This window comes from Brevundimonas nasdae (genome assembly GCF_019395145.1).
In the GTDB taxonomy this organism is placed as follows: domain Bacteria; phylum Pseudomonadota; class Alphaproteobacteria; order Caulobacterales; family Caulobacteraceae; genus Brevundimonas; species Brevundimonas nasdae.
In genome coordinates, this window is the sequence record NZ_CP080034.1 from 2079333 (window position 1) to 2191358 (window position 112026).

Here is a 112026-nt window from a genome sequence, read left to right on the forward strand (position 1 = left end):
GACCCGTCGCCAGCATCAGCGGCACGACGCCAAGGATGAAGGCGAACGAGGTCATCAGGATCGGGCGCAGACGGCTGCGGGCGGCGTGCACGGCCGCGTCGAACCGGTTCATGCCGTCTTCCTCTTCCGCCTGCTTGGCGAACTCGACGATCAGGATGGCGTTCTTGGCCGCAAGCGCGATCAGAACCACCAGACCGATCTGGACCAGGATGTTGTTGTCCAGGCCTCTCAGGTTCACCCCGATGATGGCTGCGAGCAGACACATCGGCACGATCAGAATGACCGCCAGCGGCATGGTGAAGGCTTCATACTGAGCCGCCAGCACCAGGAAGACGAACACCACAGCCATCAGGAAGATGACAGTCGCGCCCGAACCCGCGGCCTTCTGTTGGTAGGCCAGACCGGTCCATTCGTAGGTGAAGCCCTGCGGCAGCGTTTGAGCCGCCATCTGCTCCATGATCGCCAGCGCCTGGCCGGACGACACGCCTGCCGCGCCGTTACCCTGAAGCTCGGAGGCCGGGTACAGGTTGTAGCGCACGATCCGCGACGGACCGGAATCATTGACCAGATTGGCCACCGATCCGATCGGCACCATCGCTCCCGACGAAGACCGGGTCTTCAGGTTGGCGATGTCAGCGATGTCGTCGCGGTACTGAGGCTCAGCCTGCGCGGTCACCCGGAAGGTGCGGCCCAGCATGTTGAAGTCGTTGACGTAGGACGAACCCAGATAGACGCCCAGGGTGTTGAAGACGTCGCCAGGCTGCACGCCCATCATCAACGCCTTGTCACGATCGACGTCGGCGGTGATCCGGGGCGAACCGGTGTTGTAGGTCGAGAAGACCTGGTTCACTTCGGTCGGCTTCTGCGCGGCTGCGCCCATCATGGCGAAGGTGGCGCCCTCAAGCGCGCGATATCCTGCGCCCGAGGTGTCCTGGATCATCATGGTGAAGCCGTTGCCGTTGCCCAGGCCCTGAACGGCCGGGGGCGCGATGACGAAGATCTGCGCGTCCTCGATCGAACCGGTGGCCTGGGTGATGGCGCCGGCCAGGGCGGTCGCGGCCTGCTCCTTCGTACGATCCGCGAACGGATCAAGACGAACGAAGATGGTCGCGGCGTTGGAGCCGAACGAGAAGCTGGAGCCGTCAAGGCCTGCGAAGGCGATGGCGCCATTGACGCCCTTGGTGCCGCGGATGATGTCGCTGGCGCGGGTCATCACGGCTTCAGTACGGTCCAGCGAAGCGCCGGCGGGCAGTTGGATGACGCCGATCAGGAAGCCCTGATCCTGCTCGGGAATGAAGCCCGAGGGCGTGTCGACCAGACGCCAGGCGGTCAGGCCCAGCAGACCGACATAGACGATCAGAACCAGACCGACCGTGCGCACCAGACGCGCAGTCAGACGACCATAGCGGTCCGACAGCCAGTCGAAGCCCTCGTTGAACTTACGACCGGCCCAGCCGCCGTAATACATGACCGAGCCCCACAGACCCGGCTTGCGGGCGTGTTCGTCATGCTCGACGTGCGGCTTCAGCAGCAGGGCGGCCAGGGCCGGCGACAGCGTCAGAGACACGAACAGCGAGATGACCGAGGCCGAAGCGATGACCACCGCGAACTGGCGATAGAAGATGCCCGGAATGCCCGGAACGAACATGGTCGGGATGAACACCGAGATCAGCACCAGACCGATGGCGATCAGGGCGCCCGACACTTCCTTCATGGAGCGATAGGCGGCTTCCTTGGGCGTCAGCCCCTCTCGGATCGCCCGCTCCACGTTTTCAACGACGACGATGGCGTCATCGACCACGATCCCCACGGCCAGAACCAGGGCGAACAGCGACAGGGAGTTGATCGAATAACCCAGCGCCAGCTGCACCGCGAAGGTGCCGACCAGAGCGACGGGAATGGCGATGATGGGAATGATCGCCGCGCGCCAGGTCTGAAGGAAGACCATGATGACGATGACGACCAGGATGACGGCTTCGAACAGGGTGTGTTCAACCGACTCCACCGACGCAGCCACGAACTCAGTCGGGTTGTAGGGGATCGAGACGTCCATGCCCGCAGGCAGGTCTTTCTTGATCGCTTCGACTTCCTTCAGCACCCGGTCGGCGGTGCCCAGCGCGTTGGCGCCGGGTTGCTGGACGATGGCCAGACCCACGCCGCGCTTGCCGTCGAAGAAGCCGCGAATGCCGTAGTCCTGGGCGCCCAGCTCGATGCGGGCGACGTCACGCAGATAGGTCACGCGACCTTCGGCGTCCGTCTTCAGGACGACATTGGCGAACTGGTCGGGATCGGTCAGACGGCCCTGAACCTGCACCGGCAGCTGGAAGGCTGCGGCGTTGGTCGGGAACGGCGGCTGGCCGATGGAGCCGGCGGCCGCCTGGACGTTCTGGGCGCGAAGGGCGGCGACGATGTCGGGGCCGGTCAGACCGCGCTCGGCCGCCTTGGCCGGATCGATCCAGATGCGCATCGAATAGTTGCCGCCGCCGAACACCTGGACAGCGCCCACGCCTTCAAGGCGCAGCAGGCGGTCCCGCAGAGTCGAGTTGGCGTAGTTGCCGACGTAGTCGTTATCCAGCGTGCCGTCGGGCGAAGTCAGCCCCAGGATCATCAGGAAGCCGCTCTCGGCCTTGTTGACCACGATGCCGGTCTGGCGAACCGCGTCAGGCAGGCGCGGCTCAGCCAGGGCGACCCGGTTCTGAACTAGCACCTGCGCGGCGTCGAGGTCCGTGCCGGGCTGGAAGGTGACGGTGATGGCCACCGACCCGTCCGACGTGGACGAGGAGGTGATGTAGAGCATTTTCTCGACGCCGTTCACCTCCTGCTCGATGGGAGCAGCGACGGTCTCGGCCAGGGTCTCGGCCGAGGCGCCAGGATAGGCGGCGTTGATGGTGATCGTCGGCGGCGCGATCTCCGGATACTGCGACAGCGGCAGAAGCGGATAGGCGAATATGCCGATGATGGAGATCACCACCGCGATCACGGCCGCGAATATCGGCCGGTCGATGAAGAAGCGGGATATGTTCATGGCTTAGTCGCCGGTGGACAGGCTGTTGGCGAACGAGGCGCTGGAGGCCGGGGCCGCTTGGGTGACGGGAACGACGGCGGGCTTTTCAGCCACAGGCGCGATGCGGCCATCCTTGGCCGTGACCTTGGAGCCCGGCTGGGCGGCGCGTTGCAGACCGGCGATGATCACGCGGTCCGTCGGGGCCAGGCCCGACTTGACGACACGCAGTCCCTGAACGATCGGGCCCAGCTGGACCTCCTTGTTCGTGACCGAGCCGTCGGCGGCGACCACGGCGACCGTGCGGCGCGCCTGATCCGTGCCGATGGCCGAATCCGGCACCAGCAGGGCGTCATAGGACGAAGCGCCCGCAACCTGGGCCCGGCCGAACATGCCCGGACGCAGGAAACCGTCGCCGTTCGGCACGATGGCGCGCAGCCGGATGACGCCCGAGGCCGTGTTCACGGCGTTGTCCGAGAAATCGAGGCGGCCGGTGTGGCCGAAGCTGCTCTCGTCCTGCAGGCGGATGCGGACCGTCGCGCCCTGATTGGACGCGCCTTCACGCAGATACTTCAGCAGGACCGCTTCCGAGCCGTCAAAGACGAAGTGGATCGGACCGCCCGAGATGATGGTGGTCAGAACATCGCCCGCCGAGGAGCCGCCTGCGACCAGGTTGCCCGGATCGACACGACGGTCGGACACACGGCCCGAGGTCGGGGCGGTGATGCGGGTGTATTCCAGGTTCAACTGCGCCGTGCGGGTCGCCGCGTTCGCCGCCGCCAGATTGGCCTGAGCGGCGTCGACCGCCGCCTTGTTGGCGTCGTACTCGGCCTTGGACACAGCCTGCGAGGCCAGCAACGTCTCGCTGCGCGCCAGGTTGGCGCGGGCCAGGGTCAGTTGCGACTGCATCTGGGCGACCTGGGCCTGAGCCTGGGCCAGGGCGGCCTGGGCCGGACGCGGGTCCAAGGTGAACAGCAGTTGACCCTTCTGGACCATCTGACCATCGCGGAAGTGCACCGCCTGCACATAGCCGCCGACGCGCGCGCGAACCTCGACGGCCTCAACCGCCTCGAAACGACCGGTGAATTCATCCCAGTCCACCACCTTCTGCTGAAGGGGCGTCGCCACTGTGACTGGAGGGGCGCCTGGCCCTTGCTGCTCCGCCTTGGGGGAACATCCATAAAGCGCGCCCGTCGCCAAGACGGACACGGCGGCAATCTTAAGCCCGCGCATCTGCGCATTCTCCCTGATCGGAGGTAAATCCCAGTCGTGCGGACATAGGCCGATGGGGAGTCGGCCTTGTCAACGCGTGGTGACTTAATGAGAGAGCGGGCAACGCTTGTCAACAGGCGTTGACAAAGCCATATGGGAGTTACGGTTATTACATCCGCCCTTTCTTAGTGGAGTTTTGAGAGCCTTGTTGTGCACCGGCCCCCGCCCGAGAAACGCCGCAGCGACGCGTACGGCCATTCTCGACGCCGCGCGTGAACGGTTCGCCGCCGACAGCTATGATGATGTCGGAATGCGCGACATCGCGCGTGACGTCGGCGTCGACGCTGCGTTGATCAGCCGATATTTCGGCTCCAAGGACGAACTCTTCCTCGCCGCGCTGGACAGCTGCGGCGACGGCAGCCAGCTGATGCAGGGCGACAAGGCCGACTTCGGACGACGCGTGTCGCACGAGATCGTCTATGAGCCCAAGAAGGCCGAAAAGCTGAAGGCCATGTCGATCATGCTGCGCTCAGTCGGGTCGGCGCGGGCGGCGGAAATGGTTCAGAACACCTGCGCGGCCCGCTTCTTCGGCCCGCTGGAGGAATGGATCGGCGGCGAAAACGCCGTCGTACGCGCCCGTCTGCTGGCCGGTTTCCTGATGGGCATGTCCGTCAGCCGCGAACTGGGCGGCGGCCAGTTCAGCCTGACCCCGGACGAAGCCGAAGAGATGCGCCAACGCCTTGAGGTCATTCTGCAGAACCTCATCGAAGGCTGACCGCCAGGCCTGGTGATCAAAGGGCGCGGAGCGAAGGCTCCGCGCCCTTTTTCATGCCCGCGCGCCACCCCGTCGGCTCCAGACCAGGCGCAAAAAAGGCCGCTTCGTTTCCGAAGCGGCCCAAGTTGCTCAGAGGGAAAAAATCAGAAGCGGTAGTTCAGACCCACCGCATAGGTGCGGCCATAGCTCTGGTAGTCGATGGTCCGGCGCTCATCGCCGTTCTCAAAGGTCTTGAACGGCTCGTCCGTCAGGTTGTTGACCTGCGCCAGGATCGACAGACCCTGCAGCGGGCCCGACTGGAACTCGTAGCCGATCTGGGCGTCGACGATGGTTTCTTCGCCGACCGAACGCAGGGTGCGGCCGTTGCCGAAGCCGGCGACTTCACCCAGGTAGTCCGAGCGGTAGCGGGCGGAAACGCGCGTCTGGAAGCCGTAGCGCTCATAATAGAGCGTGCCGTTCAGAACAGTTTCCGACAGGCCCGGCATGGTGGTCGGCGGATTGGCCGGATCAGGCTGGACCTTGCTGTCCGTGACCGAGGCGCTGAACAGACCCCCGAAGCCTTCAAGCGCCGGATGGAAAATGCTGAACGGCGCCGAGACCGAGAACTCCAGCCCCTTGATCCAGCCGCCATTGCCGTTCTCGGGAGTGGTGAGAATACCCTCGTTGATCTTAGGTACCTCAATCCCCGTCGGATAACCGGTGAAGTCGAAGATGCGATTGTAGGTGTAAACGTAGCTTTCGAGGTTCTTGTAGAAGCCGGCCAGCGAGACATAGCCCTTGCGATTGGCGAAATACTTCTCGACCGACAAGTCTACTACGTCGGCAATGAAAGGCTTCAGCAGGGGGTTTCCGCCGCCGCCGCTCCACGGTGAGTTCTGCTCAGGCGTCGCATTTTCATTGTTGTTGCCCGGATTGAACGAGAAGTTCCGCGAGGCGCGCATGTCGTCCATCCGCGGGCGCGCCAGGGTGCGGGCGACCGAGAAGCGGGCGAACAGGTCGTCGCTGACTTCCAGGATGAAGTTCGAGCTGGGCAGGATCTCCAGATAGTCGACGCCGCCGCGAACGTTCGCCACTGCGGCGACGCCTTCGCTGAGCTGCTGAGCCTCAAAGCCGCTGCTCGACTGTTCCGTATAGACGAACTGCATGCCGACGTTGCCGGTCAGGGCGCGGCCGAACAGGTTGTGGTCGATGTTGGCGCGGACGTAGGCGGTCGAGACCTTTTCCGTCACGCCCCAGTTGCCGGCGGCGACGTCGGCGTTCGGGTTGCGCAGCTTGTTCAGCGCGCCGCTGTTGACCAGGGCCAGAGCGTCGTAGCTGATCACCTCCGAAATACCCAGATAGCCCAGGTCGGTCGGGGCCAGCAGGAACTGCGAACCGATGGTCAGGTCGCCGCCGCCCGGCACGGCCAGATAATACTGGTCGTTGACGAAGCTCTTGGTGCGTTCCGAATAGTTGAAGCCGAAGTCGATCGACTTGAACGGGCTCTGGTGCAGTTCACGACGCGCCGTCAGGCGGACAGCCTTGATCTCGTCCTCGATGCTCGGCGTGTTCATGTAACCGGCCTGACCACCGGGGATCACGTCCCCGCCCCAGCCCTGCGGGCTGGTGATCTTGATCAGGTTCGGGTCAGCATAGTTGAGCTGGCTGGTGAAGCGGGTCACGCCGTCGCCGGTCAATTGGAAGCCCAGGGTGTCCAGTGCGCCGTTGATGTTGCGGCCCGTACCGGCGTTGGTCTCCAGAATGATGTCGTTGCGCTCGACCTTGGAGTAGTTGACGTCCAGACCCAGGGTCCAGTCGTCATTGGCCACGAACTCGGTGTTCCAGCCGACGGCGGTGATGGTGCTGTCGCGCTTGTTCAGGTCGTTGCGGACAACGCCCTTGATGTTGTCCCAGGTGCCCGCGACGATCATGCCGTTGTCGACGGTGTAGCCCGGACGCAGCGACGGACCGGGGCGGCAGACGTCGGGCGTGGCGACGTTGCCGACAGCGTCGCAAGCTCCATCAGCAGATTGGGCGCTTCCACCCCACGCCAGCGGGAACTCGATGCCGCGCAGGACCTGGGTGTTCTTGAACTTGGAATAGAAGGCGTCGATCGTGGAGTGGATGCGGTCGTTGGGGCGCCATTCCAGCACGCCCATATAGCCGTCACGCTCCAGTTCGCTGGACATGACATAGGGCTTCACGCCGCCCGTCAGCAGATTGCCGTCGCTGTATTCCGGATAGCCCCAGGCGTTGAAGCGCTCGGACTGATAGGGCGACGACATGTGGGCGTAACCCAGGGCCACGCCGATGGTGCCGTCAGCGAACTGGTCGATGTAGGACAGGGTGTAGCGGTCGCCCTTGTCGGTCGTGCCCGAATTCAGGGCGCCGATGTCGTTCCACTCATGGCGGTAGTTGGCGACCATGGCGCGACGGCCGTAGGCCAGCGGGCGAACCGTGCGCAGATCGACCGTGCCGGCCAGACCCTGGCCGACCAGGGCCGCATCCGGCGTCTTATAGACGACGACGCTGTTCAGCAGTTCGGAAGGAAACTGGTCGAACTCGACACCCCGGTTGTCGCCGGTGGTGACCAGTTCACGGCCGTTCAGCAGGGCCGTGGTGAAATCGGGGCCAAGGCCGCGGATCGAGATCTGCTGGCTGCGGCCGTCAAGGCGCTGCATCGTCACGCCAGGCAGGCGCGCCAGGGATTCAGCGATCGACACGTCCGGCAGCTTGCCGATGTCTTCAGCCGAAATGACTTCGACGATCGAGGTGTTCGCGGCCTTGGCGGCGATCGAGGCCTCGATGGAGCGACGGATGCCGGTGACGACGACATCGCCGACGTCGGTCGTCTGGTCGCTTTGTGCAGGCGCTGTCTGCGCCTGTGCGGAGCCGACCGCCATCAGAGCCGCCGCGCCGAACGCGACCCCCGACAGCAAACGCGTGCGGCGATTGATACCTTGAAGCATGATCATCCTCCCTATGGGCTGATCGCGGTTCTAAATGCCGCGACCTAACGCCACGCAAAAATATGCAAATCTCAGACAATGTTGCAAGCCGTTAATGTAGGAGCCCCATTTGCGTCTTCATTCATGACCGTGTTTTGCCGAAATATCGCAGCCGAACAGCGACACATTGCCGCCTTGCCGCTGCAGCGCACCATTTCGCACCACATTGACACCGGCGGCTCAGGCTGCAAAATCTTGCAAATCGACTTGGAAGGCTTTGCACTTTCCAGGCGTACGGGAGGACGAGAATGACCATAAGACGTTCCAGAAAAGCCGCACTGGCCGCCGCAGCAGCGCTTGCGACCCTGCTCAGCGCCGCTCCAAGCCAGGCCCAGACGCGCGCTGACGCCGCCTCGGCCGTGCGCCAGCGCCTGCCGCAGGATGAGGTGATCTACTTCCTGCTGGTCGACCGGTTCGCCAATGGCGACGCCTCAAACGACCACGGGGGCTATGCCGCCGAGCGGCTGAAAAGCGGCTTTGACCCGTCTGACACGGATTTTTACCACGGCGGCGATCTGGCCGGCCTGATCCAGCGGCTGGACTATATCCAGGGCCTTGGCGCGACGGCGGTCTGGCTGGCCCCCATCTTCAAGAACAAGCCCGTACAGTCGCGCGCCGGCTACACGGGCGCCGCCCACCACGGCTACTGGATCACGGACTTCACCGCCGTTGATCCGCACTTCGGCGACGACGCCACGATGCACGCCCTGGTCGAGGCGGCCCATGCGCGCGGCATGAAGGTCTATCTGGACATCGTCACCAACCACACGGCCGACGTGATCCAGTATCGCGAATGCCCCGAAAACGACTGCGTCTATCGCAGCCGGGCCGACTACCCCTACACGCGCCGCGGCGGCGTGAACGGCGCCCCGATCAACGAAGGTTTCGACGGCCGCGACTTCTCGCGCCTGACCCGCCCGGACTACGCCTACACCCCCTACGTCCCCGCCGGTGAGGAGAACGTCAAGGTTCCCGCCTGGCTGAACGATCCGATTCACTACCACAATCGCGGCGAGAGCACGTTTGCAGGCGAAAGCTCGCTGGACGGTGATTTCGCCGGGCTGGACGATCTGTTCACCGAAGATCCGGTGGTCGTGCAGGGCATGATCGACATCTTCGGCGGCTGGATCGACAAATACGGCATCGACGGCTACCGCATCGACACCGCCCGGCACGTGAACCCCGAGTTCTGGCAGGCCTTCATCCCCGCGATGCTGGAGCGGGCCAAGGCCAAGGGCATTCCCAACTTCCACATCTTCGGCGAAGTCTTCGACGCCGATCCCGCCACCCTGGCGCGGTTCACCAAGGACGACAGCTTCCCCGCCGTCCTGGACTTCGGCTTCCAGAAGCAGGCTGTGGATGTGGCGTCCGGCAAGAGCGGAACGGACGCCCTGGCGCGCCTGTTCGAGGCCGACGCCGTCTATGCCGACGGGCGCGACACCGCCGCCATCCTGCCGACCTTCCTGGGCAACCACGACATGGGCCGTGCGGCCTATTTCATCAAGGAAGCCAACCCGGACGCGAGCGACGCGGAACTGCTGGCGCGGGTCAAGCTGGCGCACGCCCTGATGATGTTCAGCCGCGGCGTGCCGACCCTGTATTACGGCGACGAACAGGGCTTTGCGGGCGCGGGCGGCTACGGCAACTCGCGACAGGACATGTTCGACAGCCAGACGCCGATCTACGCGGCCGAAACCCCTATCGGCGGACGCCAGCCGGCCTATTCCACCGACGCGCCCCTGTATCGCGCCATCGCCGAAATGGGCCGCATCCGCGCCGCCGAGCCCACCCTGCGTCGCGGGCGTCAGGTCACGCGCGCCTATGGCGACAAGCCGGGCCTGTTCGCCATTTCGCGCATGGGCGACGACGGCGCAGAGGTGCTGGTCGTGTTCAACACCTCCACCGCCCCGATCTCGGCCCAGGTCGAGGTCGAGCCCGGCTCGCTGAACTGGCGCAGCCTGCGCGGCCAGTGCGCGCCCAAGGCGTCCGCACCCGCCAGCTATGGCGTCACCGTCCCTCCCCTCGACTATCTCATCTGCAAGAGCGCCTAGTGAACCACCATTCCACAGACCTCGTCGAAATCTCCCGGACGACGGCCAAGACGCGCGAATGGTGGCGCGGCGCGATCCTGTATCAGGTCTATCCGCGCAGCTTTGCGGACTCCAACAACGACGGGGTCGGCGACCTGAAGGGCATCACGGACCACCTGGACCACATCGCCTCTCTGGGCGTGGACGGCGTGTGGCTTTCGCCCTTCTTCAAGTCGCCGATGAAGGATTTCGGCTATGACGTCTCGGACTATTGCGACGTCGATCCGATCTTCGGGAACCTGGCTGATTTCGACGCCCTGTCCACGCGCGCCAAGGCGCTGGGCCTGAAGGTCGTCATCGATCAGGTCTTCTCGCACACCTCGGACGAACACGACTGGTTCCTGGACAGCCGCTCCAGCCGCAACAGCAGACACGCCGACTGGTACGTCTGGGCCGACGCCAAGCCGGACGGCTCGCCGCCGTCGAACTGGCAGTCGGTGTTCGGCGGTCCCGCATGGACCTGGGACGCACGCCGCGGCCAGTACTACATGCACAACTTCCTCAGCTCGCAGCCACAGCTGAATGTGCGCAATCCCGAGGTTCAGGACGCCCTGATCGCCGCCGCCCGTTTCTGGCTGGATCGCGGCGTGGACGGCTTCCGTCTGGACGCCATCAATTTCGCCATCCACGACCCCAGCCTGCGCGACAATCCGCCGATCAACGATGGCCGCAAGCGCACCCGTCCGTTCGACTTTCAGGACAAGATCTACAACCAGTCCCACCCCGAGATCATCGGCTTCCTGAACCGCATCCGCGACCTGACGGACAGCTATGATGGGCGGTTCACGGTGGCGGAGGTCGGCGGCGACCACGCCGACCGCGAGATGAAGGAATTCACTGCGGGCGATGATCGTCTGCATTCGGCCTACGGCTTCCTCTACCTCTATGCGGATGCGCTGAAGGCCGAGCTGATCGGCATTGGCGACAGCATGTGGCCCGATCAGCAGGGCGAGGGCTGGCCCTCGTGGACCTTCTCGAACCACGATGCGCCGCGCGCCGTGTCACGCTGGGCAGAGGGCCGCGACGAGAAGGCCTTCGCCGAGATGGCGCTGCTGCTGCTGATGTGCCTGCGCGGCAATGTCTTCGTCTATCAGGGCGAGGAGCTGGGCCTGCCGCAGGCCCATGTGCCGTTCGAGCGGCTGGTCGATCCAGAGGCCATCGCCAACTGGCCCCAGACCCTGGGCCGCGACGGCGCGCGCACGCCGATTCCCTGGGTCGCCTCGGCGCCCAACGCAGGCTTCTCGACGGTCGAACCGTGGCTGCCGGTCGACCCGCGTCACCTCGCGATGGCCGTCGACGCCCAGGAAGCCGATCCAAAATCGACCCTACATGTCGCGCGCCGCATCATCGGCCTGCGCAAGCGTCATCCCGCCCTGCGTCTGGGCGGGTTGGAGCTGGTGGACGGCCCGCAGGGCCTTCTGATGTTCGAACGCTTCGAGCGCGGCGGCGCCGACGGCGAACGCCTGTTGTGCGTGTTCAATCTGGGCCACGAGGCTGTCGAGTGGACGCCGCCCGCAGGCGCGCGCCGCATCGAGGCCATCAACTGGACCGAAGCCGACGGCGCCCGACTGGCCCCGTTGACTGGCCTGCTGTTCGCCCTGCCGACCGAGGCGACGTGACGATGTCAGCCGCCGCAGGTCTCGCGCACGATCAATTCGGTCGGCACCCGTTCCGAGCGGCCGACACCGGCGCCGAGATCGCCTCCGCCGTGGTCCAGCAGCTTGGACACCATCAGCCGTCCGGCCTTCATGGTGTCCTGGGCGATGGTGGACAGGGCCGGGCGCGAGTAGCGGCTGAAGGGCACATTGTCGAAGCCGATGACCGAGACCTTGCCCGGCACGTCTACACCGGCGTGCAGCAGGGCCCGCACGGCGCCCAGGGCGATCTGGTCGGATGCGGCGACGATGCCGTCGAAGTCCACGCCGCGCCGGATCAGGGCGTCCACCGCAGCCTCCGCGGATTCGACCTCGAAATGGGCCGGAACGATCAGGTCTGGCGCAACCGCCAGGCCCGCCTGCCCCAGAGCATCCAGATAGCCGCGATGCCGCTGCATGGCCTCGGGCGGATCAAGATCGCCCAGGAAGACGATGCGCTGACGCCCCAGACGCGCCAGGTGCAGGGTCGCGCGGCGGCCGCCGAAGGTGTTGTCGGAGCCGATGGAGCAGTAGTCCTGCTCGGGCAGTTCGGCGCCCCAGACGACGAACCGATGGTCGGCGTCGACCAGGCGGTTGAAGGCCGAATGCAGGCTGGACTGACCCAGGAAGATCACTCCGTCAGCCCGACTGGTGTTCAGGGCCGCCGACAGTTCTTCGTAGTTGGCGGGCGAGATGTGGCTCATCAGCAGGTCGCAGCCGCGTTCGCGCGCCGCCTCGCCCACACCGGCCAGAAGCTCCAGAAAGAAGGGGTCGCTGAGGCGCCCTTCGCGTCCCTGCGGACGCGGCACGACCAGGGCGATGGTGCCCTGCGCGCCGATGGGTCCGGCAGGCATATGGCGGCGGAACGGATAGTCATGCTCCTTGGCCAGCTTCCAGATCAACTGCTTGGTGCGGTCGTTGACGGCGGGGCTGTCATTCAGGGCGCGGGAGGCTGTGGCGATGGACACGCCCGCCAGGCGCGCGATGTCTTCCAGTCGGGTGGTCTTGCGGCTCAAGGTCGCGGGTCCTCACAGCAGCCTGTTGCGGCTGCAAACTTTTCTGCAAATATTTCAGCCACCGTTCGCGGCGGTTGGCAAGAGGCGGCGTAACGGAGTTCCCATGATGCAACGCAGATCCTTCCTGGCCCTTGGCGGGGCCTCCCTTCTGGCGTTCGGCGCCACCGGCGTTCGCGCCCAGACCTCGCCCACCCACGCCCGCGCCTCGTCGCCCGGCGGCGTGCTGACGGTTGAGGCCTTCACCGACAATGACGGGCGTCCGATGTACGCCGTCCTGCGTCAGGGCCGGGTCGTGGTCGCGCCGTCCAAGCTGGGCTTCCTGCTGACCGACGCCCCCGCGATCGAGCGCGGCCTGGCCGTCACGGCGGGTCAGCCCGTCACTGTCGACGACACCTGGGAGCAGCCGTGGGGCGAGCGCCGCTTCATCCGCAACCACTATAACGAATGGCGCGTCAGCTATGTCGAGACCGGCGCCCTGGGCCGCCGCGTGGACGTGGTCTTCCGCCTGTATGACGACGGTCTGGGCTTCCGCTACGAGTTCCCCGACCAGCCCGCGCTGAAGACCGTCCGCATCGGCTCGGAAATCACCGAGTTCAACCTGGCCGAAAACGGCGAGGCCCTGTGGTGCCCCGCCTGGGAATGGAACCGCGAAGAATATCTCTACAGCCGCACCCCGATCGACGCCGTCGGCAGCGCCCAGACGCCGATGACGGTCAAGGGCCAGTCGGGCCTGCACGTCTCGATCCATGAGGCGGCCTGCATCGACTATGCGGGCATGAACCTGCGCCGCTCCGAGGGCACCGGCTTCCGCGCCCAGCTGACGCCCGGCCTGACCAACGCCGCCGTGGTGCGGACTGCGCCGTTCAACACCCCGTGGCGCACGCTGCAGATTTCAGACAGCCCGGCAGGCCTGATCGATTCCAGCCTGATCCTGAACCTGAACGAGCCCAACAAGCTGGGCGACGTCAGCTGGTTCAAGCCGATGAAATACGTCGGCGTCTGGTGGGAGATGCACCTGGAGCTGAAGAGCTGGGCGTCCGGCCCCAACCACGGCGCCACCACCGAGAACACGATCAAGCACATCGACTTCGCGGCCAAGCACGGCTTCGGCGGGGTTCTGGTCGAGGGCTGGAACAAGGGCTGGGACGGCCAGTGGTTCGCCAACGGCTCGGACTTCAGCTTCACCGAAGCCTATCCCGATTTCGACATCGACGCGGTCTGCGCCTACGCCCGCTCCAAGGGCGTGCAGCTGATCGGCCACCACGAGACGGGCGGCAACGCCTTCCACTACGAACAACAGCTTGAGCCCGCGATGGCGCTGTATGAACGCCTGGGCGTCCATTCGGTGAAGACCGGCTATGTCGCGGACGCCCAGGGTGCGCGCGTCGCTGGACCGGACGGCCAGTCGGTCATGGCGTGGCACGAAAGCCAGGCGATGGCCCAGCACCACATGCGGGTGATCGAGGTCGGCGCCCGCCACAAGGTCGCCGTCAACGCGCACGAGCCGTTCAAGGACACCGGCCTGCGCCGCACCTATCCCAACATGATCAGCCGCGAAGGCCAGCGCGGGATGGAATATTCGGCCTGGGGCAACCCCGGCAATCCGCCCGAGCACGAAGCCAACCTGGTCTTCACCCGCCTGCTGGCCGGACCGATGGACTACACGCCGGGCATCTTCGGCATGGAGACGCGCAGCCCCGGCGGCGTGCAGACGACCTGGGCCAAGCAGTTGGCGCTGTATGTCGTCATCTACAGCCCGATCCAGATGGCGGCGGACCTGCTGGTCAACTACGAGGCCAACCCCGGCCCGTTCCAGTTCATCAAGGACGTGCCGTGCGACTGGTCTGAAAGCCGCACCCTGGCCGCCGAGCTTGGCGACTATGTCGTCACCGTGCGCAAGGACCGCGCATCCGACGTCTGGGCCCTGGGCGCCGTGACCGACGAACACCCGCGCGTTCTGAGCGCCAGCCTGGACTTCCTGGACGCCGGCCGCCGCTACCGCGCCGAAATCTATCGTGATGGCCCGGACGCCGACTACAAGGGCAAGCGCGAGGACATCATCATCGAGCAGCGCAACGTCACCTCGGCGGACACGCTGACGCTGGCCCTGGCGCCCGGCGGCGGCCAGGCCATCCGCTTCGTGCCGATCGGACGCGCCCGCAGATGAGCAAGGTGACGCCCGGACCACTCCACGCCATCCGCCCGCGCCTGTCCGGCCTGGCGATCTGGAACATGTGCGTCGGCTTCTTCGGCATCCAGATCGGATTTGGACTGCAGAACGCCAACACCAGCCGGATCTTCCAGACCCTGGGCGCCGAGGTGGATTCGCTGGCGATCCTTTGGATCGCGGCGCCGCTGACCGGCCTGTTGATCCAACCGATCATCGGCCATTTCAGCGACAAGACGTGGACGCGGTTCGGGCGTCGTCGCCCCTATTTCCTGGTCGGGGCGATCCTGACCACCCTGGCGCTGATCGCCATGCCCAACAGCCCCAGCCTGTGGTTCGCCGCGGCCATGCTGTGGATCATGGACGCCTCGATCAACATCACGATGGAGCCGTTCCGCGCCTTCGTCGGCGACAACCTGCCGGAGGAGCAGCGCACCACCGGCTATGCGATGCAGAGCTTCTTCATCGGCGCGGGCGCCGTGTTCGCCTCGGTCCTGCCGTGGCTGCTGTCGAACGTGTTCGGCGTTGTCTCCACGGCGGCGGAAGGCGTGGTGCCCCTGTCGGTCAAGATCGCCTTCTACGTCGGCGCCGTCGGCCTGTTCTCGGCGGTGCTTTGGACCGTGTTGTCGACCAAGGAATACACCCCCGAACAGATCGCGGCCTTCGAGCGCGCCAGACAGGCGTCGCTGGGCCTCCAGGCCGAGGACGGCCCTGAGGCGCCGGCCCGCACCATTCAGGGCTGGATGACGTCCGGCCTGATCTGCGGCGTGCTGGGCCTCTTGGGCTTCGTCCTGATCACGGCGCTGAATCTGGAGAAGGAGCTGCTGATCCTGGCGGGCTTCTTCGCGGGCTTTGGCCTGTTGCAGATCGCGGTGGGCATGATGCAGCGCCGCAGCATCACCAATGCGGTGACCGAAATCGTCAACGACATCTTCCGCATGCCCGACACCATGCGCGGCCTGGCGGTGGTGCAGTTCTTCACCTGGTTTGCCCTGTTCGCCATGTGGATCTACACCACGGCGGCGGTGACCAGCGTCCACTACGGCGCGACCAGCACAACCTCGCGCGCCTATGCTGAAGGGGCCGACTGGGTCGGTGTCCTGTTCGGCGTCTATAATGGCGTGGCGGCCCTGGCGGCCTTCACCCTGCCGGTCCTGGCCAAGCGCATCGGCCGCAAGGCGACCCACGCCCTGATGCTGCTGCTCGGCGCGCTGGGCCTGTTCGGCATCTTCGCCATTCGTGATCCAGGCCTGCTGTGGCTGCCGATGATCGGCGTCGGCTTCGCCTGGGCTTCGGTCGTGTCCATGCCGTACGCCATCCTGTCAGCGGCGGTGCCGGACCGGAAAATGGGCGTCTATATGGGCGTCTTCAACATCTTCATCGTCGTGCCGCAACTGCTGGCGGCGACGGTTCTGGGCCTGATCCTGAAGACCCTGTTCGGGGGCCAGGCCATCTGGGCCCTGGTGTTGGGCGCGATCTCGTTCGTTCTGGCGGCAGGCAGCGCCCTGCTGGTGAAGGAGCACCGCGCATGAACCGCCGCACCCTGCTGGCTCTGGGCGCCGCTCTGCCCTTCGCCGGTCCCGCATTCGCCGAAGCGCCCAAGGCCGGGCGTCTGGTCCTGCATGAGGCTGTCGCTTCGGACCATGTGAAGCCGCGCAACGTCGGGGTCTGGCTGCCGCCCGGATATGAGGCGTCCGACGCCCGTTATCCGGTCCTCTACATGCATGATGGCCAGAACCTGTTCGACGCCGCGACCGCCAACTTCGGCGAATGGGGCGTGGACGAGCATCTGGACCGCCTGATCGCCAGCGGACAGGTGCGCGCGCCCATTGTCGTCGGCGTCTGGAACACCGACCTGCGCCTGCGCGAATACCTGCCTGCCGACCTGATCGACGCCCTGCCCGCCGACATGCGCGACGAGGTGCAGGCCATCTACGGCGGGCCGCCCCTGTCCGAAGCCTACATCCGCTTCCTGGTCGAGGAACTGAAGCCGCTTATCGACCGGACCTATCGCACCCTGATCGGACCGGCGGACACGACGATCAGCGGGTCCAGCATGGGCGGGCTGATCTCGCTGCAGGCGGTGATGAAGCGTCCCGACGTCTTCTCCGCCGCCGCCTGTCTGTCGACCCACTGGCCGTTGAAGGTCGATGGGCTGGAAGATGGTCCCGCCCTTCAGGCCTGGCGCGAGCGTCTGGTCGCCGCCTGGACCGGGGTCATCGCGGCAGGCCTGCCGGCCGCCGGATCTCATCGCTTCTATTTCGACCGGGGCGATGAAACCCTCGATCAGTTCTACGGCGAGTTCCAGACCCGCATTGATCAGGTCTTCCGCGCTCGCGGCTATGACGCCGACCATTTCCGCAGCCTGGTCTTCCCCGGCGCGCAACACACCGAAGCCTCATGGAACAGCCGCCTGGATGTTCCCCTGACCTTCCTTCTTTCCCCTCGCCCCACGCAAACCTCGTGAGGATCCTATGCGTACAATGAAACTTCTCTGCCTGACCGGCGCGGCCAGTCTGGCCCTGTCCACTGTCGCCGCCGCCCAGTCTGTGGCGCCCGGCGCGCCCGGCATTGCGCCGAACTGGTCCACTGCGGCCAAGACCGGCGCCGGCGCCTCCTATGAGGCCTATGTCGACGGCCAATACCGTGACGGCGGCCCGACCGGCGCCGTGTCCAAGGTCTGGTTCTCGATCGCCGACGGCGTCCTGACCGAGACCATGTACGGCCTGATCCACGAGGCGCAGATCAAGGCGCTGCGCTTCGCCGTGGTCACCCCGCAAGGTCTGGCGCTGGAAGGCCCGGACACCACCGAACGCACCGAATACCTGCACACCGATGCAGAAGGCCGCCCGCTGTCGCCCGCCTACCGCGTCACCACGCGCGACAAGAACGGCCGCTTCGAAATCCAGAAGCAGATCTTCACCGACCCGGACCGCAACGCCCTGGTTCTGCGCGTCACCATCAAGTCGCTGACCGGCCAGGCCACGCCCTATCTGCTGCTTGAGCCGCACATCGCCAACACCGGCATCAACGACCGCGGCGTGGTCACGCGCCAGGCCTTCCACGCCTGGGAAGGCGACACCCATCTGGTGTTGAAGCCCAGCCAACCGTTCACCGCCGCCAGCGTCGGCTTCGTCGGCGTGTCCGACGGCCTGACCGACCTCAAGGACGGCAAGATGGACTGGACCTACGCCTCGACGGGCGAGGAGTCCGGCAACACCATGATGACCGGCGCCCTGCCGTCGCTGCGTCGCGGCCAGACCCTGACACGCGACTTCGTCATCGGCTTCGGCGACAGCGAAGCGGCGGCCCAGGCGGCGGCTGACGGCTCGTTCGCCACCGGCCTTGACGAAGTCCTGGCCCGCTTCAACGGCGAAGGCGACCGCGTGGGCTGGGAGGACTATATCGCCTCCCTGACCGAACTGCCGCGCCTGGCCGCCCAGTCCACCGACGGCGGCAAGCTGGCCTACGCCTCGGCCCTGATGCTGAAGGTTCAGGAAGACCGCACCCACGCGGGCGCCCTGATCGCCTCGCTGTCCAACCCGTGGGGCGACACGGTGGACGCGTCCAAGTCCTCGACCGGCTACAAGGCCGTCTGGCCGCGCGACTTCTATCAGGTGGCGATGGCCCTGGCCGCGATGGGCGACAAGGAAACGCCGCTGGCCGCATTCAACTATCTGCCGCAGGTGCAGGTCGGACCGAACACGCCCGGCAACACCGGCGTCGGCGGCTGGTTCCTGCAGAAGACCCACGTCGACGGCGAACTGGAATGGGTTGCGGTGCAGCTGGACCAGACGGCCATGCCGATCATGCTGGGCTATCGCCTGTGGAAGATGGGCTGGCTGTCCGACGCCCAGATGACCCAGCACTACAACGCCATGCTGAAGCCTGCCGCCGACTTCCTGGTCGATGGCGGCAAGGTCGGCCTGTTGTGGAACGACGCCGAGATCAAGCCGCCCTTCACCCAGCAGGAACGCTGGGAAGAGCAGCAGGGCTATTCGCCGTCCAGCACCGCCGCCATCATCGCCGGTCTGACCGTCGCGGCGGAAATGGCGCGGGCTTCGGGCGACGCGACGGGTGCGGCCCGCTATCAGGCCGCCGCCGACGACTACGCCTCCAAGATCGAGGCCACGATGTTCACGACCAACGGGGACTTCGGCGACGGCCGCTACTTCATCCGCATCACCCAGAACGCGAACCCGAACGACAAGGGGCCGATGGGCGTCGCCAATGGTCAGGTCGCCGCCCCTGAAGACCGCATCATCGACGGCGGCTTCCTCGAGCTGGTCCGCTATGGCGTGCGCCGCGCCGACGATCCGCACATCCTGTCCACCCTGCCCGTCTATGACGACCAGTCGCTGGAGCCGCTGTACCGCGTCCGCTACGACTTCGGTCCTGAAGGCGACAAGACGCCGGGCTGGCGCCGTTACGGCGTCGATGGCTACGGCGAAGACTGGCAGACGGGCGCCAACTACGGCGTCGGCGGCGAGATGAGCCCCGGTCAGCGCGGCCGCGTCTGGCCCTTCTTCACCGGCGAACGCGGACACTATGAATTGGCCCGCGCCAGCGTGAACGGCACGCCGTCCGCCGCCGACATCGCCGCCATCCGCCAGACCTATGTCCGGGGCATGGAGCGTTTCGCCAACGACGGCCTGATGCTGGCGGAACAGGTGTGGGACGGCGTCGGCAACCCGACGAGCCGCGACTACAAGCTGGGTCAGAACACGGACTCGGCTACGCCGCTGGCCTGGACCCATGCCGAGTACCTGAAGCTGCTTCGCTCGCTGGCGGACGGCAAGGTCTGGGACAACTACGAGCCGGTCCAGAGCCGCTACGCTCGATAATAAAAAAAGCCCCCCGATCCGCCAGGATCGGGGGGCTTTCCTTATGTGCTGGAAGGTTCAGCCGATCAGAAGGCCGCCTTCAAGGACACGACGAATGCGTCGTCATAGCCCTTCAGATTGTTGTCGTAGTAGCGCAGGTCCAGACCCAGCTTGTCGGTCAGGGCGTAGGTCCCGCCCAGGTTCCACGTCGTATAGTCGGAGCCCGGATCGAAGGTCTGACGGCCGACGGCGCCCGACACCGCGATCTTGTCCGAAACCGTGTAGGCGGCGGTCAGCTCGGCATAGAGGCTTTCGTTCTCAACGCCCCAACTGTCGGGCGAATAGTACAGGGTCGCCCCCACCGTCGCCGGACCAAAGGCCCGCGAGGCGCCGACCTTGACCTCATAGTTGTTGTAGCTGACGCCGCTGGGCGCCCCGACATAGCTGTAGGCGATGACGCCGACATCCCAGGCGAAACCCGCCGCCTCGGTCCTGTATCCCCCGTACAGGTCGATTTCCGCGTCGGTGCCATCCTTGAAATCGACATTCGACGCCCAGGCCCCGGCGTAGAAGCCCCCTTCGGTGGCGAAGTCCAATCCGCCCTGAACTGCGAACTTTTCGTCCGTCTGGGTCAGGCCGCGAAACACATAGTTGTTGGTCGCGCCGATGTTGAACGCGACATCACCGGCCAAGGCAGGCGCTGCGCCCATCAGGGCGAAGGCGGCCGAAACGGCCGAGGCCGCAAGCAAGACATGAGCTCTCATAATCGTATCCCCTCGATTTGATTGAAGCTGTGATTTCCGCATGGCGCGGAAGATGATCGGGCGCGGGATTGGGAGCCGCGCCCGATTTGCAGTCTCAGTGGTCCAGGACTTCGCCGTGCAGCGAGGTGTCCAGACCGGCCGCCTCTTCGGCCTCGCTGACGCGAAGGCCGGTCGTGTACTTGCAGATCAGCAGGATGATGAAGGTGCCGACCGCGCTGTAGAGAATGGTCCAGAACAGACCCAGCGCCTGGGCGCCGATGTTGGCCCCTTCGGATGCGCTGTTGATCGCCGTGGTGGCGAACACGCCCGTCAGCAAGGCGCCGACCAGGCCCCCTGCGCCGTGGATGCCGAAGGCGTCCAGCGAGTCGTCATAACGCAGCAGCTTCTTGATCCAGACCGACGAGGCGTAGCAGACGACGCCGCAGATCAGGCCGATCAGAACCGCGCCCTTCGGATCGACGAAGCCTGCGGCCGGTGTGATGCCGACCAGGCCTGCGACCACGCCCGACAACATGCCGATCAACGAGATCTTCTTCTTCTCGATGACTTCGATCACCTTCCAGGCCAGGGCCGCAGCCGCAGCCGCCAGAAGCGTGTTGATCAGGGCGACGCCCATCAGGGCGTCCGCCGCCCCTGCCGAACCGGCGTTGAAGCCGATCCAACCGACCAGCAGCAGGCTGGCGCCGATCAGGGTCAGAACCGGATTGTGCGCGGTGATCGGCTCAACCCCATAGCCCTTGCGGCGGCCCAGGAAGATCGCGCAGACCAGACCCGCCACGCCCGAGTTGACGTGGACGACGGCGCCGCCTGCAAAGTCCAGAACGCCCGCGCCGCCCAGGAAGCCCCCGCCCCAGACCCAGTGACAGATGGGGGCGTAGATCAGCAGCGACCACAAGGCGGTGAACAGCAGCAGGGCCGAGTATTTGAACCGCTCGGCGAAGGCGCCGGTGATCAGGGCGGGCGTGATGATGGCGAAGGTCAGCTGGAACGAAATCCAGAGAAACTCTGGAATACCCGGCAGCAGCTTGTTGGCCGTTTCGAGCGTCACGCCGTTCAGGAACAGCATGTCCAGATTGCCGACGAACTTCTGCAGCGTCGGGTCTGAGTTGGCGCCGAAGGCGATGCTGTATCCGGCGATGAACCAGACCAGGGTCACGACCGAGAAGACGCCGACCGACTGGGTGATGGTGGCGATGACGTTTTTGCGCCGCACCATGCCGCCGTAGAACAGCGCCAGACCGGGGAGGGTCATCAGCAGAACCAGGGCGGTGGAGACGCCAAGCCAGGCTGTGCCGGCGCCGTCTAATTCAAGCGCCGTCTGATGACCCAGCAGCGCAGGGACGGCGGCCTGCGCATTGGCCGCGCCCGCGGCCAATAATGTAAGCGATGACAGGAGGAGCGCGGCTCCTCCCCGGAGACGGTTTCCTACTAGCGACATCAACTGGTACCCCCTTTGCAATCTCGCAATTGCGAAGGTGCTACCGCATTTGCGAAATGCGCAAGAGGGCATGACGTGATCGGTGCAATTTTCTTGCACCCGTCATCAGTAAAATTAAAGAGATCGCACAATCATTCGATTATGTGATCTCATTTCGATATTTTTTAGCGACAACAGCTGCGCTTGAGGGTCAGAAATTCAACCCTCGTTCGCTACCTTTACGCCCAGTGCATCTGCACCCGATGCGCCGCCGCCCAGTGGATGGCGCGCAGAGCGTCCATGACAGCGTCCGCAGCCGCCCGCGTCCCCAGTTCGCCGCCCAGATCAGCGGTGACGGCGCCTGACGCCAGCACGGCCGCGACGGCGCCCTCGATGGCGTCCGCCTCGTCTTCCAGCTTCAGGCTGTGGCGCAGCAGCAGGGCCGCCGACAGGATGCCGCCGATCGGATTGGCCAGGTCCTGCCCGGCGATGTCCGGCGCCGACCCGTGGATCGGCTCGAACAGGCCCGGTCCTTCCGTACCCAGCGACGCCGACGGCAGCAGGCCGATGGAGCCGCCCAGAACCGAAATCTCGTCCGACAGGATGTCGCCGAACATGTTCTCGGTCAGGATGACGTCATATTCGCGCGGCTTGCGGATCAGGTGCATGGCCATGGAGTCGACCAGGGCGTGCTCCAGGGTGATCTCGGGGTATTCCTCTGCGTGGATGCGGGTCACGACCTCGCGCCACAGGCGGCTGGTCTCCATCACATTGGCCTTGTCGACCGAGGTGACCTTGCCGCGACGCTGCTGGGCGGTCTGGAAGGCGGCGCGGGCGACGCGCTCGATCTCCACCACCGTATATTCGCACAGGTCCGTGGCGCCCTTCTCGTCGCGCGTCTTCTTGCCGAAATAGACGCCGCCGGTCAGTTCGCGGAAGACGATCAGATCGACGCCTTCGACGATCTCCTTCTTCAGCGGCGAACGGTGCGCCAGGACGGGCGAAACCTGCAGCGGACGCAGATTGGCGAACAGGCCCATGGCCTTGCGGATGGCCAGCAGACCTTCCTCGGGACGGCGCTTGCCGCCATCCCACTTGGGTCCGCCGACAGCGCCCAGGAATACGGCGTCAGCGGCCAGGCAGGCCTCACGCGTCGCATCCGGCAGAGGGTCGCCCGTCGCGTCGATGGCCGCGCCGCCGATCAGGTGTTCGGAGAAGTTGAAGACGTGGCCGTAGAAGTCGCCGATGACCGACAGCACGCTGCGCGCGGCGCTGGTCACTTCGGGGCCGACGCCGTCGCCGGGCAGCAGGACGACATTATAGGTCTTGGGGGCGGCGTTGGTCATCAGATGGTCTCTCTCGAACGCTCGAACGCTTCGATCTCAGGCAGGTTTGATTGCAGCCAGCCCAGGGTGTCCACCCCGTCCAGCAGGCACTGACGGGCGAAGGATTCGACCCCGAACGGCACGGGCAGCGCATTGCCGCGCCGGATCTCGTTCGCCTGAAGGTCGATCGTCACCGGCTGATCCGGCTGCGACGCCAGATCGTCCCAAACCGCCTGACTGACCACGATGGGCAGCAGGCCGTTTTTCAGCGCATTCGATGTAAAAATGTCAGCAATCTCGGTCGAGATCACCGCCCGGAACCCATAGTCGTACAGGGCCCAGGGCGCATGTTCGCGCGACGAGCCGCAGGCGAAATTCTTTCCGGCCAGCAGAATGCGATGCTCAGCCGGGTCGATGCGGTTCAGGATGGCCTCGGGCTTTTCCGATCCATCGTCCTCATAGCGCCAGTCATAGAAGGCCGCCTTGCCCAGCCCCTCGCGGGTCGTGGTGGTCAGGAAGCGGGCCGGGATGATCTGGTCAGTGTCGATATTGGCCTGGCTGAGCGTGACCGTCCTCGACGTCAAAACCTGGAACGGCTCAGACATTTTGCGCTCCTATCGTCTCACGCAGGAAGACGCGCGGGTCGGTCAGCACGCCCGCCACCGCCGTCGCCGCCGCCGTGGCGGGGCTGGCCAGAATGGTGCGCGCGTCCTTGCCCTGACGACCTTCGAAATTGCGGTTGGAGGTCGAGACGGCCAGTTGCCCCGGCGCCACCACATCGCCGTTCATGGCGATGCACATCGAACAGCCGGGAATGCGCCATTCGGCCCCGGCGGCGATGAAGACCTCGTGCAGACCTTCAGCCTCGGCGTCGCGACGCACGGCCTCTGAACCGGGCACCACCAGCATCCGCAGGCCCGGCTTCACCTTGCGGCCGCGCAGCACGTCGGCGGCGGCGCGCAGGTCAGGCAGACGGCCATTGGTGCAGGAGCCGATAAAGACCACGTCCACCGGCTGGTTGGTCGTCGCCTCGCCTGCGGTGAAGCCCATATAGGCGATGGCCTTGCGGTCGGAATCCGACTGGGGCTGCGGCACCGGCGAACCGATGGGCGCGCCTGCGTCGGGGGTCGTGCCCCAGGTCGCCATCGGACGGATGGCCGCGCCGTCCAGCACGACTTCCTTGTCGAAGACCGCGCCGGGATCGGTCGCCAGCGTCAGCCATTCAGCCGCCGCCGCCTCATAATCCGCCGGGACATTCTTGCGTCCGCGCAGCCAGTCGATGGTCGTCTGGTCGGGGGCGATCATGCCTGCGCGCGCACCGGCCTCGATAGACATGTTGCACAGGGTCATGCGCCCTTCCATGTCCAGCGACCGCACCGCCTCGCCCGCATATTCTATGACATAGCCGGTGCCGCCGCCGAACCCGATGGCGGCGATGACGGCCAGGGCGACATCCTTGCCCGACACGGCGGGCTGCAGTTGGCCGGTCACGGTCACGCGCATGGACCTGGCCTTGCGCTGCAACAGGCACTGGGTCGCCAGCACATGGCCGACTTCCGAGGTGCCGATGCCGAAGGCCAGTGCGCCGAAGGCGCCGTGCGTCGCCGTGTGGCTGTCGCCGCAGACGACCGTCATGCCCGGTTGGGTCAGGCCCAGTTCCGGCCCCATGACGTGGACCACGCCGCGATCATCGGAATCCCAACCGGCCAGACGCACCCCGTGGGCGGCGCAGTTGCGCTCCAGCGTGTGCACCTGGGCCTCGGCCTGGGCGGTGACGTAGGGCTTCAGGCCGTTCAGCCCCGCAGGCAGGGTTGGGGTCGAATGGTCCAGGGTCGCATAGGTGCGGTCGGGGCGGCGCACCTTCAGGCCGCGCGCCTCGATCTCGCTGAAGGCCTGCGGGCTGGTGACTTCGTGGACCAGGTGCAGGTCGATATACAGAACCCCCGGCGTCTCGGCCGTTTCCGACCGCACGACGTGGGCGTCCCAGACCTTGTCGAACAGGGTCTTAGGCATATTCAGGCGTCCGTTTCTCTGCGGGCGCGTCAATCGGCTCCAGCCAGCCGAAGGTGTCCGGCGTCTCGCCCGTGAACAGGCCGCGGAAGGCGTTGTTGATGGCCTTGGTCACCGGCCCCGGCCCTGCGGCCCGGGTGGTGATGCCGTCGACCGAACGCACCGGCGTGATCTCTGCGGCGGTGCCGGTCATGAAGATTTCGTCGGCCAGATACAGGGCTTCGCGCGGCATGGCCTGTTCGATGACCTCATACCCTTGGGCCTTGGCCAGCTTGATGACGCTGTCGCGCGTGATGCCCATCAGGATGGAGTTGGCGGCGGGCGGGGTCATGACCTTTCCGTCCTTGACCACGAACAGGTTCTCGCCCGCCCCTTCGGACAGACGCCCATCGACACCCAGGGCGATGCCTTCGCCAAAGCCGCCAACGCGGGCCTCACGGCCGATCAGATATGAGGACAGGTAGTTGCCGCCTGCCTTGGCCGCCGACGGCGTGGTGTTCGGCGCGGTGCGGTTCCAGCTGGAGACGCAGGCGTCCACGCCCTTTTCCAGCGCCTCTTCGCCCAGATAGGCGCCCCAGGTGAAGGCGGCGATGGCTATGTCGACGTTCATGTTCTGCGGCTGCGGCGTCACGCCCATGCCGCACTGGCCCAGGAAGGCGATGGGGCGGATATAGGCCGAACGCAGCCCCTCGGTCCGCACCACCAGATTGCAGGCCTCAACCAGCTCGTCCTCAGTGTAGGGCAGTTGGATGTGATAGATGCGGGCGCTGTCGAACAGGCGGCGGACGTGCTCGCGCAGGCGGAAGCCGCGCGGGCCGTTGGGCGTGTCATAGACGCGGATGCCTTCGAACACCGAGGTGCCGTAGTGGAGCGCATGGCTCATGACGTGGATCTTGGCGTCGGCCCACGGCGTCAGTTCGCCATTGACCCAGATGTTCTCAGCCAGCGGCTGCATGCACGTCTTCCTTCTTACTTCTTGGGTTGGCGCTCGATGAAAGAGCGCCGCGAGGCCGCGATCAGGCGGCCTCGGACTGGATCATGTCGTTGCCGATGCGGCGAGCGCCGAACAGGCGGTCGATCTGGCGGCCCAGATTGTCCGTGCTGCGGGCGGCGTCGCGGCTGCGGACCGTCAAAGCGATGCGGCGGAAATCGCCTTCATCGGCCATGTTGATGCCGTCGATGTGGAACCCACGGCGCTCCACCAGACCGATGAGACGCTGAAGCGAGCCGTCGGCCCGGTCGATCTGGATGTGGATGGTGTCAGTCATCACAGTTCTCCTTCAGCGGTTGCAGCATGCATCATCTGCGCGTTGTTCTTGCCCGGCGGCACCAGCGGCCAGACGTTTTCGGCCGGATCGATAATGACGTGGGCCAGGATCGGTCCCTCGGCGGCCAGCAGCCGCTCCAGGCCCGCCGTCACCTGATCGCGGCGTTCAATGCGGAAGGCCTCGATGCCGAAGGCTTCGGCGACCTTCACGAAGTCGGGGTTGTCGGACAGGTCGACCTCGGAGAAGTTCCGCTCGAAGAAGAACTCCTGCCACTGGCGCACCATGCCCAGGCGCGAATTATCCAGCAGCAGGATCTTCAGCGGAATGTTGAAGCGGTTGACCGTAGCCAGCTCCTGAATGTTCATCATCACGCCGCCGTCGCCCGTGATGGTCACGACCACGGCGTCCGGCTCGGCCAGCTTGGCGCCGATGCCTGCAGGCAGGCCAAAGCCCATCGAGCCCAGACCGCCCGAGGTGATGTGCGCTTCGGGGCGCGAGAATTCACAGTGCTGGGCGACCCACATCTGATGCTGGCCGACGTCGCAGGCGGCGATGAAGCCCGGACCAGCCAGGCGCGACAGTTCGTTCAGCAGGGCGGGCGCATAGACCTTGTCGCCCGGCGCGTCATAGCGGACTTGCGTCTCGGCGGAGCGCGCGCGCCATTGGTCGGCCCAGGCCGAAACCTCGATGGCGGGACCATCGGCCAGACGCTGGTTCAGCGCCTCCAGATTGGGCTTCAGATCGCCGACGACGCCGACAGCGACGGAGCGCAACTTGCCGATCTCGGACGGATCAATGTCGAAATGGATGACGCCGGCCTCGGGCGCGAACTCGGCCAGCTTGCCGGTGGCGCGGTCATCGAACCGGGCGCCGACGACGATCAGCAGGTCCGAGCCCTGAACCGCCTCGTTGGCGGCAGGCGTGCCGTGCATGCCCAGCATGCCCAGATAATTGTCCTGCCCCGTCGGGATCGAGCCCAGGGCGTTCAGGGTCGAAACCTGCGGAATGCCGGTCAGGGCAGCGAACTCCCGAACCGCCTCGACCGCGCCCGAGATCTTGGCGCCGCCGCCGACGTACAGGACCGGACGACGCGCAGCCCGGATGGCGGCCTCGGCCTCGGCGATCACCGAAGGTTCGGCGACGGCGATCTCGTTGGGCAGATGCAGGCCGCGCGGCTCGCTGGTCAGTTCGAACTGAACATCCTTGGGCAGGTCGATCAGGACCGGTCCCGGACGGCCCGAACGGGCGATATGGAAGGCTTCCTGGATGATCGCCGGAATGTCAGCGGCGTGACGGACCAGATAGGAGTGTTTCACCAGCGGCAGGGTGACGCCCAGGATGTCGACTTCCTGGAACGAGTCCGTGCCCATGACGCCCTGGGCGACATTGCCGGTGATGCAGACCATCGGAACGGAATCCAGCATGGCGTTGGCGATGCCGGTGACCAGATTGGTCGCGCCCGGTCCAGAGGTCGCCATGCAGACCCCCACCTTGCCGCTGACCCGTGCATAGGAGTCAGCGGCGAAGGCGGCGCCCTGTTCGTGGCGGCACAGATAGTGCTGCAGCTTGGAACCGGCCAGGGCGTCATAGATGGGCATGATCGCCCCCCCCGGATAACCGAACACCACCTCTACGCCCAACTGCTCCAGGGTGGAGACCAGCAGGCGGGCGCCGGACTGGGCGGCCTCGGCAGAGGGTTTGAAGGCGACGGCGGTCATCTGGGTCATCCGGTCTTTAAGTCTGGGCTCAGGCCGCTTCGGACTTGGGCGTGTTCAGCCAGGCCATGCGTTCACGCAGACGCGCGCCGACCTGTTCGATCTGGCTTTCGCGGTCCGCCTTCAGCCAGGCTTCGTACTGCGGCTTGCCGGCCTCGTTCTCGGCGATCCAGTTGCGCGCGAAGGTGCCGTCCTGGATCTCGTCCAGAATGGTCTTCATGCGGGCCTTGGTTTCTTCGGTGACGACGCGCGGGCCGCTGGCGACGGCGCCGTACTTGGCCGTTTCCGAGATGAAGTGGTGCATCTTGGAGATGCCGCCTTCGTAGAACAGGTCCACGATCAGCTTCAGTTCGTGCAGGCATTCGAAATAGGCGATCTCGGGCTGGTAGCCGGCCTCGACCAGGGTGTTGAAGCCCTGGATGACCAGTTCCTTGGCGCCGCCGCACAGAACGGCCTGTTCGCCGAACAGGTCGGTCTCGGTCTCTTCGCGGAAGGTGGTCTCCAGCAGGCCGCCAGTCGCGCCGCCATTGCCCTTGGCGTAGCCCATGGCGCGGTCGCGCGCCTTGCCGGTGACGTCCTTTTCGATGGCGAACAGCGACGGCACGCCGCGGCCGCGCTGGAACTCGCGGCGAACCAAATCGCCCGGGCCCTTCGGCGCGACCAGGATGACGTCCATGTCGGGGCGCGGCGTGATGCGCTCATAGATGATCGAGAAGCCATGGGCGAACAGCAGGGCCGAACCTTCCTTGGCGTTCGGTTCGATGACATCGCGATAGACGTCGCCCTGGATCATGTCCGGGGTCAGGATGGCGATGATGTCCGCGCCCTTGACGGCTTCAGCCGGTTCGGCGGTCGGCAGGCCGTCGGCGGTGGCGTGCTTCCAGCCCGTGCCGCCTTCGCGGACGCCGACGATCACGTCATGGCCGCTGTCGCGCAGGTTCTGGGCGTGGGCGCGGCCTTGCGAGCCATAGCCGATGATGGCGATGCGCTGACCGGCGATGGCGCCCGGCTTGATGTCGTCGTTGGTGTAGATGGTGATGGCCATGGGTCAGGCGTCCTGAGCAGCGGGTTTTTTGCTTGATGCCGGGATTTGAGCCGGCGGCGGGTTGGGAATGGTGACTGCGCCTTGGGCCGCCGAGGCGACTGAGGCGCGGTACTTGGCGAAAACACCTCGCGCCGGACGAACTACGTGGGGCGTAAAGCCCGCCCGGCGCGTCGCCAGATCGACATTGACGTCGATCCGGCGGTTGGTGACGTCGATGGTGATGCGGTCACCATCGCGAATGAGTGCAATCGGTCCGCCGACAGCGGCTTCCGGCGAAACATGCCCGGCGACGAAGCCGTAGCTGGCGCCCGAGAAGCGACCGTCGGTCAGCAGGGCGACGTTGTCGATCTTGCGGCCCTTCAGGGCGGCGGTGACCTGCAGCATCTCGCGCATGCCGGGACCGCCCTTGGGCCCTTCGTAGCGGATGATTATGACATCGCCTTCGCCGACCGTGCCGTCCTGAACAGCGTGGAAGGCGTCTTCCTCGCTATCGAAGACGCAGGCCGGGCCTTCGAAGACATCGACCTTGTGGCCGGTCAGCTTGATGACAGCGCCTTCGGGGGCGACATCGCCATAGATGACAGCGTAGCTGCCGCGCGCCATGACCGGGGCGTCGAAGCTGGTGACGACCAGTTGGCCGGGCGCCTCCTCGGCGTCAGCGGCTTCTTCGAACAGGCTGCGGCCGGTGACGGTCGGGGTGTCGACGATCTTTCCCGCCTCAGCCATGCGCTGTGCGACCAGACGCGTGCCGCCCGCCGCGAACAGGTGCGAGGCCAGGAACCGGCCGCCCGGCTTCAGGTCGCAGATGACCGGCGCCTCGATACAGGCCTGATGGCAGTCCTCGACGCCGAAATCGACACCCGCCTCGGCGGCGATGGCCGTCAGGTGCATGACCGCATTGGTCGATCCGCCCGAGGCGGAGACCGCGACAGCGGCGTTCTTCAGGCTGGCCTTGGTGATGTATTTGCGGGCGTTGTCGCCAGCCAGAACACGCTCGACGATGATGCGGCCGCAACGCTCGCCTTCCGCGCCCTTGTTCGGATCGACGGCCGGAACATCGTTGGCGCCCATCGGGCTGATGCCCATGACCGACAGGGCCATGGCCATGGTGTTGGCGGTGAACTGGCCGCCGCAGGCGCCAGCGCCGGGGCAGACCGCGCTCTCGACCGCCTTCAGGCCTGCGTCGTCCAGCGTGCCCGCCGAATGCGCGCCGATGGCCTCGAACACTTCCTGGACCGAGACTTCCTTGGTCCCGATGACGCCCGGCAGGATGGTGCCGCCGTAATAGACCAGGCCAGGGATATCCATCCGAGCCAGCGCCATGGCCGCCGCCGGGATCGTCTTGTCGCAACCGACGATGCAGACGACGCCGTCCAGCTGGTGCCCCTCGATGGCCAGCTCGATGGAGTCGGCGACGACTTCACGGCTGATCAGCGAGGCCTTCATGCCTGGCGTGCCCATCGAGATGCCGTCGGTGACGACGATGGTGTTGAAATCGACCGGATAGCCGCCCGCCGCGATGATGCCTGCGCGCACGTCCTTGGCCAGGCGGTCCAGGTGCATGTTGCACGGGGTGACCGTCGACCAGGTGTTGACGATGCCGATCATCGGCTTGTCGAAGTCGGCGTCCTGCATGCCTGCGGCGCGCAGATAGGACCGCGCCGCCGCCCGGTTGGGGCCAGCCGTGACCGAGGCGCTGCGCGCGTTCGGCTTCCTGGGTTCAGAGGTAGAATCTTGCGTCATCGGTCCAGTTCATTTCGAACCACCAAGCACGAAAAACCCCGCTTCCTTTCGGTAGCGGGGTGGTGCCGGGCGATCCTGAGTGCGTTTAGGTCAGGTCGCGTGCATCCACGCCGCTTGCGTAAGCAGGCCAATAAGTACGGTGAGAATGAGTACGAGTCGGGCGTCGAACACCGTCGGCGCGCGAGCGACCGCCACCGCCTTCGCGGTGCGTCCCTTCATCATTGCGCGCGTCATTGTGGCCACGGGTGGCTCCCTGTTCTGACGGCAAGAAACCACACCGACCGGTACGGCGCAACCCGCTTGAGCAAGATTTTTGCCCCATCCGCCAAAAACATCGCCTGACGGGGTGTTTCTTGCCGCAACAGCCCTCGGCGTAACAGTTGATCGCCCGATGTTACGTCCTCGGGGTTGAAACACGCGGCGCTCGCGGTCATTGAAACGGCCAACGATAAAATCACCACTCAGAGGAGCCTCCCCATGACCGTTCGCGTCGCCATCAATGGTTTCGGCCGCATCGGCCGCCTAGTTCTGCGTTCCATCGTCGAACATGGCCGCACGGACATCGAGGTTGTGGCGATCAACGATCTGGGCCCGGTCGAGACCAACGCCCACCTGCTGCGCTATGATTCGGTGCACGGCCGCTTCCCCGGCACGGTGACCTCGGGCGAAGACTGGATCGATGTCGGCACGGGCAAGATCAAGGTCACGGCGGAACGCGATCCGGCCAACCTGCCGCATGCCGAACTGAAGGTGGACATCGCCTTCGAATGCACCGGCATCTTCACCTCCAAGGAGAAGGCCTCGGCCCACCTGAAGGCGGGCGCCAAGCGCGTGCTGGTTTCGGCCCCGGCTGACGGCGCCGACAAGACCATCGTCTTCAAGGTCAACCACGAAACCCTGACCGCCGACGACATCGTGGTCTCGAACGGTTCGTGCACCACCAACGCCCTGGCCCCGGTGGCCAAGGTGCTGAACGACCTGTTCGGCATCGAGCGCGGCTATATGACCACCATCCACGCCTACACCGGCGACCAGCCGACGCTGGATACGATGCACAAGGATCTTTACCGGGGCCGCGCCGCCGCCCTGTCGATGATCCCGACCTCGACCGGCGCCGCCAAGGCCCTGGGCCTGGTCCTGCCGGAACTGAAGGGCAAGCTGGACGGCTCGTCCATCCGCGTCCCGACCCCGAACGTCTCGGTCGTGGACCTGAAGGTCGTCGCCGCCCGCGACGTGAACGTGGACGAGATCAACGCCGCGCTTCAGGCCGCCGCCGACGGTCCCATGAAGGGCGTTCTGTTCACAACGACCGACCCGCTGGTGTCCAGCGACCTGAACCACATCGCCGCCTCCTCGACCGCCGCCCTGCCCCAGACGCAAGTTGTCGACGGCAAGCTGGCCCGCGTGCTCAGCTGGTACGACAACGAATGGGGCTTCGCGACCCGCATGGCCGACACAGCCCTGGTGATGGCGAAGTTCCTGTAACTTGAAGGTTTGGCGCCGCACGGCTGTCAGAAACGCAGGGTCAGGCTGCCTCCTGATTTTGTTGACAGCTGTCGCGGCGCCGCTTTCAGGCGGCTTCATGCTGGAGTCCGCCAAACACCTGCTTCTGTTGAAGTCCGGTGGAAGCTGGATCAGCGCCGCAGCATGGACCTCCGCTCTCATCTGTTGGTGGCTTGTCCTTGGCCTATTTTGGTTCAACCGATCTCGCTTCGAATTCGTTGATCACTTAGATGGCGTCCCCGTCCGCAGACCAGTCGCCAATATCGGGCTGTTGGCGATCTTGGTCGCGGTGGCCACGGCTTTAGGCCTGTTGAGCGCCATAAAAATTGTTTTGGGATAACCTAATGACCTTCCGCACCCTCGACGACGCCAAGGATCTCGCCGGCAAGACGGCTCTGGTCCGCGTGGACTTCAATGTCCCGATGGAGGGCGGCAAGGTCACCGACGACACCCGACTGCGGGTCGCCCTGCCCACAATCCAGCGTCTGCGCGATGCGGGCGCCAAGGTGGCGCTGCTGGCCCACTTCGACCGTCCCAAAGGCCAGCGCGTCCCGTCAATGAGCCTGAAGCCCGTCGTTCATCCGCTGGAGGAACTGCTGGGCGCCCCGGTCCGCTTCGCCGACGACTGCATCGGCGGCCCCGCCGTCGAGGCCATTCGCGATCTGGATGCGGGCGGCGTGGTCCTGCTGGAGAACGTGCGCTTCCATGCGGCGGAAGAGGCCAATGATCCGGTCTTCGCCCAGAAGCTGGCCGACCTGGGCGACCTCTATGTCAACGACGCCTTCTCGGCCGCCCACCGCGCCCATGCCTCGACCGAAGGCATCGCCCACCACATCCCGGCCTATGCGGGTGAATCCATGCGTCGCGAACTGGACGCCCTGGACGCTGCGCTTGGCAAGCCGCAGAAGCCGGTCATCGGCATCGTCGGCGGCTCCAAGGTCTCGACCAAGCTGGACCTGCTGAAGAACCTGGTCGGCAAGCTGGACAAGCTGGCCATCGGCGGCGGCATGGCCAACACCTTCCTCTATGCGCAAGGCGTGGATATCGGCGGTTCCCTTGCGGAGCGGGACATGGCTGCTGCCGCGCGCGAGATCATGGCCGAGGCCCACGCCAAGGGCTGCGAACTGCTGCTGCCGGTCGATGTCGTGGTCGCCGTCGAGGTCAAGCCGGGCGCCGAGGCCCGCACGGTCAAGACCGGCGAGGCCCTGTCCGCCGACGACAAGATTCTGGACGCCGGTCCTAAGACCGTCGCCCGCCTGAATGCCGCCATCGACGCGTCCAAGACACTGATCTGGAACGGCCCGCTGGGCGTGTTCGAGGTTCCGCCCTTCGACGCCGCGACGGTCGCCACCGCCAAGCACGCCGCCGCGCGCGCCAAGTCGGGCGCCCTGATCGCCGTCGCAGGCGGCGGAGACACGGTTGCGGCCCTCAATCACGCTGGCACGTCGGACGACATGACCTTCGTCTCCACCGCAGGCGGCGCCTTCCTGGAGTGGATGGAGGGCAAGGTTCTGCCGGGCGTCGAGGCCCTGCGCGCCTGATCGATCAGCGGGCGCGCGATGTATTCCCGTCACGCGCCCGCGTCTTCGCTCTCAACCTCGCCATCGCGGCGTCACATGGCGTGACTTCGCAGCGCACCACAGCTAATCTCTTGCCCAATTAAAAAAACTAATCGGCTCAGGAGACTACAAGAATGGCGCGCATCACGCTGCGGCAGCTGCTCGATCATGCAGCAGAGAACGACTACGGCCTGCCGGCCTATAATATCAACAACATGGAACAGGGTCTGGCGATCATGGAGGCGGCCCACGAGGTCAACGCCCCCGTCATCATCCAGGCCTCGCGCGGCGCTCGCAACTACGCCAACGACATTGTTCTGGCCAAGCTGATCGACGCCCTGGCGGAACTGTACCCGCACATCCCGGTCTGCATGCACCAGGACCACGGCAACGGCCCGGCGACCTGCGCCACCGCCATCCAGTACGGCTTCACCAGCGTCATGATGGACGGCTCGCTGGAAGAGGACGCCAAGACCCCCGCCAGTTACGAATACAATGTCGACGTCACCCGCCGCGTCACCGAAATGGCCCACGCCTGCGGCGTCTCGGTCGAGGGCGAGCTGGGCGTTCTGGGCTCGCTGGAGACCGGCATGGGCGAGGCCGAAGACGGCCACGGCTTCGAGGGCGTGCTGGACCATTCGCAACTGCTGACCGATCCGGACCAGGCCGTCGATTTCGTCGCCGCCACCAAGGTCGACGCTCTGGCCATCGCCATGGGCACAAGCCACGGCGCCTACAAGTTCACGCGCAAGCCGGACGGCGACGTCCTGGCCATGAATGTGATCGAGGAAATCCACCGCCGCCTGCCCAACACCCACCTGGTGATGCACGGTTCATCGTCGGTGCCGCAGGACCTGCAGGACATCATCAACGCCTATGGCGGTGAAATGCCCCAGACCTGGGGCGTGCCGGTCGAAGAGATCCAGCGAGGCATCAAGCACGGCGTCCGCAAGGTCAACATCGACACCGACAACCGCATGGCCATCACCGGCGCCATCCGTAAGGCCCTGATCGAGAAGCCGGGCGAGTTCGATCCCCGCTACTATCTGAAGCCCGCCAAGGAGGCGATGAAGAAGCTGTGCATGGAGCGTTACCTCCAGTTCGGCTGCGAGGGTCAGGCGTCCAAGATCCGTCCGCTCTCCACCGCCCAGATGGCCAAGCGCTACACCTCGGGCGACCTTGATCCGTCGTTCCGCGGCGCAACCGTCAAGGCCGCCTGACCGGACTCAGACCGGGTAGCGGCGCGACAGTTCGTACCGCACCCGGTTTTCTTCCCGCCGCGCGAGCTCCAAAGCGTCCCCGGCATCCTGCGCATTGCGACGCGCATCGCGGATTTCACCGCGCACTTCCTGAATGCGGTCACGGATTTTCTGGCGCTCGTCGTCAGACAGTCCGCTCTGGCGCAACTCCGCCTGTTTGGCCTCCAGCTTGTCCTCACGATTCTCGATCCGGGAGATGGCGCTGTTCAGCGCGCTCTGTGCAGACTCAACCGCGGCCACGGCATCGTACAGCCGCCGCCCATCACGATAAGCAGGCAGGAACTCCGCCTCTTCCTGCGGACGACAGACGCCGTAATAGGTGTTGCCTGCGCTGCCCTCGGTCCAGCCGCGCTGGAAGGTGCAATAACCGCGCAGCCCATCCTCGCGCGCGGACTGATAGGCGCTGGGATTGGGCATGACCTGATATTTGGCGCAGGCTTTTGCGTGTTCTTCCAGCCGTGTCATCGGATAGCCTGACGCCCCGTCGTCATAGCCCTTTTGGCCCCAGTCGCCGACCAGGCACTCGTCCTTGCTCATAGTGGCGCAGCTTGCCAGCAACACCCCGGCCGCCGCCACGCCGCCGATGATCAACAGCCGCCGCATCGCAATCCCTCCTGCGCCCCCAGCTTGACTATCCAACAGCGCCGCCCCCTCGCGCAAGCGGTCCGGCGTGCTACATCGGCGGCTGGAGACCGCCTTGCCCGAACACCTGCCCGAACCCGACCTGCCCGACGAAGACGCCGCAGCCGCCGAAGTGCTGCAGGCCCGCATCGACACGCCGGGCGTGCGTCTGGACAAGTCGCTTGCCTCCGCCTTTCCCGCCCTTTCACGCGCTCGGCTGCAGGCGCTGCTGGCCGAAGGCGCAGTCAGCCGCGACGGCGTCGCCCTGACCAGCGGCTCAGCCAAGGCCCAGCCGGGCCTCTACGCCGTCGCCCTGCCCCCGGTCGCGCCCGCCACGCCCCAACCCGAGGCCATCCCCCTGACGGTTCTCTATGAGGACGCGGACCTGATCGTCATCGACAAGCCCGCAGGCATGGCCGCCCACCCCGCGCCGGGCTGCGAAACCGGCACCCTGGTCAACGCGCTGCTGGCCCACTGCGGCGACAGTCTGTCAGGCATCGGCGGCGTCGCCCGGCCCGGCATCGTCCACCGGCTGGACAAGGACACCTCCGGCGTCATGGTCGCCGCCAAGACCGACCGCGCCCATCAAGGCCTTTCCGCCCTGTTCGCCGCCCATGACATCGAACGCACCTACATCGCCCTGACCCGCGGCGCCCCCTCGCCTGCAAAGGGCCGGATCGAAACCCGCATCGGCCGCTCTAATGGCGACCGCAAGAAGATGGCGGTGCTGAAGTCCGGGGGTCGTGAAGCCATCACCGACTATGTCGTCCAGACCACTTTCGGCGAACCGGCGAAGGCAGGCGGCGCGCCGATGGCCGCCCGCGTGGCCTGCACCCTGCACACGGGCCGCACCCACCAGATCCGCGTTCATCTGGCGTCCAAGGGTTCGCCCCTGCTCGGCGACCCTGTCTATGGCTCCGGCAGCCCCGCCGCCCCCGTCCGCGCCGCCATCGCCGAGGCCGGACTGGCCCGTCAGGCCCTGCACGCCGCCGTCCTGGGTTTCGTTCACCCCGTCACTAACGAACCGCTCCGCTTCGAGACCGCGCCCCCTGCTGATATGCAGTCGCTTGAGACTTTGCTGACCACGCTCTGAAAGGCGCCGACCGATGGCCGATCCCGAAATCCGCGACAACGCCGAACGTCACCAGTACGAACTGCCGGTCGAGGGCGAGATCGCTGTCGTCACCTATAATCTGTCGCCGCCCAATCTGATGATCACCGAGACCCTGGTGCCTCAGCGTCTTGAAGGGCGGGGCATCGCCAGCCGGTTGGCCAAACACGTCATCGAGGACGCCAGAGAGCGCGAACTGCTGATCCTGCCCGTCTGCCCCTTCTTCGCCGCCTATTTCCAGAAACATCCCGACCTGGCCGATGCGGTTCACCCGACCTACCGCACCATTCTGGGTCTTTGAGCCGGGTCCAGGAATCGCATTTGCGGCGCCTTAGTGGGTCTTGAATAGAAACTGACGACTTCTATATTGCTGTCTGTTCGGCGCAGCGTGGCGCGCAGGCAACGGTCACGCTTTCGTGTGACCGTTCGCCTCTAAACATCGAGGCAACTCATCACCATCTGAGTGGTTGAGGGGAGAGGCTTCGATGCACACACTGTGGTCGAGGACGCAGAGCCCGCTCGTTTAGACGGTCGGAGGGACCAAATATGGCTGCTAATAGTACGCTCGCGGTGATGTCGCCTGAACAGGGACTGTCGCGTTATCTGACGGAAATCCGCAAGTTTCCGATGCTGACCAAGGACGAGGAGTTCATGCTCGCCAAGCGTTGGTCAGAGCACCAGGACCCCGAAGCCGCCCACCGTCTCGTGACCTCTCACCTTCGTCTCGTGGCCAAGATCGCCATGGGGTATCGCGGCTATGGCCTGCCGATCGGCGAAGTGATTTCCGAGGGCAACGTCGGCCTGATGCAGGCCGTCAAGAAATTCGATCCTGACAAGGGCTTCCGCCTGGCGACCTACGCCATGTGGTGGATTCGCGCGTCGATCCAGGAATACATCCTGCGCAGCTGGTCCCTCGTGAAGATGGGCACCACCGCCGCGCAGAAGAAGCTGTTCTTCAACCTGCGCAAGGCCAAGAGCCAGATCTCGGCCTTCGAGGAAGGCGACCTGCACCCTGAACATCTCGCCGCCATCGCCACCAAGCTGGGCGTGTCGGAAGAGGAAGTCACCAACATGAACCGCCGCCTCGGCGGCGACGCCTCGCTGAACGCGCCCCTGCGCGCCGACGGCGAAAGCGAATGGCAGGACTGGCTGGCCGACGACACGGCAGTATCTCAGGAAACCCAACTCGCCGAAGACGAGGAAAAGGGCATCCGCATGAGCCTGCTGCAGGAGGCCATGGAGGAGCTGACCGAACGCGAGAAGCACATCCTGACGGAGCGCCGCCTCAAGGATGACCCGGTCACTCTGGAAGAACTCGCCGGCCAGTACGGCGTGTCGCGCGAACGCGTGCGCCAGATCGAGGTCCGCGCCTTCGAGAAACTGCAAAAGGCGATGCGCTCGGCCGCTGAAGAGCGCAATCTGGTCGACGCCTGACCCTGTCGCGCTTCATGCCCGTCCGCGTGAAGCGCGCTGATCCTCTCTAGGACGCCCGCGCGACAGGCGCGGGCTGTCCCAGCGCCAGAATGGCGCCGACCGGCTGGGCCAGGCCCGCCTTGGTCGACGGCCCCGACGCCAGATAACCCTCTAGTCCTGCCGCAGCGATCGCCAGCTTGGCGTCGCCGATCTTGGCGCCGACCGCCTTCAGCGTCTCGGCCTGCTGGCGAATGGCGCGCGTCGCCTGCATCGGATCCTGGTCGAACTGACTCATGGCCGCGACCAGAATCCGCGTGGCCTGATCCCGGATATCGACCGCAGACCCGGACGAGGCGTCGCCCTTGCGCTTCTTCGCCCCGGCGTATTCGCCCGAGTTGAAACGCCGACGATCCGGCCCGACATAGCCCACGGCCTCGACCCAGGGGCGGGGCTTCAACGCCACGTTCTCGACCCGTTTGAACAGGTCGCCCGTCGTGAAGGGCTTGCGTAAAAACTCATGCACGCCCGCATCGCGCGCGCCCTTGATGGCGCCGGCGGTGGCTTCGGCCGTCACCATGATGATCGGCGCCATGCGACTGACCATGTGCGACCGACGAATGCGCCGCGCCAGGCTCTCGCCATTCAGTCTGGGGCCCGCCCGCTCCATGAAGATGATGCCCGGCTCGGCGTCGCGCACCAGTTCCAGCGCCCGATCCTCGTCGCCGTCCACATAGACCTCGCGCGCGCCCAGCCCCTTCATGATGTCCGTCATCAGACGGGCCGCCGAAGGATTAGGCTCGACAAGAACCACTCGACGCACAGCCGGCGCGATACGATTCAGCGTCTTGACGTCAGCAGTGAACACGGCTCGGCTCCTTTGCGCCGTAACCCTAACCTCTGCCGGTTAAGAGCCGTTGAATCACTCCGAGGTTTTCGCGGGCCTAGCCCTGGAAGGGATCGCGCATCAGGATCGTATCGTCCCGCTCGGGGCTGGTCGACAGCAGGGCCACCGGCGCGCCGATCAGTTCCTCGATCCGACGCACATATTTGATGGCGTGGGCGTTGATGTCCTTGAAGCTGCGGACCCCGGCGGTGCTTTCGCTCCAGCCTTCCAGTTCCTCGAACACCGGCTCCGCGGCGGCCTGGGCCTTCAGGCTGCTGGGCAGGTAATCCAGCACCTCGCCATCGACCTTATAGCCGACGCAGATCTTCAGCGTCTTCAACCCGTCCAGCACGTCCAGCTTGGTCAGGGCGATGCCGTCGATGCCGTTGATGGCCACCGACTGACGCACCAGCACGGCGTCGAACCAGCCGCAGCGGCGCGCCCGCCCGGTGTTCACGCCGACTTCACGCCCCACGGTCGCCAGATGCTCTCCGACCTCGTCGTTCAGTTCGCAGGCGAACGGGCCTTCACCCACGCGCGTCGTATAGGCCTTCACGATGCCCAGCACATAGCCGACGCCGCGCGGGCCGATGCCCGAACCCGCCGCCGCCTGTCCCGACACGGTGTTGGAGCTGGTCACATAGGGATAGGTGCCGTGATCCACGTCCAGGAAGGCGCCCTGCGCGCCCTCGAACAGCACGCGTTTGCCGTCCTTCTGGGCCCGATCCAGCACGCGCCAGCCGGGCTTCACGTAAGGCAGGATTTTCGGCGCGATCTCCAGCAGTTGCGCCAGCAGCGCCTCCGGGTCGATCGGCTCAAGCCCCAGCCCCGCCCGCAGCGGATCGTGGTGCGAGCGCAGACGGTCGATCTTGACCTTCAGGTCGTCTTCATTGGCCAGGTCGCAGACGCGGATGGCGCGACGGCCCACCTTGTCCTCATAGGCCGGGCCGATGCCGCGTCCGGTCGTGCCGATCTTGGCGCCCGGCGCGCTGGCGGCGGCTTCGCGCGCCACGTCCAATGCGGGGTGGATCGGCAGGATCAGACAGGCGTTGTCGGCGATGGTCAGGATGTCGGGCGTGATCGCCACGCCCTGCGCCTGGATCTTCTCGATCTCGCCGACCAGATGCCAGGGATCGACCACCACGCCATTGCCGATGATCGAGGGTTTGCCCTGCACCACGCCCGAAGGCAGCAGCGCCAGCTTATAGACCTTGCCGTCGACGACCAGCGTATGGCCCGCATTATGGCCGCCCTGGAACCGCACCACCATGTCGGCGCGATTGGACAGCCAGTCCACGATCTTGCCCTTGCCCTCGTCGCCCCATTGGGCGCCGACTACCGCGACGTTCGCCAAGATCGTTTCTCCGCAATTCAGAATGCGGTGGGAGCCTATAACTCCTGAATCATCAGAAGTCGCCCCATCCGTGCGGAATTATGCGGCCAGTTCGCTGGCCGCCGTCTCGAACGCCCATTCCAGCCATGGCGTCGCCGCCACGACATCCGCCGTCTCGACGGTGCAGCCGCACCATAGACGCAGGCCCGGGGGCGCATTGCGGTGCGGCTCCATATCGAACACCGCGCCTTCACCTTCCAGCAGGGCCTTGAACCGCGTGACGAAGGCCTTCTTGGCCTTGTCGTCCAGGGCATCAATCCGCGCATCGGTGAACTTCAGGCACACCGAAGTGGTCGACCGCACCTCATGCCGCTCGGGCAGGAAGTCGATCCACGGCGTGCGCGCCACCCAGTCGCCCAGGGCTGCATAATTGGCGTCCGTGCGGCGGATCAGCTCCTCGAGACCACCGACACCATCCGCCCAGTCCAGGGCGTCGATCCAGTCCTCGATCGTCAGGATCGAGAAGGTGTTCATCGCCACCCCGTCGGCCAGGGCGCGATCAAACCCCTTGCCGTCCGTGATCCGCAGGACCTTGGGAATGGGCCGGTCGGGCCGGTATGTGTCCAGCCGCTCGACCGCGCGCGGCGACAGCACCATCACGCCGATGCCCGCCTCGCCGCCCAGCGCCTTCTGGAAGCTGAAGGTCACCACATCCAGCTTGTCATAGGGCAGAGGCATCGCGAACGCCGCCGAGGTCGCATCGCAGATCGCCAGCCCCTCGCGGTCATCGGCGATCCAGTCCGCGTTCGGCACGCGCACGCCCGAGGTCGTGCCGTTCCACGGAAAGACCACATCCTTTGACCAGTCCACATTCGACAGGTCCGGCAGGTCGCCCCACGGCGCCGTCAGCGCCTCCGGCTCCAGCCCCAGATGGTCTTTCACGTCCGCCAGCCAGGTCAGGCCGAAATTCTCGAAGGCGACCACCTGCACGGGCCGCTGGCCCAGCATTCCCCACAGCGCCGCCTCGACCGCACCCGTGTCGGACCCCGGCGTATAGAGCAGCACATGGCTGTCCGGGACCTGCAGCACCTCGCGCGTGCGGCGCAGGCCGTGGGCGAAACGCTCCACCACCTCGGGCGCGCGGATGCCGCGTCCCAGCAACTCCTGCGGCAAGGCTCCCAGGCTGTAGCCGGGTCGTTTCGCCGTCGGCCCGGACGAGAACCAGGGCCGCGCCGGCCGCACATCAGGCTTTGCAATCGTCATCTTCGTCTCCCCCGAGGCGGTGTTGGGCTTCAGCGTCCCGGCGTATAGGGCCGCTTGGCGCGCCAGTCCTCGGCGAACCTGGTCAGCTCCGTATCCGGCTCATCGGGCAGGGTCACCGCCAGCTTGGCCAGCAGGTCGCCGCGTTTGCCTTGGGCGAACGCCCCGCGCCCCTTCAGGCGCAGCACCTTGCCAGAGTTCGACCCCGCCGGGATCGTCATCTGCACCACGCCCTCGGGCGTCGGCACGCGCACCTTGGCGCCCAGCACCGCGTCGGGAACCGACACCGGCAGGTCCATCGTCAGGTCCGCGCCATCGCGTTTATAGATCGGATGGTTCTCGATCCTCAGCTCGATCAGAGCGTCGCCGTTCTCGGCCCCGCGCCCCGGCGCACCCTGCCCGCGCAGGCGGATGGTCTGGCCTTCGGACGCCCCCTTGGGGATGGTCACGTCCAGCGTGCGTCCGTCCGAGAACTGGATGCGCCGCGTGGCGCCCGCGATGGCGTCTTCCAGACTGATGTCCAGCGTCGCCTTCACATCCTGCCCGCGCGAGGAGAAGTCTCGCGCCCCGCGCTGACGGCCCGATCCGCCGAACATGCCGAACAGGTCGTCCAGATCGACGCCTTCGAAATTGGCGCGCCCGCCGGGTCCGCCGCCGAAGCCGCCGCCCATCCCGCCGCCCTGGCCGAACGGATTGCCGCCAGGCCGCCCCCCGCCAAAGCCGCGATGCTGTTCATTGCCGTCGCTGTCGATCTGGCCCGCGTCGTATTTGGCGCGCTTGTCCTTGTCGCCCAGGATGTCGAAGGCGGCCGTCACCCGTTTGAACTTGTCCTCGGTGATCTTGTCGCCGGGGTTCTTGTCGGGGTGCAGCTCCTTGGCCAGCTTGCGGAACGCCTTCTTGATCTCGTCCGCGCTCGCGCCCTTTGAAACGCCCAGTTCCTTATAGGGGTCGCCTGCCACGTCCGTTGTCGCTCCAACTGAAAACCAAGAGTGGCTGTCAGTTAAGCCATGCCCCCGCCCGCGCAAAGGGCCGAACCCGGCATAATCGTCAGGCCAGGGCGATTTCCGCCTCGACGCCCCAGCCGAACCCCTCGCCCCACTGGGCCACGGCGATCCGCGCAGCAGGCGTCACCCCGCCCGGAAAGTCCGCCGCCATGTCCTCTGCAGCATAGAGGACGGTGTTCCCCTCGACCTCCATCATCCGCCGCACGACCGTCCCGTCGCGGACCACCACACGGAACCGCAACGGATCAGCAGGCGCAGACTCACCGTCCCAGCTGTCGCCATACAGACGCGTCCGCGCCGTCCAGATCACCTTCAACCCGCCGCCGATCGTCTCGATCTTCAGGCTCGCGGGCGACCAGGGTCGGGCGTGAAGCCCGCGCGGAGTAAAGCCCATTTCGCTGAACCCGTCCCCGCCCGGCGCCGCCCCCGCCGGTCCCGCGCGGCAGATCAGCGGCAGGCCCCGCTCGTTCCGCCCGATCTCCGCCCGCGCCAGCCGGTCGTCCAGCACCACCACGACCGCCCCGGCCGCCGCGCCCGCCCGCATCTCGACCTCCGTGCCCTGCTGCCCGCGCAGCAGACCCGTCAGCCGCCACGTTCCCGGACCGATCAGCGTCGCGCCCCGGTGCTGCAGGATCTCCCACCCCGCCGCCGTCTCGACCGCCAGGGCGTTGGCGCCGCCCAGCACCGCCGACGCCAGCGCGCTTTCCGCCGCCCCGCCTTCCAGACGCACCGTCACTGCATTGACCTCGTCCCAGCGGTGGCGAACCCCCGGCGACAGAGGCTGAACCAGCACCCCGACCAACGCAGGCGTCTCCATATCCGCCCGCGCCGTCAGGGTTTCACGCGACGCCCCGGCGTGCAGCCGCATCGTGCGCCACGGCTCAACCGCCGCCGCGGCCAGCGGCCTTGCATCCTCCTCGCGCCCCATCAGCGGCGGCAGGTCCAGCAGGCGGAAGAAGGGCGCGCCGATCACCGCAGGCGCCTCGCCCCCGCGCCAGCCGCCGTCGTCCTCGGGCGTCCCGCGCCGCACCACCGGCTCCAGCGTCGCCGACGGCGTCTCGTCCAGCTCCAGCCGCGTCACGCGCCAGTCGCCCGCACGCCCGGCCCGTTTCACCACATCCCCCGGCTCCAGCCGCAGCGTCTCCAACGGCCCCAGCGCCAGCACCGAACGATCCGCCGACGCGCCCTCCAAGGCCCGCATCGCCGCCGCCCGCGCCAGCCCCCCGCCGCACACCACCGGCAGATCCAGGTCGACCCCGCCTCCGGTCGCCCCCGCATCGTCCGAGCGCAGCACCACCGCCCCGGTCTGATAATCCGCCGTCTCGTCGATGAAGCGCACGCGCGCCACGCCTGCACGCGGCTCCAGGCTGCGCGTCGCCGCCTCCGACCCGCCCTTGTCCGGCAGGGCCAGGGCTGCATCCTGAAGGGTCAGCGCCGTCTCGACCTGCCCCAGCACCGCCACCCGCCCGTCGCGTTCCGCGCAGACCGCATCAAACGCCGCCAGCAAAGGCTCCAATGCATCCCGCGTCCGCATCGGGCGATCCAGCAGATAGCCGGACGCCGCCCCTTGCACGCCCTGAACCGAAAACTCATCCGCCGTCAGACCGCCGCGTCTCAACACCGCCTCGATCAGGTCGCGCCCATCGCCCGACAGCCGCCCGTTCAGCCAATGCCCCGCCCGCCATGCGCCCGCATCGGCCCAGACATCTCCGCGCGCCGGAAACGCAGGCCAGGGCCGCGCGTCCCAGCACCAGGCGTCCGCCGCCTCCAGCATCCGCCCGCCATAGACCGCCGACACCGGGTTGTTCTGCGGCTCGGCATAATGGCCCAAAACCGCTTCCAGCGCCGCCCGCTGCACGCCGTCGTCGCGCGCGCCGGTCGATCCCGGCGGCAAGGCGTTCTCGCTGCTCTTCGGGTCCTGGAACAGGTTCGGCGCATTGCCGCCCCGGTCCACCGCCGCACAGCCGAACTCCGACAGCCGGATCGGCTTCATCCCCGGAACCCAGGCCGTCGGCGTCGCCTTCCGCACCCCGCCCGGCCGGTCATGATGCCTGTTCGACCACCACCCCTTCAGGTCCTTGGGCCGAAACAGCCAGTGCTCGCCATGCGCCCCGTCGGTGATGGGCGTCCGCACCTGCGCCGCCCGGTCCTCATCGCTCGCATAGAACCAATCGAACCCCTCGCCCCCCGCCACGCCCACCGCCAAATAGGCCGGATCATCCGCCCCCTTCCAAGCCGCCGCATCCACGCCGCCGTCGCCCGCACGCCAGTCGCTCAGCGGCGGATACCAGTCGATGGCGACATAATCGATGTTGGCGTCGGCCCACAGCGGATCGAGGTGGAACACCACCTCGCCGCCCGTCTGCCGCCCGAAATATTCGCTCCAGTCGGCGGCGTAGGACAGCTTCACCCCCGTCCCGACCACCGCCCGGCATTCTGCCGCCAGCATCCGGAACTGCTGCACCGCAGGAAAGCCCCCCGCCGCATCCCGCGTCCAGGTCACGCCCCGCATCTCTGACCCGATCAGCAGGCCGACCGCGCCTTCCTCCGCCGCGATCCGCGCATAGTGCAGCGCCATCCGCCGCAGGCCCCAGCCGTCCGCCGTCCCAAACAGATCCGCGAGCTGACCCGTCGCTTGCGCCCCGTCGTCGCCCGCAATCCGTCCCCGCCACGGATAGCCGGGGCAGTCCATGAAGACGAAGGGATACAGGGTCACCTCAAGCCCCCGCGCCTTCAGCGCGCGGATCGCCTGACGCACGCTGTCGTCGGACGGCGTGCCGCCATAGGCGGGCGCCCCGTCAACCACGCTGACCTCATAGGCCTGATGTCGCTGCAGTCCCGCCACAGACCAGACCATCGGCTGGGTCGGCTTGTCGCGCCGTTCGACGCCCGGCCTGATCCGGCACTGTCCCGCCCGCAGGTCGTCCCCGAACCAGCCGACCACCAGACTGACCCGTTTCAGGTTCGGCGCCTGCGCCTGCAACTGATCCAGCGACACCAGCAGGTCCGCCCGCCCCTCGCCGTTGTGCACATTCTCGACCGTCGTCCGCGTCAGGCCTTCGCGCCGCACCACCGCCTGGGTGGCCAACGCGAACTCGCCCGCGCCGGGGATCAGGCACACCCCTTCCAGCCGGTCTTCCAGACGCGGCGTCTGACCGCGCGGACGCCGGAACACCTCGAAGCTCAACTGCGGAACCCGGTCGCCGAACGGCCCCAGCGGCAGATCCTCGAACACCACATAGGCCACGCCCCGATAGGCAGGCGCCGCTCCCTCTACCGCCTCGATCAGCGGGTCCGGTGTCTGGGCCTCGCCCCCGCGATGCATCCGCATCACGACGCCGTTCATGTCCATCAGCCGTCCATCGGCCCAGACCCGGCCGACCCCGTCGATCTCGCCCTCGCACAGGGCCACCGCAAAGCTCAGCGAATAGGCGTAGTCGACCGTCTTCGGCCCGCCCTTGCCCGCCCGCCCCTTGTTCTTCGCCTCCAGGAACCGCGCGGCCCAGATCACCTGACCCGTCACCCGCGCCCGCCCGAAGATGCAGGCCATCGGCGCCCCCTCCGCCGTGCCCTGAACCTTCAGCGCCTCCAGACGCGGCCCGATCTGGCGCGCCGGACCCAGCGATCCGATCACCCGGTTGTCGATCACCCGCCCCAGGGTCGATCCGATCACCCGCCCGACGCCGCCGCCGACCGCCTGCCCGACCGCGCTCAGTACGACTTGCGCCATTCACATCTCCTCCGGAAACCGGAACACGGCCGCCAGCCGTCTTCGCCACCACACGCCCATCCAGCTTTCGACCACCGCCCGTCCCCAGTAGGCGTGGATCATCCTCGGCTCCGGCCCGCCGGGATCGCTCAGGATGGCGCAATGCTTCACCGCCGCCCCCGGCGACATGCGGAACAGCAGCACGTCGCCTGCCTGCATCGCCGCCAGCGGCACCGGCTTCAGCCACCGTCCCGCCGCCTCAAGCAGCGTCTCCTCGCCCCCGACCTCGGCCCAATCCGCCGAATAGGCCGGAACCGTCTCCGGCTCCTCGCCCGTCACCTCGCGCCACACCCCGCGCACTAGCCCCAGACAGTCCGCGCCCACGCCCTTCACGCTGGCCTGGTGCCGATAGGGCGTGCCCAGCCAGCCCCGCGCGGCGGCGACAACAGCCCCGCTCACCGCCTGCTCCCGCCGTCATTTCGCGCGCCGCCCGCCGGATAGGCCGTCAGAAAATCGTCGCCCGGCACATCGGGGAAACCGCGAAAATTCACGCCATTCGCAAACGTCCCGACGCATGTGGCCCAACGCTTGTCGCAGGTCCGACCCGCCACGTTCGCCACCCCGCACCGCGCGTCGCCCAGCCTTGCGTCGCACATCCGCCCATAGGTCCGCCCGACCACCCGCTCCAGCTTGGCTAGCGGCCCTTCCAGTTCCGCGACAAAGGCCCCGGCCTCGCGCCGGATGGAGGCCAGCGTTCCGCTCCACAACCGCACCTTCAGGCTCGGTTCGGACCAGTCCACGCGCCACAGCTCGACCGACGCCCCGTCATACCGCCCCGCCGCCACGTCGGCCTCAGTGATCGCCGCATCATCCAGCGCCCCCGCCGCCGACGCCGATCCCGCCGCCAGTCCGACCGCGCTGTCGCCCGCCCCCGCCGTCCAGCCGGTGGACGCCCGGCACCGGGTTCCGTCCATCTCCAGATCGCGGTCGTGATCGGTGAATCCCATCACCGTCCCGTCCGCCCGCCTCAGCCGCCAGACATGGCAAAGCGTCGCCGCCCCGCTCTCGATGCGGGCGGCCATCTCATCCGGCACATCTCTCATGGCTCAGCCCCTGACCTCAATCAGAGGAACCGCCGCCATCCGACCGGCTTCAAAACTCTCCAGCGTGGTCTCGATCCGGTCGCTGTCGAACCGCACCGGCGTGTCGAAGTGAAACCCCGCCGTCAGCGCCACGCCCGCACCCGGCGCGCTGTTCAGCGTCACCTGCCCGGTCGCCACATCGATGGCGAACCCGGTCGTCTCCGTCCCGTTTAGCGCCACCCGCACCGATCCCGCGACCGGCTTGGTTATGGGCCGCTCGACATCGCCGTATCGCTTGATCAACTGAAACGCCTTTCGCGCCCCGTCGCCCGCGCCCAGCGTCTGGTCCGTCGGCGCCGCTACGCCGCCCGGCCTGCAGGATTTGAAATCCGCAAAATCCTTGAACCGGAACCCGTGCAGCCGCCCACGTCGCGCCTCGAAGAAGGCGGTCAGCTCCGCCATGTCGTCCAGCGACCTCAGGTTCGCCCCGATCAGATACCGCCTGCGCCCCAGCGCCCAGGGCGTCGAACGCCGCTCGTGCCCCGACGCCAGGGTCGCAATCTGGGTCCTGCGCTCGACCCCGCCGGTCGATCCGAACGCCAGCCGCGCGGGCAGGCGCACTTCATGAAATGCAGTCATCTTCACCATTTCCATTACGCCGTCGTGCGGCTGGACACAGACAGGCTGCGGGCGCCCCGTTTCGACCGACGGCCCCTGCGACATCTTGTTCAAAATGCGCCCGTCGTTCATGCTGCGGGTACGGCGACCCCCAGCCGTTCTAGTTTTCAGGAGCGACACGTTTGCGTGGCGAAATTCTCAGTTATGATTCCATCTCCGGCGCCGGGCTGATCAGCGGCGACGACGGTGCGCGCTACAGCTTCACGTCCGAGGCCCTGAAATCCCCTGCTGTCCCCGCTGCAGGCGTCCGCGTGGACTTCGTGCCTGAAGGCGAGATCGCCACCCAGATCCTGATCCTGGCCGGCGCTCCCACCTCGACCGGCGTGGCAGGCGTTGCGCCCATTCCCGCCGGCACGGGCTTTGATTTCAAATACGCCCTGCTCCAGTTTGACGGCCGCCTGCGCCGCTCGCATTTCTGGATCGGCGTGCTGATCATCTTCGGCATCAACGTCGTGCTGGGCTGGATCCCGCTGATCGGCTTCGTGGCGTCTCTGGCCACCATCTGGGCCAATGTCGCCATTTCGGTGAAGCGCCTGCATGACATGGGCAAGAGCGGCTGGTTCGTGCTCGCCCCCTACGCCATCGGGCTGGTGCTCAGCATCGTCGGCGGCATCATCTTCTTCGGTGGAATCATGGCCAGCGGCATGTCCGAAAGCTATATCGAGAACAATCCCGCGGCCGTCCTGGGTCTGATGGGTCCGGCATTCGGCCTGTTCGCCCTGGCCGGTCTGGTCGGTTTGGCCTTCCTGCTGTGGATCGGCCTGGTCGACAGCCAGCCGGGCGAGAACCGCTACGGCCCCAACCCCAAGGGCCTCTAAGCCTCTTCAGCGCCGCCTCGTGAAAACGGGGCGGCGTTTCTACATCCGGCGCGCACCCAGACTGACGGCCCGCGCCAGCATCTGCGCCACCTGCGCCTCTGACCGCAGCAGGGCCGGAACCCCGCCGTCCACCGACACATTGACCGTCACGCCCGCACCGCCGCCGACCGGTTCGATGGCCCCGCCTGACGCTGGACGAAACACCTCCGGCCCGCGCTCTCCGACCAGATAGGCGCCGCCGCCCAACACCGGCCCGCCCTCCGCCCGCGCCCCGCCGAAACTGCTCATCGCCGCCTGGATCGCGCCGCTCAAGCCGCCCTTGGCGCCCGCCGCCGCATTGACCGCGTTCAGCACCGCCCGCGCCAGTTCCGACAGCGACACCTCTCCGTCTGACGCCGCCCGCGCCAGCGACCGGGCCAGGCTGTTTCCCGCCCGTCCGAACGCCGTCTCGATGGCGTCGGCGGCGTTCTCCGCCGGGGCCTTCAGCGCCTCCAGCGCCGCTGCGGCCTCCGCCGTCTTCTGCGCCACATCGTCCATGCGCCGGATTTCATCCGCCATCGGGCCAGTCCTCCATCATTTGCTTCAAGGCCTGCCGCCCCATGGGTGTCGTCCCGCCTAGCGCCTCGTTCAGCATCCGCCATTCCTTCAGCGACAGCCGCCAGAAGGCGTCCGGCGTCACGCCGATCTGGGCGGCGATCCGCAGCATCGCGCCCCACGGCGTCACAGCGTGCAGGGTCACGCAGCCGCCGCCGCGAAACCCAGGGCCACAGCCTGAGCCGCTTCGCGTAAATCAATCATTGATTCACCCAGCTGACCCGCCGCCTGCCCCTCGCCGCCCCCGCGCAGCAGGGCCGCCAGAACGATCAGCAGATCACACGCTGACAGCGCCTTCATCCGCTCCGCCACAGCCGCCAGACCGGCGACGCCCAGGCCCGTCTCGATCTCCGCCAGCGCCCCCAGCGTCAGGCAGACCCGGCGCTGTTCACCGCCCAGCAAGACCATCACTTCGCCCCGCGCGCCATTCGCCGTCCCCATCAGATCACGCTGAACCCAATGGCGCCCGCGCTGGCCAGGCTCAGGGCGAAGGTCGCCTCGCCCTCATGTTCCCCTGCGTATTCCAGCGCCGCCACCAGGAACGGCCCCTCCAGCACGCCGAAGTCCGGCACCACCAGCCGCCAGCGTTTCGCCGCCTGATCAAAGAAGGCCTCGCGCACCAGGGCGTCCGACGCCGCGTCGCGGAATATGCCCTGCCCCGACACCGCCGCCGACTTCACGCCCGCCCCCGCCAGCAGTTCGCGCCACCGCCCGGCGCTGTCGCCGTCGGTCACATCGACTGTCTTCGCGTTCAGCGAAATGGTCCGCGCCCGCAGTCCCGCCACCGTCGTGAACACGCCCGGAGACGCCTCTGGCGCGCCCTCGATCTTCAGCAAGACATCCTTGCCCGCCTGTGTCGCCATCAGTTCTCTCCCGTTTCTTCCGTCACGGCTCTCAGCCGCATCACCGCCCAGGTCCGCCGTCCGTCGCCCGCGCGAAACACTTCGCTGGCGGTCACGCGCAGCGACACCGTCCGCACCCCGTCCGCCTCCAGACGGCCTTCATGCAGACAGGCGCGCACCGCCGCCGCGACCGCCTTGGCCTCTTCCGTTCCCGCGAACCGCGACACGCCGGTCAGGGTAAGGGTCTGTTCGACCCCGCATCCGTCCGCCGCCACCGGACGGCTGTCGCAACGCCCGATGACCAGATGCGGCAGGTCCGCATCCTCCGGCGCCTGATCCCAGATCCGTCCGCCCAGCAGCGCATCCGTCGCCGCATCCGCCTTCAGCGCCGCCAGCATCGCCTTCTGCAGCGCGTTTTCATGATTGATCATCGCGTCCGCTCCAGTCCCAGCTTCGTCCGACCGGGCCGCAGGTCTTCGACCGTCAGCACGGTCCAGTCCGCCCCGCCGAACCTCAGCACCCGCCCGACGGCCAGACGCGGATCGTTCCGCGCTTCCGCCGTCAGGCTCTCGGTCACGCGCCTCTGATCGCCGTCGCCGCGTTCGCCCCGTCTGCGCGCCCCGCACTTCAGCCAGGTCGAGCCGACCGTCTCGAACGTCACGCTGCGCCCGCCATAAGGCGTCTCGGCCTCCACCACCCGATACAGCCCGGCCAGCACCCTCACAGCCGCACCACGCGGTAAGGCGCCAGCCAGGCCTCGACCGGTGCCATCGCCATCTCCGGCTCGCCCCGCTCATAGGCCCTCAACGCCAGCATCAGGATCGCCAGCCGCAGCGGCGCGGGCGAGGTCGACGTCAGGCTCAGCCCCACATCCCCCTCCACCCGCGCCTTGGCCGCCTCGATCAGCGTCTGGATCAGACCGTCCTCGGCCTCATGCTCGACGCGCAAAAACAGCTTCGCCTCCGCCAGCGTCACCGGTGCGGCCATGGAAATCTCGCTTTGCTCGATAGTGGCGAGTGGCGTGTGACGAGCGACGAGCATCGCCCTAATCAATGCCGCACATCGCCGGTTGGTCATCGAACGAATGGGCGAGCGGCTCTCGCCACTCGCCACTCGCTGCTCATCACTGCCGCCGTCAGGCGGCCGCGAACTTCATCACCTTGATGGCGTCAAAGTTCTGCACCCCGCCGCCCACGCGCTTGGTCGTGTAGAACAGCACATAGGGCTTGGCCGAATAGGGGTCGCGCAGCACCCGCACCCCGGCCCGATCCACGATCAGATAGCCGCGCTGGAAATCGCCGAACGCGATCGACAGGCTGTTGGCCGCCACATCCGGCATGGTCTCGATCTCGGTGACCGGATAACCCAGCAGGGACGCCGTCTCGCCCAGCCGCGTCGCCGGCTGCCAGATATAGTTGCCGTCCGCGTCCTTGAACTTGCGCACGCTGGACACCGTCTTGCGGTTCATCACGAAACGGCCGTTCGGACGGTACTGGGCCTTGGGCGCATAGATCAGGTCGATCAGCTTGTCCGCCGGGCTGGTCGTCGCGAAACCGCCCGCCGCGCCCGAGGCGACATAGCCGATCTGACCCCAGGTCTGACCCACGTCCGCCACCGTCGCATAGCTCAGGAAGCCGCGCGGCTTGTTGGTCCCGTCCCCGTTGACGAAGGCCTGGGTCTCCTGGGCCGCGAAGGCGTCTTCGACCTCTGCGGCCAGCCATTCGTCCAGGTCCACCATGGCGTCGTCCAGCAGGGCCTGGGTCGCCGCCGGATTGGCGTACAGATCCGCCGACGGGAACTCCAGCAGGGCCAGGGTCGCCGGGTCCGTCTCAGGGCGCGCGGCCGTCTCCGCCACCCAGCCCGAGGCCACGCCCGCCGTCGAGACCGGCTTTCTGAACACGCCCGCCGCCACCGTGCGGACCGTGGCGATCTCACGCATCGGCGACGCCGCCATCAGGCGACGCTCGATGGCCCGCTCCGTCTCATACGGCACGACATAACCGCCCGAGGTTGCGCCGCTGGACAGGCCCGCCTTGATCTCCAGACCGTGTGCCAATTGAGGGGACTGCCCCGTCTTCAGATAGCCGTCCCACGCCGCCTTGGCCTCCGGCGCCGCCGCCGGTTCAATGGGTTCGCCGCCGATGAGCGGACGACGGTTCTGGCTCATCACCCGGTCCAGCCGCGACTGGGCCGCCGCCACCGCCTGATCGATGCGCGCCACCTTCTCCTCCAGCAGCGTATCCGCCGCGGCCTTCTTCTCGATCTCGCCCAGACGGGCGTCATTCGCCCCTTTGAACGCCTCGAACGCGGCCATCATCTCATGCATGGCGGCGCGCGCTTCCGGCGAGGCGGAAGCCTGTTTGGTCTCTTTCATGATGTCTCCGGTTGAAGAACCGCAGTTTGCGGTTAGGGTCGGGGCGTGACCCGCACGTCCCCGAAATTGTTGAACGCGCTTCGGCGTTCCTGGCTGTTCACGCTGTTCTGGGGCCTGCTGCCGCTAGGGATGCTGACCGTGTTCGCCCTCGCCACAAACTCGCAGTTCATCACTCTCGACGAGGAAAACTGGCTGCTGAAGCTGCTTCCATTCGTTCCCGCCCTGATCGCCTTCCTCATCGGCTGGCTGCAATGGCCCGCACAACGCGCACGCAACCGCGCCCTGCCGGTTCTACATCGCTTGCAGATGTCGGATCGGCCCGATCCCGTGCCGGTCGGCCAGTTTCTGCGCATCGACGAACAACCGCCCATCGAAAGCCTGCCGCCATTCCTACAGTCGCTTGTCGTCAACTGGGGCGGGCCGGTTCCCCGCCTGATTTCTGTCCTGATCGACGTACTGTTCCTGTTGGCGATCGGATCGCTGGTGTTCATATCCACGATCACAGACCCGCTGGGGCGGCTGTCTCAGTGGCTGAACCGCCCCCTGCCTCTGACCTACTGGCCGGTCTTCTTCACTCTGATGGGCGTGGTGGTCCTGATCGGCCGCTGGCTTTCACTGCGACGGATGCACGATCATTACGTCACAACGGCCAGGGAAACCGGCCGCCATCCCTTTCCCTCTACGCGTTGATCTATTGATGGCCCACCTGACGCCCCTCGAAAGCGCCGTCCTGGACGCCATGGTCTGGCAGATGGGCGACAGCGTGCCGGATCTGGCGGCCCAGATCGCGTCGGGCTCGGTCGGTCTGCGCCGCAACACGGGCGCGGGCCTGTACGCCCAGTTCACCGCCGATCCGAACCGTCGTGCGGACAATCCCGACGCCACCGGCCTGTTCGGCACGGTCCATGTCATGGTCGGCGACCTGCCCGATCCCGTCGGTTTCCAGATCGAACTGCGGCAAGGTCGGCTGACGGCCCTGCACGGGCAAAGCTACAGCCAGGACACGCGCGGCATCGACTTCGCCACCGTTCCCTTCGGTGATGTCTTCATCGTGGATGAACAGGGCCGGTCCGTCCTTCACCATCCCGCCCGACGCGCGCCGGAACCAGCCGTCGCCAAACCGAAACGCCAAACCCCGCCCGCGTCCCAACCCACGCCCCAACCCCAGCCTCATTCAAGGCCTCAGGACCGGCCGCACGCCGTCGCCTCCGAGCCCGCGCCCCACACCGCCACACCCCCTGGCCTTGCAGAAATGCTGGCGGGCCTGTCGGACCCGTCGGCTTCGGCGGCGGGGCGGCTGGCCCTGGTCTATCTGGGCGCCTACGGCCTGGCGTTCGTCTTCATCCTGTTCGCCAGGCTGGCGCTGCACACCGGCTGGTTCTTCGCCCTGATCGTCGCCTTCTGGATCCTGCGCTTCATCCATATGCCCAAGGGACGCGTGATGATGGCCAACCTCGCGGACACCCTGAACCGCCAGGGCATCTTCACGACCATAAAGTCACGCTGATCATGCGCAGGGATCGACCGCCGCTGGACAGGTCGGTTAATCCCGCCGACACTGACGTGCGATGAACAAACTTGGCGGTTCTTTTCTGTTCGCCTCAGCAGCGGCCTCCGTTGCTCTGGCGTGCGGCGTCGGCGATGCTCTGGCCCAGAATGCCAGTTGCTATGACGCCGAAGTCTCCGCACGCATCGTCTCGCAAACACCAACCGCGCTCCCGGATTGCGAGGATGGCTGCATCATTATCAGTTGGCCGTGGATCGTCGATCTGGATGTCAGCCGGGTTCACTCGGGGGACGTCCCCCGTGGACGCCTGACTGTTCTGGCGGTTCTGCATACGTATTACCGCCGCGACCTTGGCTCACGCCGCTGGAAACTGCGCCGCAACGATCTGGGCGGCTTCAATCTGCTGCGAGGCGCAGAAGAGATCAGGGTTCGATGCGCCGACGACCAACCACCTGCGACCGCCTATATCAAGCCGCCTGTCGGTCAGACGCTCGAAGACCTCCGCCGCGTGGGCCGCGAGCTCTACGACCGCGGCAACTGAAACCGCGCGCCCGGCAGCATCGGAAACGTCACCAGCGACACCTCCCACAGGTCCACTTCGCTCAGCACCCGCAGCCGTCCCTGGCGCCGCGACCGTGCGGTGCGATAGCCGATGGACAGACCGTCCATTGCGCCTGCCCGGCTAAGGGCGGCGGCGAAGCGGGCCTCGGCGGACCAGTCCTCGATCCGGCCGCGCACGAACAGGCCGCGTTCGTCCTCAACGATGTCCTGCCAGACCCCGACCACGGTGCGGGCGTCATGCTGGCTCAGCATCCGCACCCCTTGCGCGCCCGTCCGCGCCAGACTGTCGGCGAAGGCGCCCGCCTGCACCACGTCCCCGTTCAGATCCGCCACGCCCCACAGGGAGGCGTAGCCTTCGATATTTAGTGGCGAGTGACGCGTGGCGAGTGACGGGCGACCAGTTACTCCCGCCGCTCTGATTTCATCTTCACCACTCGTCCTTCGCTGCTCGCTGCTCATCTCGCGCCCTCCAATCGCCGCTCGATCCGCTCCACAGCCGCCGCCGTCGCCTCGCCCTGCGTCTCCAGCCGCGCCAGCCGCTCGGCGACCAGCCTCTGCTCCCCGACCCGCTGCTCCAGCGTCGCAATCCGCGCAGCCGCGCCTCCGGCCCAGACCAGTCCGCCCACCGTCTGCACAACCACCGCTATCAGCAGCGCCGTTGGCACGCGCCGGATGTGATGTTCCGTCATTATCGCCTCCCTTGAAGCGGCCAGGAAGAGTGGCGCGACGAGGCGACCGCGTCGCCTTCACCCATCATCTTCTCGCCACTGACCACTCGTCACTCGTCACTCAACGCCCCAGCCCCGCCATCTGGCGCCGCTCGTCCTCAGTCAGGAAGCTGGCCGCCTCCAGCCGCGCCCACAGGGCGTCGCGTTCGGGCTGCAGCGCGGGCACAGCGTCCAGATCGGCCCGGATCTCGCAATCGGCGAACCGCTCGCCCAGCCAGCCCGTCATCGCCCCCGCCGCCTTCCTGACCAGCGGGATCACCGTCTGGCGCCAGAAGGCCGCATTGGCCTCGCGATAGTTGGCGTAGGTCGAATCTCCCGGCGCCCCCAGCAGCTGCGGCGGAACCCCGAAAGCCAGGGCGATCTCGCGCGCCGCCGCGTGTTTGCCGGCGACAAAATCCATCTCGGCGGGCGTCAGGCTCAGCGGTTTCCAGTCCATGCCGCCTTCCAGCAGGATCGGCCGCCCGGCGTTGGCCGCGCCGGAGTAAACGCCTGAAAGTTGGTCCTTCAGCGCCTCGAACTGGCTGTCGGTCAGCCGCTCTCCGTCCCGCGCGCCGTAAACCAGCGCCCCGCTGGGCCGCGCCGCATTGTCCAGCAGGGCCTTGTTCCAGGTGCCCGCCGCATTGTGCGCGTCCACACCCTGCGCCGCCGCCTCCAGCGGCGACAGCCCGTACCAGTCGTCCAGCGGGTGCCACAGCTTCAGATGCATCACCGGCGCCCATCCGTCAGCCGCCCGCGCAATCCGCACCGCGCGACCATCGACTGAATAGTCCCACGCCTCGGGCCAGCCCGACCGGCCCGGAACCACCTTCACCCGGTCGGACCTCAGCGCCCACAACTCGTCCGGCGCCCCATCCCCGTCCGCGTCGCCGGTCGCCTCGACATAGGCGTTGCCCGACACCTGCAGCGCGCCATAGACCGCCTCCATCAGCTCAGCCCCCGACTGTTCGGGGTTGGGCCGACGCATCAGCCTGGCCAGCGGATGGCTGTCGTCGCGCACCCCGCGGACGAACACCACAAAGGGCGCGGCGGCGGCGGCCTCGGCGATCATGCGGATGCAGCGATAGGCCACCGCATTCTTCTGATAGCCTTCGCGCGCCAGGCTGGCGTAGTCGTTTGGCGTCCACCGCGCCCGTCCCACGCTGGAAAAGGCGACCACCGCCCCGGCCCGGCTCTCCTTGACCTCGGGCGCAGAAGCCTGCGCCGATCGGCCGAACGGCCATCGGATCGAAACCATCAAAATCTCCTGAAATTTCTGTCCCTTCTCCCTGTGGGAGAAGGTGGCCCGCAGGGCCGGATGAGGGTTCGTCTGCGCCCCAGATTCCTACGCGACCGGGCGACGAAGCCTCGCATCAAGCGGCGCAGGTGCATTTCCGCTCATCAGCCTCAGCAGCGGCGTCTCGACCCACAGATGCACCACCGCGCCCGCCGCCAGACTGGCGATGATCGTCAACACCACCACCGCATCGCCCGGCGCGCTGATCCCCGTCATTTCAAATGCCCGCCCCAGCGCCCGGATCACCAGCACATGGACCAGATAGACGGCGTAGGAGGCGTCTCCCATGAAGATCAGGCGCCGCCGCCACGACCCCGGCGCCTGATACATCCGCTCCATCCGCACCAGACCCAGCACCAGCAGGCCGCTGGGCAGCCCCCAGACAGCCGCCCGCATCAGGCCGGTCCACGGATCATTCAGCGCCGCCTCGCCGCTGACGCCGCCGTATCCGAACACCAGCCCCAGTCCGAACCCCGCCAGCGCCAGCCCCACGGCCCACACGCCCGCCCGTCGGGGCAACCGCCGCCAGATCAAGGCGACGCCGACGCCCAGCAGGAACTCCAGCACAATCGGCGCCCCGACAAACCTCAACACCGGCGACGCCAGAACCAGACCCGCCGCCATCATCGCCAGATAGGCCCCGACCAGCGCCCATCCCACCCGGCGTCCGCCGACGATGGCCAACCCGAACGCGGCGTAGAACAGCATCTCGAAACACAGGCTCCATCCCGGCCCCAGGGCGGGAAACGTCATGCTCAGTCCGCTGAACGGCCAGAACAGAAAGGTCGCGGTCGCCACCTCGGGGCTCAGCGTCCCGCCCCGCGCCATCCCGATCAGGATCGGCAGGGACAACAGCCAGTAGATCGGCGCCACCCTTCGGAACCGCCGCCACAGGAAGCCCCCGCCAGCCGCCAGTCCCGCCTGGCCGCGCGTCGTCGTCGCAATGATAAAGCCGCTGATCACGAAGAAGATGTCGACGCCCACGGCGCCGAAATTCTCCAGCCCCCCGCCCGCCAGAACCGTCTCCAGCCCCAGCCGCGTCACCGCCAGATCGACCGAATGGGCCGTGACGACCAGACCCGCCGCCACGAAGCGCAACACCTGGATGTTGTCGTACCGTCCCCCCATGCGTCACGGCTAACACCTGACGCGATCCAGACTCAACCTCAGATCATCACCCGCGCCTTTACGGCCTCCGCGATCCGCGCCTGGCCCGCCGCATTGGGATGGACGGCGTCGAACATCAGGCCGGGGGCGAAGCCGCCTCCGAACAGGGGCGCCCCGTCGATCGGCGCCGCCAGCCCCTTCGCCGTCGCCACCTCCGTCACCGCCGCTGCGATGGCCTGCTGCGCCGGATAGGCCGCCTTGCCCTGCGCGGGATCGGACGGCGCACCTGTCATCAGCAGCACATCGCCGCTCACCAGCGCCCGATCGACCAACAGTCCCAGCTGCGTCTTGTAGGCGGCGGGCGTCGTCGCATTGTTCCAGTCGTTGATGGTCAGGCAGATCACCGTCAGGTCCGCGCCCGCCGTCGGCAGACCGCCATAGGCGCGGTAAACCTGATCCGTCGTCGTCCAGTCCGCGACCCTGGAGCCGCCCCAGCCCGCGTTGATCACCTGCACCCGCCGCAGTTCGGATTTCCACGCCACCCCGCCCGCGATGAAGATTCCACCGCCTGACCGTCGCCGCAGAGAGATCGGCCCCGTCGTCTCGGGGAAACTGATCGTATGCCGCTCCAGCGCGGGCGGCTTCATCGTGTCGATGATCCCGCGCTCCACGCCGTCCGTCTCGACCGCGATCACGCCCAGCAGGGTGTTGCACACGGCATAGACGTCGAACCGGTCCACCGGACCGTCCGGCTGAAAGCTCCAGACATCGGCTCCCCAGTCGGGGGTCGAAAACAGCTTGCCCCCCAGACTGGTCAGGGTGGTGACGCTCCACCCGCTGCCCAGACTGACGCGCGGGTCATAGGCGCCATAGCCGCCGGTCGCCAGATCACCCGCCCCCGCGCCTACCACCGACGCCGACGACGCAGGCAGTCCCCCGGCCTGCATCAGGTCCGCCAGCCGCCGGGGCCAGGCGGCGGCGCGCCCGTCCGGCGTCCATCCGCCGGATACGGCGCCGAACCCCTGGGCCACGCTGTCGCCGATGACCAGCAGCCGGGCGTCCCTCTGTCCCGCCAGCATGGCCCGAACCGCCGCCGACCAGCGGGGCAGATCGGGCTTGTCGAACACCGGCCGGGCGGGCGCCAGCGCACCGCCCGGCGCCGCCGCCCGCATATTGACCGGCAGGCTCAATCGAACACCGCCACGATCTGGGCCGCCGTGGTGCCGGTCGCCAGCACCCGGCGCACCTGCACCGGCAGCCAGCCGACCGGATGGTTGGCGAAGGTCACGGCCTCTGCATCCTGCGCGCCCGTCGGCAGCACGCGCACATTGCCCGCCGCCCCGACATAAAGCGCCTTGGCGTAGTTCGGCAGGTCCGACGCATCACTGGGCGTCACCGTCGCCGCGCGTCGGGCCGGGCCGCTCGCGTCCCGCCCATGGCTCAGCAATCCGTCCCGTTCGGGAATGGCCGGCATATCGTCTCTCCTGGTCAAAAATCCTGGACGGCGGACAGCGCTAAAGCGCCCTCATCCTTGGTCCCGCCTTGCGCGCCTGCAACATCAGCCGCGTGATCGCCCACACCAGGGCGTCGGCGCGGTCAGGCGATTTTCCGCCTTCGCATCCCAGCCCCAGCATCTCTTCCTCCAGCGCCGGGAAGTCCCCGCAGTGGACCACCCGCCCCTGTTCGTACAGCAGGGCCACCGGCTCGGCCCGCGCCGCCTTGGAGCGTGAGGCGTGAACCAGTTTCACCGGCGCCGGACATCCCGCCTGCACCAGAACCGTGCGCACCATCTCCCCGCCTTGGTTGGCCTCCGCCGTCACCTCGTGGGCGCCGAACGCCTCGACCGCCGCCGTGACGGCCCCCGCCCATCCGCCCGGCGACAGGCCCTGCACGGTCCGGTCCGCCAGAACAAAGGCCCGTTCCTCGCGCCGTGCGGCCACCACGATGCCGCACGCGTCGCCGCTCGCCGTGGCGGACGGGTCGACCGCCACCACCACCCGGTCCAGCTCCGCAGGCCGCGCGCCCCGCGCCCGCTTCAGATCCTCGACGCGGAACAGGGCGCCCTCGCCCTCGACCACCAGCCCCTCCAGCTCCTGCGCCTCCAGACGCGTTCCGCCGTACAGCGCCTTCAGATGGGCCAGAAAGCCGGGCGACAGGTTCTGCGCGTTCGCCTGCGTCCCCGCCCGGTCCGTCACCGTCCCGTCCTCGGCCATCAGCTTTCTCAGCGCCGGGATCGGGCGGGGCGTCGTCGTCACCGTCAGACGCGGCTCCAGCCCCAGCCTCAGCCCGAACCTCAGGTTCGCCAGCACCGCCTCGGGGTTCCGCCAGGCGCAGAACTCGTCGGCCCAGGCATAAGTGGAACTGCGGCCCGCGCAGGCTGTCGGGGTCTTCGGCCGAAAACGCATAGGCCGCCGATCCGCTCTCGGGCCAGACCAGCCTGCGCCGCCCCGCCTCCCAACGCGGCCGCTCGCCCGCGGGCGTCAGGCTTTTCAACCCCGACACCCCCTCCACCATCACCTCGCGCACATCATGCAGCGCCGGTGCGATCAGGGCGAAGTTGCGTTTCTCCTGCCGCGCCAGGGCGTCGATCCAGACGGCCCCGGCGAAGGTCTTGCCCGAACCGCGCCCGCCCAGCAGCAGCCAGGTGCGCCAGTCGTCGTCCTGCGGCTCAATCTGGTGTTTGGCGATCTGGCAGCGGCGCATTTCCCGCCTTAGCTCGCGCCCGCTCAGCAGCCTCGGCTCGCTTCTCTTCCAGAATGCGGTCGAGGCGTTCGTGGTGGGCGCACAGTTCGGCGCGCAGTCGTTCGTCCTCTTCGGGATCGAAGTGTTCACCGCCCATCTCATCCTCTTCAGTTTTGCGTTCAGGGCGGGACTTCAGCGCGTCCACCGCCTTGGCCGCCCGCGCGATCACGCCTGCGGCCCGCGCCAGCTTCTCGGCCTCGGCGACGGTCGTCGGGGTCGGCGTTTCGCACACCGCCTGAACCGCTTCCTCGACCTTGGCTGTCAGTCGTTCCCGGACGTGATCCAGCCACCCGGCGCCTGCGCCCCCGGCCCCCGTCTCTTCCCCATTTCCCGCCATGCACAAACCATAGCGCACCAGCGTCCTCAGGCGCGCAGATCGCCTCGAGAAACTGCCAAGTCCATGATCTTTAAGGATTCAGACCAGCGTCATTGCGCGCGCTGGCCCGAAAAACCCGTCAGCCGCGCTCCAGCGACCATTCCGGCGCCTCGAAATCCAGCGCGTCTTCCGGCTGGGCCAGCGCCAGCTCCGAGATCGTCTGTCCGCGGATCGACACGCCCGCCGTGTGCACCGTCTCGCGGCTGCCCGAGATCAGGTGATGCCACGCCGCCAGCGGCCGCCCCTCATGCAGCCGGCGATAGGCGCACGACTTGGGCATCCACCCCAGCTGCTCGATATTGTTCGGCGTCAGCTTGATGCAGTCCGGCACCTGGGCGTTCCGGTTCGCATAGTCGGAACAGCTGCAGGCCTGCGGGTCGAACAGCTTGCAGTGCACCCGCGTCGGCACGACCTCGCCCGTGTCCTCGTCCTCGAACCGGATCAGGCAGCACAGGCCGCACCCGTCGCACAGGTCCTCCCACTCACGCGGGGACATTTCGGCCAGGGTCTTGGTCTGCCAGTAGGGCTGCATGGCGCGCCTCATACGCGCCGATCCACCCAATGTCGCCCCCTCACTCGTCAGCGGCGACCCAGGATCAGTGCGACACGGCCTTGGAGAACAGGTTGATCACCACCACCCCGCCGACAATCATCGTCAGGCCGATGACGGCGGGCAGGTCCAGCCTCTGCTTGAACAGCACCAGCCCGATCACCGAGATCGCCACCACGCCCAGACCGCTCCAGATCGCATAGGCGATCCCCACCGGCATCTGTTTCAGCGCGATCGACAACAGGTAAAACGCCAGCCCGTAGCAGAGCGCCATCCCCGCGGTCGGCCACAGCCGGGTAAACTGCTGGCTCTGGTTCAGCAGGGTCGTCCCCACCACTTCCAGCGCAATGGCGCCCGACAGGGCCGCCCATGTGACGGGGCTCACAGGTCGTTCGCCGTCAGCATCTGGCCGGGCGTCAACAGCATCAGCAGCGCCTGCCTCTGCTCCTGCGACACCGGGTGGGTGCCGAACAGGTCAGACATCCACAACCCGTCCGCAATCAGCCGCAGCAGCAGGGCGTCGTCCGCCCCCACCGGATCGGCGGGGTCGTCGCGCCGGATCCGCTCGATCCACCTGTTCCAGCGTTGCGACAGCGACGGGTCGATGGCGCAGGCGGCCAGAACCACCCGGCCGATGCTGACATCCTGGGGCGTCACCGGCTCGTTCACCACCGAGCGCAGATAGGCCCGCGCATTGCGGCCATACGGCTCCGGGTCGCGCCGCGCCTCGGCCAGAACGGCGTCGCTGTGCATCTGCCCCAGATGGTCGATCATGCCTTCCAGCAGGGCCTTTTTGGTCGGGAAATGATGCAGAACCGCGCCCTTGCTGACCGTGGTTCGCGCCGCCACCGCGTCCAGGGTGAAGCCGCTCGCCCCCAGCTCAGCCGCCACCTCCAGCGCCTTGTCCAGGATTTCAGTTCTGGTCGTGTCGGGCGCCCGGCGGCGTGTCGTCGTGTCCATTTCGGCCACATACCGTCTGGACGGTAACATATCAACAGCCCCGATTATTCCGCATCTCCAGCCTAACTCCCGACCCTTGCCGACGTTCCGCTGCGCCGCCTGACGCCTTTCCGGTGGAAACTGCGCCCCACAACCCTTAGATCGCAGTCATTCCTTCCCTTCCGCCCCGCCCTGCGCGCGGCCCCCTCCCCGCGCGCGGCGGAGGATCGAAAGTCAAATGGCAGCCAGACCTCCCCTCGTCGCCCTCAAGGACGTCCGTCTTCAGGACGGCCAGCGCCCCCTGTTCGACGGCGTCGATCTTGCGGTCGAACCGCGCAGCCGCGCCGCCCTGGTGGGCCGCAACGGCGCGGGCAAGTCCACCCTGATGAAGGTGGTCATGGGCCTGATCGAGCCGGACAGCGGCGACCGTTCGGTCCAGTCCGCGACCCGTTTCGCCTATGTCCCCCAGGAGCCCGTCATCACCGGCGAGACCCTGCTCGACTATGCCTCCTCGGGCGAGGCCGAGAGCTGGACGGCGGAATCCTGGCTGGCGACCTTCGGGCTTGATCCGGCGAAATCAACGCAAGGCCTGTCGGGCGGCGAGACCCGTCGCGCGGCCCTGGCCAAGGCCTTCGCCGAAGAGCCCGACCTGCTGCTGCTGGACGAACCGACCAACCACCTCGACATCCTGGCCATCGAACTGCTGGAGAACGAGCTGCTGTCGGCCCGGTTCGCCCTATTGGTCGTCAGCCACGACCGCGCCTTCCTGAACCGCGTCACCAACACCGTCCACTGGCTGGAAGGGCGCCGCGTCCGCACCCTCAGCAAGGGCTTCGTCGAGTTCGACGAATGGTCCACCAAGGTGCTGGAGGAAGAAGCCGAATCCCTGCGCCGCCTGACCAAGACCATCGAGCGCGAGACCGCCACCTTCTACTCCTCCATCACCGCCCGCCGCAGCCGCAACGAAGGCCGCGCCCGCTCCCTGATGGCCCTGCGCGCCGAACGCGCCGAGAAGATGAAGGACGCCCCGCGCGAACTGTATCTGGGCGTCGATTCCGGCGGAACCTCGGGCAAGCTGGTCGCCGAGATCAAGGGCGTGTCCAAGGGCTACAACGGCCGCACCCTGTTCAAGGATCTGACCACCCGCATCATCCGCGGCGACCGTCTGGGCATCGTCGGCCCCAACGGCGCGGGCAAGACCACCCTGGTCAAGACCCTGCTGGGCGAACTGGCGCCGGACGAAGGCACGGTCCGCATGGGCGCCAATCTTGAGCCCGTCTATCTGGACCAGTCGCGCGAGGGGCTGAAGTCGGACATGACCCTGTGGGACGCCCTGACGCCGGGCGGCGGCGACAGCATCATCGTGCGCGGCTTCTCCAAACACGTCGCCGCCTACGCCAAGGACTTCCTGTTCTCGGAAGCCCAGCTGCGCCAGCCGATCTCGACCCTGTCGGGGGGCGAGCGCAACCGCCTGCTGCTGGCCCGTGCGCTGGCGAAACCGGCGAACCTGCTGATCCTCGACGAACCGACCAACGACCTGGACATGGACACGCTGGACAAGCTGGAGGAGCTGTTGGAGGGCTATGACGGCACTCTGATCCTGGTCAGCCACGACCGCGATTTCATCGACCGCCTGTCCACCTCGACCCTGGCCCTGAACGGGCGCGGCGACATCGTCGAGACGCCCGGCGGCTGGACCGACTTCATCCGCCAGAACCCCGGCTTCCTGCAGCCCGGCTCCAACCCCCGCCCCCAGGACAAGGCCGCCGCCCAGCGCGCCGCCGACAACCCCGCCCCGGCTGCGGTCAAAAAGGCCGGCAAGCTGACCTTCAAGGACGCCCATCGCCTGAAGGAGCTGGAGGGCCTGATCGACAGCCTGCCGGGCGTCATCGCCAAACATGACGCCACCCTGGCCGACCCCGGCCTCTACAGCCGCGATCCCAAGGCCTTCGACGCCGCCATGAAGGCCGCCGACAAGGCCCGCGCCGATCTGGAAAGCGCCGAAATGGAGTGGCTGGAACTGGAAGAGAAGAAGGCCGCTTTAGCCGGCTGATCCTCAACGGGGCTGACATGACGCTGCGCACCCACACCGTCGAATTCCCGCCGCCCCAGCTGGCGGCCCAGCGCCGGATCAACGCCATCCTGAACCGCGCGCCCCGTTTCCGCACCGACCCGTGGCGGGTCGAGGCGGGCCAGCAGCTGTCGACCTGGCTGGAGGCGGCCGCCGCCGCGGTCACCACCCCGCGTCTGAAGAAGCGGGGCGTCACGGTCGAGATCGTCCATACGGACGGCGACCACCCTGTCCATCTGCGCATTCTTCACCCGTCAGGTCCGCCGCGCGCCATTATTCTGGACATCCACGGCGGCGGCTGGGTGCTGGGCGGCGCCAGCCTGAACGACCGGCTGAACGGCTATCTGGCGCACAACGGCTATTGCGTCGTGTCGGTGGACTATCGCCTGCTGTCGGAACGCCGCCACGTCTATATCGACGCCGCCATCGCCGACTGTCTGGCCGCCGCCTACTGGACCGTGACCAATGTCGACCGGCTGGGCGCGGCCAGCCTGTTCATCATGGGCGAGTCGGCAGGCGGGCATCTGGCGGCCCTGACGGCCCTGGCCCTGCGCGATCAGGGCTTGATCGATCTGGTGAGGGGCTGCGTCCTGGCCTACGGCGTCTTTGACCTGTCCGCCACCGACAGCGTCCGTGCGGCGGGACCGCAGGTCCTGCTGTTCAACGGCCCGACCATGCGCGCCGACCTGGCCCGCCTGGCGCCGGACCGTGACGAAGCGGGCCTGCGCCGGGCCGATGTCTCGCCGCTCTACGCCGACCTTGCCGGCCTGCCTCCCGCCCTGCTGATGGCGGGGGAACTGGACCCCCTGTTCGACGACAGCCTTCTGATGGCCACCCGCTGGGGCCGGGTCGCCGACGTCGACCTGATCCGCGTCCCTGAAACCCCGCACGGCTTCCTGCATTTCGGCGGCCCCGCCGCCCGCGGCGCCAGCACCGCAATCCTGCGCTGGCTGGATGCGCGGCTTTCTGTGGACAAGCCAAACCGCTGATCCGCAAAAGCGAATTTGATCCGTCCACCGATGTTCACAGGTTTGTCCACCGCCGCCGGGCCAATCGTGCACATCGGGGCGAGTTCGGGCGCTTGCCTCATAGCGGGTTTCATCGGAACGTCAACGGGCCGAGGGACACGGCGGCGCGGAAATCCAGGGGAGACCCAGGAAATCAAGCGAACCGGCCCGGCTCTCCGACCCGGCGCGATCGGGCGATCTTCGGATCGTAACGTGCGACAGGCGGGATCAAGGCTTCGGTCTTCGACGGTCTTCGGATCGCCGATAGCCGGGGAACCGGATCAGGATCGATGGACGACGCGGACGCAAAGCCGTGGGACGCCAAAGACCAGGAGCGCGACAGGATACAGCCGACCGCCCTTGCAGGTTCGCCTGCAACGACGCTGACGCCAAGGTCCAACCCGAAAGGCCAAGTCCAACCCGGACTTGGCGAGGGGACGAAGAGCACGGGTTCGCCCGCACGCTTCGTCCCCTCGCTCAATTCCAGCCCCCGTCATGAAAACGCGCTAGACAGGTCCGCGCCGTCCGCACACCCTGCCCGTGCAGACGGAGACAACCATGCGTGCACCCCTGATCCTGCTGGGCGTCGGCCTGACGGCATGGCCGCTGACGGCGGCGGCCGCACCTCAGTCTCTGCCGCCGATCCCCTATCCGCCGCGTGTCGCCCTCTCGCCGCACCGCGCCGATGGCGATGCCGCCGATGTCGAGACCATGAGTCTGCTGCGGCCGACGGCTCAGGCGACCTGCGATGGCGAACCCGTCCATGCGGCTTACAGCGACGACCTCGCGGTCCAGACGGCGCAATCCGCAAGCGCAGGCGAAACGCCGGACACAGTGATCGGCTTCTCCATCGCCGAGGATGGCCGCACCCTGGAGATCAAGCCCGTGCAGCCCGCCCAGGGACGCGCCGCCACCGCTGGCGCAGACGTTCAGGCGGCGCTGGCGGCATGGCGTTTTGCGAGCGGCGCGCGTCGCGACTGCCTGCTGACCGTCAGCTACAGTCCCGTGCCCATCGCCGAGGCGTCCAGCGGCGACCTGCTGCGCTATTTCGCGGTCACCCGCACGACCGGCCCGATCCGCGACGCCGTGGCCAATCGTCTGGCGGGCCCAGAGGCGAACTGCGGCGGCGATCGTCGCGGGGGGCGCCGTCCGCGCACCGTCTCCTATCCCGACAACTTCATCGGTCAGCGCCCGCCGCCGGGCGGCAAGGCCTGGACAGTCGTTCGCTGGAACATCAACGCCCAGGGCCGGGCGACGAACATCCAGACCCTCGGGTCATCCGGCGACCGCGCCTTTGATGCAGAGACGCGCCGCGCCGTGGCCGCCACGGTCGTCGCAGCGGGTCCGCCGCGGAAAGGCTGCGTCTATAATTTCCACCGCATCGGCCCCGTCCTGCCCGCTCCGGCCATGCCGGACAGACCCGATGAACCGCTGGCGTCCTGCCCTGCCGACGTCAGGGCGCGTCTGCAGATCCGCCCCAACCCTGAAACCTATCCCAAGGCCTTCGGGGACAGGCAGATCGAAGGCTGGGCCCTGGTGCAGTTCGATGTCGCCACCTGGGGCCAGTTGGGCAATGTCACCTTGCTGGACGCCCAGCCCGCGTGGGCTTTTGGCCAAGGCGGCATGGCCACCGTGCGCTCGGCCCGTGTCGAGCCCGGAACAACGCCCGGCGTAGGCTGCATCGTGCCGGTCCGTTACCATTCCGGCGCGCGTGAAACAGACCAAACAACACAGGTCGAAGCCTCAACCGACTAATCCGCCGCCTTTCCAACGCCGCCATCCCCCCGTAAAGCATGGGCTATGAATGTGCGCGGGAATCGCCCCCTTCTGAACCGTCGCCGCGCCCTGCTTGCAGGCGGCGCGGCTGCGCTTGGCGTCACGGCGCTGGGCCTTCGGGCCTGTGACCGGTCGCCGGCTGCGGTGGATGAGCAGGGGCGCGTGCGCCTGCGTTTCGCCACCGACTGGCGCGCCCAGGCCGAGCATGGCGGATTCTATCAGGCCCTGGCCTCGGGCGCCTATGAGAAGCGCGGCCTGAACGTCCAGATCGTGCAGGGCGGACCGGGCGTGAACGTGCCGCAACTGCTGGCGGCGGGCGCGGTTGAACTGGGCATGGGCTCCAACAGCTTCATCCCGATGAATCTGGTCGCGGCGGGCGCCCCGGTGAAGGCCGTCGCCGCCTTCTTCCAGAAAGACCCCCAGGTCCTGATCGCCCACCCCGATCCGGCGCTGAAATCCATCGCCGACCTGAAGGGCCGCCCCATCCTGCTGGCCGACGCCTCGGTCAACGCCTTCTGGGTCTGGCTGAAGGCCAAATACGGCTTCACCGACGACGAGGTGCGCAAATACACCTTCAACCTGGCCCCCTTCCTGTCTGACAAACGGGCGGTGCAGCAGGGCTATCTGACCTCTGAACCCTACACCATCGAACAGCAGGCCGGATTCGAGCCCAAGGTCTTCCTGCTGGCGGATGAGGGCTATCCGTCCTACGCCACCATGGTTCTGGCCCCCACGGCCTTCGCACGCGACAATGGCGCCACCCTGCGCAGCTTCATCGCCGCCTCGGCCGAGGGCTGGCGCGACTATATCCGGGGCGACGCCTCCGCCGCCGACGCCCTGATCCGCAAGGACAACCCCGACATGACCCAGGACATCCTGGATCAGGCCCGCGCCAAGCTGCGTGACAATGACATCGTCGATGGCGGGGACGCGGCCCTGTACGGCCTGGGCTCCATGACCGAGGAACGCTGGAAGGCCTTCTTCGACGTGACCAGCCAGGCGGGGGTCTATGACGCCAATCTGAACTGGCGCGACGCCTTCACGAACAACTATCTGCCGGGCCGTGGCTGACACCGGGCCGATTGCGGCCCTGGATCAGGTCGTCGTCGACTGGCCGTCGCGCGCGCCTTTGGGTCCGCTGGATCTGAGCGTCGCGCCGGGCGAGATCGTGGCCCTGGTCGGGGCGTCGGGTGCCGGCAAGTCGACCACCCTGCGCCTGCTGGCGGGGCTGGAGCAGGCGTCGTCGGGCCGGGTGATCCGCGCCGCCGCCCCCGGCCGCACCGGCTTCGTCTTCCAAAGCCCGACCCTGATGCCCTGGGCCGACGCCCAGGCCAATGTGGCCCTGCCACTGGAGCTGTCGGGCGCGCCGAAAGCCGAGGCCCGCGCCCGCGCCGCTGAGGCCCTGACCGCCGTCGGTCTGGGCCAGCGCCTGACCGCCCGCCCCGCGCAACTGTCAGGCGGCATGGCCATGCGGGTGTCGCTGGCCCGCGCCCTGGTCACCCGCCCGGACCTGCTGTTGCTGGACGAGCCCTTCGCCGCCCTGGACAGCGTCACCCGCCGCCGCCTGATCGAGGATCTGCACGCCCTCTGGGCCGTCGCCGCCCCGCGCCCGGCCATCGTCTTCGTCACCCATGATGTCGAGGAGGCCGTCTATCTGGCCCAGCGCGTCGTGGTGCTGGACGCCGCCTCGGGCCGCCCCGTCGCCGATCTGAACACGCCCGGCGCCGCCCCGCGCCCTGACCACTGGCGCGCCGATCCGGCCTATCGCCAGACGGTCGAAGCGGTCGCCGATGCGCTGGCGGCCAGCATGGCGACATCCGCTCAGGCTGCGTCATGAAGCGCCTGCTGGACATCGCCCCGCCCGTCGGCCTGACCCTGATCCTGCTGCTGGTCTGGGAGGCGGCCTGCCGCCTGCTGCACCTGCCGATCTATTTCCTGCCGCCGCCCAGCGATGTCGCCGTGGCGCTGGTGCAGGCCGGACCGCGACTGGCCACTTCGGCTCTGGTCACCTTCCGCATGGCCCTGACGGCGCTGCTGGTCGCAGGCATCATCGGGACCGGACTGGCGCTGGCTGTCTCCCTGCATCGGGCGGCTGAGCGGGCCGTGCGGCCTCTGGCGGTCGTGCTGCAGGTCACGCCCATCGTCGCCATCGCCCCGCTGGTGCTGATCTGGTTCGGCATCGACCATGCCGAGCGCGCCGTGGTGGCCCTGGCCGCCGCCGTCGCCTTCTTCCCCATCTTCTCGGGCGTCCTGACCGGCCTGCGTTCGGCCGACCCGGACCTTGAGCGGTTGTTTGATCTGTACGCCGCCCATCCCCTCCAACGGCTGTGGCGTCTGCGCCTGCCGTCCGCCCTGCCTTTCGCGCTGGAGGGGCTGCGGGTTGCGGCCGGGCAGGCGGTGATCGGCGCCGTGGTGGCCGAGTTCGTCTCCGGCTCCGGCGCCACACAGGGCCTGGCCTGGCGTCTGCTGGAGGCGGGCAACCGGCTGCGGACGGCGGAGATGCTGGCGGGGCTGGTCTGTCTGGCGGTGCTGGGCCTGCTTCTGAACGCCGCCGTCGCCGGGATCGCCCGCATCATCACCCGCACCCGCCCGCGTTAGCGCGCGATTAAGTGCTGATCCGCTAACGTCTTGGTTGTTCTTCCCACCGGAGAGCCGCCTTGCGCAGCGCCCTCGTCTTCACAACCGCCCTGTTCGCCGTCAGCGCCGTCGCTGGCGCCGCCTCCGCTCAGCAGGTCGCCACCAACAGCGCCGGGCTGCGCTATCTGTCCTGGCCGGGCAAGACGACCGTCAACGCGGCGCCTGCCCCCGCGGTCGTCACCGCGTCTGCGCGCGGCGAACCTGCGCTGCGCCCGGTCCGCACGGCGGCGTCGCTCGACGCCTCGTCCGCCATCCCTTTGGCCCGGCTCGACGCGCCCAGCCGCGAAGCCCCGCGCCCCGGCCTGACGCCCGCCACCGCCTTCTATAATCCGACCTATGGCGCCGCGTCCGCGCCCTCCAACACCGCGCCCCAGGCCTATGTGACCGCGCCCGTACGTCAGGCCCCGACGCCTGCGCCCGCCCCTGCGCCTCAAACTGCGCCCCAACCGACGCCTCAGGCGGCTGTCCAACCCGCGCCTCAACCCGCGCCGCGTCCAGAACCCCGCCCCGAGCCCGTCGTGGCCGCGGCGAACACGCCCGCCCCGGTCCAAGCCGCTCAGCCCCAGCCCGCTCAACCGCAACAGCAGCAGGCCTACGCGGCGGAAGCCGCGCCCGCCCCGGCTGCGGCTCCCGATGTCGTCGACCCGATGGCTCCGCGTCGCGACGCCGCCATCTTCAGCCTGCAACGCCAGCCCGCCGCTGCTGTCGCCTCAGACGCGCCGCAGACCGCCGAGGTCCAGCAGGTCGCCCAGGCCGGTCCCTACAGCCAGCAGGCCCGCTATTATTCCGTCCACCGTCAGGCGGGCCGCCATCCCGACGCCATCGCCGCGCCGCAGCAGTCCTATCTGAACGCCCTGCCCGTCGAGCTGACCCAGGTCCCGGCGTCCAAGGACATGGCCGAACCCGACGCCCCGCCCCAGTTGATCCGCGACGCCAACGGCCGCATCCGCGCCATGCCTCAATCGCAGTCCGACGAGACCCCATGAAGGACCACGCCCTGGTCGAGACGGACGTCCTGAAAGACTCACGCCTGCCGCAGTTGATCGCCCTGGCTGACGAGGCGTCCAGCCCCCGGCGGCGTCAGTTGCTGCGCGCCCTGACCGACCATTTCTTCGGCCAGGCGCCGCTGCCGCCCAGCGAGAACGGCCTCTATGGCGCCCTGTTGTCGCGCCTGTCCGAGCAGATGGAGACGGCGGTGCGCGCCGAACTGTCGGCCCGTTTCGCCGACGCCCCGCACGCGCCGCGCAACCTGATCACCCGCCTGGCCAACGACGCCGCCGAGGTCGCGGCGCCAGTGCTGCGCGGTTCGCCCGTGCTGACGGACGACGATCTGGTGGACATCGTGCGCCAGCATGGCCAGGACCATATTCGCGCCGTTTCCGGCCGCGCCAACGTCTCTGAGGCCGTGTCCGAGGCCATCGTCGCTCACGGGGACGACCAGACCCTGGGCGCCCTGTTGCGCAACCGGGGCGCCCGCCTGTCGCGCGCCACCTCTGAAGCCGCCGTCGAGCGCGCCAAGGCCAACCCTGAACTTCACGCCGCCACGGTCGAAGGCGGCTGCCTGCCCGTGGATCTGGTCAACGAGATGTATTTCCTGGTCGAGGCCCGGCTGCGCCAGCAGATCCTTGAACAGAACGCGCGGCTCGATCCGGCCCTGCTGGAGGCCGCTCTGGCCGCCGGACGCACCCAGGTCGCCGTTGATCAGGGCGACCTGCCTGCCGACTACGCCGACAGCCTGGCCCATGTCGCCCAGTTGCGCGCGCAGGGCCCGCTGACGCCCACGGGGCTGGCGCGGCTGATGCGGACCAGGGGCGCGACCGCCTTCCTGATCGCCCTGTCAGAGTTGGCGGATGTCGACTTCCATACCGTCAAGAGCGTGGCGGACCGCCGCGAACTGGACGCCCTGGCGGTGATCTGCAAGGCGGCGGATCTGGATCGCGCGATCTTCCTGACCTACGCCGTGGTCATCCTGGGCGCGCAGGACAATGCGATGGGCAAGGCGGCGGCCTACGGCGGCATGTATCAGGATCTGACCCGCGCCGCCGCCCTGCGCACCCTGCGGTTCTGGCGCATGCGGCGCACCGCCCAGGCGGCCTGACCTACGCTAAACAGCTTATCGCACAGCAAAACGCCCGCCTCCTTTCGGAAGCGGGCATTTCTGTTCGGGAATGCTCCCGATTTACTTCTTGGCGCGAGTGACGCGGGCCGGCTTACGGCCGCCTTGACCCAGACCCATCTGCTTGGCCAGTTCCGAACGCGCCTTGGCGTAGTTCGGAGCAACCATCGGATAGTCCTTGGGCAGGTTCCACTTGGCGCGGTATTCTTCGGGGCTCATGTCGTACTTGGTGCGCAGGTGGCGCTTCAGCGACTTGAACTTGCGGCCGTCCTCCAGGCAGATCAGGAAGTCGGCGTTGATCGACTTGCGCACCGGAACCGCCGGTTCCTTGGGCTCGGGCTCGGGCTCGACGGGCGCCAGAGAAACACCGGACAGCGCCGCGTGAATGCTGGCGATCAGGGACGGCAGGACGTCAGCGGATACAGTGTTGTTGCCGACGTAAGCGGACACGATGTCAGCCGTCATTTCCAACAGTTCGGGCTTTTCTTCCATAATAATCGTCTGGTCCATGGTTCAATGACTTCGACTGGAAAAGCCAGCCGCCCTCCACTTTTGACGTGCATAAGGATGTTTGGCCTTAAAAGCAATCACTCACAGTCAACAGTCGTCAAGGTTGCAAGACCCGAATAGTAACAATCACCAGCGGTATAGGATCAACGCCGGAAGTCTTGCGACAGAACCATCATCGCCGCACGTTCAGGGGCAGAGTACTCGTCCACCATGGCTTCATCGCCTTCGCGGATGGCGCGCAGAAGTTCAGGCGTCAGGGCAGATGACAACGACCAGTTCCAGTATCGCAACACAGTCTGGGCGCGGTCGACCGCCAGCATCTCATAGGTGATCTGCACCCGCTCCCAGTCGGGATCGGTCAGGCCATCCGCCGTCGTCTCGGGACGACGCATCGAACGCCACAGATTAAGCAGATCAGTGCGCGACAGGCCTGTCGCCTTGCAGAGAATCGCCAGGGATTCTCCACCCGGGTCGCCCAAAATCTTGGCCCCGGTCAAAGGCTTTACTCCGGACAGATAGGCGATCTCGGACGCTGTTTCTCGCGTCAGACCGTCTCGTGCAGCAACGGCGATGGCCTCTTCCAGATTTTCAAACGGGCTCTTCTCTATCGCCGCTCGGTTGCGTTGACGGCGCTCGATGAATTGCAGGGCCTTGCGCGATACGGGATCAGACCAACCCTCTTTCGCCGCCATGGCGAAGACGTCCTCGACCACCTCCTGCATCACTTCACGCGACACCGCGAAGCGCTGCAGAATCGTGCGCCGGTTTTCCGGCCCGCACCACCAGTACATGACATAGGCGCTGGACGGCCTCATCTCGGGGCGTTTCAACAACGGCGCGCACAGCACCGGCAGAAGACGGCTCAACTTCACCGCCTCCTCAAGCCCCGCCTGCGAGAAGCGCGCGGTCTCGTTCTTCAGCAACCGCTCCGTCGTCGCCAGCTCCTCGAACGACAGCAGGGTCTCCGTCACAATCTCGGACAGGCCCCGACGTCCGGCGATCATGATCCGGTGCTCCGGCCCCGCATCGCGCGCGCAGGCCACAAGGTCGGCGTCGGTCAGAGAGGCGCACTGTTCGAGCAGCAGGCCCGCAATATCCGGTTCGTCACGTATCAGCAGGCGCGCCAGACTGTTGGGAATCTCGTTCAGCAACGCCAGACGCGCGGCGACGCGGCGGCGGTCGTCACGCGACGCCAGCCGCAGCATGTCGACCAGAAGATCGCCCGTCACCGCGCGCTCAAAGGCGTTGATGCGGCTGGCGGGCAAAGACACGACGTCCGCCAGACGTTTCAGCAGGGCGTGCCGCGCGCGCGAAGACGGCGGCGCATCTTCTTCCATCAAGACTGAAACGTCGCTCATGCAGAACAGTCTAAAGACTGACCGTTAACCGGTCGTGTGTCTGCTAGTTTTGCAGATGACGCATGCAGCGCCAGCATCGCGGCCCGGCGGCCCCAATGCTGGCGAGGCGCAGACCTGGATCAGAGCCCTTCGAACAGGGCGGTCGACAGGTAACGTTCGGCGAAGGACGGGATGATGACCACGATGGTCTTGCCCGCATTCTCTTCGCGCGCGGCGATGCGGAAGGCGGCGGTCAGGGCGGCGCCGGAGCTGATGCCGACCGGCACCCCCTCGGTGCGGGCGACCTTGCGCGCCATCTCGAAACTGTCCTCGTTGGAGACCTGCTCCACCCCGTCCACGACCGAGGGATCATAGATGGCCGGCACGAAGCCCGCGCCGATGCCCTGAATCTTGTGCGGGCCGGGCGCGCCGCCCGACAGGACGGGCGAAGCCTCGGGCTCGACCGCAATCAACTGGACCGACGGCTTCCTGGCCTTCAGCGCCTGACCGACGCCCGAGATGGTGCCGCCCGTGCCGACGCCCGCGACCACGATGTCCACGGCGCCGTCGGTGTCGTTCCAGATCTCCTCGGCCGTGGTGACGCGGTGGATGGCGGGGTTGGCCAGGTTCTCGAACTGCGACGGGCTGACCGAGTTCGGCGTCGTCTCCAGCAGTTCCTGCGCGCGGGCGATGGCGCCCTTCATGCCTTTTTCCGCCGGGGTCAGCTCAAGCTGGGCGCCCAGCAGGGCCAGCATCTTGCGACGTTCGATCGACATGCTTTCGGGCATGACCAGGATCAGCTTCAGCCCCTTGGCGGCGGCGACGAAGGCCAGGGCGATGCCGGTGTTGCCGCTGGTCGGTTCGACCAGAAGCGTGTCCTTGTTGATCTTACCGGCCTGCTCCAGCGCGTCGATCATGGCCACGCCGATCCGGTCCTTGACCGAGGCGATCGGGTTGAAGAACTCCAGCTTGGCCAGGACCGTGGCCTTGGCCCCGTATTCCGCCGACAGCTTGGGCAGGCGCACGATCGGGGTGTCGCCGATGGTGTCGATGATCGAGTCATAGACCTTGCCCCGCCCCTTCTTCAGGTGGCGGGAAGCATCGTAGCTGAAGTCGGACATGGGGAGTTCTCCGTCAATCTTGAGCGCACAACAGATAAGGCCTTGCCGCGACGCGCAAGAGGCTGCCTGCGATGATTTCTGCGCAATCCTATCAGAGCGACTATGTAATCTATAATCGCGCCCACCGAACATCGAGTTTGCAGCCCCTTGTCCGATCCAAACACCCTCGCCGCCACGGGCATGACGCCTGAGATCGCCGATCTGGTTGAACAGATGCGCGCCCCGGCGTCCGGCGACACCCAGGTCCAGATGGACGACATGCAGACGCCCCGTGTCGAGACGTCGCCGGAGCCGGAGGTCCGCTCCACCGCCGATGAACTGACGTACCGTTTGAAACAGCAGTCGCTGCTGGCGCGGTTCGGCGAACTGGCCCTGCGCGAACGCGATCCCCAGGCCCTGCTGGACGCCGCCTGCGAGATCTGCGCCGACGGGCTGGAGACGCCGCTGTCCAAGGTGCTGATCCACAACGACACCCGCGACCGTCTGGTGCTGATCGCCGGCGTGGGCTGGAGCGGCGAGGTCGAGGGTCAGGTGACGCTGGAGCTTGATCTGGACTCCCCCGCCGGTTTCGCCTTCCAGACCGGCAAGCCGCTGATCTCCAATCATCTGGAGATCGAGGATCGGTTCCGCACCCCCAAACTGCTGGCCGACCACGGGGTGCGCCGGGCCATCAACGTGCTGATCCGGCCCGAGATCGACGGCGCGCCGTGGGGCGTGCTCGAGGTCGACAGCCCCGATGAAGGCCAGTTCGACGCCAGCGACGCCCTATTTCTGGACGCCTTCGCCGCCGTCGTCGGCGCCGCCATCGCCCGCCAACAGACCGAAGAGCGGCTTCTGGCCGCCATCAAACATCAGGCCCTGCTGACGCGCGAGGTCAGCCACCGCGTCAAGAACAGCCTCAGCCTGGTCTCCAGCCTGCTGGCCATGCAGGCGCGCGGCGCCGCGTCCGACGATGTGCGCGCCGCCCTGGGCGACGCCGGTTCGCGCATTCAGGCCATCAGTCAGGTCCACGACCAGTTGTGGCGCGGGTCGGACGTGCAAAGCGTCATCCTGTGCGACTTCCTGACCAAGCTGTGCGAGGCCATCGACACCGGCAGCCAGCACCACATCGTCACCTGCGACGCCGATGACGCGCCCCTGATCGCCGACATCGCCATACCGCTGGGCCTGATCGTCAATGAGCTGGTCATCAACGCCATCAAATACGCCTATGGGCCGCAAGGGGGCGCCGTCGCCGTGACCGGCCGGATCGCCGACGGCCGCCTGACCGTCACGGTCGCCGACAGCGGCAAGGGCTTCGACCTGACCGCCGCCCGCAGCGACCGCAGCCTGGGCATGCGGGTGATCGACAGTCTGGTCAAACAGATCGGCGGCGTGATCGAAAACCGCTCAACCGGCGTCGGCGCGATGATCGTGATCGAGGCGCCGACCCGCTAGAGCCTGATCTAAGCGAAAGCGTGGTTCATGCTCTAGCGCGCCAGGACCGCACGCGCCGGATCGAAGCCGACGACCTCGCGGATCACGATCATGCTCTTGTAGGCGCGCACCCCCTTGTCGGGGATCATCTCGCGGATGCCGAAGGCCTCGTATTCCTGCATCGAGCGCACGGCGACCGTGACCAGATAGTCGGTCTCGCCCGTCACGTCCCAGCAGCCCTGAACCTCCGGGCTGGCTTTCATGGCGCGCTGGAAGGCGTCCACCACCTTGCGGTCCTGGGTGTCCATTTCGACCAGCACATGCAGCACGATGCGCGGCTCGACCCGGGCCGGGTCGATCACCGCCACATCCCCCGCAATCACCCCCTCGGCCCGAAGGCGGCGCAGTCGACGCAGGACGGCGGACTCCGACAGACCCACCGCCTCGGCCGTGACGCGGGCGGGCTCCAGATTGTTCAGGCGGACGCGCGCCAGGAGCCTATGGTCGAAATCGTCGAGGGTGACGAAATTCGTCATGGAATGGCCTTTCGTGACGATTTCAGGCACATTGAGGCCGGAAATCGCCGGGAAGCGCAAGCGGATTTCGGCTACCTAGCCGTCATGACCTCCCTGGCCCTGAAACAGCACCTGAACTCCCCCATCGCCGTGCGGCTGGCGCCCTATCTTGCGCTGTTCGCAGGCATGGTGACGCTGGCGTGCGGCACCTCCTACGCCAAGACCCTGTTCCCCCTGATCGGGGCGGAAGGGACATCGGCCTATCGCGTCGGCCTGTCGGCGGTTCTGCTGATCGCGGTGTTTCGTCCGTGGCGGTTCCGCCTGACGCGTCAGGACCTGATGGGGGTGCTGCTGTACGGGGTCGCACTGGGGGCGATGAACCTCAGCTTCTACATGTCCCTGCGCACCATTCCGCTGGGCCTGGCCATCGCCATCGAATTCATGGGCCCGCTCAGCCTGGCCCTGTTCCATTCGCGCAAGCCGATCCATTTCGTCTGCATCGGTTTTGCGGTGCTGGGTCTGGGCCTGCTGCTGCCGCTGAAACAGGGGGTCGGATCGCTGGACCCGGTCGGCGTGGGTTTAGCCGCCTTCGCGGGCCTGTGCTGGGCGCTCTATATCGTCTTCGGCAAGCGCCTCAGCCACATCCACCCCGGCCAGTCGGTGGCTCTGGGCATGAGCGTGGCGGCCATGGTCATTGTGCCGTTCGGCGTGGCCCATGCGGGCGCCGCCTTGCTGAACCCCGCCATCCTGCTGGCGGGGGCGGCGGTGGCTCTGTTCTCAAGCGCCCTGCCCTATACGTTCGAGATGTTCGCCATGCGCTCGATCCCCAAGCGCACCTTCGGCGTGGTGCTCAGCGCCGAACCGGCGGTCGGGGCCGTGGCGGGCCTGATCTTCCTTCACGAGCATCTGACGGGTCAGCAGTGGCTGGCCATCGCCGCCATCGTCGCCGCCTCGGTCGGGGCCATCGTCACGACGCGTCAGCCGCCGCCCGTGACCGAGACCACGCCTGCAACCTGATCCGCTCACCCGGGAGAAAGCCGGGACCCTGTGCTTTCGCACGCACGGCGTGGGGGGACTGCCGCCGTGGGTTTCGATCCGCCGAGGCGACGGAGCGGGATCCCGGCTTTCGCCCGGATGAGCGGATTGATCAGGTCAGAACTCCTCCCACCCGTCAGCGGCCAGGGCCGCAGCAGAGCCGCCGCCGGCGAAGGCGCGGATGCGGGCGCGTTCACGGGCCAGAGGAACAGGCGCCGCAGCCGCCGCGCTGCGGACCGGGGCGGCCGCCGCCCCGCGTGAGCCGGTGTCGAACCGCTCGACCAGCGCCGCCAACTGGTCGGCCTCGGTCTTCAGATTGGCGGCGGCGGCGGTCGTCTCCTCGACCATGGCGGCGTTCTGCTGCGTGACCTGATCCATCTGGTTGACGGCGGTGTTGACCTGGCCCAGTCCGGTCGCTTGTTCCTGAGCCGACGAGGCGATCTCGCCGACCAGAGCGTCCATTTCCGCGACCTTCTGGGCGATGGCGCCCAGGGTCGATCCGGCCTCGTCGACAAGTTTCACGCCCTGCGCCACATCGGCGGTGGAGGTGCTGATCAGGGCCTTGATCTCCTTGGCCGCATCGGCGGAGCGTTGGGCCAGCGCCCGAACCTCGGAGGCGACGACGGCGAAGCCGCGGCCCGCATCCCCGGCCCGCGCCGCCTCGACCCCGGCGTTCAGCGCCAGCAGATTGGTCTGGAAGGCGATTTCGTCGATCACGCCGATGATCTCGCCGATCTGGCCGGAGCTCTTGCGGATGCCGTCCATGGCGGCGACCGCCTGACGCACCACCTCGCCCGACCGATCCGCCTCGGTCCGCGCGCTGGCAGCCGCGGCGGACGCCTGGCGGGCGCCTTCTGCGCTTCGGCTGACGGTGGCTGTGATCTGGTCCAGCGCCGCCGCCGTCTCTTCGAGTGAGGCCGCCTGCTGCTCGGTGCGCCGCGACAGGTCGTCGGCGGCGCCTGAAATCTCTTCCGCCCCGCCACGCAGGGCCGCGACCGCCGCCAGCACCTGATCCAGCGTCTGGCGCAGGCTTTCCACCGCGCCGTTGTAGTCGTCCTTCACCAGCGCATGAGCCCCGGTCATCTCGGGCGTCACGCGCGCCGTCAAATCGCCCGCCGACAGCTTGGCCAGGGCGGCGCCCAGGGCTTCGACCAGCTTGTGCTGGGCCGCCTCGGCCTCGACACGCTGGGCCTCGCTGCGCGCGGCGGCCTGTTCCTCGGCGGTGATGTCCACGGCCAGTTTGATGACCTTCACCGGACGCCCGTCAGGGCCGAACACCGGGTTATAGGAGGCCTGAAGCCAGATCTCGCGACCGCCCTTGGCCAGGCGGCGGAACTTCTGCGCCAGGAACTGTCCGGCATTCAGGTTGCGCCAGAAGGCGGCGTATTCGGGCGAGGCGGCGTCCACGGGGTCCATGAACTGGCGGTGATGCGTGCCGACGATCTCGGACAGCTGATAGCCCATGGCCTTCAGGAAATTGTCGTTCGCCTCGATGATCGTGCCGTCCAGATTGAACTCGATCACCGCCTGGGAGCGGCCGATGGCCGCCAGCTTGGCGTCCTGGTCGGACAGACGAACGCTTGTTTCGCTTGGAACGCGACGCCTGGAAAACATTCCGGTCTCCTGCCGATCCGACACCCTTTTATGCGTCGAACATGCGCTCAAACCCTTTCGAAAGCGTTTCTCGCACAGGTTGCAAATGATACGTAGATTTGCGTATCACACGACCTTAAGATGTACAAGACGACCGCCGCACGCGGCGCGGCTTCACCCCTCGTTAACCATGATCGCGCATCTGTTGACGGCTGTTTCTGGGGTCCATTTTGCGCAATCTCGTCGCCGCCGTTGAAGCGATCGACCCACTGGTCGTCACCGGCAAGGTGGCGGGCGTGTCCGGCCTGCTGATCGAATCGCGCGGCGGCCTGTCGCGGCTGGCGGTTGGCGCACGCGCCGAGATCGGGCGACGCGGCCAGGAGCCCCTGCCTGCCGAGGTCGTGGGCTTCCGCGATTCCAAGGCCCTGCTGATGCCGTTCGGCCCGGTCGAGGGCGTGGCCCCCGGCGCCGACATCAGGATCATCGACCAGGCCGCCAGCGTGCGCCCGACGACGGCCTGGCTGGGCCGGATCATCGACGCCTTCGGCCACCCGATCGACGGCAAGGGTCCGTTGCCGCAAGGCCCGGCGCCCTATCCCCTGCGCGCGCCGCCGCCGCCCGCCCATTCACGCGGGCGCGTCGGCGAACGGCTGGACCTGGGCGTGCGGGCGATGGACGTCTTCACCACCACCTGCCGGGGCCAGCGCCTGGGCATCTTCGCCGGTTCGGGCGTGGGCAAGTCGGTGCTGCTGTCGATGCTGGCCAAGGAGGCGACCTGCGACGCCGTCGTCGTGGGTCTGATCGGCGAACGCGGCCGTGAAGTGCGCGAGTTCGTCGAAGAAACCCTGGGCGAAGAAGGTTTGAAACGCGCCGTCGTCGTGGTCGCCACCTCCGACGAACCGGCGCTGAAGCGGCGCCAGTCCGCATACATGACCATGGCCATCGCCGAGTTCCTGCGCGACCAGGATCTGGAGGTGCTGTGCCTGATGGACAGCGTCACCCGCTTCGCCATGGCCCAGCGCGAGATTGGTCTGGCGGCGGGCGAACCCCCGACGACCAAGGGCTATACGCCGACCGTCTTCACCGAACTGCCCAAGCTGCTGGAGCGCGCCGGTCCCGGTCCCGTCCGGCCCGACGGCACGACCGCGGCGCCGATCACGGCCCTGTTCACCGTTCTGGTGGACGGCGGCGACCATGACGAGCCGATCGCCGACGCCGTTCGAGGCATTCTGGACGGGCACATCGTCATGGATCGCAAGATCGCCGAGCGCGGGCGCTTTCCCGCCATCGACGTGCTGAAATCCGTCAGCCGCACCATGCCTGGATGCCAGACCCCGCCCGAGCGCGAACTGAACAAGCGCGCGCGCCAGACCCTGGCCGCCTACGCCAATATGGAAGAGCTGATCAAGATCGGCGCCTACCGGACCGGCGCCGATCCCATCGTGGACCGCGCCATCGCCCTGAACCCCGCACTGGAGGCCTTCCTGGGTCAGGACAAGGAGGACGCGACCCGTCTTTCCGATTCCTTTACCCGACTGGAGGACATCCTCAATCAAGGCATGATCCGCGAGTGACGATGCAATGACCGCCTGGGCCCAATCCCTGATCCGCATCTCCAACTATGAGGTCGAGACGCTGCAGAAGCGTCTGGCCGAGATCGCCGCCCGCCGCGCCACCGCGGAAATGCGCATCGCCGTTCTGGACGCCGAGGCCGAGAACGAACGCGACCGCGCCCGCCTGGACCCCGACGCCGGCATGATGCTGGCCGCCTATCTGCATGGCTGGAAATCGCGAAAGGCCGTGGCGGAAGGCGATCTGACCAATCTGGACGCCGAGGAAACCGGCGCCCGCGACGCCCTGACCAGCGCCTTCGAGGAACTGAAGAAGTTCGAACACGTCGCCGAGACGGCCCGCCTGAACCGGCTGATGGCGATCGCCAAGCGCGAGACGGCGGCGTTCGACGAAATGGGCCTGCGGAAGCGTGCGGTCTGACAACCGACATTCTCCCTCCCCCTGCGGGGGAGGGTGGTCGCGCAGCGACCGGGTGGGGGCGGCTATGCGCCCTCGCGCCGATTTAAGGCAAGACAGGTCTGCGGGAGATCGCCCTGCCCTCCCTACCCGGAACGGGGAGAGAGACGTATGAAGCTCTCACGCCGCGCCGTCCTCGCCGCACCCGTCGCCCTCGCCGCCTGCGACCGCTTCGCCTCGGCTGAGCCCGCCCCCATCATCGTCCCGCCGCTGAAATCCATCGCCCCCTGCCCGTTCGGCACGGCGGTCAAGGCGATGCAGCTCGATGACGCCGAATGGGTCGCCCTGGCCCGCGCCAATGTCGCCCAGCTGACGCCGGAGTGGGAGATGAAGATGGAGTACATCCTGGCCAAAGGCCTGGACCGCCCCAACTTCGACCGTTCCGACCACATCGCCGCCTTCGCCCAGGCCAACGGCATGGGCCTGCATGGCCACACCCTGATCTGGTACGCGCAAGGGGAACAGGCCTTCGCCGGACTGGACAACGCCGCCTTCGACCGCGCCTTCGATGGCTATATCGCCGCTCTGGCGGGGCGGTATCGCGGCAAGGCGCGCAGTTGGGACGTGGTCAATGAGCCGATCCTGGACGACGGATCAGGCCTGCGCGACTGCCACTGGAGCCGCCGATACGGCCATGACGGCTATATCCTGCGCGCCTTCGAAAAAGCCCGGATCGCCGATCCCGAGGCGGTCCTGTTCCTGAACGAATACAATCAGGAAAGCGTCCCGGCCAAGGGCGAGCAGTTCCTACGTCTGGTCGAGCGGCTGCTGAAGGCGGGGTGCCCGCTGCAGGGGCTGGGCCTTCAGTCCCACCTGTGGATCGACATCCCCGACGGCGCCATCGCCCGCTATTACGGCCAGATCGCCCAGTTCGGCCTGCCGATCCATGTGTCCGAGCTGGATTGCAGCCTGCGCACCGAAAAGCGGCTGGATGCGCGCAGTCAGGCCAACCGCATCGCCGCCCAGACCGCGCGCGTCACCGAACTGGCCGACGCCTTCATGGCCCTGCCCGCGCGTCAGCGTTACGCCTTCACCGTCTGGGGTCTGCGCGACACCGACAGCTGGTATCGTCAGGGGGACAAGGACGACGGCCGCGACAAGCCCCTGCCCTTCGACAGTTTCGGCCGCCCCAATCCGATGGCCGCCGCCCTGGCGAATGCGTTCCGCCCTTCCTGAATAGGCAACGCCCGCCAGCCTTGCGGCTGACGGGCGTTTCGGCGAACGGAGAGGGAGAGGTTCGTCTTATTTCTTGGGGGCCGGGGTCTGAGCCGGAGCCGTGCTCGGAGCGGTTTGATGACCACGAGCGCGGTGGGCCGGGGCGCCAGCGGCAGACGCGGCGGGCGCAGCCGGAGCGGTCGCCGACGGACGGGCAGGCGTGGTCGCCGGAGCAGGCGTGGTGCCGGCGAATGCCGCGCCGCTGGTCAGGCCAACAAGGGCGACGGCGGACAGGGCGGCGGCGGTGCGGAAGGACTTCATGATGGCTGTCTCTCGATGAGAACGTCCGGCCTTGTGTCGGACGCTCACCTTCTCGTGCCTCGATCCGGCGGGTTCGCGGCCAGTGGGTGTCGCACGGTGTCGGGCGCCGGGAGAATTGTGTCCGACTGTATCCGCCGCGCTTTGGCCATGAGACAGAGGGACAGACGAAGCTTCACATCTTGCGCTGAACGCCCATGCCCCAGCCTGTCGCCGCACCCGTCCTGCTGATCGTCGACGACGACCGCGACATTCGGAACCTGCTGGCCGATCACCTGGAGCAGCATGGCTTCCGCACCGTGAAGGCGGCGGACGGTCGGTCCATGCAGGCGGCGCTGGAGGCGGGGCCGGTCGATCTGGTGGTTCTGGACCTGAACCTGCCCGATCAGGACGGGCTCAGCCTGTGCCGGTCCATCCGCGACGCATCGCGCACCCCCGTCATCATCCTGACGGCGCGGGGCGATCCGATCGACCGGATTGTGGGGCTGGAGATGGGGGCCGACGACTATATGGCCAAGCCGTTCGAGCCGCGCGAACTGGTGGCGCGCATCCGCACGGTCCTGCGCCGCACCAGCGGCGGTTCCGATCCCGTCGAGGGACGGCACGCCGACTTTTCCGGCTGGTCGCTGGACATCGCCGCGCGAGCGCTGACGGCACCGGACGGACGGCTGGCGCCCCTGTCGGGCGCCGATTTCGACCTGCTGAACGCCCTGATCCGCAACGGCGGCAAGCCCCTGTCGCGCGAACGCATCCGCGCCCTGTCCACCGTCGCCGACGCCGACGACCGCGCCATCGACCTGCGCGTCAGCCGCCTGCGTCAGAAGCTGGGCGACGACGCCAAGAACCCCGCCCTGATCCGCACGGTGCGCAGCCTGGGCTATATGCTGGCGGGGCCCGTCACATGGCGCGCCTGAGGCGAACCGAAACCGCCGCGTCGGGAACAGAGACGACACGGCTGTTCCTGCTGCTGCTGATCGGCGCCCTGCTGGCGGCGGGGGTCACCTTCGCGGCCCTGGGCTTCAACCACCACAGCCGCCTGTCCCAGTCGCACGACTTCACCACCGCCGAACGCATCGTCGATCTTGCCGGGTCCGGCGCTGATCCGGTCGCGGCCCTGATGACCGGCCTGCCCAGCGCATCCGGCCAGACGCTGGGCAGCCCCGACCCGGCCCTGACCCAGGCGGTCGCCGCCGCCTTCAAGCGGCGCGGCGTCGAGGGGGTGACGGTCAAGGCCTATCACGCCCCGACCATCGCCTGCGGCGGGGTGACCGATCATCTGCGTTGCCGGATTCTGGTGCTGCGCCCGCACGGGGGAACGGCCAAGCCGGTGGCTATCAGCCTGCCGCCCGCCCCGCGTCCCTGGACCCTGAACCGCGAAGCCGCCGCCCTGCTGGCCGTGGGGCTGGCGGGGGTGCTGCTGACCGGCTGGATGGCGTCGCGTCTGGCGGCGGGACCGCTGAACCGTCTGTCTGAGGGCGCCGTGGCCCTGAGCCACGACCTGGACCGCCCGCCCCTGGTCGCGGAAGGCGCGCGCGAGGTGCGACAGGCCGCCGAAGCCCTGAACGCCATGCAGACCCGGCTGAAGGCCTTGATCGAGGACCGCACCCGCGTCCTGGCCGCCGTGGCCCACGATCTGCAGACGCCCCTGACGCGGATGCGGCTGCGCATCGAAAAGGTCGAGGACGAAGCCCTGCGCGCCCAACTGGTCAATGATCTGGCCGCCATGCAGCATCTGGTGCGCGAGGGACTGGATCTGGCCCGCATCGAGACCACGGCGGAAGATGTGGTTTCCGTCGATCTGGACGCCCTGCTCTCGGCCCTGTGCGAAGACGCCGCCGATGCGGGCCAGCCCGTCGTCTTCACACAAGGCTGCGGCGCAGTGATCCGCACCCGTCCCCAGGCCCTGCGCCGCTGCCTGACCAACCTGGTGGACAACGCCGTGCGCCACGGCGGCGACGCCCAGGTGTCCGCCATGCGTCAGGGATCGGAGATCCGCCTGACCGTGCGCGACCATGGCCCCGGCGTTCCCGACGATCAGATCGCCCGCCTGTTCGAGCCCTTCTACCGGCTGGACCCGTCGCGATCACGCGACAGCGGCGGTTCGGGCCTGGGCCTGACCATCGCGCGCCGCATGGCCGAACGATCCGGCGCGCGCCTGACCCTGACCAATGCCGAAGATGGCGGTCTGCTGGCCACGCTGGCCTTTCACGCGCACTGAGCCATTAATGACACAACGCAAAACGCCCGCCGTTTCCGGCGGGCGTTTCGAAAGTCTCGGATCGGAAACCGATCAGGCGGCGACGGTGATCGCGCCTTCGGCCGGATCGCGCAGCACATAGCCGCGGCCCCAGACGGTTTCGATATAGTGTTTGCCGTCGGCGGCGGTGGCCAGCTTCTTGCGCAACTTGCAGATGAAGACGTCGATGATCTTCAGCTCGGGCTCGTCCATGCCGCCGTACAGGTGGTTCAGGAACATTTCCTTGGTCAGGGTGGTGCCCTTGCGGAGCGAGAGCAGCTCCAGCATCTGGTATTCCTTGCCCGTCAGATGCACGCGGTGACCGTTAACCTCGACCGTCTTGGCGTCCAGGTTAACCGCGATCTCGCCGGTGTGGATGATCGCCTGGGCGTGGCCCTTGGAGCGACGGACCACGGCGTGGGTGCGCGCGATCAGCTCATCCTTGTGGAAAGGCTTGGTCAGATAGTCGTCGGCGCCGCCGCCGAAGGTCTTGACCTTGGTTTCGATCTCGTGGCTGCCCGAGAGGATCATGACCGGCGTATTGATCTTGCCGACGCGCAGCTGGCGCAGAACCTCAAGGCCGCTCATGTCCGGCAGGTTCAGGTCAAGCAGAATGAGGTCATAGTCATAGATCTTGCCCAGATCGATGCCTTCTTCACCTAGATCGGTGGTGTAGACGTTGAAGCCTTCCGACTTCAGCATCAGTTCGATGCTCTGGGCGGTGGCGTGGTCGTCTTCGATCAGCAGGACGCGCATTCATGCCCTCCAGGCAAAAGCTTTGCGGTAACCACCCACGCACACTGCCGGGTAACCTTGTTCGTAGGTTAAGGGTCGAAAACCTTAAGAAAGGTTAATTCCTCACCATGAATCGAATCGTAGGCTGATTTGGGAATCGGGGTCGAGGCCTACAGGTCAATGATTCGAAATTTATTAACCATAATGCGCGGCATCCGCCTGACCCCGCCGCAGGCCTCCCCACACACAACCTGTGCGCGGTTAAGGCATCACGTCCGTTCCTGACGTTAATTAGGATTATATTCCCATCATGAAATGGGGCGGCGCCAGAAGACCCGCCTCCGAACCTGTTGGGGAGTAGCGGATTTGAACGCGAGCGAATATCGGGTGCCCGTGACGGCGGAAGATCGTCTGCGGGCCGGACTGGCCATTCACATGGTCGCGGCGCGCACGGGGGTCCAGCCGGAACAGATGACCGCGCGGGGCCGGGCCGACACAGGCGTGTCGCGGGCGCGCTGGCTGGCCATGTATCTGGCGCACATCTCGTTCGGCTGGCCGCTGGAGCGGGTGGCCCATGTGTTCGGCCTGAACCGTTCGACCGCCTCCACCGCCTGCCGCTGGGTCGAGGAGGCGCGCGACGCCCAGCCGGTGGACCAGTTGCTGACCCAGTTGGAGGCCTGCCTCCATTCGGTCGTCGAGGCCCCGCGCCAGGAGCTGCCGCGATGAGCCGCGCCGCCGAACGCGCCCGTGACCTGATGACCCGCCACCCCGCCGCCTGGCTGGCGGCGCAGGGCGAGGGATACGCCCTGCGGATCGGACCGGACCGCCGCAGCCGCGTCGCCCTGATGCTGGACGAGGGTGATTTCCGCAGCCTGATCGACCGCCCCGGCCTGCGCACGCGGCTGGAGGGCGGCTGGACCGCGCGGCCGGTTCCGTCTCGCAACACCAGCCTCGTCCCCGGTCGTCCCGGCGTCATCGACGGTGAACGCCTGGTGACCACGGACGACGGGCGCATGGTCCGCCTGGCCGCCAATCTGGGCGAAAGCCCCATCGCCTGGCTGGCGCGCAGGACGGACGCCGCCGGCCAGCCGTGGCTGAGCCCGGCCCAGGCCGCGGCGGGCGAGCGCCTGCGTCTGGACGCCGAACAGGCCCAGGCCGGTCCGTCCCTGACCATGAGATGGGACGCCCTGCCCCGTTCCGGCGGCGGATCAGCCGCGCGGGTCGAACCCGGCGATCACGCCCTGACCGCTGCCCGCCGCGTGGAACAGGCGCTGAGCGCCGTCGGCGCCGAGCACCGCGCCATCCTGAACCGCATCTGTCTGCAGGGCGACAGCCTGAAACTGGCGGAGAGCGGCCTTGGCCTGCGCCGTCGCCACGGCAAGACCCTGCTGAAACAGGCGCTGCAGGCCTTAGCCGCCCACTACTGCATCGGGTGACTATCGCGCCGCCACGTTCGCGGCCTGGGCCGCCTCTCTGATCCGCCCGACCATGCTGTTCAGACCGTTGGCGCGCTGGCGGGTCAGGGCGGAGGGAAGACCCAGCCGCTCCAGCGCCGCCTTGGCGTCAAAGGCCAGGATTTCGGCTGGGGTGCGGCCCGAATAGAGTTTCAGCAGCAATGCGATATTGCCCTTGGACAGGGCGCTGTCGCTATCGGCGGCGAACCACAGACGGCCTTCGCCCGCATCGGTCGCCAGCCAGACCTGGGCCGCACAGCCCGGCACCTTGTTGGCCTCGATCCGGTCGGCGTCAGCCAGAGGCGCCAGCCCCTTGCCCAGTTCGATGACATATTCGATCCGCTGCTCCCAGTCGCCCAGCAGGTCGAAATCCTCGACCAGTTCGCCAAAGGTTTCGTCCAGAGATTCGGTCGGCGGGGTGCGGGCGTCAGTCATGGGCCGCCACATAGTCCCTGATCGTCGCCGTGCAAACTGCTTGCCCACATCAAACGAGACCTGAAACCAACCGGCGTTTCATTGAGAGTACGGGCTGATCAGGGACAGATCAGGGGCGGCGTTAACGATATGCGCCCGTATTGTCCCCTGAAAAGCTTGGTAAACGCCGCCGTCGGAGTCGCCTCAGGGGGGAGCGGCCTCGCACCGACTCAGACGCAGGCCTAATCTGACGCTGCAAGACATATGGCCTGAACCCTTGACCAAACCCCGCCAGCACCAGCAGAGGAACGCCCCCCGCGCCCGGCCAGACGCCGACGCGGCGCGCGGACCGTCGCTGGTCGCCCTGTGGCATGCGGGCTGGGCCGTGTCGGTCGCCCTGACGGCGCTTGCGGCCCAGATCATGGGCGCGATCCACGAACCGGCCCTGTCGGCCCTGCTGGTCATGGCCCTGCCCGGCGTGGCGGGGATCGTGCTGATGGCGCAGGACGGCGCAGGCCTGCGGTTCCTGCTGATCGGCGCCTGGCTCCTGGCGTCCCTGGCGGCGGCGGGCCTGACGGGGGGCCTGGCCGGGCCGCTGCCGGGCCTGCTGGTCATGCCCTTGGCGGCGGGGATCGCGCTGGAGCATTCCGGCGCGGGCGACGACCGGCTGACCCGCGTGGGCGCCTTGGCCGTGGGGCTGGCGCTGGCGGCGGGCCTGATCGCGGTGTGGCTGAACGGGGTCGGCGCGCCTCAGCCCGTTCTGGCCGCCGCCTCCGGCTTCCTGGCCCTGATCGCCACGGTGACGGCCATGCGCCTGACCTGGGGCGAGCGCCGCCGCCGTCTGCAACGGGCCGAGAACGGTCTGTCGCACGTCGAAAACCTGCTGAACGCCCAGCCCGGTCTGGTCATGCTGTTGTCGGCGCAAGGTCGGCTGGAGGCCTCATGGGGCGCCGGATCGCCCGCCCTGCCCCTGGCCGAGGTTCGGACCCACGGCCTGTCCGCCATCGTCAACGCACCCGATCAGGCCGCCGTCGTCGCCGCCCTGTCCCGCGCCGAGACGGGCCAGACGGTCGAGGTTCAGTTCAGCCCGCGCGCCGCGCTGGACCGCCGCATCACCCTGATCCTGCGTCGCTTCGACATCGCAGGCGACGCCCCCCGCCTCATCGCCCAGGCCCTTGACGGCACCGCCCAGTTCGCGCGGGAACTGCGGCTGGAGAACGCCCGCCTTGAGGCCGAGGCCCAGAGCGCGGGCAAGACCCGTTTCCTGGCGAACATGAGCCATGAGCTGCGCACGCCCCTGAACGCGGTGATTGGCTTCGCCGACATCATGCGCCAGCGCCTGTTCGGCGCCCTGCCCGACCGTTACGCGGGCTATGCCGACTCCATCCACGAGGCGGGCGGCCATCTGCTGGCCCTGATCAACGACGTGCTGGACCTGTCAAAGATCGAGGCCGAACGCTATGAACTGGCGGTCGAGACGTTCGACGCGCGCGACGCCATATCCGCCGCCATCGCCCTGGTGCGGCTGCAGGCCGACGACCGCGACATCCATCTGGCCGGGGTGCTGCCGCCCCAGCCTCTGGCCGTCACCGCCGATCCGCGCGCCCTGAAGCAGATCACCCTGAACCTGTTGTCCAACGCCGTGAAGTTCACGCCCAAGGGCGGATCGGTCACCGTCACCCTGGACGCCATCGGCCCCTATATGGAGCTGGCCGTCGCCGACACCGGCGTGGGCATCGCGCCCGAGGACCTGAAACGCCTGGGCCGCCCGTTCGAACAGGCGGGCGGTTCGGATCAACGGTCGCAGGGCACCGGTCTGGGCCTGTCGCTGGTGCGGTCGCTGACAGAGCTGCACGGCGGCCGCATGACCATCGACAGCACGCTGGGCGAAGGCACGGTGATCATGGTGCGCCTGCCGGTCGTCGCCTTCGCCTCGCGCGTCGAGCCGACCGCGCCCGTCGCCAAGCCCGCGCCGGTCGAGGCCTAAACCCGGCCCATCGAGATTTAGTCGGCCAAAATCTTAGATCGTCTTTCCGGGGCGAAGCGAAGCGAAGAACCCGGAACCCAGGACTGCGGTGCCGTTGCTTGACGTGTTCAGTGGCGTAGCGCCTCCCCTGGGTTGGCTGCTACGCGCCGCCCTTTGGGTCCGGGTTCGTCCTACGGACGCCCCGGAAGGGTGATTTGGAACTGAATATCGATTGAGCCTAAATCCGGCCCATCGCCAAGAAGGCGCGACCGGCGCCGAAGTCGCCGGCCTCAAAAGTCGAGGTGGCGATGCTGCCGTCACGGAACACGAACTCGACGACGAAGACCTCGCGCGGGTCCAGATGCGACAGGGCGTCCGCCGCCGTCGCCGGGAAGACCCAGGCCTGACCCGTTTTGCGGTTCTCGGCCAGCAGGCTGGCGTCCGCCGCCGAAACGCCCGACGCCCAGAAGACGCGGCGCTGGGCCTGCGGCGGCAGTTCCCGCGCCAGCCACGGGCGATCCGTCACCATCTGGTCGCGCATGACGACCCGCACGCCGGTGGGACGCGACCGCCCCTGCCACGACACCACCGACATCAGCTGATCGGGCCGGTCCAGCCCGCCGACGACCCCGAACCGCACGGGCGAGGCCCCGGTCGTCGTCGCCTGCATCAGCCGCCACGTCGGGCGGGCATAGGCGGAGCGGTCGGCGCTCCAGCTGGCGCGGTCCCCGGGAAAGGTCATGCGGGCCGTGCGCGACAGGCCCGCAAAAGCGTTCTCGACCCGGCCGCTGACCGTCTTCAGATCGTCGGATTCACAGGCGGTCGAGGCCGCCCGCGCCCGCGCCCGCGCCGCCGTCTCGGCGACCTCGCGGTCATTGGCCCCGGCGCGCAGGGCCGCACCCCGCGCCTGCCAGGCGGCGGCGTTCAGGGCGGCGGTGAGCTGGGGCTGAAACAGGCTGCAGCGCTCATTGGCGGCCAGGATGAAGCTGCGCTCATAATAGGGGTCGAAAACCCCCGCTGCGGCGCTGACAGGCGCCGCCGTCGCCAGCACGGCGCAGATCAGGGCTTGGGTTCGCCGGGTGGAAAAGCCTATCCTCATGCCTCCACCCTAGCGGCTCCTCGTTTGGGTTCCGTGTTCGAGCAGGGTTAGCAAATTGCTTCTTTCCAGCGACCTGTGGGTCAGCGCCCTGATCCGCCGCGCCCAGCTCGAAGGCGCCTACGCCACCGTGGTCAAAAAGGGCGACGACCGCGCCGGATCGGTCATCGTCAAGGCCTACGACACCTCAACCCGCACGGCGAAACTGTACACCGAAGCCTTTGGTCAGGACGGCGACCGCCTGTGGATCCAGCCGGTGACCAGCGAAAGCGAAAGCGAACTGGACGCCTACATCACCCGCCAGCGCGGCTACGACCCCGACCTGTGGGTGGTTGAAATCGAAGACCGCCAGGGTCGCCATTTCATCACGGAGAAGGTGGCGGGATAGCCGCCGCCCCGCCTACCGCCGGCAATACTGATAGATGATTTCGCAGCTGGCGCCGCTGCGGGCGCAGCGGCTTCGCACCATGGATCGAACCTCGCTCATGGTGGCGGCTGCGGCCCACGGGTAGCTCTCGCCGGAATTAATGCTGGCCACGGCCACGCAAGGGTTTGAGTATGAGGTGACCAGGGCGCAGTCATCGCCGCCGTTCTCCCTGCACTGCTGCAAGGCGGCGTTTTCAGCCTCCTGCTGATCGGATGCGTTCACCCATGCGCCCGACACGACGCCCGACGCCGCCACCGCGCCCCAACGCCCGCCGCTTCCGCTGCTTCTGGTGTCGCCGACGCCGTGCGCGGGAAGAAAGACGCTGTTGTAGGCCGCAGTCCCCGGCTGCTGAGCGCCCGCCGGCGCCGCGCAGAAAACCAGCGCCGTCAGTGACAAGGCCGCCGTCAAAGCGATCTTCATGTTTACGCTCCTCATCAGGCTCTCTGGCGACGACTGACGCCGCCTTCTCATTCTCATTCCATCCTTCCAGAAGGAAACGGCATCTATCGAGACAGTCAATCGCCTACCGCTATCCAGTTACGGCGGCGTCGCGCTCGGCCCGGTCTTTGATGATCGTCAGCACATTGTCCTGAATGTCGCCCATCATCAGCTCACCCCACAGCTTGGCGTAAGGATTGACGTGAGTCTTGGCGACGTAGCGGGTCGTCAGAGTCACCTCGGTCATGTCGGATGAAATCGGACGCAGGATATAGTCACCTGAATCGATCTTCAGGAACTCGCCATCCGGCGAGATATGCTTGTCCGTATAGTCCTGGACCGAACTGTTGGTGAAGCTGAACGCCCAACCCAGCTTGCGACCCGGCTCCCAGGTCACGATCCGTTCTTCAAAATTGACGTGGTCGCCCCAATAGGCCGTCCGCACCGCGCCCACGCCGACACCGGAAACAGAGGATTCTCTGGGACGAGGCATGCCGATGATGTTGTGCGTCACGGTCCAGCGCCCCTCATCGGCACCGATGTCGCGGCTGGAGACGGCATAGGGCCAAATCTCTTCAGGGGCCGCCTTCACCACCACGCTGCGGCTGAGCGTGACCGTCTCATGCGACGTGGGAATCTGCGCCTCCACGACGCCCGCAACCAAGGGTATGATCAGAAAACTGGACTCGAGAACGCGGCCACGACGATTGCGCTGCGACCGCATCAGAAACGCCCCCACCCAGCCGCTGACCAGCCAGATCGGCGCCACCATGATCAGGCAGATCACGCCTTCATGCAGAATAAAGACCGAGGCCAGGCAGACAATGGCGCAGAGGATCAGGGGGACCAACCAATAGAAGCCGGAGGTTCGGTTCCGGTCCGGGTCGCCGATGTAGCAGATCAGCGCACAGAGCATGGCGGGCAGCAGGGCCAGAAACCACAGACTGGCAAACCAGATCGTTCCTGCGCGCGAGGCCGAAAACAACATGAAGGCGGTGAGCGCGATGACCAGCGCCAGGCCGAACGCCGAAACAAGCCTGTGACGCAGACGCCGACGGCCCCTGACGGCCACTGCCTCCTGTTCAGTCATGACACCCTCACCTATTCGTCAGTTATTTCTGTAAAAAGAGAAATCAGTCGCCAAATTTTTAATCAGCCGCTGCGGTCCTTGACGCCGACAAACTTCAGAAGGCTGGCGACCTTAGAGCCCATGCGGATAAGCCGCATCAGTGTTTCAGGCGGAACGTCCAGCATCTGTTGGTACCAGTCGTCGACCGTCGTAACGAAAGCCTGCATCCGCTTCAGCCGCGCCTTGACCTCTGGGCTGATGTCAGAATCGTTCTCGTTGACCCCGACGACCGCATCATTGATGGCGGCGACCATGGGATCAATCTCGCGCGCCTTACGTCCCTGGGCGACCTTGGTCGCCATCTGCCAGAGATCGGTTTCCGCCTGATAATGATCGCGGCGATCGCCCAGCACCGGAACCCGGTGGATCAGCTTCCAGGTCTGCAGTTCCTTGAGGCTGTTGGAGACGTTAGAGCGCGCCAGACCCAGGGTCGCGGCGATGTCTTCAGCCGTCAGCGGCTTCTCACTGAGATAAAGCAGGGCCTGGATCTGGGCCACCGACCGGTTCACCCCCCATTGCCCGCCCAGGTCGCCCCAGCGAAGCACGATCTGCTCCACGGCGAGAGGCATCGACCTGTCGTTTATTTCTGTCATGACAGAAATAAACGACGAACATCGTCATAAGTCAATAGAAGGCGTCAGGCGCGACCTCACCCCTTTCGACCATCAAACGCGGCCCGCGCCGCTTCAATGCGGTCGATGTTCTTTTCGGCCCAGAGCCAGACGCCGCAGAAGGCTTCGGCCAGGGTGACGCCCAGGTCGGTCAGGCGGTATTCGACCTTGGGCGGGATGACGGGGTGGACGGTGCGGACGACCAGGCCGTCGCGCTCCATCTGACGCAGGGTCTGGGTCAGCATCTTCTGGCTGACGCCCTCGACCAGCCGCCCCAGTTGGGTGAAGCGGGTCTCGCCGTGTTCGGCCAGAACCTCAAGGATCAGCATGGTCCATTTGTCCGCAACCCGTCCGATCACCTCGGTGACCAGGGCCTCGACGCGCGGATCGGCGGTCTGTCCGGTGTCAGGATGTGTGATTTTTGCGGCGGGAAGTCCCGTCATGGCTTAATCTTTCCGTGCGGTAAGTATGGCGGGTTTCAGTGCCTACTTTCCATAAGAGAGTGTCCGTCATAACTGGGTTTCAACGCGATTGCACGCGTCAGAACAGGAGCCTGACCATGAACATCACCGGCAACACCATCCTGATCACCGGCGGCGGCACCGGCATCGGCCGCGCCCTGGCGGAGGCCCTGCACGCGCGGGGCAATCAGGTCATCATCACCGGCCGTCGCGAGGCCCCGCTGATCGAGGCCGCAGCCGCCAACCCCGGCATGGCCTGGGCCACGCTGGACATCGCCGACCCGGCCGCCATCCGCGCCTTCGCCGCCCAGGTCGTCAGGGATCACCCGGCCCTGAACGTGGTCGTCAATAATGCCGGCGTCATGCTGGCCGAGGACCTGAAGGCCGAGCCGTTCGATCTGGACACGGTCGAGACGACGGTCGCCACCAACCTGCTGGGCCCGATCCGCCTGACCACCGCCCTGCTGCCGCATCTGCGCGCGCAGAAGGCGTCGACCGTGGTGACCGTGTCCTCGGGCCTGGCCTTCATCCCCCTGGCGGCGACGCCGACCTATAATGCGACCAAGGCGGCCATCCATTCCTGGAGCCAGTCGCTGCGTCACCAGTTGGCCGATACGTCGGTCGAGGTGCTGGAGCTGGCCCCGCCCGCCGTCGCCACCGACCTGATGCCCGGCCATGCCGAGAACCCGAACTCCATGCCGCTGGCCGACTATACGGCGGAGGTCGTCAGCCTGATCGAACGCGGCGACACCCCGCGCGGCGAAATCCTGGTCGAACGGGTCAAGCCGCTGCGGTTCGCGGAGCGGAACGACTATCAGGCGGTGTTCGAACGCCTGAACGGCGCGCACTAGCGTCCGCCGACACTCTACTAAGAGCCGTCATTCCGGGGCGCCTGAAAGGCGAACCCGGAACCCAGGAGGCGCGCATCCAGCGCCAACGTCCAATGGCGCAATCACGCCCCTGGGTTCCGGGTTCTTCGCTACGCTCAGCCCCGGAATGACGGCCCGATAAGTCGGCTGAATGTAAAATCGACCGCACTAGGTCTCAAACGCGGTCAGGATCGGGCAGGGTCCGGCGTGGTTCTGACCGCAGCGTTCGGCCAGGGTCGTCAGCGAGGCGCGGGCGGCCTGAAGCTCGGCGATCTTGACGTCCAGGTCGGCGATCCGCGCCTGGGCCAGGGCGCGCGCCCGGTCATGGTCGTGGCCCGCATCCAGGGCCAGAAGCTCGCCGATCTGCTCCAGGGTGAAGCCCGCGCCCTGGGCCGCGCGGATGAAGCGCAGGCGGCGGACCTCCGGCTCTCCATAGCGACGCACCCCGCCGTCGCCGTCCGGTTTGGGCATCAGATCGCGCCGCTGATAATAGCGCACCGTCTCGACGCCGACGCCGCCCGCGCGGGCCAATCCTGCAATCGTCGTGGTCATGCCTTGACTCCGTACCATGGTCCGCACCCCACATGGGGTTCGACGCTGGAAACGCAAAGTCGAAGGAAGCCCTGATGTCCGCTCAAAAGACCGCCGTCCTGCACCGCATGGTGATGGATAAACACGTGTGCCCGTGGGGTCTGCGCGCCCTCTATCTGCTGAAAAGCGAAGGCTACAAGGTCGAGGACCGCTGGCTGACCACGCGCGAACAGGTCGACGCCTTCAAGGCCCAGCACGACGTCAAGACCACGCCCCAGACCTTCATCGACGGCCAGCGGGTCGGGGGATACGACGACCTGCGCCGGTTCCTGGGCAAGCCGGTCAAGGACAAGGACAAGAAGACCTACACCCCCGTTCTGGTCGTGTTCGCGGTCACCGCCCTGATGGCCGTCGCCGCCAGCTATGCGGGAGGAACCCTGCTGACCATGCGCACGCCGGAATGGTTCATCGCCTTTTCGATGGCGGCGTTGGCCATGCTGAAGCTGCGCGATCTGGACGGTTTCGCCACCATGTTCCTGGGCTATGACGTGCTGGCCAAGCGCTGGCTGCCCTATGCCTACATCTATCCGTTCATCGAGCTGGGCGCGGGCGTGCTGATGATCGCAGGCGTGCTGAACTGGCTGTCGGTGCCAGCGGCCGTTGTCGCAGGCTCCATCGGCGCCTGGTCGGTGTTCAAGGCCGTCTATATCCAGAAGCGAGAGCTGAAATGCGCCTGCGTCGGCGGCGACAGCAATGTTCCGCTGGGCTTCCTGTCCCTGACCGAGAACGTGATGATGGTGGCGATGGCCGTATGGATGGGGTGGATGGCCTGGGGCTGAGGCCATCCACTCGCGACCGTTTACCGGTCGCCGGTCGAGCGCGCGATGACGGCCCGCATCCCCTCGGCGTGCAGGGCGCCGGACGGTGCGATCTTGGTGTTGGGCGTCTCGGCCGGGCCGGTGTTGGCCGTCAGGTCCTCCGGTCCGCGCCAGCCCGGGTTCTCGGACTTGTGCTGCACGGCCGCGGCCAGGTTCCGGGTCGCCTTTTCCGCCGGAGATTTCCTGGCGGCGTCGCGGCGGGCGTGAACCTCGTCCGTCACCCGCTTCACGGCCTCGGCCAGCAGGGCCTTCTTCTGGCGCGCGCCCGTGTCTGGGCCGGGGGCTTCGGTGTTGCGGGTCCGCGTGCGGATCATGCGCTGGACCCGGTCGCGCCGGGCGCGCAGCCGCTTCTGCAGATCGGTCAGCTGGGCCTGATTGAGAGCGCCGAGGTCACGGCTCTGAGCGACCAGTTCACGCTCGCCCGTGTCCAGAGCGCGCTCTTCGTGGCTGATGGCCATGCGTTTTCTCCGTTTTCCGTTGCAGGAAAAATAAGCGTCCGCCCTCGCCGGATGTTCCATATTTGCGACGGTGGGTCACAGCCCGAGACGCCGGGACAGGCGTTGTTCTTGACTTCACGCGCCTTTGCCTCCATTTGCGCCGCATCGCACAATCGCGATCTCCGGCGTCTCCAGCGCGTGTGGGTCCCTCCCCGGGCCTGTCTGTAGAAGTCGCCGGTTCCTCAAGTTCATTCGCTGCCCGGACACGCGGGGCGGCGCCCGATCCACCCCGCAGGCCTCACCCCCGAGGCCCCGTCGGGACTGGCGGTGCGCGGCCCTTAGGCGTCATGCCATGGCTGAAAGCGCCCTGCCGCACGCGAAAGACACTGCTGTGAGCATCACATTCGAATCCATGGGCCTGAACAAGGCCCTTCTTCAGGCCCTGACCGCGACCGGCTACACCAAGCCCACGCCGATCCAGGAAAAGGCCATCCCTGACGTCATGCTGGGCAAGGACCTGCTGGGCATCGCCCAGACCGGCACCGGCAAGACCGCCGCCTTCGCCCTGCCGATCCTGCATCGCCTGGCCGAGAACCGCACCCCGCCCGTGCCTCGCACCACGCGCGCCCTGATCCTGAGCCCGACGCGCGAACTGGCCACCCAGATCGGCGACAGCTTCAAGGCCTACGGCGCCCACCTGGGCTTCCGGGTCGCGGTCATCTTCGGCGGCGTGAAGTACGGCGCCCAGGAACGCGCCCTGCAACAGGGCCTGGACATCCTGGTCGCCGCGCCGGGCCGTCTGCTGGACCATATCCAGCAGAAGACGCTGGACCTGTCCTCGACCGAAATCTTCGTGCTGGACGAAGCCGACCAGATGCTGGACCTGGGCTTCATCAAGCCGATCCGCCAGATCGTCAGCCGCATGCCTGCGCGCCGTCAGAACCTGTTCTTCTCGGCGACCATGCCGTCCGAGATCGGCAAGCTGGCGGGTGAACTGCTGAAAGACCCGGTCAAGGTTCAGGTCACCCCGCAATCCACCACCGTCCAGCGCATCAGCCAGTCGGTCGTCTATATCGAACAGGGCAAGAAGCGCGCCCTGCTGACCGAGATGTTCAGCGACCCGGAATACAAACGCTGCCTGGTCTTCACCAAGACCAAGCACGGCGCCGACAAGGTTGCGGCCTATCTGGAGACCGGCGGCGTCGAAGCCGGCGCGATCCACGGCAACAAGTCCCAGCCCCAGCGTGAACGCACGCTGGAAGCCTTCAAGAAGGGCAAGCTGCGCGTCTTGGTCGCCACCGACATCGCCGCGCGCGGCATCGACGTGGACGGCGTCTCGCACGTCGTGAACTTCGAACTGCCGCACGTGCCGGAGAGCTATGTCCACCGCATCGGCCGTACGGCCCGCGCAGGCAAGGACGGCACCGCCGTCAGCTTCGTGGCTGGCGACGAAATGAAGCTGCTGCGCGACATCGAAAAGGTCACGCGTCAGAAGATCCCGGCTGCGGATCGCCGCAACGACAAGCAGCTGGCGGCTCTGGACGCCTCCATCATGTCGGCGGGCGTGGCCAAGAAGGCGACCCTGCCGGAACGTGAAGGCGGCGAACGCAACGAGGGCGGCCGCGGGGGCCGCGGCCGTCGCAACCCGCATCGCGACGGCGTGCGTCCGGAAGGCGGCGGCCAGCCTCACCGCAAGCGTCGCGGCGATCGCGGTGGCGAAGCGGCGGCGGCGAGGCCTGAGAAGACCTACAACCCGATGGCTGGTGAAAAGACCACGCCGCGCGAACCCCGCCAGTCGGATCCCCGCAAGAGCGAGCCGCGTGCCGAGGGCGAACTGAAGCGCCGCCCCCGTCGCCGCCCGTCGAACGGCGGCAAGGGCTACGGCGCCGCCAAGGGCTGAAACGATCCTGCCCGTGAAGCGTAGCGGAACGGAGCCTTCTAGCTCGTCATTCCGGGTTCTTCGCTACGCTCAGCCCCGGAATGACGGCTCTAGGTTCCTCCCCGCTGCGGGGGAGGAATAAAAAACGGCGGCGCCTGCGAAGGCGCCGCCGTTCTCATGTCAGCCGATGGCTGCGGACCTTAGAAGTTCCAGGTCGCGCCCACCGAGAAGCCGACGCCCGAGCCGCTCGACTCGGCCAGGATGTTGGAGATGGCCACACCATTGCCATAGACGTCGCGCGTCTCGACGACCTTGCTCTTGTCGATGTCGATATAGGTCACCGCGCCGTCGAAGGTCACCGAACCCAGGGTCTTGGAGAGGCCCGCCGAATACAGCATGCGGTCGCCGTCCGGGATGCGGGCGGTGCGCTGGCCGTCGCGGGTCGGGGTCGGGTCATAGCCGATGCCGCCGCGCACCGTCATGGTCGGATCCACGGCGTAGTCGAAGCCGATCGCGCCCGTGGTCACGTCCTTGTAGTTCTGAACGATTGCGGTGTCGGTGGTGTTATAGTGCACGCGGATGGCGTCGAACTCGCTCCAGCCGATGCGGTTGACCTGGGCGTTCAGGGTCAGCTTGTCATTGACGTGATAGCGGCCCGACAGGGTGGCGAACCACGGGGTGTTGAAGTTGGCGTTGCCGTTGGCGGCGACATTGGCCACAGCCAGCGCGCCCGTCAGACCCGAGATGTTGATGTCGCCGTCCAGGTCATGCTCGATCTTGGAGCGGTACGACAGACCCAGGTCCAGCTTGCTGAAGTGCGCCTGGGCGCCGACGTTCCAGCCGTAATCCCAGCCGTCGCCTTCCAGCGAGTTGAAGCCGTCCGTCGCCGCCGGCAGCAGGAATACAGGCACGCCCGTCGCCGTCGGCGCGCCAGCCACGCCCGTCACCGTCGGCAGGTTCGGCATGGCCGAGGTCAGCTTGGCCTTCACATACTGAGCGTCGAAACCGGCGCCGACGTCCAGCCAGTCCGTGACCTTGGCGGCCAGCACCAGGCCGATGTTGGCCGAGCGCAGTTCGGACGTCATGGCGTCGTAGCGGGCAAAGTCGTTGGCTTCGTACTTGGTGGTGAAGTTGTAGGGCGCCTGAACGGCCAGGCCGACGGTGAAGCGGTCGCCGATCGGCTGGGCGATGGCGAAGTTCGGCACCAGGCCGCTTTCAACCACGTCATGGACGTGCGGGTTGCCGCCGACCGGGGTCGAACCCGTCAGGATGGTGCCGGCCGGGAAGGGCGCGGGCGCAGGCAGGTTGTAGTTGATGGTCGATCCGCGGTCGTCGACGCTGGAGTCCAGGATCAGGCCGTGGACGCCGACATAGGCCTGACGGCCGCTGCGGGCGATGGCGGCGGGGTTCCACCACAACGACTGAACGCCGGTGTCGGCGCCTTCGCCGGAATAGGCGCGTCCTGCGCCGCGGGTCGATTGTTCTTGAAGATAGAAGGAGCCAGCCATGGCCGGAGCAGAGACGCCGACCAGCAGGGCGGTCGTCAGGGCCAGTCCGCCAACACGGGCGATGTTCCTGGGGTTCATTTCATACACCTAATAAGCGTCGCCCGCCTGATCAGCGGGACGATCGGGGGAGGAGCCCAAAAAGCGTTCTCGTCATGAAAACGTTGCAGGCAAGGCCCCCATCGGACGGGAAGCGGGCGAAACAGTGGCGCGAAAGCCGCACACGATCACGCCTTCGAGAGGTTCCGCGACGGCAAGATCAACGCGACAGATAACGTTATTATCGGAATATTTTTGCGGTAAATCAGCGAGTTTTCACGCCCCATGCAGACCAGTTTCCTATCAACGCCGCCTGACAGGTCGAACCATGAAGACGTTCGACTGTGTCGAAGCCGCGACACTGGTTCACGATCAACGGCGCGCTGTTGAGGACTGCGGGCTCAGATCGGGAACCAAAACGCTCCTCGGTCCCCGCGACACCCGAATCCAGAACCGGGACTTGAGGTTTTGTGCTATAAGGACCATCTCGGGCGGACGGATTTCGCCCCGCCCAGGCTTTTTGCCGCCAGCCTTTTGCAGACCGATCCCTATGTACGAAACGCCCGAACTGGAAACCGACGTCCTGGTCCGTTCCAGCAGCATCCGCATCCACACGCCCGAAGATTTCGAGGGTATGCGCAAGGCCGGTCGGCTGGTCGCCGAGGCGCTGGACATGATCATCCCGCACGTCCAGCCGGGCGTGACCACCGGCCGGATCGACGATCTGGTGCGCGAGTTCACCCTGGACAACGGCGGCCTGCCCGCCTGCCTGGGCTACAAGGGTTATGAGAAGACCGTCTGCACCTCGATCAACCACGTCGTCTGCCACGGCATTCCCGGCGACAAGGTTCTGAAGGAAGGCGACATCGTCAACATCGACCACACCGTCATCGTCGACGGCTGGCATGGCGACAGCAGCCGCATGTATGCGGTCGGCGAGATCAATGCGCGGGCCAAGCGCCTGATCGACGTCACCTATGAATCGCTGGAGCTGGGTCTGGCCCAGGTCAAGCCGGGCAACACCTTCGGCGACATCGGCTTCGCCATCCAGAAGTTCGTCGAGGCCCAGCGCATGAGCGTGGTGCGCGACTTCTGCGGCCACGGCATCGGCCGCGTGTTCCACGACAGCCCCAACGTCCTGCACTATGGCCGCAAGGGCGACGGCGCCGTGCTGAAGGCCGGCATGTTCTTCACCGTCGAGCCGATGGTGAACCTGGGCAAGCCGCAGGTAAAGGTGCTGTCCGACGGCTGGACCGCCGTGACCCGTGACAAGTCCCTGTCCGCCCAGTGCGAACACACCATCGGGGTGACCGAGGACGGCCTGGAGATCTTCACCGCCTCGCCCAAGGGCCTGTTCCGCCCGAACTGAATCCAAGTCTGATCGATACCAGATCTGCCTTCAGGCTCGTCATTCCGGGACTGAGCGAAGCGAAGAACCCGGAACCCAGGGCCACAATCACGACGTCGGCCGCATTCAACACCGGATGCACGCCTTCTGGGTTCCGGGTTCGTCCTTCGGACGCCCCGGAATGACGGTCAGGCTGAACGCCGCCACACACGTCTTCCTCCGGAGAACGTAGCAAGACCGCGGGACGGCGAAAGAGTTGACGCCCGCACACGCCGTGCTTGCGCCCGCCGTCGGATCGACCGATCCTGCCGGCGCATGACCGACGAACTTCCCGCCAAGACCAAGCCGCGCCACAGCGGCCATCGCGATCGGCTGCGCGAGCGGGCGGCCAAGGGAGGGCTGGGTGCCCTGCCCGACTATGAACTGCTGGAGCTGCTGCTGTTTCGCAGCATCCCGTACAAGGACACCAAGCCGCTGGCCAAGGATCTTCTGGCGCGGTTCGGCGGGCTGGAGGGGATCGGCGCGGCCAGTCACGAGGCGATTGAGGACAGCGTGGCGCGGTCGCTGGGCTATGCACCAGGCAAGGCGACGCGGGCGGTTGCGCTGGACCTGCAGTTGATCTTCGATGTGACGCGCCGGATCGCGCGTGAGCCGACCGCCAAACGCCCCGTCATCTCGTCCTGGAGCGCGCTTCTGGCCTATGTCCGGGTCGCGCTGCAGCACGAACCGCGCGAGCAGTTCCGGGTGCTGTATCTGGACAAGAAGAACCAGCTGATCCTGGACGAGGTGCAGAACCGCGGCACGGTCGATCACGCCCCCGTCTATCCGCGCGAGGTCGTGCGCCGCGCGCTGGAGCTGTCATCCAGCGCCCTGATCCTGGTCCACAACCACCCGTCTGGCGACCCGACGCCCAGCCGGGCCGATGTCGAGATGACGAAACAGGTTGTGCTGGCGGGCCGCGCCCTTAACGTCGAGGTGCATGACCATCTGGTCGTCGGCCGCGACGGGGTGGCCAGCCTGAAGCAACTGGGACTGATGTGACCGAGACGACGCTGACGACGGAACGCCTGATCCTGACCCCGGCCGGGCTCGATGACTTCACCGAAATCGCCGCCTTGTGGAAGGACGAAGCCTTCACCCAGTTCATCATGGGCCGCGCCCTGTCGGATGAAGAGGTCTGGTTCCGCCTGCTGCGCGACATCGGCCACTGGACCGCGCTGGGCCACGGCAACTGGTCGATCCGGCTGAGGCACGGCGGCGCCTATCTGGGCAGCGTGGGGGTGCTGAACTACCGGCGCGAGATGACGCCGGCCTTCGATGCGCCCGAGCTGGGCTGGGGCGTTGATCCGGCCTATCAGGGCCAGGGTTACGCCGCAGAGGCCCTGACCGCCGCCCTGGCCTGGGCCGACCAGACCCGGGGCGCCGCGCGCACCGTCTGCATGATCGCGCCCGACAACCTGCCCTCGCTGAAACTGGCCGCCCGCGTCGGCTATCGCCCCTATGCTGAGACGACTTACAACGGCCACGGGGTACGGCTGTTCGAACGCCCCTGCACAGCCCCGTAGTCAGCCATTAAGGTTTATGAGGCAGGTTGAAGGGTGAACGTCTCACGAGTGCCTTCCCATGCCCATGCCCGTCGAAACCCTGCGTCAGCATCTGGTCGACGCCTTCCCTGACGCAGAGATCGCCATCGAGGATCTGGCCGGGGACGGCGACCACTATCGCGCGCGCATCGTTTCCGGCGCCTTTGCGGGCCTGTCGCGCGTGAAGCAGCACCAACTGGTCTATGCGGCCCTGAAGGGCCAGATGGGCGGCGAACTGCACGCCCTGGCGCTGGAGACCTCCGCCCCACAGACGGCCCAGGGAACCTGACCCATGCGTTATCGTCCGTTCGGCGCAGCGGGCGCCGCAGTTTCGAACCTGACCTTCTCCATCGGCACGGACACCCTGTCGGGGGGACGCGACGCCACGCTGGACCTGCTCTATTCGGCGCTGGAGGCGGGCATCAACTCCTACCGGCTGGACGCGCCCGACCCCGTCACCGCCGAGGTGCTGGGCGAGGCCCTGTCCCACGTCAACCGCGACCTGGTCTGCGTCAGCCTGAACCTGGGCGCGCGCGAAGGCAAGAATGCGCCCCGCGACTTCTCCGCCGAGGGCATGACCCACGCCATCGACCAGGTTCTGCATTTCTCGGGCCTGGGCTGGATCGACGTCGCCGTGCTGCAGGAGCCGGGCGAGCACGAGCTGCAGCAGTCGTCCCTGACGGCGTTGAAGGGCCTGCGCGCGACCGGACGCATCAAGCTGCTCGGCGTGGCGGGCGAAGGCGACGTGATGGACGCCTATGTCTCGACCGGCGCCTTCGACGTGCTGATGACGCCCTACAACATCCATTCGGATTGGAAGATCCGCAACCGCGTCCGCGCCGCACGCGAACAGGACATGGCGATCTTCGTCTATGACTATTTCCGCGACCGCCGCGCGCCGGATCGCGACATCTCCAAGGCCCCGCCCCGTAAGCGCGGCTTCTTCGGCATAGGGGCGGAGCCGCGCGTGAAGGGGACCGCCGATCCCTATCATTTCCTCTACAACACGCCGAAATGGACGGCTGAGACGATCAGCCTGACCTACGCCCTGATCGATCCGTCGATCGCCAGCGTCATCGTCCGCGCCAAGGACAAGGACCGGCTGAAAACCCTGGCCGATACGCCGGAACGCGACATGCCGCCGGGCCTGGCCGCCCAGATCGAGATGGCCGGGGTCCAGCCCAACGCCGCCTGAACCCATCACGTTAGGGTCAGGAAGCGCGACGCGACGCCGCGCAGCGCTTGACCCGGAGCCTTCGCCTCCCTAGCTGACGGGCTTCACGAAAGGCCAATATCCGTGACCGACACCGTTCAAGCCGCAGACCCCGTCCACGCCTTCATCGCCGACACCGTCGCCCAGCACGACGTGGTGCTGTTCATGAAGGGCACGCCGGACCAGCCGCGTTGTGGCTTCTCCTCCCTGGCGGTTCAGATTCTGGACCATGTCGGCGCGTCGTTCGTCGGCGTGGACGTGCTGCAGGACGAGAGCCTGCGCGAAGGCATCAAGAGCTTCACCGACTGGCCCACCATTCCGCAGCTCTATGTGAAGGGCGAGTTCGTCGGCGGCTCCGACATCGTGCGTGAGATGTTCCAGGCTGGCGAGCTTCAGGCCCTGATGGTCGAGAAGGGCGTGGCTCTGGGCGAGGCCTGATGGCCCGCGCGACCCTGACCCCGCGCGAAGACCGCGAGGTCTTCGTCCTGCCGCTTGAGGTTCTGCCCGAGCATATCGACGCCAACGGCCATGTGAACAACGTGGTCTATGTCGGCTGGCTGCAGGACGCCGGCACGGCGCACTGGAACGCGCGGTTTTCCGAGGAAGACCGCGCGAAATGGTCGTGGGTCGCGACACGGCATGAGATCGACTATCTGCGCGGGATCGAGCCGGGTGCGACGGGCGTTGTCGCCCGCACCTGGGTCGGCGAACCGCACGGTCCGCGCTTCAACCGCTATGTCCGCATCGAGAACGCCGAGGGCAAGGTCTGCGCCCAGGGCGTCACCGAATGGGTGCTGGTGGACGCTGCGACCCTGAGGCCGCAGCGCATACCGCCGTCGATGCTGACGGTGTTCGAGGCTACTTCAGCGGATTGATGATCCGCACCGGGCTGCCAGCCTCGATGCCCAGGTCCGCATAGGTCCAGCGCAGCTCCACGTCGGGAACCGCGACCAGCGAGCGGCAGATGTCTTCCTTGATCCGGCGCACTGTGACCTCGGCCTGACGGTTGTCAGCGACCGAAACCTCGAAGTCCGCCTGGGTGGTGCAGCCGTTGGACGAGACCAGAACGACCAGCGCACCATCATCAATCCGGGCGCCGCGAATGGTTTCTGCGGACGGCGCGTCATTGCGCGTGACATTGACCCGCACGTTGTCGCTGGCCGTGCTGTCATAGATGACGCAGGCCGACAGGGCCGGCGCCAGCAGACCCGCCAGCGCCAGAACCTTCAAGCCGCGCATCACTTAGCCTCGGTGGACGACGTCACGACGCGCGTCGTCGGCTTTTCGGTCGAGATGATGATGCAGCCCGACAGCAGAGGCGCGGCGATGGCGAGAGCGAGAGCGAGACGAAGCATTGGTGTGATCCCCTAAAGAGCTTGCCCCTTACTGACCTGCCTTTGCGCGCCGCACACGTGAAAAATCAGCAAGGCAGGTGAACAAAATGACAGGTCCGGGGCGGACGGCGCCGTCAGGCGGCCTCTGACGCCGCCTCAGCGATGAACACGATCTTTTCGCCATTCCACATGGTCAGGGCCTCATCCTGAAGCTGGCTGTCGGCGACTGGCTTGGGCCGTCCCAGCAGATAGCCCTGGACCTCGTCACAGCCCTGATCGCGCAGGAAGCTGAGCTGCTCCAGCGTCTCGACCCCTTCGGCCAGCACCGGAATGTCCAGGCTTTCGCCCAGGGCCAGCACGGCGCGGATGATGGCGGCCGACTGAGGCCCGCCGTCCAGCTCCGACATGAAGGAGCGGTCCAGCTTGATCTTGTCGAACGGGAAGGCCCGCAGCGTCGACAGCGATGAATAGCCGGTGCCGAAGTCGTCCATGGCGATGGAGACGCCCAGCAGCTTCAACTGGCGCAGGATGTGGGTCGTGCGGTCCAGGTCGGCGATCATGGCCGTCTCGGTGATCTCCAACTCCAGACGGTGCGGCGCTAGCCCCGTCTCCATCAGGATCTGATGCACCAGACGCGGCAGGTCCACGTGGCCCAGTTGGATCGGCGACAGGTTGACGGCGATCTTGTACGGCGCCTCCCACAGGGCGGCCTCGGCGCAGGCCTTGCGCAGCACCCACTCCCCGATCGGCAGGATCAGGCCGCTTTCCTCGGCCAGCGGGATGAACTCGGCCGGCGACACGAAGGTCCCGTCCGGCTGGATCCAGCGCAGCAGCACCTCGTAGCCCGTGACCTCGCCCGTTTCGGCCGAGGCCTGCACCTGCCAGTTCAGGCTGAACTGATCCTGGTCCAGCGCCTCGCGCAGTTGCTGGACCAGGCGGCGGCGCTCGCGCACGGCCTTGTCCATCTCTTCTTCGTAGAAGCAGACGTCCGTCGTCAGCGACGCCTTGGCCCGGTACATGGCCAGGTCGGCGTCATTGATCAGGGCCGACGGCTCTGCAGCATCATCGGGCCAGATGGCGATGCCGACGCTGGCGCCGCACATCACATCGGCATGGCCCAGATCGACCGGTTCGGTGATGGCTACGCGCAGACGGTCGGCCAAACCCAGGGCGTCCTCGCGCTGGGCGATCTGCATGACGGCGACGAACTCGTCCCCGCCCAGACGCGCGATGAACTCGCCAGGCTTGAGGCAGGCCTTCATCCGCTCGCCGATGCGCACCAGAAGCTGGTCCCCGGCGGCGTGGCCGTGGATGTCGTTGACCTCCTTGAAGCGGTCCAGGTCGATGGCCAGCAGGGCCACCTTGTGCGCCACGCCTGCATCGGCGGTCTGTTTGGTCAGCAGTTCAAGGAAGGAGGTGCGGTTCGGCAATCCCGTTAGGCTGTCGTTGCGCGCCAGGTGGGCGATGCGGCGCTCCTGGGCCAGACGCGCGCGCAGGTCGCGCACGGCGTAGATCATCAGGGGCGCGGTGTTGGCTTCGCCGCCGTCGCGACGCACGGCGACCTCGACCGGCACCAGACGCCCCTCGTCCAGATGCAGCGCCGACTGCGTCAGGACGCCCACGCCCAGCTGGTTGCGCTCCGGCAGCCATTTGGACAGATCGCCGCCGATCAGCGCCTCATGGTCGGCGCCGACCAGATCGGCGAAGGCGGCGTTGGCGGCCAGGATGACCCCGCCCTGCTCCACCACCATGCCGTCCACGCTGCCCTCGACCAGATGGGCCAGACGCTGGCGGGCCTGGGCGCGCGACTGCAGGTCTAGAGCATGGCTGGAGACGCCCGTGCCCAGCACCAGAAGACCGACACCCGCCACGGCGAAGGCCATGACCAGATTGGCTTCCTGTCCGGTGATGTCGCCGACATTGGGGGCGAAGGGGATGACGATCATGGCCGCCATGCCGGTGAAGTGCAGGGTCACGATCCCGCCCACCATCAACAGGGCGGCGGGCCGGGTCGACCCGCTGCGGCCCGCCCGGCGCGCAACCTCGAACGCCAGGCCGCCAAAGACCACTGCGCCGATGATCGAGGCCGCCACATATTCGGGTGACCAGTGGATCACGGCCTCGGCCGCAAAGGCCTTCATGCCGATATAGTGCATCAGGGTGACCGCCAGGCCGAACAGGACGCCGCCAATGGGCGCCGCGAACCGCATCTGGCGCGACCCGAACCACAGGGCCAGGGCGCTTCCGCAGATGGCGATGCCCAGGGACACGCCGGTCAGACCGGGTTCATAGGTGACGTCCACGCCCGGCTGATAGGCGATCATGGCCACGAAATGGGTGCACCAGATGGTCGCTCCGGTGGCGATGGCCCCCATGAAGGCCCAGGCCAGACGCCCGCCCTTTTCGGCGAAACGCAACTTCTGGAATAGTCGCGTTGCAACTAGAGATCCAAGAAGACAGAGAATAGCCGCGATAAAGACCAACCAGAGGTTATGATCTTCAACCAGGCAGGAGAAGAAACGCATCAGAGAACCAGGCAAATTCGAAGAATAGCCTCGCTCTTTAATGATGGGACCTTATGAATCACCCACTGAACAGGCCTAACAGACCCTTAAATCCAGAGCGCGCCCGTCGAACGCCAAGTTTTAAAGCGTCAGGTCTGGGGCAGTTGATAGGGGTTGTTGACGCTGACCGGCGAACCGGGCTGCAGGCCCAGCTCCTCGAACGACCACTTCACCTGCACCCCCTCGGCCAGCTTCTGGTGGCACTTGTCTTCGTCGATCCGGCGCAGGGTGATGACGGCGTTTCCGCCCTGGATGCTGACGATGGGGATCAGGTCGGACTTGGAGGTGCAGCCGTTGGAGCTGACCCAGAACACCGCCTGGTCACGGGTGAAGGCGGCGGCGTGAATGGCTTCCAGTTCGCCCGGCATTCCCGCCGTCGACACCGTGGGCTGAGCCGTGAGGCTGGCGCATCCTGACAGGCTGGCCGCGGTCACGGCGGCCAAGGCCATACGTCCGATGACGGCGCGCTTCACCTGGCGGCCTCCCATTCCCATCTGCCTGAACACCCTCAGAATGCGCCTGTTCGCCTGATAAGGGAACAGCCGGAAATAACAGAAAAGGCCCCGAACGAATCCGGGGCCTTCTCCAAACTCAAACTCATGAACGGCGGGCGCACATCGCAATGTGCAAGCCGTTGTCTTTTTAGATATTCGAACGCTTCGCGGATTACGAAGCGTAGTATTCGACGACCAGGTTCGGCTCCATCTTCACCGGGTACGGCACGTCCGACAGTTCCGGGACGCGGACGTAGCGAACGGCGAACGAACGGTCCGACAGCTCCAGGTAGTCCGGCACGTCACGTTCCGACGACTGCTGGGCTTCCAGCACCAGCGCCATGTTGCGCGACTTTTCCTTCACGGAGACGACGTCTTCCGGCTTCACGCGGTACGAACCGATGTCGACCTTCTTGCCGTTGACCAGCACGTGGCCGTGGCTGACGAACTGGCGGGCGGCCCAGACGGTCGGGACGAACTTGGCGCGGTAGACGACGGCGTCCAGACGCGATTCCAGCAGACCGATCAGGTTCTCCGAGGTGTTGCCCTTGCGACGGGTGGCTTCCTCGTAGGTCTTGGCGAATTGCTTCTCGGTGATGTTGCCGTAGTAGCCCTTCAGCTTCTGCTTGGCCTTCAGTTGCAGACCGAAGTCCGAAACCTTGGACTTGCGACGCTGACCGTGCTGACCGGGGCCGTAAGAACGCTTGTTGACCGGCGACTTGGCGCGGCCCCACAGGTTCTCGCCCATGGCGCGGTCGATTTTGTACTTGGCGCTGTGGCGCTTGGACATTCTATTCTCTTTTCACTCGATGCGGCCCGGCATCCCCTGGATTGGGAATGCGATCTCAACGGCGGTCCACGCATCTTCCGTCATCAACCCCGCCCCTCGGCGAACCGGGAGGCGTGGAAGGCGGCGCTTATGGCCAGACCCGCCTCCAGAGTCAAGCTGCGGCCAGCCCCAGCGGGCGTTAAGCACGATTTCGGGGAACCGCAGGCGCAAGCTGCGCCTTACAGACCGAGCGCCCTGGTCTTGCGGCGCCTGTCTGATGATGCACCCAGCCGGAGTATCTGATGCGACCGAACGGAGACAATTTTCACCTCAGCCCCCACGTCGGCCTTAGCCACGTCGGCTTCGATCACCTGCGGACCCAGTTGGTCGATCTGGTCGAACCGCTGAACGACCAGCAGCTGCTGTCCCTGGCCGACGGCATTCACGAACTGCTGCGCCAGCGACGCGCCCTGCGCCAGCATCACGTCGAACGCCTGCGCCACAGGCTGAACGAAGACCCCGACTTCGACATCTGACCCCAAAGAAAACGCCCGCCGGATAATCCGGCGGGCGTCTTGGTCGTTCTGACGACGGGCCTTACTTGGCGGCTTCGTACAGTTCGTTGACCTTGTTCCAGTTCACCACCGACCAGAAGGCCTTGAGGTAGTCGACGCGGCGGTTCTGGTACTTCAGATAATAGGCGTGCTCCCACACGTCGGCGGCCAGAAGGACGGCGCCCTTCTCATCGGCCACGTCCATCAGCGGGTTGTCCTGGTTCGGGGTCGAGGTGACCTTCAGCTTGCCGTCCTGAAGAATCAGCCAGGCCCAGCCCGAGCCGAACTGACCGGCGCCGGCGGCGTCGAAGTCGGCCTTGAACTTGTCCAGACCGCCCAGTTCGGCGTCGATCTTGGCGGCCAGTTCAGCCGAGGGCTCGCCCGCCTTGTCGGCCGGGGCCAGCAGCTCCCAGAACAGGCTGTGGTTCCAGTGGCCGCCGCCGTTGTTGCGGACGGCCTTGGGCGCCTTGGAGATGTTGGCGAACAGCTCTTCCAGCGACTTGCCCTGCAGGCTGGCGTCGGCGTCGACGGCCTTGTTCAGGTTGTCGACATAGGTCTGGTGGTGCTTGTCGTGGTGGAAGGTCATCGTCTCCTTGTCGATGGCCGGCTCCAGCGCGTCATAGGCATAGGGCAGCGGGGGCAGGGTGAAGGCCATGGGAGGTTCCTTTTTCCAACAGAGTTCGATGGGGTGCACATAGGCGCCCGTTCCTCAAACCCAAGCGCCTGCGCCCGGATTTGTTCCCCGCTTAATCCGCGAGAACGGTCAAGCTGGCAAGTTCGACTTCAGGCAATCGCGCACGGCCCGCTTCAGGTCACCCGGCGCATTGGGTTCGTCCACGCCTTCGGCGGCGAAGACGGCGCGCACGGCGGCGTCCAGACCCTTGGGCAGGGCCTCGACCACCCGCTTCTGGCCCTTCTCGTGCAGGCAGAAGCCCACCTCGCGGCAGAGGGCGGAAAACATCGGTTCGTAAGCATCAAGAGCAGTCATGCCGCCCCTCTAGCACCGGGGGCGGCACGGGGACAGTCGCTCAGCCCTTCAACCGCCTGGCGTGGAAGGCCACATGGTCGGCGATGAAGCTGGCCATGAAGAAATAGGAGTGGTCGTAGCCGGGCTGCATGCGGAGGGTGACCTTCTGGCCCACGGCGTCGGCGGCGGCCTGCAGCAGTTCGGGCTTCAGCTGGTCAGCCAGGAAGCTGTCGGCGTCGCCCTGGTCGATCAGGATGTCGTCATAGACGCCTTTAGCAGCGCCCGCCGCGATCAGCTTGGCGGCGTCATGCCGGTCCCAGACGGCGCGGTCGTCGCCCAGATAGGCGGTGAAGGCCTTCTCGCCCCACGGCGCGACGGACGGCGACACGATGGGCGCAAAGGCCGAGACCGAGCGGAACAGGTCGGGATGGTTCAGCGCCAGCGTCAGGGCGCCATGCCCGCCCATCGAATGGCCCGAGATCGAGCGCACGCCGGTGGTCGGGAAATGGTCGTCGATCAGGCGGATCAGCTCGCCCGTGACGTAGGATTCCATGCGGAAATGCGGCGCCCACGGCTCTTGCGTCGCATCGACATAGAAGCCCGCCCCCTGCCCCAGGTCATAGGCCGGATCGTCCGCCACGC

At 66.9% G+C, this 112026-nt stretch carries 113 protein-coding genes and 1 pseudogene (2 of these 114 running past the window's edge); 48 read left to right on the top strand and 66 right to left on the bottom strand.

Going from position 1 to position 112026, the window contains the following annotated elements; translation table 11 throughout:
• A protein-coding gene (locus tag KWG56_RS10200) for an efflux RND transporter permease subunit (protein WP_219354676.1) crosses the window boundary here: on the bottom strand, positions 1-3025 show its 5' portion. Its footprint begins 236 nt before the window's first position; only the first 3025 of its 3261 coding nucleotides appear in the window; the start codon lies at positions 3023-3025; the stop codon falls past the left edge of the window.
• Positions 3026-3028: 3 nt separating this feature from the next.
• The gene (locus KWG56_RS10205) at positions 3029-4129 is read right to left on the bottom strand and encodes an efflux RND transporter periplasmic adaptor subunit (RefSeq protein WP_244999463.1); all 1101 of its coding nucleotides are present in this window, start codon (positions 4127-4129) and stop codon (positions 3029-3031) included.
• 292 nt (positions 4130-4421) lie between these two features.
• Here KWG56_RS10205 and KWG56_RS10210 point away from each other — a divergent pair, with 292 nt between their 5' ends.
• Positions 4422-4988 (top strand): TetR/AcrR family transcriptional regulator, encoded by a 567-nt coding sequence (locus tag KWG56_RS10210; RefSeq protein WP_236261027.1) that lies wholly within the window; start codon positions 4422-4424, stop codon positions 4986-4988.
• Positions 4989-5131: 143 nt separating this feature from the next.
• On the opposite strand, the gene KWG56_RS10215 is transcribed toward KWG56_RS10210, so the two are convergent.
• Entirely contained in the window at positions 5132-7936 is a 2805-nt protein-coding gene (locus KWG56_RS10215; RefSeq protein ID WP_219354678.1) for a TonB-dependent receptor, read from the bottom strand.
• A 287-nt stretch (positions 7937-8223) separates the two neighbouring features.
• Between KWG56_RS10215 and KWG56_RS10220 the strand changes: the two genes are divergently transcribed.
• Positions 8224-10026, top strand: coding sequence for an alpha-amylase family glycosyl hydrolase (locus KWG56_RS10220; protein WP_219354679.1), 1803 nt, complete (start codon positions 8224-8226; stop codon positions 10024-10026).
• A complete protein-coding gene (locus KWG56_RS10225) occupies positions 10026-11684 on the top strand; it encodes an alpha-amylase family glycosyl hydrolase (RefSeq protein WP_244999464.1) in 1659 nt (552 codons plus the stop codon). Before KWG56_RS10220 ends, KWG56_RS10225 begins: the two co-directional genes overlap by 1 nt.
• A 5-nt stretch (positions 11685-11689) precedes the next feature.
• Here KWG56_RS10225 and KWG56_RS10230 read toward each other — a convergent pair whose 3' ends face one another.
• Positions 11690-12715 carry a LacI family DNA-binding transcriptional regulator gene (locus KWG56_RS10230; protein WP_201096817.1) on the bottom strand — a complete coding sequence of 342 codons (1026 nt, stop codon included), beginning with the start codon at positions 12713-12715 and terminating at the stop codon, positions 11690-11692.
• 106 nt (positions 12716-12821) lie between these two features.
• On the opposite strand from KWG56_RS10230, the gene KWG56_RS10235 reads away from it, so the two are divergent.
• The 4 genes from KWG56_RS10235 to KWG56_RS10250 are packed head-to-tail and all read left to right on the top strand — an operon-like array spanning position 12822 to position 19726.
• Complete coding sequence (locus KWG56_RS10235; protein ID WP_236261026.1) at positions 12822-14882, top strand: glycoside hydrolase family 97 protein; 2061 nt, start codon at positions 12822-12824, stop codon at positions 14880-14882.
• On the top strand, positions 14879-16414 hold the full coding sequence (locus KWG56_RS10240) for an MFS transporter (RefSeq protein ID WP_201096815.1): 1536 nt from the start codon (positions 14879-14881) through the stop codon (positions 16412-16414). Before KWG56_RS10235 ends, KWG56_RS10240 begins: the two co-directional genes overlap by 4 nt.
• Positions 16411-17349, top strand: a complete 939-nt coding sequence (locus KWG56_RS10245; protein WP_219354680.1) for an alpha/beta hydrolase — start codon at positions 16411-16413, stop codon at positions 17347-17349. The genes KWG56_RS10240 and KWG56_RS10245 overlap by 4 nt, the downstream gene beginning before the upstream one ends.
• Positions 17350-17356: 7 nt before the next feature.
• On the top strand, positions 17357-19726 hold the full coding sequence (locus tag KWG56_RS10250) for a glucan 1,4-alpha-glucosidase (RefSeq protein WP_219354681.1): 2370 nt from the start codon (positions 17357-17359) through the stop codon (positions 19724-19726).
• 65 nt (positions 19727-19791) lie between these two features.
• Here KWG56_RS10250 and KWG56_RS10255 read toward each other — a convergent pair whose 3' ends face one another.
• The 10 genes from KWG56_RS10255 to ilvD all read right to left on the bottom strand — a co-directional run bounded on the left by KWG56_RS10255 (position 19792) and on the right by ilvD (position 30992).
• Positions 19792-20469 (bottom strand): TorF family putative porin, encoded by a 678-nt coding sequence (locus KWG56_RS10255; protein WP_219354682.1) that lies wholly within the window; start codon positions 20467-20469, stop codon positions 19792-19794.
• Positions 20470-20563: 94 nt separating this feature from the next.
• Positions 20564-21907, bottom strand: a complete 1344-nt coding sequence (locus KWG56_RS10260) for an ammonium transporter (protein ID WP_219354683.1) — start codon at positions 21905-21907, stop codon at positions 20564-20566.
• A gap of 218 nt (positions 21908-22125) precedes the next feature.
• Positions 22126-23232 carry a 3-isopropylmalate dehydrogenase gene (gene leuB, locus KWG56_RS10265; RefSeq protein WP_219354684.1) on the bottom strand — a complete coding sequence of 369 codons (1107 nt, stop codon included), beginning with the start codon at positions 23230-23232 and terminating at the stop codon, positions 22126-22128.
• On the bottom strand, positions 23232-23816 hold the full coding sequence (gene leuD / locus KWG56_RS10270) for a 3-isopropylmalate dehydratase small subunit (RefSeq protein WP_219354685.1): 585 nt from the start codon (positions 23814-23816) through the stop codon (positions 23232-23234). The genes leuB and leuD overlap by 1 nt, the downstream gene beginning before the upstream one ends.
• The gene (leuC, locus tag KWG56_RS10275) at positions 23809-25224 is read right to left on the bottom strand and encodes a 3-isopropylmalate dehydratase large subunit (RefSeq protein ID WP_373274052.1); all 1416 of its coding nucleotides are present in this window, start codon (positions 25222-25224) and stop codon (positions 23809-23811) included. The genes leuD and leuC overlap by 8 nt, the downstream gene beginning before the upstream one ends.
• Positions 25217-26176: a branched-chain amino acid transaminase gene (locus KWG56_RS10280; RefSeq protein ID WP_201096801.1), complete on the bottom strand. Its 960-nt coding sequence runs from the start codon at positions 26174-26176 to the stop codon at positions 25217-25219. The genes leuC and KWG56_RS10280 overlap by 8 nt, the downstream gene beginning before the upstream one ends.
• 61 nt (positions 26177-26237) lie before the next feature.
• Positions 26238-26489 (bottom strand): ACT domain-containing protein, encoded by a 252-nt coding sequence (locus KWG56_RS10285; protein ID WP_201096799.1) that lies wholly within the window; start codon positions 26487-26489, stop codon positions 26238-26240.
• Positions 26489-28216 carry an acetolactate synthase 2 catalytic subunit gene (gene ilvG, locus KWG56_RS10290; RefSeq protein WP_219354686.1) on the bottom strand — a complete coding sequence of 576 codons (1728 nt, stop codon included), beginning with the start codon at positions 28214-28216 and terminating at the stop codon, positions 26489-26491. The genes KWG56_RS10285 and ilvG overlap by 1 nt, the downstream gene beginning before the upstream one ends.
• A 19-nt stretch (positions 28217-28235) precedes the next feature.
• Entirely contained in the window at positions 28236-29249 is a 1014-nt protein-coding gene (ilvC, locus tag KWG56_RS10295) for a ketol-acid reductoisomerase (protein WP_219354687.1), read from the bottom strand.
• A gap of 3 nt (positions 29250-29252) precedes the next feature.
• A complete protein-coding gene (gene ilvD / locus KWG56_RS10300; RefSeq protein WP_219354688.1) occupies positions 29253-30992 on the bottom strand; it encodes a dihydroxy-acid dehydratase in 1740 nt (579 codons plus the stop codon).
• 477 nt (positions 30993-31469) lie between these two features.
• Here ilvD and gap point away from each other — a divergent pair, with 477 nt between their 5' ends.
• The 4 genes from gap (at position 31470) to fba (ending at position 35274) form a co-directional block, all read left to right on the top strand.
• Entirely contained in the window at positions 31470-32477 is a 1008-nt protein-coding gene (gene gap / locus KWG56_RS10305) for a type I glyceraldehyde-3-phosphate dehydrogenase (RefSeq protein WP_219354689.1), read from the top strand.
• Between the two features lie 97 nt (positions 32478-32574).
• Positions 32575-32835 (top strand): hypothetical protein, encoded by a 261-nt coding sequence (locus KWG56_RS10310; protein ID WP_219354690.1) that lies wholly within the window; start codon positions 32575-32577, stop codon positions 32833-32835.
• 4 nt (positions 32836-32839) lie between these two features.
• The gene (locus KWG56_RS10315; RefSeq protein WP_219354691.1) at positions 32840-34036 is read left to right on the top strand and encodes a phosphoglycerate kinase; all 1197 of its coding nucleotides are present in this window, start codon (positions 32840-32842) and stop codon (positions 34034-34036) included.
• Between the two features lie 152 nt (positions 34037-34188).
• Entirely contained in the window at positions 34189-35274 is a 1086-nt protein-coding gene (gene fba, locus KWG56_RS10320) for a class II fructose-bisphosphate aldolase (protein ID WP_201096791.1), read from the top strand.
• Positions 35275-35280: 6 nt separating this feature from the next.
• Here fba and KWG56_RS10325 read toward each other — a convergent pair whose 3' ends face one another.
• A complete protein-coding gene (locus KWG56_RS10325; RefSeq protein WP_219354692.1) occupies positions 35281-35916 on the bottom strand; it encodes a DUF2799 domain-containing protein in 636 nt (211 codons plus the stop codon).
• A 121-nt stretch (positions 35917-36037) separates the two neighbouring features.
• On the opposite strand from KWG56_RS10325, the gene KWG56_RS10330 reads away from it, so the two are divergent.
• From KWG56_RS10330 to rpoH, 3 genes are all read left to right on the top strand, one after another.
• Positions 36038-37027: an RluA family pseudouridine synthase gene (locus KWG56_RS10330; RefSeq protein ID WP_373274060.1), complete on the top strand. Its 990-nt coding sequence runs from the start codon at positions 36038-36040 to the stop codon at positions 37025-37027.
• A 13-nt stretch (positions 37028-37040) separates the two neighbouring features.
• Positions 37041-37346: a GNAT family N-acetyltransferase gene (locus KWG56_RS10335; protein WP_219354693.1), complete on the top strand. Its 306-nt coding sequence runs from the start codon at positions 37041-37043 to the stop codon at positions 37344-37346.
• Positions 37347-37591: 245 nt separating this feature from the next.
• Positions 37592-38479, top strand: a complete 888-nt coding sequence (gene rpoH, locus KWG56_RS10340) for an RNA polymerase sigma factor RpoH (protein WP_201096788.1) — start codon at positions 37592-37594, stop codon at positions 38477-38479.
• 46 nt (positions 38480-38525) lie between these two features.
• Here rpoH and KWG56_RS10345 read toward each other — a convergent pair whose 3' ends face one another.
• The 8 genes from KWG56_RS10345 to KWG56_RS10380 all read right to left on the bottom strand — a co-directional run bounded on the left by KWG56_RS10345 (position 38526) and on the right by KWG56_RS10380 (position 48368).
• The gene (locus KWG56_RS10345; RefSeq protein ID WP_219354694.1) at positions 38526-39323 is read right to left on the bottom strand and encodes a response regulator; all 798 of its coding nucleotides are present in this window, start codon (positions 39321-39323) and stop codon (positions 38526-38528) included.
• 76 nt (positions 39324-39399) lie between these two features.
• The gene (locus KWG56_RS10350) at positions 39400-40695 is read right to left on the bottom strand and encodes an adenylosuccinate synthase (RefSeq protein ID WP_219354695.1); all 1296 of its coding nucleotides are present in this window, start codon (positions 40693-40695) and stop codon (positions 39400-39402) included.
• 78 nt (positions 40696-40773) lie between these two features.
• Positions 40774-41937: a phosphoserine transaminase gene (locus KWG56_RS10355; protein ID WP_219354696.1), complete on the bottom strand. Its 1164-nt coding sequence runs from the start codon at positions 41935-41937 to the stop codon at positions 40774-40776.
• 29 nt (positions 41938-41966) lie between these two features.
• Positions 41967-42893, bottom strand: coding sequence for a DnaJ C-terminal domain-containing protein (locus tag KWG56_RS10360; RefSeq protein ID WP_201096780.1), 927 nt, complete (start codon positions 42891-42893; stop codon positions 41967-41969).
• Positions 42894-42981: 88 nt separating this feature from the next.
• Positions 42982-46668 (bottom strand): baseplate multidomain protein megatron, encoded by a 3687-nt coding sequence (locus tag KWG56_RS10365; RefSeq protein WP_219354697.1) that lies wholly within the window; start codon positions 46666-46668, stop codon positions 42982-42984.
• The gene (locus tag KWG56_RS10370; protein WP_219354698.1) at positions 46669-47106 is read right to left on the bottom strand and encodes an NlpC/P60 family protein; all 438 of its coding nucleotides are present in this window, start codon (positions 47104-47106) and stop codon (positions 46669-46671) included.
• A complete protein-coding gene (locus KWG56_RS10375; protein ID WP_219354699.1) occupies positions 47103-47750 on the bottom strand; it encodes a baseplate hub domain-containing protein in 648 nt (215 codons plus the stop codon). The genes KWG56_RS10370 and KWG56_RS10375 overlap by 4 nt, the downstream gene beginning before the upstream one ends.
• A gap of 3 nt (positions 47751-47753) precedes the next feature.
• Entirely contained in the window at positions 47754-48368 is a 615-nt protein-coding gene (locus KWG56_RS10380) for a DUF2460 domain-containing protein (RefSeq protein WP_219354700.1), read from the bottom strand.
• Between the two features lie 161 nt (positions 48369-48529).
• On the opposite strand from KWG56_RS10380, the gene KWG56_RS10385 reads away from it, so the two are divergent.
• Positions 48530-49225, top strand: coding sequence for a DUF805 domain-containing protein (locus KWG56_RS10385; RefSeq protein ID WP_219354701.1), 696 nt, complete (start codon positions 48530-48532; stop codon positions 49223-49225).
• Positions 49226-49264: 39 nt separating this feature from the next.
• Here KWG56_RS10385 and KWG56_RS10390 read toward each other — a convergent pair whose 3' ends face one another.
• The 8 genes from KWG56_RS10390 to KWG56_RS10425 all read right to left on the bottom strand — a co-directional run bounded on the left by KWG56_RS10390 (position 49265) and on the right by KWG56_RS10425 (position 53035).
• A complete protein-coding gene (locus KWG56_RS10390) occupies positions 49265-49783 on the bottom strand; it encodes a phage tail tape measure C-terminal domain-containing protein (RefSeq protein WP_219354702.1) in 519 nt (172 codons plus the stop codon).
• Positions 49773-49964, bottom strand: a complete 192-nt coding sequence (locus tag KWG56_RS10395; protein WP_244999465.1) for a phage tail assembly chaperone — start codon at positions 49962-49964, stop codon at positions 49773-49775. The genes KWG56_RS10390 and KWG56_RS10395 overlap by 11 nt, the downstream gene beginning before the upstream one ends.
• The gene (locus KWG56_RS10400) at positions 49961-50260 is read right to left on the bottom strand and encodes a GTA-gp10 family protein (RefSeq protein WP_219354703.1); all 300 of its coding nucleotides are present in this window, start codon (positions 50258-50260) and stop codon (positions 49961-49963) included. The genes KWG56_RS10395 and KWG56_RS10400 overlap by 4 nt, the downstream gene beginning before the upstream one ends.
• Positions 50260-50682: a phage major tail protein, TP901-1 family gene (locus KWG56_RS10405; RefSeq protein ID WP_219354704.1), complete on the bottom strand. Its 423-nt coding sequence runs from the start codon at positions 50680-50682 to the stop codon at positions 50260-50262. Before KWG56_RS10405 ends, KWG56_RS10400 begins: the two co-directional genes overlap by 1 nt.
• A complete protein-coding gene (locus KWG56_RS10410; protein ID WP_244999466.1) occupies positions 50682-51092 on the bottom strand; it encodes a DUF3168 domain-containing protein in 411 nt (136 codons plus the stop codon). Before KWG56_RS10410 ends, KWG56_RS10405 begins: the two co-directional genes overlap by 1 nt.
• Positions 51089-51385, bottom strand: a complete 297-nt coding sequence (locus tag KWG56_RS10415) for a phage head-tail adapter protein (RefSeq protein WP_219354705.1) — start codon at positions 51383-51385, stop codon at positions 51089-51091. The genes KWG56_RS10410 and KWG56_RS10415 overlap by 4 nt, the downstream gene beginning before the upstream one ends.
• Positions 51382-51648, bottom strand: coding sequence for a head-tail connector protein (locus KWG56_RS10420; protein ID WP_219354706.1), 267 nt, complete (start codon positions 51646-51648; stop codon positions 51382-51384). Before KWG56_RS10420 ends, KWG56_RS10415 begins: the two co-directional genes overlap by 4 nt.
• A gap of 148 nt (positions 51649-51796) precedes the next feature.
• Positions 51797-53035: a phage major capsid protein gene (locus tag KWG56_RS10425; RefSeq protein WP_219354707.1), complete on the bottom strand. Its 1239-nt coding sequence runs from the start codon at positions 53033-53035 to the stop codon at positions 51797-51799.
• A 45-nt stretch (positions 53036-53080) separates the two neighbouring features.
• On the opposite strand from KWG56_RS10425, the gene KWG56_RS10430 reads away from it, so the two are divergent.
• The 3 genes from KWG56_RS10430 (at position 53081) to KWG56_RS10440 (ending at position 55083) form a co-directional block, all read left to right on the top strand.
• Positions 53081-53725, top strand: a complete 645-nt coding sequence (locus tag KWG56_RS10430) for a hypothetical protein (protein WP_219354708.1) — start codon at positions 53081-53083, stop codon at positions 53723-53725.
• 7 nt (positions 53726-53732) lie between these two features.
• Entirely contained in the window at positions 53733-54542 is an 810-nt protein-coding gene (locus tag KWG56_RS10435) for a hypothetical protein (protein WP_219354709.1), read from the top strand.
• A gap of 61 nt (positions 54543-54603) precedes the next feature.
• A complete protein-coding gene (locus tag KWG56_RS10440; protein WP_219354710.1) occupies positions 54604-55083 on the top strand; it encodes a hypothetical protein in 480 nt (159 codons plus the stop codon).
• On the opposite strand, the gene KWG56_RS10445 is transcribed toward KWG56_RS10440, so the two are convergent.
• The 12 genes and pseudogenes from KWG56_RS10445 to KWG56_RS10495 all read right to left on the bottom strand — a co-directional run bounded on the left by KWG56_RS10445 (position 55065) and on the right by KWG56_RS10495 (position 62839).
• Positions 55065-55523, bottom strand: coding sequence for an HK97 family phage prohead protease (locus KWG56_RS10445; RefSeq protein ID WP_244999741.1), 459 nt, complete (start codon positions 55521-55523; stop codon positions 55065-55067). The genes KWG56_RS10440 and KWG56_RS10445 overlap by 19 nt on opposite strands.
• A gap of 35 nt (positions 55524-55558) precedes the next feature.
• Complete coding sequence (locus tag KWG56_RS10450) at positions 55559-55792, bottom strand: hypothetical protein (RefSeq protein ID WP_201096762.1); 234 nt, start codon at positions 55790-55792, stop codon at positions 55559-55561.
• A 100-nt stretch (positions 55793-55892) separates the two neighbouring features.
• Positions 55893-57065: a phage portal protein gene (locus KWG56_RS10455; protein ID WP_219354712.1), complete on the bottom strand. Its 1173-nt coding sequence runs from the start codon at positions 57063-57065 to the stop codon at positions 55893-55895.
• An 87-nt stretch (positions 57066-57152) separates the two neighbouring features.
• Positions 57153-58232: an acyltransferase family protein gene (locus KWG56_RS10460; protein ID WP_219354713.1), complete on the bottom strand. Its 1080-nt coding sequence runs from the start codon at positions 58230-58232 to the stop codon at positions 57153-57155.
• A 38-nt stretch (positions 58233-58270) separates the two neighbouring features.
• Positions 58271-59401, bottom strand: a complete 1131-nt coding sequence (locus KWG56_RS10465) for an SGNH/GDSL hydrolase family protein (RefSeq protein WP_219354714.1) — start codon at positions 59399-59401, stop codon at positions 58271-58273.
• A complete protein-coding gene (locus KWG56_RS10470; RefSeq protein WP_219354715.1) occupies positions 59398-59685 on the bottom strand; it encodes a spike base protein, RCAP_Rcc01079 family in 288 nt (95 codons plus the stop codon). The genes KWG56_RS10465 and KWG56_RS10470 overlap by 4 nt, the downstream gene beginning before the upstream one ends.
• Positions 59686-59725: 40 nt before the next feature.
• Entirely contained in the window at positions 59726-60616 is an 891-nt protein-coding gene (locus KWG56_RS10475) for a phage terminase large subunit family protein (protein ID WP_244999467.1), read from the bottom strand.
• 7 nt (positions 60617-60623) lie between these two features.
• Positions 60624-60914 (bottom strand): annotated as a pseudogene (locus KWG56_RS18790) (terminase large subunit domain-containing protein); the annotation flags it as partial.
• On the bottom strand, positions 60880-61308 hold the full coding sequence (locus tag KWG56_RS10480) for a hypothetical protein (protein ID WP_219373661.1): 429 nt from the start codon (positions 61306-61308) through the stop codon (positions 60880-60882). The gene KWG56_RS10480 and the pseudogene KWG56_RS18790, both read right to left, overlap by 35 nt.
• A gap of 100 nt (positions 61309-61408) precedes the next feature.
• Complete coding sequence (locus KWG56_RS10485; protein WP_201096749.1) at positions 61409-61861, bottom strand: YcgN family cysteine cluster protein; 453 nt, start codon at positions 61859-61861, stop codon at positions 61409-61411.
• Positions 61862-61925: 64 nt separating this feature from the next.
• On the bottom strand, positions 61926-62264 hold the full coding sequence (locus KWG56_RS10490; protein ID WP_219354716.1) for a DMT family transporter: 339 nt from the start codon (positions 62262-62264) through the stop codon (positions 61926-61928).
• A complete protein-coding gene (locus KWG56_RS10495; RefSeq protein WP_201096745.1) occupies positions 62261-62839 on the bottom strand; it encodes a TetR/AcrR family transcriptional regulator in 579 nt (192 codons plus the stop codon). The genes KWG56_RS10490 and KWG56_RS10495 overlap by 4 nt, the downstream gene beginning before the upstream one ends.
• A 217-nt stretch (positions 62840-63056) precedes the next feature.
• On the opposite strand from KWG56_RS10495, the gene KWG56_RS10500 reads away from it, so the two are divergent.
• The 8 genes from KWG56_RS10500 to KWG56_RS10535 all read left to right on the top strand — a co-directional run bounded on the left by KWG56_RS10500 (position 63057) and on the right by KWG56_RS10535 (position 72407).
• Complete coding sequence (locus KWG56_RS10500; protein WP_219354717.1) at positions 63057-64871, top strand: ABC-F family ATP-binding cassette domain-containing protein; 1815 nt, start codon at positions 63057-63059, stop codon at positions 64869-64871.
• A gap of 17 nt (positions 64872-64888) precedes the next feature.
• Positions 64889-65878 (top strand): alpha/beta hydrolase, encoded by a 990-nt coding sequence (locus tag KWG56_RS10505; RefSeq protein ID WP_219354718.1) that lies wholly within the window; start codon positions 64889-64891, stop codon positions 65876-65878.
• 576 nt (positions 65879-66454) lie between these two features.
• Positions 66455-67651: an energy transducer TonB family protein gene (locus tag KWG56_RS10510; protein ID WP_219354719.1), complete on the top strand. Its 1197-nt coding sequence runs from the start codon at positions 66455-66457 to the stop codon at positions 67649-67651.
• 51 nt (positions 67652-67702) lie between these two features.
• On the top strand, positions 67703-68743 hold the full coding sequence (locus KWG56_RS10515) for an ABC transporter substrate-binding protein (RefSeq protein WP_370874271.1): 1041 nt from the start codon (positions 67703-67705) through the stop codon (positions 68741-68743).
• Complete coding sequence (locus KWG56_RS10520; protein ID WP_219354720.1) at positions 68736-69509, top strand: ABC transporter ATP-binding protein; 774 nt, start codon at positions 68736-68738, stop codon at positions 69507-69509. The genes KWG56_RS10515 and KWG56_RS10520 overlap by 8 nt, the downstream gene beginning before the upstream one ends.
• Positions 69506-70270 carry an ABC transporter permease gene (locus KWG56_RS10525; protein ID WP_219354721.1) on the top strand — a complete coding sequence of 255 codons (765 nt, stop codon included), beginning with the start codon at positions 69506-69508 and terminating at the stop codon, positions 70268-70270. The genes KWG56_RS10520 and KWG56_RS10525 overlap by 4 nt, the downstream gene beginning before the upstream one ends.
• Before the next feature lie 59 nt (positions 70271-70329).
• A complete protein-coding gene (locus KWG56_RS10530; RefSeq protein WP_219354722.1) occupies positions 70330-71295 on the top strand; it encodes a hypothetical protein in 966 nt (321 codons plus the stop codon).
• Positions 71292-72407, top strand: coding sequence for a DUF2336 domain-containing protein (locus KWG56_RS10535; protein ID WP_219354723.1), 1116 nt, complete (start codon positions 71292-71294; stop codon positions 72405-72407). The genes KWG56_RS10530 and KWG56_RS10535 overlap by 4 nt, the downstream gene beginning before the upstream one ends.
• Before the next feature lie 81 nt (positions 72408-72488).
• Here the strand turns inward: KWG56_RS10535 and KWG56_RS10540 are convergent, their stop codons facing one another.
• From KWG56_RS10540 to cysK, 3 genes are all read right to left on the bottom strand, one after another.
• Entirely contained in the window at positions 72489-72917 is a 429-nt protein-coding gene (locus KWG56_RS10540) for a Ros/MucR family transcriptional regulator (protein WP_201097212.1), read from the bottom strand.
• Positions 72918-73078: 161 nt separating this feature from the next.
• Entirely contained in the window at positions 73079-74293 is a 1215-nt protein-coding gene (locus tag KWG56_RS10545) for a DUF2336 domain-containing protein (RefSeq protein WP_219354724.1), read from the bottom strand.
• A 119-nt stretch (positions 74294-74412) separates the two neighbouring features.
• Entirely contained in the window at positions 74413-75393 is a 981-nt protein-coding gene (cysK, locus tag KWG56_RS10550) for a cysteine synthase A (protein WP_219354725.1), read from the bottom strand.
• Positions 75394-75540: 147 nt separating this feature from the next.
• On the opposite strand from cysK, the gene KWG56_RS10555 reads away from it, so the two are divergent.
• Positions 75541-76830 carry a sensor histidine kinase gene (locus KWG56_RS10555; protein WP_244999468.1) on the top strand — a complete coding sequence of 430 codons (1290 nt, stop codon included), beginning with the start codon at positions 75541-75543 and terminating at the stop codon, positions 76828-76830.
• Between the two features lie 32 nt (positions 76831-76862).
• Here the strand turns inward: KWG56_RS10555 and KWG56_RS10560 are convergent, their stop codons facing one another.
• Positions 76863-77345 carry an Lrp/AsnC family transcriptional regulator gene (locus tag KWG56_RS10560; protein ID WP_201096726.1) on the bottom strand — a complete coding sequence of 161 codons (483 nt, stop codon included), beginning with the start codon at positions 77343-77345 and terminating at the stop codon, positions 76863-76865.
• An 84-nt stretch (positions 77346-77429) separates the two neighbouring features.
• On the opposite strand from KWG56_RS10560, the gene KWG56_RS10565 reads away from it, so the two are divergent.
• On the top strand, positions 77430-78341 hold the full coding sequence (locus KWG56_RS10565; RefSeq protein ID WP_219354726.1) for an EamA family transporter: 912 nt from the start codon (positions 77430-77432) through the stop codon (positions 78339-78341).
• 135 nt (positions 78342-78476) lie between these two features.
• Here the strand turns inward: KWG56_RS10565 and KWG56_RS10570 are convergent, their stop codons facing one another.
• Positions 78477-79973 (bottom strand): PAS domain-containing methyl-accepting chemotaxis protein, encoded by a 1497-nt coding sequence (locus tag KWG56_RS10570; protein WP_219354727.1) that lies wholly within the window; start codon positions 79971-79973, stop codon positions 78477-78479.
• A gap of 209 nt (positions 79974-80182) precedes the next feature.
• Here KWG56_RS10570 and fliI point away from each other — a divergent pair, with 209 nt between their 5' ends.
• From fliI to KWG56_RS10585, 3 genes are all read left to right on the top strand, one after another.
• A complete protein-coding gene (fliI, locus tag KWG56_RS10575) occupies positions 80183-81526 on the top strand; it encodes a flagellar protein export ATPase FliI (protein ID WP_219354728.1) in 1344 nt (447 codons plus the stop codon).
• 7 nt (positions 81527-81533) lie between these two features.
• Complete coding sequence (locus KWG56_RS10580; RefSeq protein WP_201096718.1) at positions 81534-81944, top strand: flagellar FliJ family protein; 411 nt, start codon at positions 81534-81536, stop codon at positions 81942-81944.
• Between the two features lie 147 nt (positions 81945-82091).
• Positions 82092-83156: an endo-1,4-beta-xylanase gene (locus KWG56_RS10585; protein WP_219354729.1), complete on the top strand. Its 1065-nt coding sequence runs from the start codon at positions 82092-82094 to the stop codon at positions 83154-83156.
• A 66-nt stretch (positions 83157-83222) separates the two neighbouring features.
• On the opposite strand, the gene KWG56_RS10590 is transcribed toward KWG56_RS10585, so the two are convergent.
• The gene (locus tag KWG56_RS10590) at positions 83223-83456 is read right to left on the bottom strand and encodes a hypothetical protein (protein WP_219354730.1); all 234 of its coding nucleotides are present in this window, start codon (positions 83454-83456) and stop codon (positions 83223-83225) included.
• A gap of 194 nt (positions 83457-83650) precedes the next feature.
• On the opposite strand from KWG56_RS10590, the gene KWG56_RS10595 reads away from it, so the two are divergent.
• The gene (locus KWG56_RS10595) at positions 83651-84367 is read left to right on the top strand and encodes a response regulator (RefSeq protein ID WP_219354731.1); all 717 of its coding nucleotides are present in this window, start codon (positions 83651-83653) and stop codon (positions 84365-84367) included.
• Entirely contained in the window at positions 84355-85671 is a 1317-nt protein-coding gene (locus KWG56_RS10600; RefSeq protein WP_219354732.1) for an ATP-binding protein, read from the top strand. Before KWG56_RS10595 ends, KWG56_RS10600 begins: the two co-directional genes overlap by 13 nt.
• A gap of 72 nt (positions 85672-85743) precedes the next feature.
• Here the strand turns inward: KWG56_RS10600 and ctrA are convergent, their stop codons facing one another.
• Positions 85744-86445 carry a response regulator transcription factor CtrA gene (ctrA, locus tag KWG56_RS10605; protein ID WP_201096711.1) on the bottom strand — a complete coding sequence of 234 codons (702 nt, stop codon included), beginning with the start codon at positions 86443-86445 and terminating at the stop codon, positions 85744-85746.
• 345 nt (positions 86446-86790) lie between these two features.
• Here ctrA and KWG56_RS10610 point away from each other — a divergent pair, with 345 nt between their 5' ends.
• The gene (locus tag KWG56_RS10610) at positions 86791-87150 is read left to right on the top strand and encodes a helix-turn-helix domain-containing protein (RefSeq protein WP_244999469.1); all 360 of its coding nucleotides are present in this window, start codon (positions 86791-86793) and stop codon (positions 87148-87150) included.
• Complete coding sequence (locus KWG56_RS10615; protein ID WP_219354734.1) at positions 87147-87860, top strand: DUF6456 domain-containing protein; 714 nt, start codon at positions 87147-87149, stop codon at positions 87858-87860. The genes KWG56_RS10610 and KWG56_RS10615 overlap by 4 nt, the downstream gene beginning before the upstream one ends.
• Here the strand turns inward: KWG56_RS10615 and KWG56_RS10620 are convergent, their stop codons facing one another.
• Positions 87861-88313, bottom strand: coding sequence for a SufE family protein (locus KWG56_RS10620; protein WP_219354735.1), 453 nt, complete (start codon positions 88311-88313; stop codon positions 87861-87863).
• A gap of 256 nt (positions 88314-88569) precedes the next feature.
• Between KWG56_RS10620 and KWG56_RS10625 the strand changes: the two genes are divergently transcribed.
• Positions 88570-90279 carry a sensor histidine kinase gene (locus KWG56_RS10625; protein WP_244999470.1) on the top strand — a complete coding sequence of 570 codons (1710 nt, stop codon included), beginning with the start codon at positions 88570-88572 and terminating at the stop codon, positions 90277-90279.
• A gap of 217 nt (positions 90280-90496) precedes the next feature.
• On the opposite strand, the gene KWG56_RS10630 is transcribed toward KWG56_RS10625, so the two are convergent.
• The gene (locus KWG56_RS10630; protein ID WP_219354736.1) at positions 90497-91357 is read right to left on the bottom strand and encodes a hypothetical protein; all 861 of its coding nucleotides are present in this window, start codon (positions 91355-91357) and stop codon (positions 90497-90499) included.
• Between the two features lie 55 nt (positions 91358-91412).
• On the opposite strand from KWG56_RS10630, the gene KWG56_RS10635 reads away from it, so the two are divergent.
• Complete coding sequence (locus tag KWG56_RS10635; RefSeq protein WP_201100650.1) at positions 91413-91742, top strand: DUF1491 family protein; 330 nt, start codon at positions 91413-91415, stop codon at positions 91740-91742.
• A gap of 12 nt (positions 91743-91754) precedes the next feature.
• Here the strand turns inward: KWG56_RS10635 and KWG56_RS10640 are convergent, their stop codons facing one another.
• From KWG56_RS10640 to KWG56_RS10655, 4 genes are all read right to left on the bottom strand, one after another.
• Entirely contained in the window at positions 91755-92201 is a 447-nt protein-coding gene (locus tag KWG56_RS10640; protein ID WP_219354737.1) for a DUF4189 domain-containing protein, read from the bottom strand.
• A gap of 109 nt (positions 92202-92310) precedes the next feature.
• Complete coding sequence (locus tag KWG56_RS10645; protein WP_219354738.1) at positions 92311-93309, bottom strand: SRPBCC family protein; 999 nt, start codon at positions 93307-93309, stop codon at positions 92311-92313.
• Positions 93310-93371: 62 nt separating this feature from the next.
• Positions 93372-93917, bottom strand: coding sequence for a GbsR/MarR family transcriptional regulator (locus KWG56_RS10650; protein WP_201100647.1), 546 nt, complete (start codon positions 93915-93917; stop codon positions 93372-93374).
• Positions 93918-93997: 80 nt separating this feature from the next.
• Positions 93998-94402 carry a winged helix-turn-helix transcriptional regulator gene (locus KWG56_RS10655; protein ID WP_219354739.1) on the bottom strand — a complete coding sequence of 135 codons (405 nt, stop codon included), beginning with the start codon at positions 94400-94402 and terminating at the stop codon, positions 93998-94000.
• A 116-nt stretch (positions 94403-94518) separates the two neighbouring features.
• Here KWG56_RS10655 and KWG56_RS10660 point away from each other — a divergent pair, with 116 nt between their 5' ends.
• On the top strand, positions 94519-95271 hold the full coding sequence (locus KWG56_RS10660) for an SDR family oxidoreductase (RefSeq protein WP_219354740.1): 753 nt from the start codon (positions 94519-94521) through the stop codon (positions 95269-95271).
• A gap of 186 nt (positions 95272-95457) precedes the next feature.
• On the opposite strand, the gene KWG56_RS10665 is transcribed toward KWG56_RS10660, so the two are convergent.
• Entirely contained in the window at positions 95458-95841 is a 384-nt protein-coding gene (locus tag KWG56_RS10665) for a MerR family transcriptional regulator (protein WP_244999471.1), read from the bottom strand.
• Positions 95842-95915: 74 nt separating this feature from the next.
• Here KWG56_RS10665 and KWG56_RS10670 point away from each other — a divergent pair, with 74 nt between their 5' ends.
• On the top strand, positions 95916-96659 hold the full coding sequence (locus KWG56_RS10670) for a MauE/DoxX family redox-associated membrane protein (RefSeq protein ID WP_219354742.1): 744 nt from the start codon (positions 95916-95918) through the stop codon (positions 96657-96659).
• A gap of 20 nt (positions 96660-96679) precedes the next feature.
• Here KWG56_RS10670 and KWG56_RS10675 read toward each other — a convergent pair whose 3' ends face one another.
• Positions 96680-97156: a hypothetical protein gene (locus KWG56_RS10675; protein ID WP_219354743.1), complete on the bottom strand. Its 477-nt coding sequence runs from the start codon at positions 97154-97156 to the stop codon at positions 96680-96682.
• A gap of 331 nt (positions 97157-97487) precedes the next feature.
• On the opposite strand from KWG56_RS10675, the gene KWG56_RS10680 reads away from it, so the two are divergent.
• The gene (locus KWG56_RS10680) at positions 97488-99035 is read left to right on the top strand and encodes a DEAD/DEAH box helicase (RefSeq protein WP_219354744.1); all 1548 of its coding nucleotides are present in this window, start codon (positions 97488-97490) and stop codon (positions 99033-99035) included.
• 179 nt (positions 99036-99214) lie between these two features.
• Here the strand turns inward: KWG56_RS10680 and KWG56_RS10685 are convergent, their stop codons facing one another.
• Positions 99215-100600: an OmpP1/FadL family transporter gene (locus KWG56_RS10685; RefSeq protein ID WP_219354745.1), complete on the bottom strand. Its 1386-nt coding sequence runs from the start codon at positions 100598-100600 to the stop codon at positions 99215-99217.
• Between the two features lie 508 nt (positions 100601-101108).
• Between KWG56_RS10685 and map the strand changes: the two genes are divergently transcribed.
• The 7 genes from map to KWG56_RS10720 all read left to right on the top strand — a co-directional run bounded on the left by map (position 101109) and on the right by KWG56_RS10720 (position 105577).
• A complete protein-coding gene (gene map / locus KWG56_RS10690; RefSeq protein ID WP_219354746.1) occupies positions 101109-101927 on the top strand; it encodes a type I methionyl aminopeptidase in 819 nt (272 codons plus the stop codon).
• Positions 101928-102221: 294 nt separating this feature from the next.
• Complete coding sequence (radC, locus tag KWG56_RS10695; protein ID WP_219354747.1) at positions 102222-102947, top strand: RadC family protein; 726 nt, start codon at positions 102222-102224, stop codon at positions 102945-102947.
• Positions 102944-103471: a GNAT family N-acetyltransferase gene (locus KWG56_RS10700; protein WP_219354748.1), complete on the top strand. Its 528-nt coding sequence runs from the start codon at positions 102944-102946 to the stop codon at positions 103469-103471. Before radC ends, KWG56_RS10700 begins: the two co-directional genes overlap by 4 nt.
• 58 nt (positions 103472-103529) lie before the next feature.
• The gene (locus tag KWG56_RS10705) at positions 103530-103778 is read left to right on the top strand and encodes a BolA family protein (protein ID WP_219354749.1); all 249 of its coding nucleotides are present in this window, start codon (positions 103530-103532) and stop codon (positions 103776-103778) included.
• A 3-nt stretch (positions 103779-103781) separates the two neighbouring features.
• The gene (locus KWG56_RS10710) at positions 103782-104684 is read left to right on the top strand and encodes an aldo-keto reductase family protein (protein WP_219354750.1); all 903 of its coding nucleotides are present in this window, start codon (positions 103782-103784) and stop codon (positions 104682-104684) included.
• A gap of 102 nt (positions 104685-104786) precedes the next feature.
• On the top strand, positions 104787-105140 hold the full coding sequence (grxD, locus tag KWG56_RS10715) for a Grx4 family monothiol glutaredoxin (RefSeq protein ID WP_201100632.1): 354 nt from the start codon (positions 104787-104789) through the stop codon (positions 105138-105140).
• A complete protein-coding gene (locus KWG56_RS10720; RefSeq protein WP_219354751.1) occupies positions 105140-105577 on the top strand; it encodes an acyl-CoA thioesterase in 438 nt (145 codons plus the stop codon). The genes grxD and KWG56_RS10720 overlap by 1 nt, the downstream gene beginning before the upstream one ends.
• Here the strand turns inward: KWG56_RS10720 and KWG56_RS10725 are convergent.
• The 4 genes from KWG56_RS10725 to rpsD all read right to left on the bottom strand — a co-directional run bounded on the left by KWG56_RS10725 (position 105561) and on the right by rpsD (position 109884).
• The gene (locus KWG56_RS10725) at positions 105561-105941 is read right to left on the bottom strand and encodes a hypothetical protein (RefSeq protein WP_244999472.1); all 381 of its coding nucleotides are present in this window, start codon (positions 105939-105941) and stop codon (positions 105561-105563) included. The two genes, KWG56_RS10720 and KWG56_RS10725, sit on opposite strands and share 17 nt — an antisense overlap.
• Positions 105942-106170: 229 nt before the next feature.
• The gene (locus tag KWG56_RS10730; RefSeq protein ID WP_244999473.1) at positions 106171-108453 is read right to left on the bottom strand and encodes a bifunctional diguanylate cyclase/phosphodiesterase; all 2283 of its coding nucleotides are present in this window, start codon (positions 108451-108453) and stop codon (positions 106171-106173) included.
• 236 nt (positions 108454-108689) lie between these two features.
• The gene (locus KWG56_RS10735) at positions 108690-109073 is read right to left on the bottom strand and encodes a hypothetical protein (protein ID WP_244999474.1); all 384 of its coding nucleotides are present in this window, start codon (positions 109071-109073) and stop codon (positions 108690-108692) included.
• A gap of 193 nt (positions 109074-109266) precedes the next feature.
• Positions 109267-109884, bottom strand: a complete 618-nt coding sequence (rpsD, locus tag KWG56_RS10740) for a 30S ribosomal protein S4 (protein WP_201100629.1) — start codon at positions 109882-109884, stop codon at positions 109267-109269.
• Between the two features lie 281 nt (positions 109885-110165).
• Here rpsD and KWG56_RS10745 point away from each other — a divergent pair, with 281 nt between their 5' ends.
• Complete coding sequence (locus tag KWG56_RS10745) at positions 110166-110399, top strand: hypothetical protein (protein ID WP_219354754.1); 234 nt, start codon at positions 110166-110168, stop codon at positions 110397-110399.
• A gap of 61 nt (positions 110400-110460) precedes the next feature.
• Here the strand turns inward: KWG56_RS10745 and KWG56_RS10750 are convergent, their stop codons facing one another.
• The 3 genes from KWG56_RS10750 to fghA all read right to left on the bottom strand — a co-directional run.
• Positions 110461-111072 (bottom strand): superoxide dismutase, encoded by a 612-nt coding sequence (locus tag KWG56_RS10750; protein ID WP_219354755.1) that lies wholly within the window; start codon positions 111070-111072, stop codon positions 110461-110463.
• Positions 111073-111180: 108 nt separating this feature from the next.
• Entirely contained in the window at positions 111181-111405 is a 225-nt protein-coding gene (locus tag KWG56_RS10755) for a hypothetical protein (protein WP_219354756.1), read from the bottom strand.
• A 40-nt stretch (positions 111406-111445) separates the two neighbouring features.
• On the bottom strand, positions 111446-112026 hold the 3' portion of the coding sequence (gene fghA / locus KWG56_RS10760; protein WP_219354757.1) for an S-formylglutathione hydrolase. Its footprint extends 253 nt past the window's final position; only the last 581 of its 834 coding nucleotides appear in the window; its start codon lies off the right edge, out of view — the gene reads right to left on this strand; it ends in the stop codon at positions 111446-111448.

What these genes read in the sequence shown, in the direction of transcription:
- KWG56_RS10215 (WP_219354678.1), bottom strand. Translation starts at nt 7,936, where the DNA reads ATGCTTCAAGGTATCAATCGCCGCACGCGTTTGCTGTCGGGGGTCGCG.
- KWG56_RS10220 (WP_219354679.1), top strand. Translation starts at nt 8,224, where the DNA reads ATGACCATAAGACGTTCCAGAAAAGCCGCACTGGCCGCCGCAGCAGCG.
- KWG56_RS10235 (WP_236261026.1), top strand. Translation starts at nt 12,822, where the DNA reads ATGCAACGCAGATCCTTCCTGGCCCTTGGCGGGGCCTCCCTTCTGGCG.
- KWG56_RS10240 (WP_201096815.1), top strand. Translation starts at nt 14,879, where the DNA reads ATGAGCAAGGTGACGCCCGGACCACTCCACGCCATCCGCCCGCGCCTG.
- KWG56_RS10245 (WP_219354680.1), top strand. Translation starts at nt 16,411, where the DNA reads ATGAACCGCCGCACCCTGCTGGCTCTGGGCGCCGCTCTGCCCTTCGCC.
- KWG56_RS10250 (WP_219354681.1), top strand. Translation starts at nt 17,357, where the DNA reads ATGCGTACAATGAAACTTCTCTGCCTGACCGGCGCGGCCAGTCTGGCC.
- KWG56_RS10255 (WP_219354682.1), bottom strand. Translation starts at nt 20,469, where the DNA reads ATGAGAGCTCATGTCTTGCTTGCGGCCTCGGCCGTTTCGGCCGCCTTC.
- KWG56_RS10260 (WP_219354683.1), bottom strand. Translation starts at nt 21,907, where the DNA reads ATGTCGCTAGTAGGAAACCGTCTCCGGGGAGGAGCCGCGCTCCTCCTG.
- leuB (WP_219354684.1), bottom strand. Translation starts at nt 23,232, where the DNA reads ATGACCAACGCCGCCCCCAAGACCTATAATGTCGTCCTGCTGCCCGGC.
- leuD (WP_219354685.1), bottom strand. Translation starts at nt 23,816, where the DNA reads ATGTCTGAGCCGTTCCAGGTTTTGACGTCGAGGACGGTCACGCTCAGC.
- leuC (WP_373274052.1), bottom strand. Translation starts at nt 25,224, where the DNA reads ATGCCTAAGACCCTGTTCGACAAGGTCTGGGACGCCCACGTCGTGCGG.
- KWG56_RS10280 (WP_201096801.1), bottom strand. Translation starts at nt 26,176, where the DNA reads ATGCAGCCGCTGGCTGAGAACATCTGGGTCAATGGCGAACTGACGCCG.
- KWG56_RS10285 (WP_201096799.1), bottom strand. Translation starts at nt 26,489, where the DNA reads ATGACTGACACCATCCACATCCAGATCGACCGGGCCGACGGCTCGCTT.
- ilvG (WP_219354686.1), bottom strand. Translation starts at nt 28,216, where the DNA reads ATGACCCAGATGACCGCCGTCGCCTTCAAACCCTCTGCCGAGGCCGCC.
- ilvC (WP_219354687.1), bottom strand. Translation starts at nt 29,249, where the DNA reads ATGGCCATCACCATCTACACCAACGACGACATCAAGCCGGGCGCCATC.
- ilvD (WP_219354688.1), bottom strand. Translation starts at nt 30,992, where the DNA reads ATGACGCAAGATTCTACCTCTGAACCCAGGAAGCCGAACGCGCGCAGC.
- gap (WP_219354689.1), top strand. Translation starts at nt 31,470, where the DNA reads ATGACCGTTCGCGTCGCCATCAATGGTTTCGGCCGCATCGGCCGCCTA.
- KWG56_RS10310 (WP_219354690.1), top strand. Translation starts at nt 32,575, where the DNA reads ATGCTGGAGTCCGCCAAACACCTGCTTCTGTTGAAGTCCGGTGGAAGC.
- KWG56_RS10315 (WP_219354691.1), top strand. Translation starts at nt 32,840, where the DNA reads ATGACCTTCCGCACCCTCGACGACGCCAAGGATCTCGCCGGCAAGACG.
- fba (WP_201096791.1), top strand. Translation starts at nt 34,189, where the DNA reads ATGGCGCGCATCACGCTGCGGCAGCTGCTCGATCATGCAGCAGAGAAC.
- KWG56_RS10325 (WP_219354692.1), bottom strand. Translation starts at nt 35,916, where the DNA reads ATGCGGCGGCTGTTGATCATCGGCGGCGTGGCGGCGGCCGGGGTGTTG.
- KWG56_RS10335 (WP_219354693.1), top strand. Translation starts at nt 37,041, where the DNA reads ATGGCCGATCCCGAAATCCGCGACAACGCCGAACGTCACCAGTACGAA.
- rpoH (WP_201096788.1), top strand. Translation starts at nt 37,592, where the DNA reads ATGGCTGCTAATAGTACGCTCGCGGTGATGTCGCCTGAACAGGGACTG.
- KWG56_RS10355 (WP_219354696.1), bottom strand. Translation starts at nt 41,937, where the DNA reads ATGACGATTGCAAAGCCTGATGTGCGGCCGGCGCGGCCCTGGTTCTCG.
- KWG56_RS10365 (WP_219354697.1), bottom strand. Translation starts at nt 46,668, where the DNA reads ATGGCGCAAGTCGTACTGAGCGCGGTCGGGCAGGCGGTCGGCGGCGGC.
- KWG56_RS10375 (WP_219354699.1), bottom strand. Translation starts at nt 47,750, where the DNA reads ATGAGAGATGTGCCGGATGAGATGGCCGCCCGCATCGAGAGCGGGGCG.
- KWG56_RS10380 (WP_219354700.1), bottom strand. Translation starts at nt 48,368, where the DNA reads ATGACTGCATTTCATGAAGTGCGCCTGCCCGCGCGGCTGGCGTTCGGA.
- KWG56_RS10390 (WP_219354702.1), bottom strand. Translation starts at nt 49,783, where the DNA reads ATGGCGGATGAAATCCGGCGCATGGACGATGTGGCGCAGAAGACGGCG.
- KWG56_RS10400 (WP_219354703.1), bottom strand. Translation starts at nt 50,260, where the DNA reads ATGGGGACGGCGAATGGCGCGCGGGGCGAAGTGATGGTCTTGCTGGGC.
- KWG56_RS10405 (WP_219354704.1), bottom strand. Translation starts at nt 50,682, where the DNA reads ATGGCGACACAGGCGGGCAAGGATGTCTTGCTGAAGATCGAGGGCGCG.
- KWG56_RS10410 (WP_244999466.1), bottom strand. Translation starts at nt 51,092, where the DNA reads ATGATCAATCATGAAAACGCGCTGCAGAAGGCGATGCTGGCGGCGCTG.
- KWG56_RS10420 (WP_219354706.1), bottom strand. Translation starts at nt 51,648, where the DNA reads ATGGCCGCACCGGTGACGCTGGCGGAGGCGAAGCTGTTTTTGCGCGTC.
- KWG56_RS10425 (WP_219354707.1), bottom strand. Translation starts at nt 53,035, where the DNA reads ATGAAAGAGACCAAACAGGCTTCCGCCTCGCCGGAAGCGCGCGCCGCC.
- KWG56_RS10435 (WP_219354709.1), top strand. Translation starts at nt 53,733, where the DNA reads ATGGCCCACCTGACGCCCCTCGAAAGCGCCGTCCTGGACGCCATGGTC.
- KWG56_RS10440 (WP_219354710.1), top strand. Translation starts at nt 54,604, where the DNA reads ATGAACAAACTTGGCGGTTCTTTTCTGTTCGCCTCAGCAGCGGCCTCC.
- KWG56_RS10450 (WP_201096762.1), bottom strand. Translation starts at nt 55,792, where the DNA reads ATGACGGAACATCACATCCGGCGCGTGCCAACGGCGCTGCTGATAGCG.
- KWG56_RS10455 (WP_219354712.1), bottom strand. Translation starts at nt 57,065, where the DNA reads ATGGTTTCGATCCGATGGCCGTTCGGCCGATCGGCGCAGGCTTCTGCG.
- KWG56_RS10460 (WP_219354713.1), bottom strand. Translation starts at nt 58,232, where the DNA reads ATGGGGGGACGGTACGACAACATCCAGGTGTTGCGCTTCGTGGCGGCG.
- KWG56_RS10470 (WP_219354715.1), bottom strand. Translation starts at nt 59,685, where the DNA reads ATGCCGGCCATTCCCGAACGGGACGGATTGCTGAGCCATGGGCGGGAC.
- KWG56_RS10475 (WP_244999467.1), bottom strand. Translation starts at nt 60,616, where the DNA reads ATGCGTTTTCGGCCGAAGACCCCGACAGCCTGCGCGGGCCGCAGTTCC.
- KWG56_RS10485 (WP_201096749.1), bottom strand. Translation starts at nt 61,861, where the DNA reads ATGCAGCCCTACTGGCAGACCAAGACCCTGGCCGAAATGTCCCCGCGT.
- KWG56_RS10495 (WP_201096745.1), bottom strand. Translation starts at nt 62,839, where the DNA reads ATGGACACGACGACACGCCGCCGGGCGCCCGACACGACCAGAACTGAA.
- KWG56_RS10500 (WP_219354717.1), top strand. Translation starts at nt 63,057, where the DNA reads ATGGCAGCCAGACCTCCCCTCGTCGCCCTCAAGGACGTCCGTCTTCAG.
- KWG56_RS10505 (WP_219354718.1), top strand. Translation starts at nt 64,889, where the DNA reads ATGACGCTGCGCACCCACACCGTCGAATTCCCGCCGCCCCAGCTGGCG.
- KWG56_RS10510 (WP_219354719.1), top strand. Translation starts at nt 66,455, where the DNA reads ATGCGTGCACCCCTGATCCTGCTGGGCGTCGGCCTGACGGCATGGCCG.
- KWG56_RS10525 (WP_219354721.1), top strand. Translation starts at nt 69,506, where the DNA reads ATGAAGCGCCTGCTGGACATCGCCCCGCCCGTCGGCCTGACCCTGATC.
- KWG56_RS10535 (WP_219354723.1), top strand. Translation starts at nt 71,292, where the DNA reads ATGAAGGACCACGCCCTGGTCGAGACGGACGTCCTGAAAGACTCACGC.
- KWG56_RS10540 (WP_201097212.1), bottom strand. Translation starts at nt 72,917, where the DNA reads ATGGAAGAAAAGCCCGAACTGTTGGAAATGACGGCTGACATCGTGTCC.
- KWG56_RS10545 (WP_219354724.1), bottom strand. Translation starts at nt 74,293, where the DNA reads ATGAGCGACGTTTCAGTCTTGATGGAAGAAGATGCGCCGCCGTCTTCG.
- cysK (WP_219354725.1), bottom strand. Translation starts at nt 75,393, where the DNA reads ATGTCCGACTTCAGCTACGATGCTTCCCGCCACCTGAAGAAGGGGCGG.
- KWG56_RS10560 (WP_201096726.1), bottom strand. Translation starts at nt 77,345, where the DNA reads ATGACGAATTTCGTCACCCTCGACGATTTCGACCATAGGCTCCTGGCG.
- KWG56_RS10565 (WP_219354726.1), top strand. Translation starts at nt 77,430, where the DNA reads ATGACCTCCCTGGCCCTGAAACAGCACCTGAACTCCCCCATCGCCGTG.
- KWG56_RS10570 (WP_219354727.1), bottom strand. Translation starts at nt 79,973, where the DNA reads ATGTTTTCCAGGCGTCGCGTTCCAAGCGAAACAAGCGTTCGTCTGTCC.
- KWG56_RS10580 (WP_201096718.1), top strand. Translation starts at nt 81,534, where the DNA reads ATGACCGCCTGGGCCCAATCCCTGATCCGCATCTCCAACTATGAGGTC.
- KWG56_RS10585 (WP_219354729.1), top strand. Translation starts at nt 82,092, where the DNA reads ATGAAGCTCTCACGCCGCGCCGTCCTCGCCGCACCCGTCGCCCTCGCC.
- KWG56_RS10590 (WP_219354730.1), bottom strand. Translation starts at nt 83,456, where the DNA reads ATGAAGTCCTTCCGCACCGCCGCCGCCCTGTCCGCCGTCGCCCTTGTT.
- KWG56_RS10595 (WP_219354731.1), top strand. Translation starts at nt 83,651, where the DNA reads ATGCCCCAGCCTGTCGCCGCACCCGTCCTGCTGATCGTCGACGACGAC.
- KWG56_RS10600 (WP_219354732.1), top strand. Translation starts at nt 84,355, where the DNA reads ATGGCGCGCCTGAGGCGAACCGAAACCGCCGCGTCGGGAACAGAGACG.
- ctrA (WP_201096711.1), bottom strand. Translation starts at nt 86,445, where the DNA reads ATGCGCGTCCTGCTGATCGAAGACGACCACGCCACCGCCCAGAGCATC.
- KWG56_RS10615 (WP_219354734.1), top strand. Translation starts at nt 87,147, where the DNA reads ATGAGCCGCGCCGCCGAACGCGCCCGTGACCTGATGACCCGCCACCCC.
- KWG56_RS10620 (WP_219354735.1), bottom strand. Translation starts at nt 88,313, where the DNA reads ATGACTGACGCCCGCACCCCGCCGACCGAATCTCTGGACGAAACCTTT.
- KWG56_RS10630 (WP_219354736.1), bottom strand. Translation starts at nt 91,357, where the DNA reads ATGAGGATAGGCTTTTCCACCCGGCGAACCCAAGCCCTGATCTGCGCC.
- KWG56_RS10640 (WP_219354737.1), bottom strand. Translation starts at nt 92,201, where the DNA reads ATGAAGATCGCTTTGACGGCGGCCTTGTCACTGACGGCGCTGGTTTTC.
- KWG56_RS10645 (WP_219354738.1), bottom strand. Translation starts at nt 93,309, where the DNA reads ATGACTGAACAGGAGGCAGTGGCCGTCAGGGGCCGTCGGCGTCTGCGT.
- KWG56_RS10650 (WP_201100647.1), bottom strand. Translation starts at nt 93,917, where the DNA reads ATGCCTCTCGCCGTGGAGCAGATCGTGCTTCGCTGGGGCGACCTGGGC.
- KWG56_RS10655 (WP_219354739.1), bottom strand. Translation starts at nt 94,402, where the DNA reads ATGACGGGACTTCCCGCCGCAAAAATCACACATCCTGACACCGGACAG.
- KWG56_RS10660 (WP_219354740.1), top strand. Translation starts at nt 94,519, where the DNA reads ATGAACATCACCGGCAACACCATCCTGATCACCGGCGGCGGCACCGGC.
- KWG56_RS10665 (WP_244999471.1), bottom strand. Translation starts at nt 95,841, where the DNA reads ATGACCACGACGATTGCAGGATTGGCCCGCGCGGGCGGCGTCGGCGTC.
- KWG56_RS10670 (WP_219354742.1), top strand. Translation starts at nt 95,916, where the DNA reads ATGTCCGCTCAAAAGACCGCCGTCCTGCACCGCATGGTGATGGATAAA.
- KWG56_RS10675 (WP_219354743.1), bottom strand. Translation starts at nt 97,156, where the DNA reads ATGGCCATCAGCCACGAAGAGCGCGCTCTGGACACGGGCGAGCGTGAA.
- KWG56_RS10680 (WP_219354744.1), top strand. Translation starts at nt 97,488, where the DNA reads ATGGCTGAAAGCGCCCTGCCGCACGCGAAAGACACTGCTGTGAGCATC.
- KWG56_RS10685 (WP_219354745.1), bottom strand. Translation starts at nt 100,600, where the DNA reads ATGAACCCCAGGAACATCGCCCGTGTTGGCGGACTGGCCCTGACGACC.
- map (WP_219354746.1), top strand. Translation starts at nt 101,109, where the DNA reads ATGTACGAAACGCCCGAACTGGAAACCGACGTCCTGGTCCGTTCCAGC.
- radC (WP_219354747.1), top strand. Translation starts at nt 102,222, where the DNA reads ATGACCGACGAACTTCCCGCCAAGACCAAGCCGCGCCACAGCGGCCAT.
- KWG56_RS10705 (WP_219354749.1), top strand. Translation starts at nt 103,530, where the DNA reads ATGCCCATGCCCGTCGAAACCCTGCGTCAGCATCTGGTCGACGCCTTC.
- KWG56_RS10710 (WP_219354750.1), top strand. Translation starts at nt 103,782, where the DNA reads ATGCGTTATCGTCCGTTCGGCGCAGCGGGCGCCGCAGTTTCGAACCTG.
- KWG56_RS10720 (WP_219354751.1), top strand. Translation starts at nt 105,140, where the DNA reads ATGGCCCGCGCGACCCTGACCCCGCGCGAAGACCGCGAGGTCTTCGTC.
- KWG56_RS10725 (WP_244999472.1), bottom strand. Translation starts at nt 105,941, where the DNA reads ATGCGCGGCTTGAAGGTTCTGGCGCTGGCGGGTCTGCTGGCGCCGGCC.
- rpsD (WP_201100629.1), bottom strand. Translation starts at nt 109,884, where the DNA reads ATGTCCAAGCGCCACAGCGCCAAGTACAAAATCGACCGCGCCATGGGC.
- KWG56_RS10745 (WP_219354754.1), top strand. Translation starts at nt 110,166, where the DNA reads ATGCGACCGAACGGAGACAATTTTCACCTCAGCCCCCACGTCGGCCTT.
- KWG56_RS10750 (WP_219354755.1), bottom strand. Translation starts at nt 111,072, where the DNA reads ATGGCCTTCACCCTGCCCCCGCTGCCCTATGCCTATGACGCGCTGGAG.
- KWG56_RS10755 (WP_219354756.1), bottom strand. Translation starts at nt 111,405, where the DNA reads ATGACTGCTCTTGATGCTTACGAACCGATGTTTTCCGCCCTCTGCCGC.